The 115,343-nt window shown below is 60.9% G+C and carries 95 protein-coding genes and 4 tRNA genes (2 of these 99 only partly in view); 55 read left to right on the top strand and 44 right to left on the bottom strand.

Annotation, left to right across the window (positions count from 1 at the left end; all coding sequences use genetic code 11):
• The 3 genes from V8689_RS17095 to V8689_RS17105 form a co-directional block, all read right to left on the bottom strand.
• Window positions 1-2,773, bottom strand: the 5' portion of a protein-coding gene (locus V8689_RS17095; RefSeq protein ID WP_081089302.1) for a translocation/assembly module TamB domain-containing protein. 914 nt of this gene lie to the left of the window's left edge; only the first 2,773 of its 3,687 coding nucleotides appear in the window; the start codon lies at window positions 2,771-2,773; the stop codon falls past the left edge of the window.
• A complete protein-coding gene (locus V8689_RS17100; RefSeq protein WP_056787891.1) occupies window positions 2,773-4,500 on the bottom strand; it encodes an autotransporter assembly complex protein TamA in 1,728 nt (575 codons plus the stop codon). Before V8689_RS17100 ends, V8689_RS17095 begins: the two co-directional genes overlap by 1 nt.
• A 64-nt stretch (window positions 4,501-4,564) precedes the next feature.
• Entirely contained in the window at window positions 4,565-5,215 is a 651-nt protein-coding gene (locus V8689_RS17105) for a GNAT family N-acetyltransferase (RefSeq protein ID WP_044274026.1), read from the bottom strand.
• Between the two features lie 166 nt (window positions 5,216-5,381).
• Between V8689_RS17105 and xthA the strand changes: the two genes are divergently transcribed.
• Window positions 5,382-6,194 carry an exodeoxyribonuclease III gene (gene xthA, locus V8689_RS17110; protein ID WP_047711179.1) on the top strand — a complete coding sequence of 271 codons (813 nt, stop codon included), beginning with the start codon at window positions 5,382-5,384 and terminating at the stop codon, window positions 6,192-6,194.
• Window positions 6,195-6,944: 750 nt separating this feature from the next.
• Window positions 6,945-8,276, top strand: coding sequence for a substrate-binding domain-containing protein (locus V8689_RS17115; RefSeq protein WP_056787894.1), 1,332 nt, complete (start codon window positions 6,945-6,947; stop codon window positions 8,274-8,276).
• A gap of 140 nt (window positions 8,277-8,416) precedes the next feature.
• Here the strand turns inward: V8689_RS17115 and V8689_RS17120 are convergent, their stop codons facing one another.
• Window positions 8,417-9,646, bottom strand: coding sequence for an acyl-CoA dehydrogenase (locus tag V8689_RS17120; RefSeq protein WP_032896588.1), 1,230 nt, complete (start codon window positions 9,644-9,646; stop codon window positions 8,417-8,419).
• Between the two features lie 151 nt (window positions 9,647-9,797).
• On the opposite strand from V8689_RS17120, the gene V8689_RS17125 reads away from it, so the two are divergent.
• From V8689_RS17125 to V8689_RS17135, 3 genes are all read left to right on the top strand, one after another.
• Entirely contained in the window at window positions 9,798-10,733 is a 936-nt protein-coding gene (locus V8689_RS17125) for a LysR family transcriptional regulator (protein WP_032896586.1), read from the top strand.
• Window positions 10,734-11,378: 645 nt separating this feature from the next.
• Complete coding sequence (locus tag V8689_RS17130) at window positions 11,379-11,771, top strand: MerR family transcriptional regulator (protein ID WP_003192195.1); 393 nt, start codon at window positions 11,379-11,381, stop codon at window positions 11,769-11,771.
• A gap of 16 nt (window positions 11,772-11,787) precedes the next feature.
• Window positions 11,788-12,687, top strand: coding sequence for a hydroxymethylglutaryl-CoA lyase (locus V8689_RS17135; protein ID WP_056787898.1), 900 nt, complete (start codon window positions 11,788-11,790; stop codon window positions 12,685-12,687).
• Between the two features lie 548 nt (window positions 12,688-13,235).
• Here V8689_RS17135 and V8689_RS17140 read toward each other — a convergent pair.
• A complete protein-coding gene (locus tag V8689_RS17140) occupies window positions 13,236-17,942 on the bottom strand; it encodes an NEL-type E3 ubiquitin ligase domain-containing protein (RefSeq protein ID WP_434520575.1) in 4,707 nt (1,568 codons plus the stop codon).
• A 98-nt stretch (window positions 17,943-18,040) separates the two neighbouring features.
• The gene (locus V8689_RS17145) at window positions 18,041-19,678 is read right to left on the bottom strand and encodes an AMP-binding protein (protein ID WP_056787900.1); all 1,638 of its coding nucleotides are present in this window, start codon (window positions 19,676-19,678) and stop codon (window positions 18,041-18,043) included.
• A 150-nt stretch (window positions 19,679-19,828) separates the two neighbouring features.
• Here V8689_RS17145 and V8689_RS17150 point away from each other — a divergent pair, with 150 nt between their 5' ends.
• From V8689_RS17150 to V8689_RS17165, 4 genes are all read left to right on the top strand, one after another.
• On the top strand, window positions 19,829-20,992 hold the full coding sequence (locus V8689_RS17150) for an isovaleryl-CoA dehydrogenase (protein WP_056787905.1): 1,164 nt from the start codon (window positions 19,829-19,831) through the stop codon (window positions 20,990-20,992).
• Window positions 20,993-21,003: 11 nt separating this feature from the next.
• On the top strand, window positions 21,004-22,611 hold the full coding sequence (locus V8689_RS17155; protein ID WP_056787909.1) for a carboxyl transferase domain-containing protein: 1,608 nt from the start codon (window positions 21,004-21,006) through the stop codon (window positions 22,609-22,611).
• 133 nt (window positions 22,612-22,744) lie between these two features.
• Window positions 22,745-23,551, top strand: a complete 807-nt coding sequence (locus V8689_RS17160) for a gamma-carboxygeranoyl-CoA hydratase (RefSeq protein ID WP_056787912.1) — start codon at window positions 22,745-22,747, stop codon at window positions 23,549-23,551.
• On the top strand, window positions 23,548-25,473 hold the full coding sequence (locus tag V8689_RS17165; RefSeq protein ID WP_056787915.1) for an acetyl/propionyl/methylcrotonyl-CoA carboxylase subunit alpha: 1,926 nt from the start codon (window positions 23,548-23,550) through the stop codon (window positions 25,471-25,473). Before V8689_RS17160 ends, V8689_RS17165 begins: the two co-directional genes overlap by 4 nt.
• Here V8689_RS17165 and V8689_RS17170 read toward each other — a convergent pair.
• Window positions 25,470-26,105, bottom strand: a complete 636-nt coding sequence (locus V8689_RS17170) for a LexA family protein (RefSeq protein ID WP_060765695.1) — start codon at window positions 26,103-26,105, stop codon at window positions 25,470-25,472. The genes V8689_RS17165 and V8689_RS17170 overlap by 4 nt on opposite strands.
• 130 nt (window positions 26,106-26,235) lie before the next feature.
• Here V8689_RS17170 and V8689_RS17175 point away from each other — a divergent pair, with 130 nt between their 5' ends.
• Together V8689_RS17175 and V8689_RS17180 are read left to right on the top strand one after the other, a co-directional pair.
• Window positions 26,236-26,586 (top strand): DUF6124 family protein, encoded by a 351-nt coding sequence (locus V8689_RS17175; RefSeq protein WP_177343013.1) that lies wholly within the window; start codon window positions 26,236-26,238, stop codon window positions 26,584-26,586.
• 465 nt (window positions 26,587-27,051) lie between these two features.
• Window positions 27,052-28,203, top strand: coding sequence for a M14 family metallopeptidase (locus V8689_RS17180; protein ID WP_056787920.1), 1,152 nt, complete (start codon window positions 27,052-27,054; stop codon window positions 28,201-28,203).
• Between the two features lie 55 nt (window positions 28,204-28,258).
• Here the strand turns inward: V8689_RS17180 and V8689_RS17185 are convergent, their stop codons facing one another.
• Window positions 28,259-28,798 carry a cytochrome b gene (locus tag V8689_RS17185; protein WP_056787923.1) on the bottom strand — a complete coding sequence of 180 codons (540 nt, stop codon included), beginning with the start codon at window positions 28,796-28,798 and terminating at the stop codon, window positions 28,259-28,261.
• Window positions 28,795-29,877 (bottom strand): catalase family peroxidase, encoded by a 1,083-nt coding sequence (locus V8689_RS17190; protein WP_056787926.1) that lies wholly within the window; start codon window positions 29,875-29,877, stop codon window positions 28,795-28,797. The genes V8689_RS17185 and V8689_RS17190 overlap by 4 nt, the downstream gene beginning before the upstream one ends.
• Before the next feature lie 167 nt (window positions 29,878-30,044).
• On the opposite strand from V8689_RS17190, the gene V8689_RS17195 reads away from it, so the two are divergent.
• On the top strand, window positions 30,045-30,551 hold the full coding sequence (locus tag V8689_RS17195; RefSeq protein ID WP_056787930.1) for a sigma-70 family RNA polymerase sigma factor: 507 nt from the start codon (window positions 30,045-30,047) through the stop codon (window positions 30,549-30,551).
• Complete coding sequence (locus V8689_RS17200) at window positions 30,548-31,285, top strand: anti-sigma factor family protein (protein ID WP_056787932.1); 738 nt, start codon at window positions 30,548-30,550, stop codon at window positions 31,283-31,285. Before V8689_RS17195 ends, V8689_RS17200 begins: the two co-directional genes overlap by 4 nt.
• Here the strand turns inward: V8689_RS17200 and V8689_RS17205 are convergent.
• From V8689_RS17205 to V8689_RS17235, 7 genes are all read right to left on the bottom strand, one after another.
• Window positions 31,282-32,202, bottom strand: coding sequence for a Csu type fimbrial protein (locus V8689_RS17205; RefSeq protein ID WP_056788062.1), 921 nt, complete (start codon window positions 32,200-32,202; stop codon window positions 31,282-31,284). The two genes, V8689_RS17200 and V8689_RS17205, sit on opposite strands and share 4 nt — an antisense overlap.
• A gap of 77 nt (window positions 32,203-32,279) precedes the next feature.
• The gene (locus V8689_RS17210; protein WP_056788065.1) at window positions 32,280-34,628 is read right to left on the bottom strand and encodes a fimbria/pilus outer membrane usher protein; all 2,349 of its coding nucleotides are present in this window, start codon (window positions 34,626-34,628) and stop codon (window positions 32,280-32,282) included.
• A gap of 72 nt (window positions 34,629-34,700) precedes the next feature.
• On the bottom strand, window positions 34,701-35,489 hold the full coding sequence (locus V8689_RS17215; RefSeq protein WP_056787933.1) for a fimbrial biogenesis chaperone: 789 nt from the start codon (window positions 35,487-35,489) through the stop codon (window positions 34,701-34,703).
• 26 nt (window positions 35,490-35,515) lie between these two features.
• Window positions 35,516-36,004, bottom strand: coding sequence for a Csu type fimbrial protein (locus tag V8689_RS17220; RefSeq protein WP_056787937.1), 489 nt, complete (start codon window positions 36,002-36,004; stop codon window positions 35,516-35,518).
• A 2-nt stretch (window positions 36,005-36,006) separates the two neighbouring features.
• A complete protein-coding gene (locus tag V8689_RS17225) occupies window positions 36,007-36,549 on the bottom strand; it encodes a Csu type fimbrial protein (protein ID WP_056788066.1) in 543 nt (180 codons plus the stop codon).
• A gap of 18 nt (window positions 36,550-36,567) precedes the next feature.
• On the bottom strand, window positions 36,568-37,113 hold the full coding sequence (locus V8689_RS17230) for a spore coat protein U domain-containing protein (protein ID WP_044274670.1): 546 nt from the start codon (window positions 37,111-37,113) through the stop codon (window positions 36,568-36,570).
• On the bottom strand, window positions 37,107-37,607 hold the full coding sequence (locus V8689_RS17235) for a Csu type fimbrial protein (protein ID WP_434520732.1): 501 nt from the start codon (window positions 37,605-37,607) through the stop codon (window positions 37,107-37,109). Before V8689_RS17235 ends, V8689_RS17230 begins: the two co-directional genes overlap by 7 nt.
• Before the next feature lie 181 nt (window positions 37,608-37,788).
• Here V8689_RS17235 and zapE point away from each other — a divergent pair, with 181 nt between their 5' ends.
• Both zapE and V8689_RS17245 read left to right on the top strand, forming a co-directional pair.
• Window positions 37,789-38,883, top strand: coding sequence for a cell division protein ZapE (gene zapE, locus V8689_RS17240; protein ID WP_056787942.1), 1,095 nt, complete (start codon window positions 37,789-37,791; stop codon window positions 38,881-38,883).
• Window positions 38,884-38,920: 37 nt separating this feature from the next.
• The gene (locus tag V8689_RS17245) at window positions 38,921-40,210 is read left to right on the top strand and encodes a protein kinase (RefSeq protein ID WP_056787944.1); all 1,290 of its coding nucleotides are present in this window, start codon (window positions 38,921-38,923) and stop codon (window positions 40,208-40,210) included.
• Window positions 40,211-40,343: 133 nt separating this feature from the next.
• Here the strand turns inward: V8689_RS17245 and V8689_RS17250 are convergent, their stop codons facing one another.
• Complete coding sequence (locus V8689_RS17250) at window positions 40,344-41,048, bottom strand: YebC/PmpR family DNA-binding transcriptional regulator (protein ID WP_044274673.1); 705 nt, start codon at window positions 41,046-41,048, stop codon at window positions 40,344-40,346.
• A 109-nt stretch (window positions 41,049-41,157) separates the two neighbouring features.
• A complete protein-coding gene (locus V8689_RS17255; protein ID WP_056787947.1) occupies window positions 41,158-42,483 on the bottom strand; it encodes an MFS transporter in 1,326 nt (441 codons plus the stop codon).
• Between the two features lie 258 nt (window positions 42,484-42,741).
• On the opposite strand from V8689_RS17255, the gene V8689_RS17260 reads away from it, so the two are divergent.
• Window positions 42,742-43,632, top strand: a complete 891-nt coding sequence (locus V8689_RS17260) for a LysR substrate-binding domain-containing protein (RefSeq protein ID WP_056787950.1) — start codon at window positions 42,742-42,744, stop codon at window positions 43,630-43,632.
• On the opposite strand, the gene V8689_RS17265 is transcribed toward V8689_RS17260, so the two are convergent.
• Window positions 43,608-44,462: a LysR substrate-binding domain-containing protein gene (locus tag V8689_RS17265; RefSeq protein WP_056787953.1), complete on the bottom strand. Its 855-nt coding sequence runs from the start codon at window positions 44,460-44,462 to the stop codon at window positions 43,608-43,610. The genes V8689_RS17260 and V8689_RS17265 overlap by 25 nt on opposite strands.
• Window positions 44,463-44,573: 111 nt before the next feature.
• Here V8689_RS17265 and V8689_RS17270 point away from each other — a divergent pair, with 111 nt between their 5' ends.
• The 3 genes from V8689_RS17270 to V8689_RS17280 all read left to right on the top strand — a co-directional run bounded on the left by V8689_RS17270 (window position 44,574) and on the right by V8689_RS17280 (window position 47,295).
• On the top strand, window positions 44,574-45,698 hold the full coding sequence (locus V8689_RS17270; RefSeq protein ID WP_056787956.1) for a 2-aminoethylphosphonate--pyruvate transaminase: 1,125 nt from the start codon (window positions 44,574-44,576) through the stop codon (window positions 45,696-45,698).
• A gap of 100 nt (window positions 45,699-45,798) precedes the next feature.
• Window positions 45,799-46,626, top strand: a complete 828-nt coding sequence (gene phnX / locus V8689_RS17275; RefSeq protein ID WP_056787958.1) for a phosphonoacetaldehyde hydrolase — start codon at window positions 45,799-45,801, stop codon at window positions 46,624-46,626.
• A gap of 114 nt (window positions 46,627-46,740) precedes the next feature.
• The gene (locus V8689_RS17280) at window positions 46,741-47,295 is read left to right on the top strand and encodes a cytochrome b (protein ID WP_056787960.1); all 555 of its coding nucleotides are present in this window, start codon (window positions 46,741-46,743) and stop codon (window positions 47,293-47,295) included.
• A 621-nt stretch (window positions 47,296-47,916) separates the two neighbouring features.
• On the opposite strand, the gene V8689_RS17285 is transcribed toward V8689_RS17280, so the two are convergent.
• Together V8689_RS17285 and V8689_RS17290 are read right to left on the bottom strand one after the other, a co-directional pair.
• The gene (locus V8689_RS17285; RefSeq protein WP_230961997.1) at window positions 47,917-48,879 is read right to left on the bottom strand and encodes a 1-aminocyclopropane-1-carboxylate deaminase/D-cysteine desulfhydrase; all 963 of its coding nucleotides are present in this window, start codon (window positions 48,877-48,879) and stop codon (window positions 47,917-47,919) included.
• Between the two features lie 56 nt (window positions 48,880-48,935).
• Window positions 48,936-50,975, bottom strand: coding sequence for an NADPH-dependent 2,4-dienoyl-CoA reductase (locus V8689_RS17290; RefSeq protein ID WP_044274621.1), 2,040 nt, complete (start codon window positions 50,973-50,975; stop codon window positions 48,936-48,938).
• A gap of 211 nt (window positions 50,976-51,186) precedes the next feature.
• On the opposite strand from V8689_RS17290, the gene V8689_RS17295 reads away from it, so the two are divergent.
• Window positions 51,187-52,317: a carbon-nitrogen hydrolase family protein gene (locus tag V8689_RS17295; protein ID WP_056787963.1), complete on the top strand. Its 1,131-nt coding sequence runs from the start codon at window positions 51,187-51,189 to the stop codon at window positions 52,315-52,317.
• Window positions 52,318-52,321: 4 nt separating this feature from the next.
• Entirely contained in the window at window positions 52,322-53,356 is a 1,035-nt protein-coding gene (locus V8689_RS17300; RefSeq protein WP_019819480.1) for an AraC family transcriptional regulator, read from the top strand.
• Between the two features lie 881 nt (window positions 53,357-54,237).
• On the opposite strand, the gene V8689_RS17305 is transcribed toward V8689_RS17300, so the two are convergent.
• Window positions 54,238-55,029 carry a DUF2242 domain-containing protein gene (locus tag V8689_RS17305; RefSeq protein WP_056787966.1) on the bottom strand — a complete coding sequence of 264 codons (792 nt, stop codon included), beginning with the start codon at window positions 55,027-55,029 and terminating at the stop codon, window positions 54,238-54,240.
• Window positions 55,030-55,312: 283 nt separating this feature from the next.
• On the opposite strand from V8689_RS17305, the gene nhaA reads away from it, so the two are divergent.
• Window positions 55,313-56,656: a Na+/H+ antiporter NhaA gene (nhaA, locus tag V8689_RS17310; RefSeq protein WP_056787968.1), complete on the top strand. Its 1,344-nt coding sequence runs from the start codon at window positions 55,313-55,315 to the stop codon at window positions 56,654-56,656.
• A gap of 81 nt (window positions 56,657-56,737) precedes the next feature.
• Here the strand turns inward: nhaA and V8689_RS17315 are convergent, their stop codons facing one another.
• The 10 genes from V8689_RS17315 to V8689_RS17360 form a co-directional block, all read right to left on the bottom strand.
• Entirely contained in the window at window positions 56,738-58,612 is a 1,875-nt protein-coding gene (locus V8689_RS17315; protein WP_044274626.1) for a SurA N-terminal domain-containing protein, read from the bottom strand.
• Window positions 58,613-58,840: 228 nt separating this feature from the next.
• Window positions 58,841-59,113: an HU family DNA-binding protein gene (locus V8689_RS17320; RefSeq protein ID WP_003174819.1), complete on the bottom strand. Its 273-nt coding sequence runs from the start codon at window positions 59,111-59,113 to the stop codon at window positions 58,841-58,843.
• 148 nt (window positions 59,114-59,261) lie between these two features.
• Window positions 59,262-61,658, bottom strand: coding sequence for an endopeptidase La (gene lon / locus V8689_RS17325; protein ID WP_056787972.1), 2,397 nt, complete (start codon window positions 61,656-61,658; stop codon window positions 59,262-59,264).
• A gap of 188 nt (window positions 61,659-61,846) precedes the next feature.
• Complete coding sequence (gene clpX, locus V8689_RS17330) at window positions 61,847-63,130, bottom strand: ATP-dependent Clp protease ATP-binding subunit ClpX (RefSeq protein WP_003192254.1); 1,284 nt, start codon at window positions 63,128-63,130, stop codon at window positions 61,847-61,849.
• Window positions 63,131-63,242: 112 nt separating this feature from the next.
• Complete coding sequence (gene clpP, locus V8689_RS17335; RefSeq protein ID WP_003192255.1) at window positions 63,243-63,878, bottom strand: ATP-dependent Clp endopeptidase proteolytic subunit ClpP; 636 nt, start codon at window positions 63,876-63,878, stop codon at window positions 63,243-63,245.
• A gap of 91 nt (window positions 63,879-63,969) precedes the next feature.
• Window positions 63,970-65,280, bottom strand: coding sequence for a trigger factor (gene tig, locus V8689_RS17340; protein ID WP_014718988.1), 1,311 nt, complete (start codon window positions 65,278-65,280; stop codon window positions 63,970-63,972).
• Window positions 65,281-65,681: 401 nt separating this feature from the next.
• A tRNA-His gene (locus tag V8689_RS17345) sits at window positions 65,682-65,757 on the bottom strand.
• A 77-nt stretch (window positions 65,758-65,834) separates the two neighbouring features.
• Window positions 65,835-65,919, bottom strand: a tRNA-Leu gene (locus tag V8689_RS17350).
• A gap of 57 nt (window positions 65,920-65,976) precedes the next feature.
• Window positions 65,977-66,052 (bottom strand) — tRNA-His (locus V8689_RS17355).
• A 32-nt stretch (window positions 66,053-66,084) separates the two neighbouring features.
• Window positions 66,085-66,161 (bottom strand) — tRNA-Arg (locus V8689_RS17360).
• A 275-nt stretch (window positions 66,162-66,436) separates the two neighbouring features.
• Here V8689_RS17360 and folD point away from each other — a divergent pair.
• The 4 genes from folD to pbpG all read left to right on the top strand — a co-directional run bounded on the left by folD (window position 66,437) and on the right by pbpG (window position 69,715).
• Entirely contained in the window at window positions 66,437-67,291 is an 855-nt protein-coding gene (folD, locus tag V8689_RS17365; RefSeq protein ID WP_047711205.1) for a bifunctional methylenetetrahydrofolate dehydrogenase/methenyltetrahydrofolate cyclohydrolase FolD, read from the top strand.
• Window positions 67,292-67,418: 127 nt separating this feature from the next.
• A complete protein-coding gene (locus V8689_RS17370; RefSeq protein WP_056787974.1) occupies window positions 67,419-67,976 on the top strand; it encodes a helix-turn-helix domain-containing protein in 558 nt (185 codons plus the stop codon).
• A gap of 89 nt (window positions 67,977-68,065) precedes the next feature.
• On the top strand, window positions 68,066-68,635 hold the full coding sequence (locus tag V8689_RS17375; RefSeq protein WP_056787977.1) for an HD domain-containing protein: 570 nt from the start codon (window positions 68,066-68,068) through the stop codon (window positions 68,633-68,635).
• Between the two features lie 156 nt (window positions 68,636-68,791).
• Window positions 68,792-69,715, top strand: coding sequence for a D-alanyl-D-alanine endopeptidase (gene pbpG / locus V8689_RS17380; protein ID WP_056788069.1), 924 nt, complete (start codon window positions 68,792-68,794; stop codon window positions 69,713-69,715).
• Window positions 69,716-69,842: 127 nt separating this feature from the next.
• Here pbpG and V8689_RS17385 read toward each other — a convergent pair whose 3' ends face one another.
• Window positions 69,843-70,508: a peptidase C39 family protein gene (locus tag V8689_RS17385; protein WP_056787979.1), complete on the bottom strand. Its 666-nt coding sequence runs from the start codon at window positions 70,506-70,508 to the stop codon at window positions 69,843-69,845.
• Window positions 70,509-70,841: 333 nt separating this feature from the next.
• Between V8689_RS17385 and V8689_RS17390 the strand changes: the two genes are divergently transcribed.
• Window positions 70,842-71,003, top strand: a complete 162-nt coding sequence (locus tag V8689_RS17390; RefSeq protein ID WP_177343014.1) for a hypothetical protein — start codon at window positions 70,842-70,844, stop codon at window positions 71,001-71,003.
• On the opposite strand, the gene V8689_RS17395 is transcribed toward V8689_RS17390, so the two are convergent.
• Complete coding sequence (locus V8689_RS17395) at window positions 71,000-71,410, bottom strand: hypothetical protein (protein WP_003192269.1); 411 nt, start codon at window positions 71,408-71,410, stop codon at window positions 71,000-71,002. The genes V8689_RS17390 and V8689_RS17395 overlap by 4 nt on opposite strands.
• Before the next feature lie 206 nt (window positions 71,411-71,616).
• Between V8689_RS17395 and V8689_RS17400 the strand changes: the two genes are divergently transcribed.
• The 3 genes from V8689_RS17400 to V8689_RS17410 are packed head-to-tail and all read left to right on the top strand — an operon-like array spanning window position 71,617 to window position 77,396.
• The gene (locus V8689_RS17400) at window positions 71,617-74,838 is read left to right on the top strand and encodes an efflux RND transporter permease subunit (protein WP_056787981.1); all 3,222 of its coding nucleotides are present in this window, start codon (window positions 71,617-71,619) and stop codon (window positions 74,836-74,838) included.
• The gene (locus V8689_RS17405) at window positions 74,828-75,997 is read left to right on the top strand and encodes an efflux RND transporter periplasmic adaptor subunit (protein WP_056787984.1); all 1,170 of its coding nucleotides are present in this window, start codon (window positions 74,828-74,830) and stop codon (window positions 75,995-75,997) included. The genes V8689_RS17400 and V8689_RS17405 overlap by 11 nt, the downstream gene beginning before the upstream one ends.
• Complete coding sequence (locus V8689_RS17410; protein WP_056787987.1) at window positions 75,981-77,396, top strand: efflux transporter outer membrane subunit; 1,416 nt, start codon at window positions 75,981-75,983, stop codon at window positions 77,394-77,396. Before V8689_RS17405 ends, V8689_RS17410 begins: the two co-directional genes overlap by 17 nt.
• A 112-nt stretch (window positions 77,397-77,508) precedes the next feature.
• Here V8689_RS17410 and V8689_RS17415 read toward each other — a convergent pair whose 3' ends face one another.
• Both V8689_RS17415 and V8689_RS17420 read right to left on the bottom strand, forming a co-directional pair.
• Window positions 77,509-78,792, bottom strand: a complete 1,284-nt coding sequence (locus tag V8689_RS17415; protein ID WP_056787990.1) for a Zn-dependent hydrolase — start codon at window positions 78,790-78,792, stop codon at window positions 77,509-77,511.
• A 145-nt stretch (window positions 78,793-78,937) separates the two neighbouring features.
• The gene (locus V8689_RS17420; protein WP_056787992.1) at window positions 78,938-80,425 is read right to left on the bottom strand and encodes an NCS1 family nucleobase:cation symporter-1; all 1,488 of its coding nucleotides are present in this window, start codon (window positions 80,423-80,425) and stop codon (window positions 78,938-78,940) included.
• Between the two features lie 592 nt (window positions 80,426-81,017).
• Between V8689_RS17420 and hydA the strand changes: the two genes are divergently transcribed.
• The 3 genes from hydA to preA all read left to right on the top strand — a co-directional run bounded on the left by hydA (window position 81,018) and on the right by preA (window position 85,204).
• Window positions 81,018-82,457: a dihydropyrimidinase gene (gene hydA, locus V8689_RS17425; protein WP_056787995.1), complete on the top strand. Its 1,440-nt coding sequence runs from the start codon at window positions 81,018-81,020 to the stop codon at window positions 82,455-82,457.
• 105 nt (window positions 82,458-82,562) lie between these two features.
• On the top strand, window positions 82,563-83,930 hold the full coding sequence (locus V8689_RS17430) for an NAD(P)-dependent oxidoreductase (protein WP_056788071.1): 1,368 nt from the start codon (window positions 82,563-82,565) through the stop codon (window positions 83,928-83,930).
• Window positions 83,930-85,204 carry an NAD-dependent dihydropyrimidine dehydrogenase subunit PreA gene (gene preA, locus V8689_RS17435; protein WP_032896497.1) on the top strand — a complete coding sequence of 425 codons (1,275 nt, stop codon included), beginning with the start codon at window positions 83,930-83,932 and terminating at the stop codon, window positions 85,202-85,204. The genes V8689_RS17430 and preA overlap by 1 nt, the downstream gene beginning before the upstream one ends.
• A 124-nt stretch (window positions 85,205-85,328) precedes the next feature.
• Here the strand turns inward: preA and V8689_RS17440 are convergent, their stop codons facing one another.
• Window positions 85,329-85,949, bottom strand: coding sequence for a TetR/AcrR family transcriptional regulator (locus tag V8689_RS17440; protein ID WP_014719000.1), 621 nt, complete (start codon window positions 85,947-85,949; stop codon window positions 85,329-85,331).
• Between the two features lie 116 nt (window positions 85,950-86,065).
• On the opposite strand from V8689_RS17440, the gene copC reads away from it, so the two are divergent.
• The 9 genes from copC to V8689_RS17485 all read left to right on the top strand — a co-directional run bounded on the left by copC (window position 86,066) and on the right by V8689_RS17485 (window position 94,675).
• Window positions 86,066-86,431, top strand: a complete 366-nt coding sequence (copC, locus tag V8689_RS17445) for a copper homeostasis periplasmic binding protein CopC (protein WP_056787998.1) — start codon at window positions 86,066-86,068, stop codon at window positions 86,429-86,431.
• 3 nt (window positions 86,432-86,434) lie between these two features.
• Window positions 86,435-87,292 (top strand): copper homeostasis membrane protein CopD, encoded by an 858-nt coding sequence (gene copD, locus V8689_RS17450; RefSeq protein WP_056788002.1) that lies wholly within the window; start codon window positions 86,435-86,437, stop codon window positions 87,290-87,292.
• A 262-nt stretch (window positions 87,293-87,554) separates the two neighbouring features.
• Window positions 87,555-88,817, top strand: a complete 1,263-nt coding sequence (locus V8689_RS17455; RefSeq protein WP_056788005.1) for an OprD family porin — start codon at window positions 87,555-87,557, stop codon at window positions 88,815-88,817.
• A 231-nt stretch (window positions 88,818-89,048) separates the two neighbouring features.
• Window positions 89,049-89,867 (top strand): NAD-dependent epimerase/dehydratase family protein, encoded by an 819-nt coding sequence (locus V8689_RS17460; protein WP_056788007.1) that lies wholly within the window; start codon window positions 89,049-89,051, stop codon window positions 89,865-89,867.
• 26 nt (window positions 89,868-89,893) lie between these two features.
• Window positions 89,894-90,769 carry an SMP-30/gluconolactonase/LRE family protein gene (locus V8689_RS17465; RefSeq protein ID WP_056788011.1) on the top strand — a complete coding sequence of 292 codons (876 nt, stop codon included), beginning with the start codon at window positions 89,894-89,896 and terminating at the stop codon, window positions 90,767-90,769.
• Between the two features lie 45 nt (window positions 90,770-90,814).
• Window positions 90,815-91,777: a TRAP transporter substrate-binding protein gene (locus V8689_RS17470; protein ID WP_003192291.1), complete on the top strand. Its 963-nt coding sequence runs from the start codon at window positions 90,815-90,817 to the stop codon at window positions 91,775-91,777.
• A 64-nt stretch (window positions 91,778-91,841) separates the two neighbouring features.
• Window positions 91,842-92,369, top strand: a complete 528-nt coding sequence (locus tag V8689_RS17475; protein ID WP_056788014.1) for a TRAP transporter small permease — start codon at window positions 91,842-91,844, stop codon at window positions 92,367-92,369.
• Window position 92,370: 1 nt separating this feature from the next.
• On the top strand, window positions 92,371-93,651 hold the full coding sequence (locus V8689_RS17480) for a TRAP transporter large permease (RefSeq protein WP_056788017.1): 1,281 nt from the start codon (window positions 92,371-92,373) through the stop codon (window positions 93,649-93,651).
• A gap of 163 nt (window positions 93,652-93,814) precedes the next feature.
• The gene (locus V8689_RS17485; RefSeq protein ID WP_056788020.1) at window positions 93,815-94,675 is read left to right on the top strand and encodes an aldose 1-epimerase; all 861 of its coding nucleotides are present in this window, start codon (window positions 93,815-93,817) and stop codon (window positions 94,673-94,675) included.
• A 121-nt stretch (window positions 94,676-94,796) separates the two neighbouring features.
• Here the strand turns inward: V8689_RS17485 and V8689_RS17490 are convergent, their stop codons facing one another.
• The 5 genes from V8689_RS17490 to V8689_RS17510 form a co-directional block, all read right to left on the bottom strand.
• A complete protein-coding gene (locus V8689_RS17490; protein ID WP_003192298.1) occupies window positions 94,797-95,942 on the bottom strand; it encodes an HlyD family secretion protein in 1,146 nt (381 codons plus the stop codon).
• Complete coding sequence (locus V8689_RS17495; protein WP_056788024.1) at window positions 95,939-97,582, bottom strand: MFS transporter; 1,644 nt, start codon at window positions 97,580-97,582, stop codon at window positions 95,939-95,941. Before V8689_RS17495 ends, V8689_RS17490 begins: the two co-directional genes overlap by 4 nt.
• A 194-nt stretch (window positions 97,583-97,776) precedes the next feature.
• On the bottom strand, window positions 97,777-98,583 hold the full coding sequence (locus V8689_RS17500) for a sulfite exporter TauE/SafE family protein (RefSeq protein WP_056788028.1): 807 nt from the start codon (window positions 98,581-98,583) through the stop codon (window positions 97,777-97,779).
• Window positions 98,584-99,828, bottom strand: a complete 1,245-nt coding sequence (locus V8689_RS17505; RefSeq protein WP_056788033.1) for an NAD(P)/FAD-dependent oxidoreductase — start codon at window positions 99,826-99,828, stop codon at window positions 98,584-98,586.
• A 51-nt stretch (window positions 99,829-99,879) separates the two neighbouring features.
• Window positions 99,880-100,215, bottom strand: coding sequence for an ArsR/SmtB family transcription factor (locus V8689_RS17510; RefSeq protein WP_003174875.1), 336 nt, complete (start codon window positions 100,213-100,215; stop codon window positions 99,880-99,882).
• 94 nt (window positions 100,216-100,309) lie between these two features.
• Between V8689_RS17510 and V8689_RS17515 the strand changes: the two genes are divergently transcribed.
• The gene (locus V8689_RS17515) at window positions 100,310-101,173 is read left to right on the top strand and encodes an MBL fold metallo-hydrolase (RefSeq protein ID WP_056788037.1); all 864 of its coding nucleotides are present in this window, start codon (window positions 100,310-100,312) and stop codon (window positions 101,171-101,173) included.
• A gap of 685 nt (window positions 101,174-101,858) precedes the next feature.
• Here the strand turns inward: V8689_RS17515 and bkdR are convergent.
• Window positions 101,859-102,347: a Bkd operon transcriptional regulator BkdR gene (bkdR, locus tag V8689_RS17520; protein ID WP_003174877.1), complete on the bottom strand. Its 489-nt coding sequence runs from the start codon at window positions 102,345-102,347 to the stop codon at window positions 101,859-101,861.
• A 195-nt stretch (window positions 102,348-102,542) separates the two neighbouring features.
• On the opposite strand from bkdR, the gene V8689_RS17525 reads away from it, so the two are divergent.
• The 6 genes from V8689_RS17525 to V8689_RS17550 all read left to right on the top strand — a co-directional run bounded on the left by V8689_RS17525 (window position 102,543) and on the right by V8689_RS17550 (window position 109,385).
• On the top strand, window positions 102,543-103,778 hold the full coding sequence (locus tag V8689_RS17525; protein ID WP_003192305.1) for a 3-methyl-2-oxobutanoate dehydrogenase (2-methylpropanoyl-transferring) subunit alpha: 1,236 nt from the start codon (window positions 102,543-102,545) through the stop codon (window positions 103,776-103,778).
• 1 nt (window position 103,779) lies between these two features.
• Window positions 103,780-104,838: an alpha-ketoacid dehydrogenase subunit beta gene (locus tag V8689_RS17530; protein WP_003192306.1), complete on the top strand. Its 1,059-nt coding sequence runs from the start codon at window positions 103,780-103,782 to the stop codon at window positions 104,836-104,838.
• Entirely contained in the window at window positions 104,839-106,104 is a 1,266-nt protein-coding gene (locus V8689_RS17535; protein ID WP_056788041.1) for a dihydrolipoamide acetyltransferase family protein, read from the top strand. It abuts the gene before it with no gap.
• A 4-nt stretch (window positions 106,105-106,108) separates the two neighbouring features.
• Window positions 106,109-107,488, top strand: coding sequence for a dihydrolipoyl dehydrogenase (lpdA, locus tag V8689_RS17540; RefSeq protein ID WP_056788044.1), 1,380 nt, complete (start codon window positions 106,109-106,111; stop codon window positions 107,486-107,488).
• Between the two features lie 203 nt (window positions 107,489-107,691).
• A complete protein-coding gene (locus V8689_RS17545; RefSeq protein ID WP_003192309.1) occupies window positions 107,692-108,711 on the top strand; it encodes a branched-chain amino acid aminotransferase in 1,020 nt (339 codons plus the stop codon).
• A gap of 392 nt (window positions 108,712-109,103) precedes the next feature.
• The gene (locus V8689_RS17550; protein ID WP_056788048.1) at window positions 109,104-109,385 is read left to right on the top strand and encodes a hypothetical protein; all 282 of its coding nucleotides are present in this window, start codon (window positions 109,104-109,106) and stop codon (window positions 109,383-109,385) included.
• A 43-nt stretch (window positions 109,386-109,428) separates the two neighbouring features.
• Here V8689_RS17550 and V8689_RS17555 read toward each other — a convergent pair whose 3' ends face one another.
• On the bottom strand, window positions 109,429-110,325 hold the full coding sequence (locus V8689_RS17555) for a GNAT family acetyltransferase (protein WP_081089305.1): 897 nt from the start codon (window positions 110,323-110,325) through the stop codon (window positions 109,429-109,431).
• A 223-nt stretch (window positions 110,326-110,548) separates the two neighbouring features.
• Between V8689_RS17555 and ctlX the strand changes: the two genes are divergently transcribed.
• The 6 genes from ctlX to V8689_RS17585 form a co-directional block, all read left to right on the top strand.
• Window positions 110,549-111,475: a citrulline utilization hydrolase CtlX gene (gene ctlX, locus V8689_RS17560; protein ID WP_056788051.1), complete on the top strand. Its 927-nt coding sequence runs from the start codon at window positions 110,549-110,551 to the stop codon at window positions 111,473-111,475.
• A gap of 11 nt (window positions 111,476-111,486) precedes the next feature.
• On the top strand, window positions 111,487-112,533 hold the full coding sequence (locus tag V8689_RS17565; protein ID WP_056788055.1) for an ornithine cyclodeaminase: 1,047 nt from the start codon (window positions 111,487-111,489) through the stop codon (window positions 112,531-112,533).
• A gap of 227 nt (window positions 112,534-112,760) precedes the next feature.
• Window positions 112,761-113,540, top strand: coding sequence for an ABC transporter substrate-binding protein (locus V8689_RS17570; protein WP_032896457.1), 780 nt, complete (start codon window positions 112,761-112,763; stop codon window positions 113,538-113,540).
• 137 nt (window positions 113,541-113,677) lie between these two features.
• A complete protein-coding gene (locus V8689_RS17575; protein WP_014719023.1) occupies window positions 113,678-114,379 on the top strand; it encodes an ABC transporter permease in 702 nt (233 codons plus the stop codon).
• The gene (locus tag V8689_RS17580) at window positions 114,376-115,089 is read left to right on the top strand and encodes an ABC transporter permease (protein WP_014719024.1); all 714 of its coding nucleotides are present in this window, start codon (window positions 114,376-114,378) and stop codon (window positions 115,087-115,089) included. The genes V8689_RS17575 and V8689_RS17580 overlap by 4 nt, the downstream gene beginning before the upstream one ends.
• A gap of 3 nt (window positions 115,090-115,092) precedes the next feature.
• Window positions 115,093-115,343: the start of an ABC transporter ATP-binding protein gene (locus V8689_RS17585; protein ID WP_228391100.1), read on the top strand. The gene runs 580 nt beyond the window's last position; 251 of the gene's 831 nt are visible here — the first part of the coding sequence; it begins with the start codon at window positions 115,093-115,095; its stop codon lies beyond the right edge, outside the window.

The following is a 115,343-nucleotide window of genomic DNA, read 5'->3' on the forward strand; positions in this document are numbered from 1 at the left end:
AGCCTTTGAGGCTGAGGTCGACCACCAGGGCGCGGCCCCAGTCGATCTGGCCCGTAAGGCTGCCCTGCCCGGCCTTGCCGCTGTGCCAGCCGCCGTTGAGCTGTACGCTTTCGCCGGCGATCTGCGCCTGCAGGTTGAGGCCCTCGAGGCTGATGGGCAGTTCCGGCCCGGAGACTTCGCCGCCCACCAGGTTCAGGTTGCCGTTGACCAAAGGCGCGAGCAAGCCGCCGGAGATGCGGCCGTTGCCGTTGAGCTTGCCGGTGAGTTTTTCCACCATCGGCACAAAGGGCCGCGCGACGGAAAGGTCCAGGCCGGCGAGGCTGAAGGTGCCCGTGATCGGTTTGTTGTTCGGCAGCGGGTTGATCTGCGCCTGCAACAACAACTCGCCGAGCTTGCCGCCACGGAAATTCAGCTGGGTGTCGATGCGCTTGGGGTTGAGGGTGGTTTCCAGTTTCAGGGTGTCGTAGGGGAAATCCAGCCACTGGCCTTTGTCGCGCACGCGCAGGGTGCCGCCACTGGCGTCCACCGCGACTACGCCTTTGGGGCCGCTTTGCGGCAGGTCGAGTTGCACATCGGCGTTGAGCCTGCCCTGCCAGGCGAAGTCTTTGGGCAAGAAGGCCGCGAGGCTGTCGAGGGGGAATTGTTTGAGGTGGTAGCGCAGCTTCGGCTCGGGCATCAGGCGCTGGTCCTCGCCACACAGGCTGGCGCCGCCGGAGACCCAGCAGTGCGCGCCGAAGGTCAGCTTGCCATCGGCCAGGCGTTCGATCTTCGCCGGGGCTTGCAGCCGCCAGTCCTGGCCACCGGCTTGCACGTCGCCACTGGCCAGGCGCCCGCGCCAGTTGTCTTTGTCGAGGTTGCCGTCCAGGGCCAGGGCCAGTTTGACCAGCGGGCCGGCTAGGTCCAGCTGGACTTTCTGGCTTTTGATATCGCCCTGGGCGCTGGCGGTAAGGTTGCCGACTTGCGTCTCGCCGCTTTGAATGCCGCTGGCCTTGAGGTCGAGCTTGGCGCGTTGGGCGCTATCGAGGTTGGCGTCCAGGTTGAGGCTTTGCAGGCGGTTGTCGGCAAAGGCCAGTTGCTGGCCCTTGAGGTCGAGCTTGCCTTGAGGGGCTTTCAAGGTGCCGGCCACCTCGACACGCCCGTTGACTTGCCCACGCAGTTGCGGCCAGAGCTGGGCCAGGCGCGTCAGCTTGATGTCGATCTGCCCGGCCAGGCGCTGTTGCAGGCTGCCGCTGCCGTTGATGCGGTTATCGCCCAGGCGGATGTCCAGGTTGGCGAGGGTCCATTGTTCGTCGGCGCCTTCGGCCTTGGCCGCGAGCACGGCGGTTTGGCCACGCAGGCGCCCCTTGAGGTCGAGGTCGGCGTTGAGCTTGAGCTGTTCGTTCTTGAACTCGCCTTTGCTGCGCAGCGGCCCGGCCAGGGTGCCGGGCAGCTCGGCGACCCAGTAGGCCGGGTTCAGCGCCGACAGATCCAGCGCGGTGTCCCAGGCAATGCCGTCGGCAAATTGCAGGTTCAGGTGGCCTTCGGCCTTGCCTTGGCCGGCACTCAGCTTCAGCTCGGGCAGGAAGACTTGCTTGAGGTCGCCACTGAACGGCGTGACCACATTGAACTTGCCCGCAGGGCCGTCGAGGTCGGCCTTGAGATTCCCCAGGTAGTTGCCGTCCTTATAGGAGACTTCGCCGTTGAAAGTGCGCAAGGCCACTTGAGGTTCGTCGATGACCGGATAGAGGCGATGCCAGGGGAAGTCCAACCAGTCGATCTTGGCGTCCGCACTGAAGCCTTGTTGCCAGTCCAGGTTGGCACTGAGCTTGAGGCTTTGCTTGTCGCCAGCCGTCAGGTCCAGGCCGGCAATCTGCGCGCCCTTGGCGTCAACCTTGCCCTTGAGCAGTAAATCCACCGGGCCTTTTTCGGCCGGGAGCACAGCCTTGCCCAGCAACTGGTAGCCATTGCTCAGGTCGCCTTTGGCGCTCAGGTCCAGTTGGTTGAGTTGCAGGGTATCGGGCAGGTCGGCGCTGGGCTTGAACGACTCGGAGGTGATGTGCAACTGCGCCGGCAGGTGTTCCACCAGGGGTTGCAGCTCGCCAGTGAGCTTGGCTGGCAGGTAGCCGCTGCTGTCGGCGTCGAGCTTGAGGGTTTTGAGCAGGTCGCCGTCGATCTTGAGCGCGACCGTCCAGGGGGCCCCGCCTGGCGCATAGGGCAAGCTCAGGTTACCGCTGGCGGTCAGCGGCCAGTCGCCGGTGGGTTGCAGCAGGCCGGCGAGGTCCAGTACCAGATCGTCGCGCTGCAGATGCACCGAGTCGATCTGCAAGCCGGCGGCGGTCCAATGCGCGGCCAATTGCAGGCCCTTGAGTTCTTCGCTGCCGTTGAACAGCAGGCTGCCGATGCGCACATCGCCCAACTGGAGAGAAACCGGCAGCTTCAGGTCCGGCAGTTGAATCGGCCCGCTGTCGCTCTCTTCGGCACTGGGGGCGAATGCCAGGCTGACCTGTTCCACATCCAGTCGGTTGATGCAAAGAGTCATGCGAAGCAGGCAGCCGGGCGACCAGTCAAATATCGGCGCATTCAGCTCGACGCGGCTGCCGTCCTGTTGCCACAGCAGATGGTCGGCACTCCACTGCCCGCCCAGACGCCCCTGAAAATTTTCCACGCTCAAACCTGGCACCTGGCCCAGGGCCCAGCGACTGCCCGCCTGGGTGCCGAGCACCGACCACAGCGCCACTAACAACAAGGCGAGGATGGCGACTAGCGCCAGCCCCGCTATTTTCAAACCACGCATCACAGCTCAGGCCCCATGGAAAAGTGCAAGCGAACGCCGCCCGGTTCTTCGAGGGCATGGGCCAGGTCGAGGCGAATCGGCCCCACCGGCGACACCCAGCGCACGCCGACGCCCACACCGGTTTTCAGGCTGGGCAAGTCGAGGTTGTTGAAGGAGTTGCCCTGGTCGACAAAGGTCGCGATACGCCATTTATCGGTGATGGAATATTGATACTCGGCGCTCAACGCCACCATGTAGCGGCCACCGATGCGGTCGCCACGATCGTTCTCGGGCGACAGCGTCTGGTACTCGTAGCCGCGCACGCTCTGGTCGCCACCGGCAAAGAAGCGCAAGGAAGGCGGCACGGATTTGTAGCCATTGGTGGCACTGCCGCCAAATTGCGCACGGCCCAGGAAGCGGTGGTTGTCCCACACGGTGGTCAGGCCCTTGATGGTCGCCGTGCCGTAAAGCAGGTTGGTGTCGGACCCCAGGCCCTCTTTGGCGACCTTGGTGTCGAACATCAGGCGGTAACCATGGTGCGGGTCGATGCGGTTGTCACTGCGCAGGTAGGAATAACTCACGCCTGGCATCAGCAGGTTACTCAGGCCCGAGTCATTGCCCAGGCGATATTCTTCGCGCTGGTACTTAAGAGAGATCACCCGCGTCCAGCCACTGGGCAACTTGCTGTGCCATTCGGGGCCGATGGTGAGCAGCTTGCTCAGGGTATCGGTGTTGGCGATCTCTTCATTCTGGTAGCCGCCGGCAAAGCGCAGTTTGTCGGTGAGCGGCGGGTCGAGCGGGATGTCGTACCACAACCCGACGTTCTGCCGCGGCGCCGACAGTTCGGCTTCCCAGCCATAACTGTGGCCCTGGGGGTTGACCCAATGGCGCGTCCAGTTGGCTTTGCCCCGTGGGCCAACGTCGGTGGAATAACCCAGGCCCAGGCCCATGGTGCGCGGCTTGCGGGTGTCCAGTTGCACCGCCACCGGGATCACGTCATCGGTGGCGGCGGTGGGGCTGGCATCCACGCGCACGCCTTCAAAGAAGCCGCTGGCTTGCAGGTTCTGGTTGAGTTCGGCGACCAGTTCGGAGTCATAGGGTGTGCCGGGCTTGAACGGCACCATGCGCTGCAACAGCTCTTCATCAAAGGGCGTGTCGCCGGTAAAGCTGACCTTGCCCATGCTGTAGCGCGGGCCGCTGTCGTAAATGAGCTCGATGTCGGCCACGCCCGCTTGAGGGTCTACGGCAAGTTTCTGGCTGGTGAAGCGCCCGCTAAAAAACCCGTAGCGCGAGGCCTGGTTCTGGATCAAGCGCTTGGCGTCTTCGTAATGGCCGTGGTTGAGCACGGCGCCGGACTTGAGGTCGTCGCTGGCGGGCACGCGAAACGCCTTGAGGCTCGCAGCCGGGCCATCGACCCGCAGGGTCACGTTGCGCAAATGCACCGGTTCGCCGGGGTCGATGGTGAGGGTCAGGCGCGGGTTCTTGCCGCCTTTCACATCGCTGGCGATCTGTGGCTGATAGTAGCCCAGGGCCTGCGCGGCTTTACGCGCCTGCTCCTCGGCGCCACGGCTGAACCGCAGCAAGGCTTCTTCATCACGATCGCCCACCCCGCCGATATAGCCTTCGATGTTGGCTTTCAGCGCGTCGTTTGAGGGTTTGATCCGCACGTCCAGTTCGCTTTGCGCCAAGGCGCCGCAGCTTGTGAACAGCAGAATCAAGCCGCTGGTAAATCTTCCTGGAAACTTCATAGGCGCGGATGCTACACGAGCGAGGGAGGAACTTTGAACCAGGATTAGTCTGAATAATTCTGTTCTAAGCCGTTGCAGGATGTAACGCCTGGGGATTGGGATGGAAAAACACATGCTCGCGCACCGGCCCTACGGCGACTTCGCCGATTTCCTCATAGCCCTGGCGCTTGTAGAAATCCAGGTAACGGGAGTTGCCGGTGTCGAGCACCACGCCGGATGAATGCGGGTCGTCGGCACACCAATTGTGTACCGCTTCCAGCAACTGCTCGCCATGGTGCTTGCCCTGGAACTGCGGGTGAATGCCCAGCAGCGGCAGCACATGCACAGACTCGGTGGGCAGGCACGCCATGACGGCATGATGGTATTCCAGGTAACGCCGCGTACCCCGCACGCCGGTACTCAGCCACATGCGGATTTGCCAGGCCCAGCTTTCGGTGATGCCCAGGCGCCGCTGGGGCGGTGCAATCAAGGCGATACCGATCAGCCGGTCGTTGACGAACAGGCCGATGGCCGGGAGTTTCTGAAAGAAGTGCTGCTTGACCAGTTCGCGCACGGTGGCACGTACCCGCTGCTCATAGCCCGACCGCTCGGCTTCGAAAATGTAGGCGAAGGTCGGCTCATGGCGATACGCCTGGTACAGCAGGGATCGCGCTTCGCGGGAGTAGCCGCTATTGAGCAGGCGGATTTCGGCAGTGGCCGTCGAAGTGTCTGGCATAACAATCAATCTCCCTGGGCGCCACTCAAACATGGCGTTCTTATGGGTACGAACCTGCACAGCTCCAGTCGTTCCCACATTAGCAGCGCATTCACCCTACCGCCACGCTGGCCCCCGTCCGACTTGTCGGCTAGCATCGCCCTTTTGCCAGACTGGACTGCCGACCATGAAAATCGTCTCCTTCAATATCAACGGGCTGCGTGCTCGCCCTCATCAGTTGGCGGCGCTGATTGAAAAGCACCAACCGGACGTGATCGGCCTGCAGGAAACCAAGGTCCACGATGACCAGTTCCCCTTGGCCGAAGTGCAGGCCCTGGGTTATCACGTGTATTACCACGGGCAGAAAGGCCACTACGGCGTGGCCCTGCTCTCGCGCAAAGAAGCGTTGAGCGTGCACAAAGGCTTTGCCAGCGATGAAGAAGACGCCCAGCGCCGGTTTATCTGGGGCACCTTCGCCGACGAAAACGGCCAGCCGGTGACCATCATGAACGGCTACTTCCCCCAGGGCGAAAGCCGCGACCACCCAACCAAGTTCCCGGCCAAGCAACGCTTCTACGCAGACTTGCAGCACCTGCTGGAAACCCAGTTCAGCAACGACCAGGCGCTGGTGGTGATGGGCGACGTGAACATCTCGCCGCAAGACTGCGACATCGGCATCGGCGCCGACAACGCCAAGCGCTGGCTGAAAACCGGCAAGTGCAGCTTCCTGCCGGAAGAACGCGAATGGATGGAGCGCCTGAAGAACTGGGGCCTGGTGGACAGCTTCCGCCACCTCAACCCGGACGTGACCGACCGCTTCAGCTGGTTCGATTACCGCAGCCGAGGGTTTGAGGACGAGCCCAAGCGTGGGCTGCGCATTGACGTGATCATGGCCTCCACTGGTTTGGTGCCACGGGTCAAGGATGCCGGGGTGGATTACGATTTGCGCGGGTTGGAGAAACCGTCGGACCATGCGCCGATCTGGCTGGAACTGAGCTGACACTACGGCCCAATGTGGGAGCTGGCTTGCCTGCGATTGCCATAGGTATCTACACAGCTCTGTAGCGCTCAACGGTAACCACGATGCGAAGCGAGTCGCTCTTGATCTGCTTTTGATCTTAGGCGCCCCGTCAAACCACGCTGGCCGGAATTCGACAGGGATTTGGGGGGTAAACCGGCAGGGATGCCGGTTTAGCCGCCCCGCGCCATGGATGGCGCGTGGCGGCGGCCCCCCAAATCACTGGCGGATTACGGGCACACCGAGCCTAAGCGAGGTGCCGAGTGGTGGGGCAAGAGCCTTTTGCTTACTTTTGGGCTCTTTTCAAAAGTGAGCCGCTGTCAGAGCGGAACCCTAAGCGGCCGTTACCGCAGCAATGGATATGTACCCAATCCAACTGTGTTGACTGCCAGTCCGCCTTCGCGAGCAAGCCAGCTCCCACAGTTGGATTGCGGGGTATCAGGTAGAGAAGCGTAGGCTGACAGGCCGCCATCGCAGGCAAGCCAGCTCCCACATTTGAATCGCGCTGCGCCAGGTGGATAGGTGTCGGCTGTCAGGCCGTCACGGGAGCAAGCTCCCTCGCCACAGGTCCAGCGTCTCGCCAACGTTGTGTAGATACCTATGCTGCGATAGCGGTAGGCCAATCTCAGGCAAGCCAGCTCCCACAGCTTGAATCGTGTTATGCCGGTCATATGGCTGCAATCCAACTGACTTAATCTTGCGGCACTCCCTTTGGCTTGAGAAGGTGCCGGCATGATGCTGCGCGTTCTGTTCCTGTGTTTTGCAATCGCCCTCCCCGCCGTGGCGGCCCCTCTGCCCATTCCCGACCAAGGCCCGGCCCTGCGCATCCAGGGCTCCAACACCATCGGCGCGGCACTCGGCCCGGCGCTGGTCAAGGGTTTGATGGAACATCAGGGCTTACAGGATGTGCATGCTGAACCGGGTGCCGGGGCCAATGAACAGCGCGTGGTCGGCAAGACACGCCAAGGCCAGACAGTCACCATCGAGGTGGCGGCCCACGGCTCCAGCACCGGCTTTACGGCGCTGAAAAACAACCGCGCCGACCTCGCCGCAGCGTCCCGCCCGATCAAAGACAACGAGCTGGTAGACCTCGACCCCTTAGGTGACTTGAAAAGCCCAGGCGCCGAGCATGTGATCGCCATCGATGGCCTGGCAATCATCGTCAACCCGCGTAACCCACTCAGTACCCTGAACACCGAACAATTGGCGCAGATCTTCAACGGCGAGGTCAGCACCTGGGAGGCACTGGGCGGTACAGGCGGGGCCATTCATTTATATGCCCGGGATGATCAATCCGGCACCTTCGACACCTTCCGGGAACTGGTGCTGAGCCGCCGCGGCCAACCGCTCGCGCCGTCGGCCAAGCGCTTTGAATCCAGCGAACAGCTGTCCGATGCGGTGAGCCAGGACCCGCAAGGCATCGGCTTTATCGGCCTGCCCTCTGTGCGCCAGGCCAAGGCGGTGGCGATTGCCGATGGCGACTCGCAGCCCATGTTGCCGCTGACCAGCCTGATAGCCACCGAAGATTACCCACTGTCACGTCGGCTGTTCTTCTACTTGCCACCCTCCTCCCCCAACCCGTGGGCCAAGGCGTTGGTGGACTTTACCCAAGGCAGCCAGGGCCAGGCGATTGTGGCCGCCAATGGCTTTATCGCCCAGCAGGTGCAAGCGATTGGCGTGGCGCCGCGCCCGTCGATGCCCGACGACTACCAGGCCATCGCCCGCGACGCTCAGCGCCTGACGGTGAATTTTCGCTTCGACGAGGGCAGCGCCAGCCTCGACAACAAGGCGCGCCAGGATGTGCAGCGGGTGGTCGCCTATATCAGAAGCCACGGCAAGCTGGATAAACAGGTGACGCTGGTGGGGTTTGGCGACACCAAGAATGACCCACAACGTGCAGCCTTGTTGTCGAAATTGCGGGCGATGGCAGTGCGCCGGGAGCTGGTCAAGAGCGGTGTGGTGCTCAAGGATATTCGCGGGTTTGGCGCGCAGATGCCGGTGGCGGCCAATACGGCGGATGAGGGGCGGATCAAGAATCGGCGGGTGGAGGTTTGGGTGTACTGAAGATCGTTCCCACGCTCCGCGTGGGAATGCCGCTCTGGACGCTCCGCGTCCGCTCTTGAAAGGGTGACGCAGAGCGTCACGGGAGGCGTTCCCACGCAGAGCGTGGGAACGATCGCAGAGCGTGGGAACGATCATCAGTGTTACTGCCCGCCGCGCATCAATTCCCGCGGCACATATTTGCCAATCTCAAACTTGCCAATCGCCGCGCGGTGTACTTCGTCCGGGCCGTCGGCCAGGCGCAGGGTGCGTTGCATGGCGTACATATAGGCCAGCGGGAAGTCGTTGGAGACCCCGGCGCCGCCGTGCATCTGGATCGCGCGGTCGATGACCTTCAAGGCTACATTCGGCGCCACCACCTTGATCTGGGCGATTTCGCTTTTCGCCACTTTGTTGCCCACGGTGTCCATCATGTACGCCGCCTTCAAGGTCAGCAGGCGGGCCATGTCAATTTCCATGCGTGAGTCGGCGATCTTGTCGATATTGCCCCCCAACCGTGCCAAGGGCTTGCCGAACGCGGTACGGCTGACCGAGCGTTTGCACATCAATTCCAATGCACGCTCGGCCATGCCGATCGAACGCATGCAGTGGTGGATACGGCCAGGGCCAAGGCGGCCCTGGGCGATCTCGAAACCACGGCCTTCGCCCAGCAACACGTTTTCATACGGCACGCGCACATTGTCGAACAGCACTTCGGCATGGCCGTGGGGCGCATCGTCGTAGCCGAATACCGGCAGCGGCCGCAGAATTTTCACGCCTGGGGTATCGACCGGCACCAGGATCATTGAGTGCTGCTGATGGCGCGGAGCATCGGGGTTGCTCAGGCCCATGAAGATCAGGATCTTGCAGCGCGGGTCGCAAGCACCGGACGTCCACCATTTCTTGCCGTTGATCACCCACTCGTCGCCCTGGCGTTCGGCGCGGGCGGCCATGTTGGTGGCGTCCGAGGACGCCACATCCGGTTCGGTCATGGCAAAAGCCGAGCGAATCTCGCCGCGCAGCAGGGGTTCGAGCCAGCGCTGCTTCTGCTCTTCGTTGGCGTAGCGCACCAGCACTTCCATATTGCCGGTGTCGGGGGCGGAGCAGTTGAACGGCTCCGGGCCCAGCAACGAGCGGCCCATGATTTCCGCCAAGGGTGCGTATTCAAGGTTGCTCAGGCCGGCGCCCAACTCGGATTCCGGCAGGAACAGGTTCCACAAACCCTCGGCCTTCGCCTTGGCCTTGAGTTCTTCCATGATCGCCGTGGGCTGCCAGCGATCACCTTCGCTGACCTGGCGTTCGAACACCGGTTCGGCCGGATAGACATAAGCGTCCATGAACGCAGTGACGCGTTCACGCAGTTCCTGAACCTTGGGCGAATAGGCGAAATCCATGAGCAGCTCCCTTCTCTGAGAGGTTGTTTAGGTCATGCATTCGATGCTAGAACAGCGCTGATAATTTACCTAGCCTATTCTCGGCGTGTATTAACATTCATCACCGATATATGATCGGCGCATGGGCACCTCACAATAAGAGCGCAACGAAATGAATCTGAGCAAGGTCGATCTCAACCTCTTCATCGTCTTTGATGCGATCTACACCGAAGCCAACCTGACCCGCGCCGGGCAGATCGTCGGTATCACCCAGCCGGCGGTGTCCAACGCCCTGGCACGGTTGCGCGAGACCTTCAACGACCCGCTGTTCGTGCGCACCGCCCAAGGCATGGTGCCCACGCCCATGGCACAGAACATCATCGGTCCGGTACGCAATGCGTTGTCGTTGCTACGCGTGTCGGTGCAGGAAAGCCGCATCTTCAACCCGCAGCAGGCGGCCAAGACCTACCGCATCAGCATGACCGACCTGACCGAGGCGGTGATCCTGCCGCTGCTGTTCCAGCGCCTGCGTCGCCTGGCGCCGACCGTGGTAATCGAGAGTTTCCTGTCCAAACGCCGCGAAACCACCAAGGAACTCGCGGCTGGGCGTCTGGATTTTGCCGTGGATGCGCCGCTCAACACTGACCCGCAGGTGCGCCACGTCAAGCTGATGGAAGACCGCTACGTGTGTGCCATGCGCAAGGGCCACCCGATGGCGGGCAAGGACAAATTCACGCTGGATGATTACCTGTCACTGACCCACATTCATATCTCCAGCCGCCGCAACGGTTTGGGTTACGTGGACCTGGCCCTGGGCAAGATGGGCATCCAGCGCAAGATCGCCCTGCGTTCCCAGCATTACCTGATGGCCTCCCAGGTGCTGCAACAGACCGACATGGTGATGACCGTGCCCGAGCGTTTCGCCCGCCGCCATGAACTGCACTGGTTCCATCTGCCGGTCAACAACGTGCCGCCGGTGGAAACCCATTTGTACTGGCACGAGAGCACCGACCAGGACCCGGCGAACCGCTGGATGCGTGAACAGATGATCGAGTTGTGCCAGCAGGTGACGGCCCAGGAAAAGAAGTTGGATAAACAACAGGCTTGAAGTTGAAGGGCTACCTCTGTGAGCGCATAGGTATCTACACAACTTCGGTATGACGCCGCACCTGTGGCGAGGGAGCTTGCTCCCGTGACGGCCTGACAGCCGACGCTGATCTAACTGACGCACCGTGATCCAAATGTGGGAGCTGGCTTGCCTGCGAAGGCGGCTTGGCAGTCAACACAGTTGGATGGTGTACATATCCATTGCTGCGGTAACGGCTACTTAGGGTTCCGCCCTGACGGCGGCTCACTTTTGAAAAGAGCCCAAAAGTAAGCAAAAGGCTCTTGCCCCACCACTCGGCACCTCGCTTAGGCTCGGTGTGCCCGTAATTCGTCAGTGATTTGGGGGGCCGCCGCCACGCGCCATCCATGGCGCGGGGCGGCTAAACCGGCATCCCTGCCGGTTTACCCCCCAAATCACTGTCGAATTACGGCCAGCGTGGTTTGACGGGGCGCTTGAGATCAAAAGCAGATCAAGATCAAGAGCGGCTCGCTTCGCATCGTGGTTACCGTGTGCTGCTACAGCCCAAAAGTTGTGTAGATACCTATGTCTGTGGGAGAAGGCTCGCTCCCGATGGCTGCGCAGCGGCCCTTGACGTTTACGTCAACCTGCAATTAGCTTAGCGCCAAGACTTTCTTGAGCATTGCCATGAGCACCACTTACAGCATCTCAGACCTCGCCCGCGAGCTAGACATCACTACCCGCGCCATTCGGTTCTATGAAGAACAAGGCCTGTTGGCCCCGGAGCGTCGGGGCCAGGAGCGCATTTACTCGGCGCGCGACAAGGTCAGCCTCAAGTTGATCCTGCGTGGCAAGCGCATCGGCTTCTCCCTGGCCGAATGCCGCGAACTGATCGAACTCTACGACCCCACCGGCGGCAACCAGATCCAACTCAACAGCATGCTGGCCAAGATCGCCGAACGCCGTGAGCAGTTGGAGCAGCAACTGCTGGATATCGAACAGATGAAGCTGGAACTGGACACCGCTGAAGAGCGTTGCACCCAGGCACTGGCGCAAACCATCAGCCAAGCCGGCCATTGACCAGAAGGTAACTGCCATGTCTCTCCCCTCCCACGTACGCCTGGTTGAAGTCGGCCCGCGCGACGGTTTGCAGAACGAAGCCCAGCCCATCAGCGTGGCGGATAAGGTCCAACTGGTAGACGCCCTGAGCGCCGCAGGTTTGAGCTACATCGAAGTCGGCAGTTTTGTCTCGCCCAAATGGGTGCCGCAAATGGCCGGCTCCGCCGAGGTCTTTGCACAGATCCAGCGCAAGCCCGGTGTGACCTATGGCGCCCTGGCACCGAACCTGCGCGGGTTCGAGGATGCGCTGGCGGCCGGGGTCAAGGAAGTCGCGGTGTTTGCGGCCGCCTCCGAGGCGTTTTCCCAGCGCAATATCAATTGCTCCATCAGCGAAAGCCTGGAGCGCTTCGCGCCGATCATGGCCTCGGCCAAGCAGCACGGCGTGAGCGTACGCGGTTACGTGTCCTGTGTGCTGGGTTGCCCCTATGAAGGCGCGATCGCCCCGGAGCAAGTGGCGGCCGTCGCCCGCGAGCTGTATGCCATGGGCTGCTATGAAGTGTCCTTGGGCGACACCATCGGTACCGGCACGGCGGGCGCTACCCGGCGCCTGTTCGAAGTGGTCGGTGCGCAGGTGCCACGGGACAAGCTGGCCGGGCATTTCCACGACACCTACGGGCAGGCCATCGCCAATATCTATGCCAGCCTGCTGGAGGGCATCACGGTGTTCGACAGCTCTATCGCCGGCCTGGGCGGCTGCCCTTACGCCAAAGGCGCCAGCGGTAACGTCGCCACCGAGGACGTGCTGTACCTGCTCAACGGCCTGGGTATCGACACGGGCATCGACCTGGAACGCTTGATTGGCGCCGGCCAACAGATCAGCCAGGTGCTGGGACGGCCAAGCGGGTCCCGTGTAGCGAAGGTGCGTAACGCCGGGTGAGTAGCACAGCTGTGACAATGTGTTACCGCACCCCGGCATAACGGGTAACGCGGGAACAAAATCGTCCGCACCGACTGAACGAAAATGCCGACCAAAAAACCAAACCATTGATTTAAAAGGCTTTTAAAAAGTTGGCACGCCTTCTGCTATCTCTATGGCATAACAAGAATAAAAAGCGCCAAACCTAATAAAAATAAGACGAAACGACTCTGACATAACAAAAACAACACGGCAGAGACGCAGCTAACAGATTTTTTTGGAGAAGATGTGCTTCCCAGGGTACGGCATGCCGCAACCCGCAACCGGATAGAGAAAAATAAAACTACCTCAGGTAGCTACCCACTGGTTGGATCGTTTACGAAGAAGCAGGTCAGCGTTCAAAAAAATACGTTTGCTCTTGACCCCGGATGGGGGTCGCCAAAAAAAGCGGTACGGGCCACGGCTACCAAAAACAACAACAGGCCGCCCCTCAATAATAAGAAAAGAGCACGCAACGACAAATTAAAGGGGACCTTCGGGTCCCCTTTGTGCTGTCCGCACTTTTTTTCTTACGCGGATGCCACCTTCTTCGCTGAGAAATTGTTAAGCACTGTGACCGTCAGGGTCAGCATCGCCGCTGTCTCCTTGGCTTGCCGCTGCGCCCCCAGTTGTCTCATTTGCTGATTATAAAAAGCATCGGTCATGGAACCGTCGATCAGAATCTCATCCCGGTTCTTACCCAGCAGCTTAGCAACGCTGTCAATCGCTTCGTCGTAGTCCTGCTGCCACACCCGCTTTGCATCTTGATCTACAGAGAGACCTTGGTTTTTTTGCAGTTCAGTCACCGTTTCCAACGCCTCTCGCTTTTCAGTTATCAACTCAAAATCGGTGGCCGTCAGGGCGTTGAGTTCCTGTGTGTATTGGGTACGAAGCTGCCTCCTCCAAAACGCCATGTCTACAAAAAAAAGACTCTTTTCGCTCATGTTTTTTTCGTCCTCGAGCACTTTCAGATAAGCAGCATCAAGCGTCTCTGGGCTCACACCCGCGGTTTGGCGATAGAGCATTTCGAAGGTTTTGATCGGCAAATTCAGCCGCTGTGCCAAGCCGGTGCGATACGCAAGAACAACTTCGGTCTCCTCCGCAAAGTCAGGCCCTCGCGCCTCGACATCACGCTGAGCGATGATATCCACCAACCTCAGGCGAAAAAGCCGCTCGCCCGTGCTGATAAAGGTCGCTTCTACCTCATGCTCCCCAACCCGCTCACTCGATTGTTCCACTAACAGATCAGTTTCCAACTTCATGAACTCAAGTACGCTTCCGTCACCACAGGTAGCGCGACCATCGGCTGACTTAAACAATACGTCACGCGTCTTTTGATTCTCATGGACCGCTTTAATCATGTCCCAGACGCGATCGGCCAACTGCGGTCGAGTAGCCCCGGATGCGTACTCTGCGCAACGTGTCGTGTCCGCCACCACGGCGAAAAACGCCGCTGCCTGAGGACTGGAGCTGAGCTGGTCCCACATTTCGCCACGACTGGTTTGCATGTCTGCGGGAGAATCGTGCAGCCATAACCTGCGCCCCTCCGCGAGGGTGACGTGGTCATCGGTCAAGCGTTCTTCCGATACAGGATTCTCATGCACATTGATTCGATCTGGATGATCGAGGGCGTACTGAGGCAATTGCGTCATCGCGTTTGTATGCAGATCGATCAAGGCCAGGTTATTCAGATGTTCGGCGCCTCTGGGGAACGTTGTCGTTCCGGTATTCGCCAGATTGAGCCGGTTCAAATCATGCATGTTGCTCAGGTCGGCGGCCCATCCCAAATGCCGGTTGTGGGAGAGATTCAGTGTGGTCAAACTCTGCATGCCTTCGAGGCGTGCCTGGCTTTGCTCCGTCAGCCGTATGTCGTTGCCGCTCAAATTGAGCGTGGTCAGCCCCGCGCCACCCTTGGCGAACTCCGGCAAACGCGTGAAGTGGCTGTGGCTGATATCCAACCAGCGCAAACCGCCAAACCCATTCAAAAAGGGCAAGGATGCATCCGAAAGATACATTCTCGATAAATCAAGAAAGTCCACATGATCCATGTTCGCCGTAATCGGGGGTAACTCACCGACTTGCTCATCGGCCAAGCACAAGATGTATTTCATTCCCTCCTGCTCGGGAGTCTGGGCTTGTTGCGATGACCTGCGTTGCCATACGTCTTTGAGGGTATTGGCGACCCGGCGTCGGGCCCTGCGTTGTTGCCACTCTCCTGCGTCGCGCCAAGCGTCCAGGTCGGTCTTGAGTTGCGTAAACTCGCGATTGAGTGCTTCCATTTTTGCCAGGAACTCAATATCGCCGACGCCTTGCAACCCCAACATTTGCTCCACCTGCTCAATGGACTGTGACGGATAAAGATCTATCGCTGCCCTTTCACACGCATAAGGCCGACGCCCCGCGCCAACTACCGGACTCAACGGGTAACCCATGCGCCCATCGGCAAGACGCATTGGCGGTTTGTAGCGTGGTTTGACAGGCTGCATCCCTAACAGCCGGCGCAGTTCATCGCGCGGCATCAGCGACATGTGCTCCAGCGCCTGTTTCAGGCTCGCGCCACGATCATGAGGGGTCAATTTCATCGCCCTCCAATCTTCGGGCGAAACCGCTGACTGGACAGCCCCATAGATATCCGCCTGCGAATTCAATATCGCAAACTTATCGTCTTGGACTTCATAAAGATTCTGGGAGCCAAACTTGATAAAGCGACGCTTGACGGTCGCATGCGCAGGTCCCAATGAATCCAGCAGACGCTCCCCTACGGGCAGCCGCTCGACGATATCGATGCGCAGGTCGCTGGGCCAACCAGGCAGCTTGTTCAGGCTGTGCAGCACCATGCGTTGTGTATCGTCATTACCCAGGGTTTTGCGGTACAACCCTTCATAAGCTCGTGCCAAACGCACTTGCTGTTGATAATGGCGAGCCTCTTCCGCCAGGCGCAACGGCACGCGATTGTGTTCGGTGAGACTCTTCATTTCTGCGGAGTTGGCAGCGTTCAACAGTTCTTCAATAACGGATTGGGGAAGCGAGGGAAACACACGCTTGATCAACCTTGCGGCCTCGCTGCCTGCGCTCTGGGCAGCGGCATAGCGTTGAGCGAAAAGCTCAGACAGGTGCGCCGCCCTCTGTGAGGCGCTGACCGTGTTGGGTTCCTGCGCCACTGCACTGTCCATCTCCAATCGCTTCAAAGTATCAGCCAGGAGGGCAGGCAGTGGTGACTGATCTGCATGCATTTTGCGCAGAGTGTCCATATGGGTTTCAGACATTTGCACAATGCGTTCAAGCTTGAGTGGTTCATTTGCAAAACGCTCTGCTGTCGGGCCAAGCCGCTGCATCAATTGCGAATCGGTCAATGTCAGCGGGTTTTCATGCTCATGGGCCCAAGCCCCAGCGCGCGTACGGCTTACCCTGGGGGTGTAAGCTGCCGTGTTGTCCGGGTGCAGGATTTTATAGTCATTGCTAGTCCCCACCCGCTCCACCCGGTAATACGTATGGCTTTCCCGCAGGTATAAGCCGTCTTCATGTTCATATAAGCCATGCTCATTGGCCGAGAGCCCATCGGGCAGTGTGACCTGTCGCTGGTAGGGTGTCAGGTCAGGAGAATACAGACGGATATTGCCGTCAGGGCAACGCACATGGGCCAGGCTCTCGACAAATGCTGTCTTGGCAAGCGGTAACAACTTGGCGCCCACAAACGTTGTTGCCGCATTGAAGACGATGGCCGAAACATGGGCCCATGCGGCTTTTTTATCCCCCTCTTCCCACGCCTCTATACCTGAGCCGACCTCATGCAGCATTTGCACCGCGCCAACCAGCAACATGACGGGCGCCAGTTCTGGAAAGACAAGGACTGCCACGTTCAAAACATTCAGAGCCGTGCTGCCTAACTTAAGCAGCCACGCGTTACGCGCACGTACCTCTGCCGCATCGGTGGAAACGGCGATCGCCTGGGCGTTATCGAGCATGAGATCGACGTTTTGCCGAGCATAGTCTTGCCACAACAACGAAAGACGCAACCCGTAGCCAGTGGTGAATGTTTTTATGTCTTTTTTGTCGGCATCAAAATTTTTAAGTTCAGTAAATTGTTCAGTAGGGTCAAGGTGCCGCTTGAGTTTAGTAAAAAATTGCGACTGGCTCCCGTGGGGAACGAACTGACTGAAAAAGAGCCGGTAATCCGCTTGGCATAATCGCTCCACCAAATCGGTTTTGAAGTCATTTAAGCCTTCGTACTCCTTTAGCATGCAAACAGGATCTCCCGGAATGAATACTAAACAGGGCTCGCGCTTGTACACCAATACACCGCGCACGGGGTAAATATTCAAATGACCGATAACAATAATTTTCGCCAACGGCTGCCCCAGCACGTTCAAGCATGAACAACTGACTGTTTTTCCCTGCCACATCAGTTCCTTCTGATGCCACACCAACTGTTGGATCAGTTGGTAGGCCTCTTTCTTGATGTCCCCGCGCTCAACCGCCACTTCGGCGGCGAACGCCAACTGCTGGATGGTCGCGCCAATCATCAGGTGTCGAAGGGCTCTTGCCGAGGTGCCCATCGCTAAGTTGGGTGTATCGGCGGGGCTGACAAACGATTCAACATGCCTCAAGTATTGCGCGCCTAAATCCAACGTTCTGCACAGACGTGCGAACAAGGAGGGTTTTATCGACGTTTTACGAGCAAGGACCTCGGCCTCATTATATGTAAGAGACCGCTCGTGAAAATCATACCGTGTGATAACACTGGCATCCTTGTCAGCCACTTCAAGCGTCTCTTCGGTCGCGAAGTTATTTAACGCGGCCTCAATTAAACTGACGCCTTCATAGCGGCAATATCCAGTGGCCTCCAGACCAAAGACTTTTGAGCGATCGGCAGGCACAAATACCTTACGCGCAAAAAACAGCCGCCTGACATCGTAATCCTCACCAAACTCCTTTTTCATTGCCGCCACGAGAAGAGGCTCGCAGAACGCCACAGCACCTTGCATTTTACTGAACTTCGCGTCCAGCTTATTCAGTGCTCTAAAACTACGCGTATAGGCCGTCGACACGACCAACTTTCTCTGCGGCGATAAATTTGTATACCACTGCGGCACGACTAACTGTGTTTCAGCGAAGGCTTTTTTGTGCTTGACAGTAGCGCCGTCATACCAAGATGGCACCCGATCCAGTACGACATTCGCGTGCACACTCTGCGCCGCCCCCGATTGACTGCTATCGCGTTGATCAAGATCGCTCATTTACCGAATTCCATTTGACAGACCAAACAATCAATATCCGATCATTGCTCCATCAAACAGGGGTATCCACATACCCCACACCGCGATGACCCCCTCCCTCAGCCGCGAGTAGACGCCAACTCCTCTATGCTGATCTCCCGCATGCGAAATTTCTGAATCTTCCCCGTTACCGTCATCGGAAACTCATCCACGAACTTGAAATACCTGGGGGTCTTGAAATGGGCGATACGGTCCTTGCACCAGCTCAATAGCTCCAGCTCGTTGGCCACCTGCCCGGGATGGAACTTGATCCAGGCAACAATCTCTTCGCCGTAACGCTCATCCGGAACACCAATGATCTGCACGTCCGCTACGGCCGGATGGGTAAAGAAAAACTCCTCCAGCTCACGGGGGTACACGTTCTCGCCCCCGCGAATGATCATGTCCTTGTTACGCCCGGCAATGCACACGTAACCCTGATCATCCATGGTCGCCAGATCGCCAGTGTGCATCCAGCCGGCGTCGTCGATGGCTTCACGGGTGCCTTCAGGGTTGTTCCAGTAACCGAGCATCACACTGTAACCCCGGGTGCACAGCTCACCGATCACGCCGCGCGCCACGGTGTTACCAGCCTCGTCGACAATCTTGGTTTCCAGTTGCGGTTGGGTGCGGCCCACGGTGGTGACACGCCGTTCTATATCGTCATCCGCGCCGGTCTGCAGCGACACCGGGCTGGTTTCGGTCATGCCGTAGGCGATCTGCACTTCACCCATGTGCAGCTCATGGATGACCCGACGCATCACCTCGATCGGGCACGTCGCCCCGGCCATGATCCCGGTGCGCAGGCTGGACAGGTCGAACTCGGCCCGGCGTGGGTGATCGAGCAGCGCGATGAACATGGTCGGCACGCCATATAAGCCGGTGGCTTTTTCTTCGGCGACGGCGCTCAGCGTCAACAGCGGATCGAAACCGTCATTGGGGTAGATCATGGTAGTGCCATGAGTGATGCAACCGAGGTTGCCCATGACCATGCCGAAGCAGTGATACAGCGGCACCGGGATCACCAGGCGATCTCCTGCCGTCAGGCCCAGGCTTTCACCGACCATGTAACCGTTGTTGAGGATGTTGTGGTGACTGAGGGTGGCGCCCTTGGGAAAGCCGGTGGTGCCGGAGGTGTACTGGATATTCACAGGTTGATCGAAATGCAGGCTGGCCTGGCGGCTGTGCAGTTGCTCGGGCGACACGCCTGCGCCAAGGGCCGCCAACTGCGACCAGGGCAGGAATTCCGGCGGCGGGCTGGGATCGAGGCTGATGAGGCCGCGCAGGCCAGGCTTCAGCGCCTGGAGCATGGCGTGGTAATCCGAGCTCTTGAACGAACCGGCGCATACCAGCCATTGGCAGCCGGACTGCTTGAGCACGTAATCCAACTCGCTGCTGCGATAGGCCGGGTTGATATTGACCAGGATCACCCCGAGCTTGGCGCTCGCCACCTGGCAAATCAGCCACTCGGCACAGTTAGGCGCCCAGATACCCAGGCGGTCGCCGGTTTGCATACCCAGAGCGAGGAATGCGCGGGCGTGCAGCTCAACCGTCTCGGCCAGTTGCCGCCAGGTGTAGCGCCGCTGCTGGTGGCGCACCACCAAAGCTTCGCCATCGGGGTATTGCGCGACAGTGTGATCGAATGCCTGGCCAATGGTCATGGCCAGCAAAGTCTTGTCCTGGGAGCCACGGCTGTAGCTCGGGTGCGGTTGATCCATAACGACCCCTGTTATCTTTTTTGTAGGTTGACGTATACGTAAACTACGATTGACAGCGTCGTAACGCAAGCTTACGTTAACGTAAAGGTGAGCGCCCTCCTCCCGCGCCCCGCCCACACAACAACAAAGCTCACATTAAGGTGCCTGTCCATGAGTTACCCGTCCCTGAACTTCGCCCTCGGCGAGACCATCGACATGCTGCGCGACCAGGTGCAGTCCTTCGTGGCCAAGGAGATCGCACCGCGCGCGGCCCAGATCGACATCGACAACCTGTTCCCCGCTGACCTGTGGCGCAAGTTCGGCGACATGGGCCTGCTGGGCATCACCGTGCCCGAGGAATACGGCGGTGCCGGCCTGGGTTACCTGGCCCATGTGGTGAGCATGGAAGAAATCAGCCGTGGCTCGGCTTCGGTGGCGTTGTCCTACGGCGCGCACTCCAACCTGTGCGTCAACCAGATCAACCGCAACGGCAATCACGCACAAAAACTCAAGTACCTGCCCAAGCTGATCAGCGGCGAGCACATCGGCGCCCTGGCCATGAGCGAGCCGAATGCCGGTTCTGACGTGGTGTCGATGAAACTGCGCGCCGACAAGCGCGGCGACTATTACGTACTCAATGGCAGCAAGACCTGGATCACCAACGGCCCGGACGCCAATACTTATGTGATCTACGCCAAGACTGACCTGGAAAAAGGCCCCCACGGCATCACCGCCTTCATCGTCGAGCGCGACTGGAAAGGCTTCAGCCGCAGCAACAAATTCGACAAGCTGGGCATGCGCGGTTCCAACACCTGCGAGCTGTTTTTTGACGATGTCCAGGTACCCGAAGAAAACATCCTCGGCGTGCTCAATGGCGGCGTGAAAGTGTTGATGAGCGGCCTGGACTACGAACGCGTGGTGCTCTCCGGTGGCCCTACCGGGATCATGCAGGCATGCATGGACCTGATCGTGCCCTACATCCACGACCGCAAGCAGTTCGGCCAGAGCATCGGCGAGTTCCAGCTGATCCAGGGCAAGGTCGCCGATATGTACACCCAACTCAACGCCAGCCGTGCCTACCTCTACGCGGTGGCCCAGGCATGCGAGCGCGGCGAGACCACGCGCAAGGACGCTGCGGGCGTGATTCTTTACAGCGCCGAGCGCGCCACGCAAATGGCCTTGGATGCGATCCAGATTCTGGGCGGCAATGGCTATATCAATGAGTTCCCCGCCGGGCGCCTGCTGCGTGACGCCAAGCTCTACGAAATTGGTGCGGGCACCAGTGAGATTCGGCGGATGTTGATCGGTCGCGAACTGTTCAACGAAACCCGCTGAAGGAGCGCCCCATGGCCACCCTGCATACCCAGCTCAACCCGCGCTCGGCGGAATTCGCCACAAACCGCGCGGCGATGCTTGAACAGGTCGACGCCCTGCACAGCCTGCTCGCCCACGTCCACCAAGGTGGCGGCGCCAAGGCCCAGGAGCGCCACACCTCACGCGGCAAGCTGTTGCCTCGCGAGCGCATCAACCGTCTGCTCGACCCGGGCTCGCCGTTTCTGGAGCTGAGCCAACTGGCCGCCCACCAAGTATATGGCGAAGACGTCCCGGCGGCCGGAGTGATTGCCGGCATTGGCCGGGTGGAAGGCGTCGAATGCATGATCGTGGCCAACGATGCCACCGTCAAAGGCGGCTCCTATTACCCACTGACCGTTAAAAAACACCTGCGCGCCCAGACCATCGCCGAGCAGAACCGCCTGCCATGTATCTACCTGGTGGACTCCGGCGGCGCCAACCTGCCGCGCCAGGACGAGGTGTTCCCTGACCGCGAGCACTTCGGGCGGATCTTCTTCAACCAGGCCAACATGAGCGCCCAGGGCATTCCCCAGATTGCCGTGGTGATGGGCTCGTGCACCGCCGGCGGCGCCTACGTGCCGGCCATGGCCGACGAAGCGATCATGGTGCGTCAGCAAGCCACCATCTTCCTCGCCGGCCCGCCCTTGGTGAAGGCCGCCACCGGTGAAGTGGTGAGCGCCGAAGACCTGGGCGGTGCCGATGTGCATTGCAAGGTCTCCGGCGTGGCCGACCACTATGCCAACAGCGATGAACACGCCCTGGCCCTGGCGCGGCGCAGCGTGGCCAACCTCAATTGGCGCAAGCAAGGTGAGCTGCTGCAACGCCCAGCGGTGGCGCCGTTGTACAGCAGCGATGAGCTGTACGGCGTGATCCCGGCGGATGCCAAACAACCCTTTGATGTGCGCGAAGTCATCGCACGGCTGGTGGACGGCTCGGTGTTCGATGAGTTCAAGGCCTTGTTCGGCACAACCCTGGTATGCGGCTTTGCACATTTGCATGGCTACCCGATTGCGATCCTGGCCAACAACGGCATCCTGTTCGCCGAAGCCGCGCAAAAAGGCGCGCACTTTATCGAACTGGCCTGCCAGCGCGGGATTCCGCTGCTGTTCCTGCAAAATATCACTGGCTTTATGGTCGGCCAGAAGTACGAAGCCGGCGGCATTGCCAAGCATGGCGCCAAGCTGGTCACCGCTGTGGCGTGCGCCAAGGTGCCGAAATTCACCGTGATCATCGGTGGCAGCTTCGGTGCGGGTAACTATGGGATGTGTGGCCGCGCCTACGACCCGCGCTTTTTGTGGATGTGGCCCAACGCACGCATTGGCGTGATGGGGGCCGAACAGGCCGCCGGGGTGCTGGTGCAGGTCAAGCGCGAACAGGCTGAGCGCGCCGGCAACGGTTTCAGTGCCGAGGAGGAAGCCGCGATCAAGCAGCCGATCCTCGACCAGTATGAAACCCAGGGCCACCCGTACTACTCCAGCGCGCGCTTGTGGGATGACGGCGTGATCGACCCGCTGCAGACCCGTGATGTGCTGGCCCTGGCCTTGTCTGCCGCACTGAACGCCCCCATCGAGCCGAGCCGCTTCGGCGTGTTCCGCATGTAACCTGTAGGAGCGAGCTTGCTCGCGAAGAACCTCAAGGCAACGCGGTCATTCTGAAGCCCCGCGTTATCGTTGACGACCTTCGCGAGCAAGCTCGCTCCTACAGGAGGCCTCTCATCATCATGGAGCTCCTTGCATGAGCGACTTCAACACCCTCGAACTGATCACCGACCGCCGTGGCTTTGCCACGCTGTGGCTCAGCCGTGAAGCCAAGAACAACGCCTTCAACGCCCAGATGATCCGCGAACTGATCCTGGCCCTTGACCGCGTACAAGGCGACCCGTCCCTGCGTTTCCTGGTACTGCGCGGGCGTGGCAAGCACTTCAGCGCCGGTGCCGACCTGGCCTGGATGCAGCAATCGGCCGAGCTGGACTACCACACCAACCTGGACGACGCCCGCGAACTGGCGGAGTTGATGTACAACCTGTCCAAGCTGAAAATCCCCACGCTGGCGGTGGTGCAAGGCGCAGCCTACGGTGGCGCGCTGGGCCTGATCAGTTGCTGCGACATGGCCATCGGCGCCGATGATGCGCAGTTCTGCCTGTCGGAAGTGCGTATCGGCCTGGCACCGGCGGTGATCAGCCCGTTCGTGGTGCAGGCCATCGGCGAACGCGCTGCCCGTCGCTATGCACTCACGGCCGAGCGGTTCGGCGGCCAGCGCGCACGGGAGATCGGCTTGCTGGCGGAAAGTTATCCGGCCGAGAGCCTGGATGAACAGGTGGATCAGTGGGTCGCCAACCTGCTGCAAAACAGCCCGGCGGCCATGCGTGCCAGCAAGGATTTGCTGCGCGAAGTGGGCAACGGTGCCCTCACCCCCGCGCTGCGCCGCTATTGCGAAAACGCCATTGCGCGCATTCGGGTGAGCGCCGAGGGCCAGGAAGGTTTGCGCGCGTTTCTGCAAAAGCGTGCGCCAAGTTGGCAAGACCAGGAGCCGCGTTCATGAGCACACTCACCACCGTTCTGGTGGCCAACCGTGGCGAGATCGCCTGCCGGGTCATGCGCACCGCCAAGGCCATGGGGTTGACCACCGTGGCTGTGCACAGCGCCATCGACCGCGATGCCCGCCATAGCCGTGAAGCCGATATCCGCGTCGACCTGGGCGGCAGCAAAGCCACCGACAGTTACCTGCAAATCGACAAACTGATTGCCGCCGCCCACGCCAGCGGCGCCCAGGCGATTCACCCCGGCTACGGCTTCCTTTCAGAAAACGCCGGCTTCGCCCGTGCCATCGAGGCGGCAGGCCTGATCTTCCTCGGCCCGCCCGCCTCGGCCATCGACGCCATGGGCAGCAAATCCGCGGCCAAGGCGCTGATGGAAACGGCTGGCGTACCGCTGGTGCCGGGTTATCACGGCGAGGCCCAGGACCTGGAGACCTTCCGCGCCGCCTGTGAACGTATCGGCTACCCGGTGCTGCTCAAGGCCACGGCGGGCGGCGGTGGCAAGGGCATGAAGGTGGTCGAGGACGTCAGCCAGCTGGCTGAAGCCCTCGCCTCCGCCCAGCGTGAGGCGTTGTCGTCCTTCGGCAACGGGCAGATGCTGGTGGAGAAGTACCTGCTCAAGCCGCGGCATGTGGAGATCCAGGTGTTTGCCGACCAGCAGGGTCATTGCCTGTACCTTAATGAACGCGACTGCTCGATCCAGCGGCGCCATCAAAAGGTCGTGGAAGAAGCCCCGGCGCCCGGCTTGAGCGTGGAGCAGCGCAAGGCCATGGGCGAAGCAGCCGTGCGCGCTGCCCAGGCCATCGGTTATGTCGGCGCAGGTACGGTGGAGTTTTTGCTGGATGCCCGTGGCGAGTTTTTCTTTATGGAGATGAACACGCGGCTGCAAGTGGAGCATCCGGTGACCGAAGCGATTACCGGCCTCGACCTGGTGGCCTGGCAGATCCGGGTTGCCCAGGGCGAGGCGCTGCCGATCACGCAAGAGCAGGTCGCGTTGAACGGTCATGCGATTGAAGTGCGGCTGTATGCCGAAGACCCGGCCAATGACTTTCTGCCGGCCACCGGGCACCTGGCGCTGTACCGCGAGTGCCGCCCTGGCTCTGGGCGCCGCGTGGACAGCGGCGTCGAGCAAGGCGACAGCGTGTCACCCTTCTACGACCCGATGCTCGGCAAGTTGATTGCCTGGGGTGAAGACCGCGAACAGGCGCGCCTGCGCTTATTGAGCATGCTCGATGAGTTTGCGGTCGGCGGGCTCAGGACCAACCTGGGCTTTTTGCGGCGCATCATCGGGCTCCCTGGGTTTGCCGCGGCCGAGTTGGACACCGGGTTTATCCCGCGCTATCAGGATGAGCTGTTGCCGACGCAAGGGGCCTTGAGCGATGAGTTCTGGCAGGCGGCGGGCGCGGCGTTTATGCAGAGCTTGCCGGTGGGCGACGGGCCTTGGGCAAATAATCAGGGCTTTCGTGCGGGTTTGCCTGCCGAGGTGTCGCTGCACCTGAGTTGCAATGGGCAGGATCGGCTGGTGACGCTGGCGGGGCACACCGCACAGTTATGCGGCGAACAGTTGCTGACTGAACATCAGGGCGTGCGCCGTGCTCATCTGGCGGTGCGCAGTGAAGGCAGCCTGTACCTGCGTTGGGACGGCGAGATGCATGCCGTCAGCCTGTTCGATCCGATTGCAGCGGTCGAGGCCAATCAGTCCCATCAGGGCGGCCTCACCGCGCCCATGAACGGCAGCATCGTGCGGGTGCTCGTGGAGGTGGGCCAAACTGTTGAAGCCGGTGCTCAACTGGTGGTGCTCGAAGCCATGAAGATGGAGCACAGCATCCGTGCGCCCCACGCCGGGGTGGTCAAGTCGCTGTTCTGCCAGGAAGGTGAAATGGTGGCCGAAGGCAGCGCGCTGGTGGAGCTTGAAACGGCCGGCTAGAACTTCGCCGTGGCCTGCACCACCACACCCAGGAGGCGACAGCCCTCGGTAAGCAACACCTTGGGGTAAGTGGGATTGAGCGGCACCAGGTAGTGCTGGCCGCTCTCTTCCTGCAATTGGCGAAAGGTGGCCTGGGGGTTGCCAGCCCATTGGGCCACCACCAGTTTGCCGGGCTCGGGTGGTATGGCCGGGTCAACCAGGATCATCATGCCAGCCGCAATGCTCATGCCCGTGGGCGCAGTCATGGCGTCTCCCGTCACCGGCAACCAGAATGCCTCGCCTTGAGCGTGGTAATCGGTCAATTCGTAGCGCTCGGTTCTATAAGGCGCCCGCTCTTCACGCAGCTCGCAGGCCTGCTTCCAGTCGCTGACCGGGTAGCGGAAATACGGGTTGTAGTGCGGTTCCAGTTCAGGCACTTGCGCGGCCCGTTCACGAATCTCCAGCGCCACCTCCAAATACCCCAACCCCAGTTCGGCCAGCACGCGGTTCATGTCCGCCAGGCTCGGCACACGGCGTTTATTGAGCCAATGGCCGATGCCGCCCTGGGACATGCCCAGGCGCTGCGCCAGTTCATCCTGTGTGACCTTGCGGTCTTTCATGTTGGCTTTGACCAACGCTATCCAGTTATCCATAGCGCATCACAATACGGTGCCCATTTTTTCGGGCAATAAACAGTTTGTAGTAATCCATAAAACGACAGGAATACGATACGTACTATCATCAAGCCCAAGGATTTCGACACCCACCGGAGTACTGCCGCTTATGACGACCCGCACTCACTTAACGCCCCAAACACCCGAACTGACTGAAGTAAACGACATGTGCAACAGTGGCGCGGCCCAGCGCGCACTGGACTACTACTTGAAAGAAAATCGGTCGACGCCGGATTCGGACGGGGCCCTGTTCGCGATAAAACCGCAAATCAGCCAGGAGGAAGCCCTGGTACACGCCTCGGACCTGTTGCGCAGTGCAGCGGCCACCGCCTACGAATCGGCGTGCAGCCATCAAGGCAACCAGCGTGACCTGGCGTTTTCGGTGGTGTATTTGATCGATATGGCGAAGGCGATGGTGGAGCGGTCGTTGCAAGCGCCAGGAGCGGCGGCAAACGCTTAGCAGGTATGAAAGAAAAATATTTCTATCCCACGGATAAAAACATTTGACTTGCAAATGATAATGATTATTATTGGGCTCAGCTGATCGCGAGATCAGTCGATAGACCAAGAGACCTTAGGTCGGACTCTTGGAATATCTCCTCATCAGGCTAATCACGGTTTTTGACCCGGCTCTTTGGCCGGGTCTTTTTTTTGCCAGTTTTCCTGGCATGGCTTCAGGCTAATGAAGACTGTGTGTTGCTTGATGGCGCGCATGGTAGCAAAAGACTATCGCCCAAAGAAAGTCGTCCGAGTGCTCTAGCGCGTATCTCTGCGAATTAGCGCTTGAGAATCAATCTCATAGACTCTAAGCTGCGGCGGCGTCACGGATGACGCCCCCTCCCCCTGCAACAATTTTTGCATCCAGGTTTTACCGAACCCCTGTGTAAGATAGCCGCCACATCACTCATATTCAGGCAACCAGACTATGACCGTGGCCTTGACCTCCATCAAGATCAGCACCGACTTCGACAGCGGCAACATCCAGGTCCTGGATGCCAGCGACGCTTATCAGTTGTTGCTGGCAATCAAACCCGACACCCGCAGCGATCACTACCAATGGTTCCACTTCAAGGCCGAAGGCATGCACGTGGGGCACACCCATACCTTTCGCTTGAGCAACGCGGGGCGCTCGTCTTACAAAAATGCCTGGAGCGGTTACAACGCCGTGGCGTCCTACGACCATATCAACTGGTTCCGGGTACCGACGCGCTTTGATGGCGAGATCCTGCACATCACTCTCCAGACCCGGCAAAAGCACGTCTGGTTTGCCTACTTCGAACCCTACAGCCGTGAACGTCATGACTGGCTGATCGAGCAAGCCCTGAAGTACGCCGGGGTCAAGCTGTTGGCCACCGGCAAGAGCGCTGAAGGCCGCGATATCCAACTGCTGCGCCGTGGCAAAGGGATCGAAGGCCGGCGCAAGGTGTGGATCATCGCCCAGCAGCACCCCGGCGAACACATGGCCGAATGGTTTATGGAGGGCGTGATTGAGCGCCTGCAAAAGGACGGCGACGACGAACTGAAAAAACTGCTGTCGGTCGCCGACTTGTACCTGGTTCCGAACATGAACCCGGACGGCGCCTTCCATGGCCACCTGCGCACCAACGCCATGGGCCAGGACCTCAACCGCGCCTGGCAAAGCGCCAGCCAGGAACTCAGCCCCGAAGTTTTGTTCGTCCAGCAACAGATGGAAAAATACGGCGTGGATATGTTCCTCGACATCCATGGCGATGAAGAAATCCCCTACGTGTTCACCGCCGGCTGCGAAGGCAACCCCGGCTACACCCCGCGCATCGAAGCCCTGGAAAAACACTTCCGCAGCCATTTGAGCCACCTGACACGAGACTTCCAGACCACCCACGGCTACACCCGCGATCTGCCTGGCCAAGCCAACATGACCCTGGCCTGCAACGCGGTGGGGGAAAAGTACGACTGCCTGTCCCTGACCCTGGAAATGCCCTTCAAGGACAACGACGACGCGCCTAACCTGCGTACCGGCTGGTCAGGCGATCGTTCGAAACAGCTGGGTAAGGACGTGTTGAGCAGCGTCGCTGATATCGTCGGGCGTTTGCGCTAGCGCCTGAGGCGAGCTTGTGTGGCGAGCGAGCTTGCTCGCTCGCCACAAGAAGCGGTCAATCTTTACTGCCGGTCATGCTTTGCAAGACACCGTCGCGGCGGATCAGACCGTGGAACAACGCGGCCGCCAGATGCACCAGCACGGTGAGAAAGAGCAGATAGGCCAGGTAGCCGTGAGCCTTGCGCAACAACGCAAACAACGGCGCATTCGCCCCCAGCAGCGCGGGCAGTTGCAGGTTACTGCTGAGCATCACCGGGTCACCGGCCGCTGAAATCATCGCCCACCCCAGCAACGGCAACACCAGCATCAAGGCGTACAACAGCACATGGGAAGCCTTGGCTGCCAGCCTTTGCCACACCGGCAAATCCGCCGGCAACGGCGGCTGGCGCGTCGAGAAACGCACCACCAGGCGCACGATCACCAATGCCAGAATCGCAATGCCCAGCGGCTTGTGCAGGTGGATCAGCCACTCATGACGCTCCGACACCGACGCCGCCAAACCCGCGCCGATAAACAGCATGGCGATGATCATCAACGCCATCAGCCAGTGCAGCACGCGCGCCAGGGGCGCAAAAAACCGCGGTTGAGCATTCATGGCTTCGACTCCTGAGGGGCGCTGTGCAACGGGCTGACTTCACCGGCCCGGCGCAGGTACGAACTGGCATAGGCGGCCGAACGGGCGGCCAGCAAGGGGTCGTTGGAGGCTTGGATACCACTGGGCAGAATCAGCGGGTCAAAGTTGATATCGCGGCAATCGCCGTCTGCCTGGGGCTGGCTGCTTTGCAGCACCAGGGTGCCAGCGTTGAGCACCTTGTGTGTGCCGCTCCAGGTTTTGCTCGCGTCATCCAATGGGTCACCTGGGTTGGCCAGGGTCATGTTCAACTGCCAACGCAACGGCCCGGCAGCCAGGCGTCGTACCAAATCCTGCTCCAGGAAGTCACTGCCCGCAGGTGCGGTATCCCCCGCCGCGTCCTGGCTCTGGGGCACCACCTCCCAACGCACGGCCTGGCGCGTGCCATCGGCAGCCACCAGGTAAAACGCGTTGATGCCGTTATAGGTTTCAGTCGCGTAACTGGCCGATGGCTTGGCGGTCTTGACCCAGGCCAGGAACGGCGCGGTCTCGGGGTGTGCGGCAAAAAACGCCGGCATGCTCGAGGGGTTCGGCTTGCCGGTGGCCGGGTCTGGCGCGCCGGCCTTGAGCAATTGGTAGAACGCCTCGGGCGTGCCCACCGGGAACACCGGCATACTGTTCATCCCTGTACGCCATTGCTGGCCGTTGGCCTGGCTGAATTGCACGGCAAAGCTGCGAATCGGCACACTGCTGTCCGGCGCGTAGGGGTTGCCGCTGGGCAAGGCAAAGCGGCCAATGATCGGGGTCTTGGCCTCGCTGAACACCTGGGCACTGGAATACGCACGGGCCTCGGTACTGCTCTGGAAATACCCCGCCACGCACACGCCCTTGGCATGGTTACGGCGAAAGCCCGGATGCACGCCGTTATTGGTTTCCAGGGCATTGACCAAGGTTTTTGGCCGCAGACGTTGGGGGTCGAGCGTGCCATTGACGTAGGCAAATGCGCCGGCAACAACCGCAACCACGGCACCGATGCCAGCAAGTCGTGCGATCAGGCTCGCAGTGCTCAAAGGAGGACGAGGGGGTGATGAGTGATCTACCATGCAGGAACTCCAGGGCCAGAGGCCTCAGGCTGAAACATAAGGTCGGAGCATTAAGACGAACGCCGATGGGCTCTATTCCCAGGCCCTGGATTTATTTTGCGGGACGGGGAATAACCTTCAACGCCGGACGTCTCTCTAGTCCCAGCGTAGCGATCAGCCAGACACCCATGCATGAACTCGACGAACAGTTACGTGAACTCATCCCCAGGTTGCGGCGTTTTGCCGTGTCCCTGACGCGCAACAGCAGCAGCGCCGATGACCTGGTGCAATCGGCCCTGGAGCGCGCGATCGTCGCCTGGGCCGATAAACGTATCGAGGGCGACCTGCGCGCCTGGCTGTTCTCGATCCTCTACCGGCAATTCCTTGACGCCCACCGCCGCAACCGCCGCTATGCGCGCATGCTCGAATTCTTCACCGGTCGCGATGATGTGCAACCTTCTGTGGAGCGCACGGTGCTGGCCCAATCCACCCTGCAAGCCTTCGACCAACTGAACACCGAACAGCGCGCCCTGTTGCTGTGGGTGTCCGTCGAGGGCTTGAGCTACAAGGAAGTGGCCGAGATCCTGGCGGTGCCTATCGGCACCGTTATGTCACGCCTGTCCCGCGCACGCCAAGCGTTGCGTCAACTCAGCGATGGCGAAATGACCGGCCCTTCCCTGCGGAGACTCAAATGATCAGCCTGCCCCCCAGCGAACGCGATTTACATGCTTACGTCGATCACCAATTGCTCGACAGTGATCGCCGTGTGCTTGAAACCTGGCTGGCCAGCCACCCCGAAGTGGCCGCTCAGGTACAGGCCTGGCAACAGGATGCGCAGTTGCTGCGTGCGTCGTTGAGCGGCGCCCTGCAACAGCCGCCCAACCCGGCATTGGACCCGGCGCTGATTCGCCAGCGCATCAAGAAACAATCCCGTCGGCACTTGGCCACGGCGGCGTTGTTGCTGATCGCCGTGAGCCTCGGCGGGTTTGGCGGTTGGCACGCCCGCGAAGCCACCCAGCCGCCGCTGCTGCCGATGACCGACGCCATGCAGGCCTACCGCCTGTTTGCCCAGGACGGCATCATGCCCGCCGACTACAACGCCGAGGACCGCAGCACCATGCAGGCCTGGCTCGACCGTTATTTCAACCAGGCCCATCGCCTGCCCGACCTCAGCCAAGCCGGTTTCAAGCCGGTCAGCGGGCGCCTGCTCACCACCGACCAAGGCGCGGCGGCCATGGTGCTGTACCAGGACGCCCAAGGCCGGCGCATCAGCTTCTACATCCGCCCGCCGGGCCCGAACAACGGTTTCCTGCCTCGCGGCAGCCGCAGTGCCGATGGCTTGCAGGCCGACTACTGGTCGGGCGGGGGCTACAACTATGCGATGGTGAGCCCGGTGGATCAGGCCGCCGCGCTGCAGACGCCATTCTAGAAACCGACGTCCAGCACCACATTGTCCAGATAGGTGCCAGCCGGTGGCGTGGGCTGGTCGGTGTAAACCTTGGCGTTGTAGTTGTACACCTGGCTGCCGACGCCCAAGCCGTTGCCAGGGTTGACCTCGGCCGTGGAACTGGCCCGCCGCGCCGCGCCGACACTGCCCCAACGCGTGGTGCCGGCGCTTTGGAAAATGTCATAGGCCAGGTAGTTGCTGCCGGAAATCATGCGCCGCCGGCCGCCGACACTCACCGGGTTCTGCCCATCGCTCAAGCCCACGGTATAGGCGCTGCCCTTGGTGCAGGCAATATTGATGGTCTGCCCGGTCACCGCAGTAAACCCACTGACCACCGGCGCGCTGCCAAAGCTGATATTCGGGGCGGTGATCTGGCAGTCGTTGGTCACGGTCATGCTGACGGTCAGGGACGCCGTGCCACTGCCGATGTCACGCCCCAGGCAAATGCCGCCAAGGCCGATCCCCGAGCAATAATTCCACTGCCAGGCGATGCTCAATGTCTCGGTGTACACCCCGGCGGCGACGTTGCTGCCAGTGATGCTGCTCAGGTACAACGGCACGGTTTTCGCGCCGGGCCCGGCAATCAGGCCAATGCTCTGGGCGATGCCGCCAGCGCCGCCGAAATCGAATTGGCTGCCACGGGCGATGGGATAGCTGGTGCTGTTATTGCCATAAATCGTGTAGCTGATCACATCACCGGTCGGCCCGACCAAACCGGTCTGGGGCGAGGTGATCGTGGCGTAAAAGTGGTCGGTGGACACCAGCAGCGATATCAGCGCCGAGGTGCAACTCAACCCCGAATTAGTCGTAGAGCTGGTTTGCGCGGCAGTGCGCACCGTCATCGAGCTGATCGAGCCGAAACTGGCCGGCACGGTGGACACCACCGAGCACGCCGCCATGGCCTGCCCGCAAAACAACAAACCTACGCCATACAACCCTACGCTGCCCCTCACCTGAACACTCCCTGTTCAATCCTTCATTGGCACACTAATGGCCCGATCAAGGGCACGTCCTGTTGCTGCTCATCAATATCGAAGGTTGCCTGGCAGAGGCGGCCCTCACCGAGCGTGACCTGCAAGGTGTTATGGGCGCTGAGGTTTTCCAGGTACACCAGGCCATCCCAGCCGACTACCGCTTGAGTGTTGCTTTGCTCGTGCACTACCAGGCTGCCCAGCGCCAATTCCTGGTGCTGGCGGTCCACCAGGGTGATGCTTGCGGCGAGCACCCGGCGCAGGGGGAATTCCAGCAAGTAACCACTGCCCCGGCGCACCGACACGCGCTGTTCCACATTGGGGCTCTGCACATTTGCCGGCAGGTTCAACGGGTCGATCTCATATTTACCGCGGTAGTAGGCACTGCTCCACGGCACCAGCAAATGGCCGTTGCGGTCGGTCTGGCCCACCAGTTGGTTTTCGTAACGCACCGGAATGCCGGCGAAACCCTGGGTGCTCACCACCACAAACGCGTCATTGATACGGTTGGCGGCAAAGGTTTCGCCGCCCATCCATACCAGCGAGCCGCTGGCATCGGCCCAGCGCGTCATGGCCTCGCTGCTGCCGTACACGCCGGCCTGCAACTGCACCGACTGCAAGCGCCAGGTCAGGTCGGCTTGCCGATAGCTGGGGGCATCGCCCTGGGCATAGCCGAGGTTGTAGCCCACCCCGCCTTCGCTGGGCACCGCTCGGCTGTAGTTGATGCGCTGGCGACTGGCGCCGTCCTTGCTGCGCTCGGTGCTCAAGGCCAGGCTGCCGTTGAGGTCGAACGGGATGACCAGTTGCGCCTGCATGGCCCAGTTGCTGTCGCCGATTTCGCGGTTGGCCGACAGATAAAAGCTGGTGTTGCGCCACAGCGGTTTGCTCCAACTCAGGTTGAGCAGGCGTGTGCGCGAGTCGTCCGCGGCCTGCACGTCGAAATAGCCCAGGCCCAGGCTGCCGAAACGTTGGAGATTGAGGCTCAGGGTCACCTGCTCGCTGCGCTTGCTGAGGCTGGCGTATGGAGTATCGACCAGGGTCAGGTCGGCGTAGTCGTCGCGGCGCTCCACCCGTTGATACATGAAGCTGTAGCGCGTGCTGTTGTACTGGTAACCGAGGCTCAGTTGCTGGCCCGTGCGGCTGTCGAACTGGCTCTGGCTGAGGGCGGTATTGAGTACGCCGAAGTTGCCCAGGCGCAGGTTGCCGCCGAGCCCGCCGAGGGTCAGGTCGCTGGAGGCTTCGGCGTGGCTTTCCAGGGTGAGGTTATCGGAATAGCCATAACGGAACGTGCCACTGGCCACGCCTGGGCCGTAGCCGAAATCCCGCAGGGTGTAGTCACGGCGCAAGGTACCGGCGGCCAGCGAAAAATCCGTCAAGCCTTGTTGCAGCAAGGTGCTGGTGACGTAGAACGGTACCGTGGTCGACACCTGGCGGCCCAGGGCATCGGTGGTGACCACCACGGCCTCGCCGGCACCGTTGATGAACGGGATGTTGGTCAAGGTGTAGGGGCCGGGTTGCAGTTGCGCGGTGTCGGACTTGTAGCCGTTGATAAACAGGTCTACCGACGACGGCACCGCCGCCTCACCGGCAAACTGCGGCAAAGGGTATGTAACCAGGTCGGGGCGCACGGCAAAATCCCGCGACAGTTGCACCCCGCCCAGGCGCACCGAGCTACTCCAGGGCAGCGCGCCGCTGATCACGTCGCCAGCCTCGTAGGTCAGCAGGCGTTCATCATCGGAAAAACGCCAGGTGGTGTCGTAACGCCGATAACCATTGTTGAGGGTGCCGCCGCTGACTCCATCGGAGAGGGTCTGGCGCAGTTGCCCGGTGGTGGACAAGGTGCCCCAGGTGTCGAACAGCCGCACTTCGTTCCAGGCCGCGAGGTAACTGCCGCCGTCGTCGGTGTCATTGAAATACACGTCATAGTTGAGCAAGGCGCCAAAGCTGCTCATGGCCTGGGTGCGCGGATAGGTATTGCGGTTGCCGATGAATTGTTCCTGCAACCACGAGGGCGGCACATCCAGCAGCAGGCGCTGGCCGTTGCTGTCGTAGTCGCTGTGCAGGCCCGGCACGTGGTCCAGGGCCACGCTGCCGACCGGCTCACCGGGCAGTTTCATGCCCACGTCCTGCAACGCACTGGCCGGCACAAACAGCTGGCCGGCGCGTTGCTCCACCGCGATGACGCGGCCGGTGTCCATCTGGTTGACCACCAGTTCCAGAAACAGCTGTGCATCGGCAACGGCCTCCATGCTGCCGGGCGGCGGCGGCAAGTCGCCCGCCATCGCTGCGCCCCACAGCCCGCTTGCCACTGCCACCGACGGCCATAAAACCCGAGCCCAACCACGACTCACCATGGCGTTGTGTCCTTCAATGGACATCTCCATCCTGTTAAAACCCGGGCGCGTGCCCGTCCAGCTGCTTAACGATTAGCGCTTGGGCGCCAGGCTCTCCAGTTGCGGCGCACCGTTGACGCGCACCTGCAACGGCTGGTCGGCCGATACGGCGTCCGGCACCGGCCAACGCATGCTCGCGCCCGGCAGCACATAGCCGAGCAAACCGTCCACCAACGGCCGCGTCTGCCCGCCCTGTTTGAATGACGCATCGGTGAGCCGCGCATGCACGGCGCCCTGGTTGCGCACCTCGATGTAGTTGCGCCCTGCCACGTTTACCTTCTGCCAGCTCAACTGCGGCTTGCCCGCGCCCTTGGGGTCGCGCTGGCGGGTAGCGTCGTCCTTGCTCCACAAGCCGGCGCCATAGGCAAAAAGCGGCACCGAATAGCGCATCTGGAAGCGAATCGCCGCCGCCGTGTTCTTGCCCTCCGGTGGCGTGGGCACCTGCAGCGCCGAGGGGATTTCATCAATGATGATGCGATAGGCCAACTCCTGCCCCGGCGGCACTTCCCGGGTGCGGGTCAGGCGCACCAGTTGCTTCTGGCCCGGCTCGATCTTGGCCACCGGCGGGCTGCCGATCACATCGCGCTGGTTCTGGTACTGCTCGTCAAAGCCATTCTGGCTCCAGGCAAACACGCGAATCTGCAGGTTGGCGGTCTCGGTGCCACGGTTCTCCAGCCACAGCGCGCTGGCCTGTTGGTCGGCCTCCAGCACTGGGTCGATGGGCCAGATCAGCACCGAACTGGCCGCCTGTACAAAACCGGCGGAGCACAACGCCCCCAAGGCGAAACCCGCAGTCCATAACCGTCGCAAAGCACACCCCATAACACCCCTCCTTAAAACCGTTAGCCCTACCACGTCAGCTGCACCTGCAGCGTGTCGCTGTACGTCCCCCCAGGCTGATTGCCCGGTAAAACCACCCGCCCGTAAATGGGTAGGCTGATGTTGCTCGCATCGCTGTAGGTCACGCTGACGCTCTGGCTGATGCCCAGGCTCTGGCTGAACGCCGCATCGCGAAACAATTGGTAAGCCACTCGCGCGCTGCCACTGTTGAGCTGCAAGTTGCGCCCGGTGCTGCTGTGCAGGCCGCCATCCACGCTCATGCTCAGGGCCACGCCCGGCGTGCATTGCAGGGTTACGCCACCCGTGAGGGCCGCCGTCACCGTGCTGGTGGCCAGGGCCGAATAGCTGCCGTAGGCCAAGGTGCCGTAGTTGGCGCCGCCGCCCACGATCAGGCAGCCTGGCGTGATGGTCGCGCTCACCTGGAAGCTCTGGTTGACCACCGCCGACAGCGGCAACGGCATCACCAGGCCGATGGCGAGCAACACTCTGGGCCACATCGTTAGAACGTCAGTTCCACGGCCACCGTGTCGGTGTAGGTGCCCGCTGGCAGCCCCGCCTTGCCCACCGCCCGGCCGTAAAGGTTGACGGTCTGCGCCACGCCGGTACTGGTGGCAAGTGTCACCACGCCGTCAATCGCCAACAGCGCGGAACGCCCACTGTCGGTGTAAAAATCGTAGGGCACGAAGTTACCCACGCCATCGGCCAACGCTCGGGTGCCACCGGGGGAAGCGCCATCGTGGGCGCCGGCACGCACCTTGATCGTTGGTGCGGTGCCAGCCGAACACAGGATCGACAACGCCCCGCCGGTACCGGTGCCGCCGAGCAACTGGGCGTCGGCATTGGCAAACAGGCTGTTGGTGGTACCGAAGTTCAAGCTACCGAAATTCAGCCCGGTGGCCGCGCCGGAGCCGTTGACCTGACAACTGGCGATCAAGGTCAGGCTGGAGCTGATCTGCCCGGTCACCGTGGTCGCCGCGTTCAGGCTGGACGCCAGCCCCAAGCCGAGGGCGCAGAGGCCGATTCGCGATACAAGTACATGCATGATATCCATCCTCATGGTTTACCAATCCAGAGTCACCGTCAGGGTGTCTGTGTAGATGCCGGCCGGTAGGGCCCTGGTATTCGCCACCACGGAGCCGAATACCGGGATTGGTACCTGGGTGCCCTGGGTCACGACGAAATTGCGTTGCTGGCCGATGCTGTAGGCACTGCGCCCCTGGGGGTCGGCCGAGAGTCGATAGGGAATGGTCTGGCGGCCATTGCTCAGGCGTCGCGTGGTGCCGTCGCCGTTGGCGCCGCCGTCGATGGTCACCGTGAAACTGCTGACCACCGAGGGGTTGCAGGACACCGACAGCGGCGCCTTGTCCCCATCGGAAATCGCCGCGTCCAAGGTCTCGTTCCAGGTCGGGCCCTGGCTGCCAAAGTCCAACAACGCGGTGCCGCCTTCGGGCGTGACCGGCGCGGTTTCCACGCCCTTGCTCACTTCGCAACTGGCGGTGATCACCAACCGCGCGTGGACCTGGCCGTTGACCACCGCCGCCTGCGCGTCATCTGCCAGCAACAGCAGGCCGCCCAGGGCCGTTACGGCCAGGTAGCGGCTTACCATGTGACCGTGACCTTGAGCAGGTCGGAATAACGGCCGACGGCGGGAATGCTTTTGAGTGGTTCGATGCGCCCATACAGCGGCAGCTCCACAGAGCCGGTGTCCGGTACGCGGCCGCTGATCGGCACGTCCACCGGCAAGGGGATCAGCCGCGCGGCGTCGGCATAGATTCGATAGGGGATGGGCCGGCTGGAGGGCGCCGCAGTGGCGAGATAACGCACTTCGCCGACGCCGCCATGCAGGCCGCCGTCAACGCGCACCTGGTAAGGCGTGTCGGGGTTACATTCCAGGCGCGGCTGGCGTTGGCTGATCAGGGCCGCACTCAGGGGGCCGGCCGGGTCATCCAGACGCGGGCCGCTGCCGAAATCCAATACGCCAAGTTGCTCGATGCCCGCACTGCGGGTGGTGCCCACCAACTGGCAACCCCGCTGCACGTCGATGCGCACCTCTACTTGGAGTTGCGCAGCAAAAGCCGTGTTGCAGAGCATCGTGCCCATGACTGCCAATACCGCCGGTCCCTTCACAGCCCCAATTCCTTATACAGGGGTGACAACTGTGTATGAGGTTAGCCAGTTAACCCGAAAGTGCCAGTTTGCAAGGCTTGGGGCCTTTCGCTATTGGTCAAATGGTATCGAGCGTCTTACAGTGAGCGACCACCGTAATACAGAGTGTTTATTCTTGGCCGTGCTTGCCCTGCTCCAGCGCCTGCTGGGTAAAAAAACCGACGCCTCGGACGCCTCGCCTATCGCCGCGTATTTTCAACAAAAGGCCGAACAACAGGGCTATACCCTCAGTGATGGGCAAATCCGGGCGATTACCGCCCTGAATCGCGAGGCCCAGCACCTGCTCAACGGCCAGGCCACGCGCAGCCTGTACCTGCATGGCCCGGTGGGGCGTGGCAAAAGCTGGCTGCTGGACGGATTTTTCCAGGCACTGCCCATCGCCCAGAAGCAGCGCGTGCATTTCCACACCTTCTTCGCCCGGCTGCACCAGGGCATGTTCCTGCACCGCGGGCATGACGATGCCCTGGGCGTCACGCTGGACGAGCTGCTGGCCGGCTGCCGCGTGCTGTGTTTCGATGAATTCCATGTGCACGATATCGGCGATGCGATGCTCATCAGCCGCTTGTTCAAAGCCCTGTTCCAGCGCGGCGTGCTGGTACTGGTGACTTCCAACTACCCGCCCGAAGGCTTGCTGCCCAACCCGCTGTACCACGAACGCTTCAAACCGGTGATCGAGCTGATCGCCGCGCGCATGGAGGTGCTGGAAGTCAGTGCGCCCCAGGACTTTCGCAGCCTGCCCCAGGCCCACGCGCAACAGCGCTTCACGGGCGGCCAGTACGTCTGGCCAGGTACGGCTGGCCAGCGTGAAAGCCTGGGCCTGCCTGCCACAGATTGCCCGGCGCAAACCCTGAAGGTCGGCACTCGGCAATTAAAGTGCCGAGGCTATCAGGCACGGACCATCGCGTTCACCTTCAACGACCTGTGCGAACAACTCACGGCGGTCATGGACTACCTGTTGTTGTGCCAGGACTTCGACCACTGGATCATCGACGGCCTGCTGCCGCTGGCCGAATGCCCCATCGCCGTGCAGCAGCGCTTTATCAACCTGGTAGACGTGCTCTACGACCAGGACAAGCAACTGACACTGATCGGCCACCAGCCCCTGGATAAATGCCTGGAAGGCCAGGCCATCGACCTCGCCCGCACCGCCAGTCGCCTGCGCCAATTGCATACGCTGTGCCCGCAAACCGCGCCCGAGCCGCTATCATGAGCGCCTTTTACGCCCTCTTCCGAGCACCGCGCCCTGCATGAATACCCTCGCCCAACTCAAGGCTGGCCAATTGGCCGGCGCGACGCGCCTGGACCTGGCCTGCGGGCTGACCGAGTTCCCCCGGGAAATTTTCGATCTGGCCGACTCGCTGGAAATCCTCAACCTCACCGGCAACGCCCTGAGCAGCCTGCCCGACGACCTGCACCGCCTGACGCACCTGCGCGTGCTGTTCTGTTCGGACAACGCCTTTACCGAACTGCCGCAATGCCTGGGCCAGTGCGCCCAACTGAGCATGATCGGCTTCAAGGCCAACCAGATCCGCCAGGTGCCCGCCGCCGCCCTACCCCCTCAGTTGCGCTGGCTGATCCTCACCGATAACTGCATCAGCCAGTTGCCCGATGAACTGGGCGAACGCCCGTTGCTGCAAAAGTTGATGCTGGCCGGTAACCAGTTGACCGACCTGCCGCCAAGCCTGGCCCAGTGCCAAAACCTGGAGTTGATCCGCATCGCCTCCAACCGCCTCACCCAGCTGCCGCAATGGCTGCTGACCCTGCCGAGCCTGACCTGGCTGGCCTACGCCGGCAACCCGGTGGAAATGGCCGTGCAGGTAAGCAGTGATGAGACGACGCCAAACATCGCCTGGCAGGAACTGGAAATGGGCGAAGTGCTGGGCGAAGGCGCCTCGGGGGTTATTCGAAAAGCGCTGTGGAAACCCCGGGCGTTGCCGGTTGCGGTCAAGCTGTACAAGGGCACCATCACCAGCGACGGCTCACCGCTGCATGAAATGCAAGCCTGCATCGCCGCCGGGCTGCACCCCAACCTGATCAAGGTTGAAGGACGCGTCATCGGCCACCCCGACAACCAGGCCGCCCTGGTGATGGACCTGATCGACCCGAGTTACCGCAACCTCGCAGCCCTGCCGAGCCTGGCGTCGTGCACGCGCGACATCTACGCCCCCACCACCCGTTTCAGCCTGGACGTGGCACTGCGCATGGCACGGGGCATCGCTTCGGTGGCGGCGCACCTGCATCGCCAAGGCATTACCCATGGCGACCTGTATGGCCACAATATTTTGTTGAACGCAGCGGGTGATTGCTTGCTGGGAGACTTTGGCGCGGCGTCCTTCCATGCCACGGCGGACACGCTGGAAACCCGTGCGCTGCAGCGTATTGAAGTGCGCGCGTTCGGGGTGTTGCTGGGGGAGTTGTTGGAGCGGGTTGAAGCCAGTGACGAACGCTTGCAGGCACTGCAACAACGCTGCTGCCAGCCGGATGTGTTGGCGCGGCCGGGCTTCGAAGAGATCGAAGCCTTGCTGCACGCTATCTAACTGTAGGAGCGAGCTTGCTCGCGAAAAACGTCAACGATAACGCGTGCGTCCTGAATAAACGCAGCGCCGGTGAGTTTTTCGCGAGCAAGCTCGCTCCTACAAGGCAATTTGACAGCATGTACTTAGATAAACATCAGCCCGCCAGGCCGACAAACATATCCTGCACATCATCATGGTTGTCCAGGCCTTCCAGGAACGCCTCGACTTCTGCCATCTGCTCATCGGTCAAACCACTGACCGGGTTCTTGGAGATATAACCCAGCTTGGCCGACAACACGGTAAAACCCTGCTCCGGCAAGGCCTTCTGCACGGCATCCAGGTCGGTGGTTTCGGTGATGAACAAGGTGGCGCCTTCTTCACCCTCTTCAAAGTCCTGGGCGCCTGCTTCGATGGCGGCCATTTCCGGATCGGCGTCCGGGGTGTCCGGCGATGCTTCGATCAGGCCGACATGGTTGAAATCCCACGCCACTGAACCGGACGCGCCCAGCTGGCCCTTGCGGAAGGCCACGCGGATTTCCGCCACGGTGCGGTTGATGTTGTCGGTCACGCACTCGACGATCAGAGGCACCTGGTGCGGCGCGAAACCTTCGTAGGTCACGCGGTGGTATTGCACGGTTTCACCAAGCAGACCGGCGCCCTTCTTGATCGCGCGGTCCAGAGTTTCCTTGGGCATCGAGGCCTTTTTGGCCTGTTCCACCACCAGGCGCAGGTGCGCGTTGGTGGAGGTATCGGCGCCGTTGCGGGCGGCGATGGTGATTTCTTTCACCAGCTTGCCGAAAATCTTACCCTTGGCATTGGCTGCCGCTTCTTTATGTTTGACTTTCCACTGTGCGCCCATGACTCACTCTCTTATTTCCATCGCGCCCAAACGTCTACTGGCCGGCGCTTTGGGGGCAGAGTTTATAGCGCGAGAACGCTTCGTTCCACCAAAAAACCGGCCAGGGTACTCAGGTGCGCAAGGGTTTGATCACCGCATTGCGGTCCGGCACAAAATCCCCGGCCTGGGCCAGTACGGCGGGCCTGGCATTCCAGTAGGGCATCAGCACCAGCGAAGAAAACAGCGCCGCGCCGGCAAATACGATAAATACCGTAACGGTATCGAAATAGCCTGGCAGCAAACCGCCCAGGATCGCCCCCACCGAACCGCAGCCGTTGACAAAGCCCGCTGCGGTAGCGCCAGCCTTGGCGGTGCCGAAGTCGATGGCCGCGGTGCTGCTGATCATCGAGTCGGGCCCATACAGCGTCAGGCCCATCACAAACAGCAGGGCCATCACCAGCACCACACTGCCGGTATGCAGCGCGCCCATGAACAACGCCAGGGCAACCGTCAGCGCCAGCAAGCTCAGCACACAGGCAGGCATGCGCCGGGCGCCGAACAGCTTGTCGGAGGCCAGGCCAATCAACACCGGCCCCAGTAACCCGGCCAACTCAAACGCGGTGGGCACGATGGCAGCGCCGACCTTGCCCACCGATGGCATCTGCTCGTAGACGATTACCGGCCCCCACAACAGAATCGCATAGCGCGCCGGCTTGAGCAGGAAGTACGCCAGCCCCAGGGTCAACACCGTACGGTTGCGCAGGATCGCGCGCAGGGGTTCGAGTACGCTGATGCGCTGCTCGGCGGCCAGTTGCTCGGCGCTCAACACCGGCTCGGGCTCCACTGCCGGCAAGCCCACATCCTGTGGGGTATTGCGCTGAAACATAAAGAACAGCACGGCCACCACCGCGACCACCGCGGCACTGGAAATAAACGCCGCATGCCAACTGCCGATCAGCGTGTAAGCCCACCAACCGGCAAACGGTGATGCGACCAACCCGCCAAACGCATAACACGAACTCCACAACCCCAGCACTCGTCCCCGCTGCTGGGCCGGGAAGAAACTGCCGAGGTTCTTGCACAACCCCGACCAGCCGGTGGACTGCGCCAAGCCCTGTACCAACATGCAGGTGACAAAGATCGGCAAGGTGGCAAAGGTGCCCATCACCAGCGCCGCAGCCGCAGAAATCAGCAAGCCACCGAGCACCACCACCCGTGGCCCGAAGCGGTCGGCGAGCATGCCCCAGGTGAACTGGCCCACGGCATACGCGGCGAGGTAGAGGCCATCCAGGTTGGCCATCGTCATTTTGTCGAGGGGGAAACTCGGGTCGTCGCCAATCCCCAGCTTTGCCACCGAAAAGGCTTTGCGGGTGAAATAGAAAGCGGCGTACGCCAGCCAGGTGATGGCAAAAATCTGCACGCGCCAACGCTTGATGCTACCCATAGGGATATTCATGGTGGTTCTGACCTCAGGTGTGAGTGTGCCGGCAGAATCGAAAGAAAACGCCTGTTGTTCTTATGGTTGAGCACTGCAATGCCGGGCCTTGGAGAGCGCGGTATTGGTCAGATGGGTGCGGTGTGCCTGCGCCCATGGCCGCCGGGGTTGTAGGACTCAACCTACGGCGACTGAAGTGCATCAAAGCAATGGCTGACTCATAGGTAAAATCGATTTATCGTATTTCAAATATAAGCCCAGCTTTTAAGAGGATGTGCCATGTCGGTTTCCCATGCCCAACTCAAAGCCTTCCATGCGGTGGCCATTCACGGCAGTTTTACCGGGGCCGCCGAACGCCTGTTTCTGACCCAACCGGCGATTTCCGACCAGGTGCGCAAACTTGAAGAGCGCTTCGGCGTATTGCTGTTTCACCGCAACAAGCGCTCGGTGCGCCTGACCGATCTGGGTGAACGCCTGCTGGCCATTACCCAGCGCCTGTTTGTGATCGAAGCCGAAGCGGAAGAATTGCTGCAGGATTCGCGCGCCCTACTCACCGGCACCCTCACCCTGGCAGTGGATGCGCCCGTGCACGTACTGCCGCAGATCGCGCGCTTCTGCCAGCGCTACCCTGGGATCAGCGTGAAGATCGAAACGGGCAATACTGATGAGTCGCTGTCGCGCCTCTACAACTACCAGGCCGACCTGGCGCTGCTGGGGCGCGATGTCGATGATGTGCGCCTGTTGTCAGTGCCGCTGCCCGACGACCAACTGCTGGCTTTCGTCGCACGGGACCATGCCTGGGCCGGGCGCGAGTCGATCTGCCTCGCTGACCTGGATGACACCCCGCTGGTACTGCGGGAAACCGGCTCGGTCACCCGCCAGACCCTGGAGCAGGAAATGCGCCAGGCCGGCCTGCGCATTCGCCCGGCCATCCAGGTGGAAGGCCGCGAAGCCGCCCGCGAAGCCGTGGTCGTGGGGATTGGCGTAGGCGTGGTGTCGGCGGCAGAGTTCGGTGCCGACGCACGGGTGTACGCCATGCCGATCCGTGATTGCACCCAACGCATGAAAGAAACCCTGGTGTGCCTGAAAGAGCAGAGTTCACGCCGGGTGGTCGCGACCTTTCTGGAGATCGTGCGTGAGAGCCTTCACGCCAACTCGAAAAACGCCTGAATCAAGCGCAACGAGCGGCGGCGCTCCATGCAGCCGAGCATGTGCCGGTTCAGCAGGCCATCGCCGAGGATCGGCACCGCCTGTACACGCGGGTCCGGGCTGACCTCCATCGACGACACCACGCCCACGCCCAACTCTGCCGCCACCGCTTCGGTCACGGCTTCACGGCTGTCCAGTTCCAGCAGCACTTTGGGTTGCACATTCGCCGCCAGGCACGCGTCATCAAAGGTTCGGCGGGTGGTGGAACTGGGCTCGCGCAGCACCATGATCACCTCATTCAACTGCGCCAGTTCAATACCCTCACGCTGCTTGGCCCACGGGTGCGCGGCCGGTACCAAGGCGCAAATCCGCGACTGGTCCAAGGGTTGCAAGTGCAGGCCATTGCGCGGCTCCACCTCGGTGAGCACCGCCACATCCGCATGTTCGGACAGCAGCGCCGCCAGGGTTTCCTGGGCATTGCCCAAACGCAGGTTCACGGTAATGCCGGGGTAGCGCGCGCGCAGGCTGGCGATCATCGGCATCACCAAGTGAGGGCCATCCGCCGCCACTTCCAAGCGCCCGGTGAGCAACTGGCGGTTGGCCTCCAGCATGGTTTGCGCTTCGTCGACCAAGCCGAAGATAGCGCGGGTGATGGCCGCCAGGCGCGCGCCCTCCTCGGTCAACTCCACCCGGCGTGCGGTGCGGCGCAGCAGCGGAATCTGGTAGTGCTCCTCAAGCGCCTTGATATGCCCGGTCACCGCCGGCTGGCTGATAAACAGCCGAGCCGCCGCACGGGTAAAACTGCCCTCACGGGCCACGGCATCGAATGCACGCAGTTGAAACAGGTTCATAGCTATCGGCCTCACTGATAGCTCGCATAACAACAAACAATTTGATTGATGACAAGCCAAACTGCAATTTAGGCGCCGTAGATTCACCCCGAAACCTTGCGAGGATTTGACATGCCCCCTGCCGCGCCGATCCTGTTGACCCCCGGCCCCCTGACCACTTCGAACCGCACCCGTCAGGCGATGATGGTGGACTGGGGCTCATGGGACGACCGCTTCAACCAGCTCACCGCCAGCGTGTGCACGCAGTTGCTGGCGATCCTCAACGGCGCCGACAGCCACCATTGCGTGCCGCTGCAAGGCAGCGGCACCTTCGCCGTCGAAGCGGCGATCGGCACCTTGGTCCCCCGCAATGGCAAAGTGCTGGTGCTGATCAACGGCGCCTACGGCAAACGCCTGGCGAAAATCTGCGAGGTGCTTGGCCGCGAATTCAGCACCTTTGAAACCGCCGAAGACCAGCCCACCACTGCCGCCGATGTGGATCGCCTGTTGCACGCCGATGCCGCCATCACCCACGTCGCGCTGATCCACTGCGAAACCAGCACCGGCATTCTCAACCCGTTGCCGCAGATCGCCGAGGTGGTCAAACGTCACGGCAAGCGCCTGATCGTCGACGCGATGAGTTCCTTCGGTGCACTGCCGATTGATGCTCGCGAAGTCCCCTTCGACGCGCTGATCGCCGCCTCGGGCAAATGCCTGGAAGGCGTACCAGGCATGGGCTTTGTCTTTGCCGAAAAAGCCGCGCTGGCCGCGTCCCAGGGCAACTATCATTCCCTGGCGATGGACCTGTTCGACCAGCACAGCTATATGGCCAAGACCGGACAATGGCGCTTCACCCCGCCCACCCACGTGGTCGCCGCCCTGCATGAAGCGCTGTTGCAATACGCCGAGGAAGGCGGCCTGCCTGCCCGTCACCAGCGCTATGCGAATAACTGCCAGGCATTGCTGGACGGCATGGCCGAACTGGGCCTGCGCAGCTTTCTACCGGCGGCGATCCAGGCGCCGATCATCGCCACCTTCCACGCCCCAAGCGACCCGCGCTACCAGTTCAAAGCGTTTTACGAACGGGTCAAGGCCAAGGGGTTCATCCTGTACCCCGGTAAATTGACCCAGGTGGAAACCTTTCGCGTGGGCTGCATCGGCCATGTCGACGCGGATGGCATGCGCGCAGCGGTCAAGGCCATCGCCGAGGTGCTGCACGAAATGTGTAGGAGCGAGCTTGCTCGCGAAGTGCGTTAACGATGACGTGGGCATCCTGATTAAACGCGGTGCCTGGATGTTTTTCGCGAGCAAGCTCGCTCCTACAGATATGAATGTTTTTACCCACAGGATTTGAACCATGAACTATCAAAACCCCAATACGCTCCAGGCCGTTATCCTCGACTGGGCTGGCACCGTGGTCGATTTCGGCTCCTTCGCCCCTACGCAGATTTTTGTCGAGGCCTTCGCCGAGTTCGACGTGCAGGTGTCTATCGAGGAGGCCCGTGGCCCGATGGGCATGGGCAAGTGGGACCATATCCGCACCCTCTGCGACCAGCCACAGGTTGCCGAACGCTACCGCCAGGCGTTCGGCCGCACGCCCACCGACGACGACGTGACCGCCATCTACCAGCGCTTCATGCCGCTGCAGATCGAGAAAATCGCCGAACACTCGGCGCTGATCCCCGGCGCCCTCGACACCCTCACCGCCCTGCGCGGCCAAGGCATCAAGATCGGCTCCTGCTCCGGCTACCCCAAGCAGGTAATGGACAAGGTCGTGGCCCTGGCCGCCACCAATGGCTACGTCGCCGACCATGTCGTGGCCACTGACGAAGTACCCAACGGCCGACCATGGCCGGCCCAGGCCCTGGCCAACGTGATCGCCCTGGGCATCGATGATGTGGCCGCCTGCGTGAAGGTCGACGACACCGTGCCAGGCATTCTCGAAGGTCGCCGTGCCGGGATGTGGACCGTGGCCCTGACCTGCTCGGGCAACGCTCTGGGCCTGACCTACGAACAGTTCCGCGCCCTGGACAGCGCCACCCTGGCCAGCGAGCGTCAGCGCATCGAAGCGATGTTCGAAGGCTCGCGTCCGCATTATCTGATCGACACCATCACCGACCTGCCACGGGTCATCAACGACATCAACCAGCGCCTGGCCCGCGGGGAAATGCCGCAGGCCTACTGACCGAGGTCAAGACAACGGCATTGGCAACAAGCGCAGCGCTCAAAACAGGCATAGAGTTAATGCACTCCATCGCTAAAGAATGGAGGTATGCCCTGATGAGTGAGGAACACAGTGATGCCGTGGAAAAATTCCGATACGCGCTACAGCACCATGTCGATTGCGTTGCACTGGTTGATGGTGGTGCTGCTGGCGGTGGTCTACGCCTGCATTGAACTGCGCGGCCAATTCCCCAAAGGCAGCGGTGCGCGCACCTTGATTGTTGAAATGCACTTCATGCTCGGCCTGACCGTGTTTGTACTGGTATGGCTGCGCCTGTTTGCCCGCAGCCTGGGAGTGGCGCCGAAGATCCTGCCGGCACCGCCGCAATGGCAGAGCCTGCTGGCGACGCTGATGCACTGGGCGCTGTATGCGTTGATGATCGGCTTGCCGATTGCCGGTTGGTTGATCGTCAGTGCCAAAGGGCATTCGGTGATGTTTTATGGGATGGAATTGCCGCCACTGATCGCGGAAAACAAGGCGCTGGCCGAGGAGATTGAAGGCTGGCATGTGCTGTTCGCCCAGGTCGGTTACTGGCTGATCGGGCTGCACGCGTTGGCGGGAATCTTTCATCATTACGTGATGCGCGATAACACGGCGCTGCGCATGATGCCGGCTGGAAGGAGGCTTTAACCCATTCATGGACTGAACTTAGGCCATCAGTTAAGCGCAACTCCCCTGTGGGAGCGGGCTTGCCCGCGAAGGCGGTGTGTCAGTCACAGTATCTCTTACTGCACTCCCGCTTTCGCAGCATAGGTATCTATACAACTTTGTAGGCTGTAGCAGCAGACGCTAACCACGATGCGAAGCGAGCCGCTCTTGATCTTGATCTGCTTTTGATCTCAGGCGCCCCGTTAAACCACGCTGGCCGGAATTCGACAGTGATTTGGGGGGTAAACCGGCAGGGATGCCGGTTTAGCCGCCCCGCGCCATGGATGGCGCGTGGCGGCGGCCCCCCAAATCACTGGCGGATTACGGGCACACCGAGCCTAAGCGAAGTGCCGAGTGGTGGGGCGAGGACCTTTTGGTTACTTTTGGCTGGGCCGGCATTCCGGTCCTTCCAAAAGTGACCCGCTGTCAGAGCGGAACCCTAAGTGGCCGTTACCGCAGCAATGGATATGTACACGGTCCAACTGCGTTGACTGTCAGGCCGCCTTCGCAGGCAAGCCAGCTCCCACATTTGGATCGCCGTGCCTCAGCCAGATCAGCGTCGGCTGTCAGGCCGTCACGGGAGCAAGCTCCCTCGCCACAGGTTCAGCGTCGTACCGAGGTTGTGTAGATACCTATGGCTTTCACAGGCAAGCCAGCTCCCACAAGGGGTTTGCGCCCGTCGCTGAAGCCTCGGCGGCCTTGCAGGCCGCCGGTGTGGATGAAGATCAGGCGCGTGCCAGGGATGAAGCGTCCGGCCTCGATCTGCTGTTTCAACGCCAACAGCGCCTTGCCGGTGTAGAGCGGTTCCAGCGGTAGGCCGCACGCTTGTTCGGTGCGCTCAATGAAATCCAGCAACAGCGGATCGACCTTGGCAAAGCCACCGCGACTGGCGTCCAGCACTGTATAACCGTCCTGCACGATGGCACTCACGTTCTGCGCCACACCGTGGTCATCCGGCACCGCCATAGCGCCATACACCCAATGCGCACCCGCCTCCGCCAGCGCCAGCCCCGCCACCGTCGTGCCGGTACCCGCCGCCAGCCACCAGGCGTCATAATCGCTCCAACCGAGGTTACCCAACTGCGCCCGCGCCTGCTCGACCAACACCCCACAACCCTGCGCACCGGCCAGCCCACCGCCGCCTTCGGGTATCGGATGAAAGTCGGGATACTGCTCACGCCAAGGCAGCCAGAAACCCGCTTCATGCCGCGCCCGATAACCGCCATAACCGAGCCAATGCAGCTGCATGCCGAAGGCTTTAAGGTCGAGAACCGTGGGGGTGTCTTGAGGATGGCCGCGCAACAGGCCGACCGTGGGAAAACCAAAGCGCTTGCCCGCCGCCGCCAGTGCATGCAGATGGTTGGAGTAGGCACCGCCGAGGCTGATCACACCGGTGGCCCCAACGCGTCGGGCCTGGGCCAGGTGCTCGGTGAGTTTGAACCACTTGTTGCCGCTGATCAGCGGGTCGATAAGGTCCAGGCGCAGCACGGCCAACTCGACCCCGTTCAGCCAGTCCAGCTGCAAGGGTTCAAGGGGCGCGTGAGGAAGCCAGTCGAAAGGGCCCATCGGCAGGTATCTGAATGAAAAAGGGGCGGTAGTCTAACACCGCCCCGCTTGTCGCCTTACAGCTCGGCCGCCAGGCGCGAGCCCTGGTTGATGGCGCGCTTGGCGTCCAGTTCGGCCGCCACATCGGCACCACCGATCAGGTGCACATTCTGGCCCGCAGCCACCAGGCCGTCGTGCAATTCGCGCAGCGGGTCCTGGCCGGCGCAGATAACGATGTTGTCCACGGCCAGTACCTGCGGCTCGCCCTCAGCGCCGATGCGGATATGCAAGCCTTCATCGTCGATCTTCAGGTACTCGACACTGTTGAGCATCTGCACCTGCTTGTTCTTCAAGCCGGTGCGGTGGATCCAGCCCGTGGTCTTGCCCAGGCCATCGCCCACCTTGGAAGCCTTGCGTTGCAGCAGGAACACTTCACGGGCCGGCGCATGACGCTCGGGCTTGATCCCGGCCACGCCGCCACGGGCTTGCAGCTGGGTGTCGATGCCCCACTCTTTCCAGAACGCCTCGCGATCCAGGCTGGTGGAGACGCCTTGGTGCACGAGGAATTCAGACACGTCAAAGCCGATGCCTCCGGCGCCGATCACCGCCACGCGCTTGCCCACCGGCTTGCGCTCAAGGATCACGTCCAGGTAACTCAGGACCTTGGCGTTGTCGACACCCGGAATCGCCGGGGTACGCGGTGCGATGCCGGTGGCCAGGATCACCTCGTCATAACCGCCCGCTACCAGTTGCGCAACGTCCACACGGGTGTTGAGGCACAGCTCGACGTGGGTGGTCTGCAATTTGCGCTTGAAATAACGCAGGGTCTCGAAGAACTCTTCCTTGCCCGGCACGCGCTTGGCGATATTGAACTGGCCGCCGATCTCGCTGGCGGAGTCGAACAAAGTCACCTGATGCCCGCGCTCGGCGGCCACGGTAGCAGCGGCCAGACCCGCAGGGCCGGCGCCGACCACCGCAACTTTTTTGATCTGCTTGACCGGCAGGTAATTGAGCTCGGTTTCGTAGCACGCCCGCGGGTTGACCAGGCAGGTGGTGAGCTTGCCGCCAAAGGTGTGGTCCAGGCAGGCCTGGTTGCAGCCGATGCAGGTATTGATCTCATCGGCGCGCCCGGCGGCGGCCTTGTTGACGAACTCGGGGTCGGCGAGAAACGGCCGCGCCATCGAGACCATATCGGCGTCACCTTCGGCCAGGATCTGCTCAGCAATTTCCGGAGTGTTGATGCGGTTGGTGGTGATCAGCGGAATCTGTACCGAACCGCGCAATTTGGCCGTGACCTTACTGAACGCACCACGGGGCACTTTGGTGGCGATGGTCGGGATACGGGCCTCGTGCCAGCCGATACCGGTGTTGATGATCGTCGCGCCGGCCTGTTCGATGGCCTTGGCCAACTGCACGATTTCTTCCCAGACGCTGCCGCCTTCCACCAGGTCGAGCATCGACAGGCGGAAGATGATAATGAAGTTCGGGCCTACGGCCTCGCGTACACGGCGCACGATTTCCACCGCCAGGCGCATGCGATTTTCAAAGCTGCCACCCCAACGGTCGGTGCGATGGTTGGTGTGGGCGGCGAGGAACTGGTTGATGAAGTAGCCTTCGGAACCCATGATTTCGACGCCGTCATACTCGGCGACCTGGGCCAGCAGCGAGCAGGTGACAAAGTCCTGGATCTGCTTTTCGATGCCCTCTTCATCCAATTCCTTGGGCTTGAACGGGTTGATCGGTGCCTGGATAGCGCTCGGCGCCACCTGCTTGGGGCTGTAGGCGTAACGCCCGGCGTGGAGGATCTGCATGCAGATCTTGCCACCCGCGTCGTGCACGGCCTGGGTGACGATCTTGTGCTTGCGCGCTTCTTCCTCGGTGGTCAGCTTGGCCGCACCGGCATACACGCCGCCTTCATCATTGGGGCCTATGCCGCCGGTGACCATCAGGCCCACGCCGCCACGGGCACGCTCAGCAAAGTAAGCGGCCATACGCTCGAAACCGCCGGGCTTTTCTTCCAGGCCTGTGTGCATCGAGCCCATCAGGGTACGGTTGCGCAAGGTGGTGAAACCCAGGTCCAACGGGGCCAGCAGGTGCGGGTAGGCAGCAGCGGTCATGGTACAGCTCCACAACGGATCATCACGGGACGTGGCGCACTCGAACGGCGTGCCATCGGTTTATGTCCCACAGACTAAGAGGCGGTGGACCACGGCTCAATGACTGAAACTGACAAGTTATTGATCCAAATGCACAGCGCCCCTTGGCAAGCCACGCCATGGGCCCTACCCTAGTCGCGAACCCTGCACCTGGTCTGTTGTCTGTTGCCCCATGCGTAAACTTCTAGCGTTCACCGTCATCATGGCCCTGGTTGCCTCCCTCGCCGCGTATCTGGTCTGGACCCAGGAGCGCCCCGTGGCGCATTACCTGTCCGACCTGCGCATCACCCTCGCCGTCAATGAGGGCGAACCGGCCGATCGGGGCAACCTGCTGGGCATCCAGCCGGAGCTGTTCCCTGCCGATTACCAGAGCCTGGAACGCCTGTACCTGAAGCTGTCGGCCTACCTGCAAAACGCTCGGGACCTGGGGCTGATCAATGCCAAGACCGTGGTGGTGCTGCCGGAGCATATCGGCACCTGGCTGATGCTCGGCGGCGAAAAGAATGAGCTGTACCAGGCCGCTCACCTCAAGGACGCCATGAACTGGCTGTCGATCAGCAACCCGCTGCAATTTGCCAAAGCCTGGATCAGCGCCACCGGCGACAACCGCATGGATGACGCGTACCTGCGTATGAAAGCCCCGGCCATGGCCCGCGACTATCAAGTGTTGTTTGGCGGCCTCGCAAAAGAATTTGGCGTGACGCTGGTGGCCGGTTCCATCGCCCTGCCCAACCCAAGCGTGATCCAGGGGCAACTGGAGATCGGCCACGGCGCGCTGTACAACGCCAGCGTGGTGTTTGCCGCCGACGGCCTGCCACTGGGCCAGCCGCAGCGCCAGCTTTACCCGATCTACGATGAGCGTGGCTTTATCGAGCCTGGCGATGAGCATGTCGTCAACGTTGTCGACACCCCCGCCGGGCGCCTGGGTATCCTCGTCGGTAGCGACAGCTGGTACCCGGACAACTACCGCAAGCTCAACGAGCAAGGCGCGCAATTGATCGCGGTGCCGGCCTTTGTCACCGGCCGCGACACCTGGGAGCGTCCGTGGCGTGGCTTCAAGAGCGTATCCACGCCCTCTGAAGTGAGCCTCAAGCCTGAAGAAACCAGCGAGGGCGCAGCCTGGCGTCGCCTCACCCTGATCAGCCAGCCACCCGTCAGCCAAGCCACCGCAGGCATGAGCGTCTTTCTGCGCGGGCAGTTCTGGGACCTGGGCAGCGCTGGCCAGAGTTTTCTCAGCCGCAATGGGCAAGTCTTCGCCGATGGCGACGCCCGTGGTGCGCGCCTGCTGAATATCTGGCTGTAGCGCCTTGAAGCCGGTGCGCCTGGGGGACCTGTCGGTGGGCTTCGTGCACACCCTGGCCGACGCCATCCACAGCCACGGCCTGGACCCACAGCCCCTGTTGCTGCAATACGGCCTCGACCCGGCGCGCCTGGCTGAAGCCGGCGCACGCTTGTCGATCCCGCGCTACATGCGCCTGGGCCACGCGGCCATTCAGCTGACCGGCAACCCCGGCCTGGGCTTGCGCATGGGCCAGCTCAGCCGCTTGAGCCAGGCCGGCCTTGCAGGCGTCACCGCCGCCCAAGCGCCCACGGTGCGCGAAGCCGCACGGACGCTCACACGCTTTGAAGCGCTGTACGGTTCCAACTATCGCGGGCAATCAAGCTTTCATGAAGACGCCGAAGGCGCGTGGCTGCGGTTTTATTCCATCAGCCCTTATAACGCCTATAACCGCTTTGTAGTGGACTCGATCATCGCCGGCTGGCTGCAACAACTGTCCGGCCTGGCGCAACAGCCGGTACAGGCACAACGGATTGAAATCGAGTTCGACGCGCCGGACTACCACGACCACTACAGGGTGCTGGGAGAGGGTGTGGTGCACTTCGGCGCCGAGGTCAATCAACTGCGCCTCAGCCAACCCACCCTGGCACTGCGCAACCCACAGCATTGCCCAAGCACCTGGCACCTGTTGCTACAGCTGTGTGAAAGGGAGTTAGAGCAACTGACTCGCACCCGCAGCCTGCGCGAGCGCATTACCCGCTTGCTCGGGCCGATGCTCAATGGCGGCCGGGAACCCGACCTGGAAGAAGTGGCGGCACGCTTGAAGCTGCCAACCTGGACATTGCGGCGCAAACTGGCCGAGGAAGGCACGCAGTTTCGCGCGATTCTCAATGACACCCGTCGCGACCTGGCCATGACCTACATTCGCGATACGGAACTGGCGTTCGGCGAGATCGCCTACTTGCTCGGTTTTGCTTCAGCCCAAGCCTTCCAAAGGGCCTTCAGGCGCTGGAACAACCAGACCCCAGGGGAATTTCGCCGCAGTCAGCGCCACTCCGCCTGAAGTCGGTGTTACAGCTCGGTGGCATCGTCCGCTGGGTCCAGTGGGTCTAGCTCGAATGCCTGGTACTCCAGCAGTTCTTCCTGGTAATCGTCCATGGTGGACTCCTTCTTCATGTTGAAAGCGGTTGCAGATTAATGACCTGCAAACCCAGCCTAAAGTGCCGTCATGACGAAAAAATGTCGACGTCGTGACATTCCTGCTCTTCAGGATTAAACGTAGCGACGATCACTGGATTTAACTTAACCGCAACCTCGGTCAACAGGTGGGAGCTGGCTTGCCTGCGATGGCCATAGGTATCTACACAACTTTTGGGCTGTAGCAGCAGACGGTAACCACGATGCGAAGCGAGCCGCTCTTGATCTGCTTTTGATCTTAGGCGCCCCGTTAAACCACGCTGGCCGGAATTCGACAGTGATTTGGGGGGTAAACCGGCAGGGATGCCGGTTTAGCCGCCCCGCGCCATGGATGGCGCGTGGCGGCGGCCCCCCAAATCACTGGCGAATTACGGGCACACCGAGCCTAAGCGAGGTGCCGAGTGGTGGGGCAAGAGCGTTTTGCTTACTTTTGTCTGGGCCGGCATTCCGGCTTTTCAAAAGTGAGCCGCCGTCAGGGCGGAACCCTAAGTGGCCGTTACCTAAATAACGGATATGTACCCGGTCCAACTGTGTTGACTGTTAGGCCGTCTTCGCAGGCAAGCCAGCTCCCACATTTGGACTGCGGCGCGTCAGGTAGAGAGGCGCCGGCTGTCAGGCCGTCACGGGAGCAAGCTCCCTCGCCACAGGGTCAGCGTCGTACTGAAGTTGTGTAGATCCTATGCTGCGATGGCGGCCTGTCAGCCGACGCTTCTCTACCTGCCCCCCCTCCCACATTCGAGCATTGCGTTATTGCGCAGGCATCGGCAGCGGTGGAATCGCTTCTGTCGGCGCAGGCAAGGCCGGATCAGTCGGCGCCGGCGCCACCGGAGCAGGCTCTGTCACCGGTGCAATCGGTGCAGCCTCAGGTGGCGGCGCGAGCGGCTCTGCAGCGGCGGGCGCTACAGGCACCTCCTTGGGTGCTTCGACCTTCTCGGCTGCCGGAGCGGCCTTGGGCTCGGGCACGCCCAGGTCGGCCTTGGGCTGCTCGGGGATATGCTCGGCCTGCTTCACTTCCTGCGGCAAGAACACGTCCACCAACGCGAAGTAACGCTCGTAGAACTTGGGTGCCGAGACGGTCTCGCTGGCTACTTTCACCATCGAATCATCGGTGGAGCCAATCGGCATCGACACCGAGCCCAGCACGCCCACGCCGAGGCTCGCGGAGTTGTTGACCTTCTTCAGCGCATAGCGGTCCTGCAAGGCGTTGGCAAACATCGTCGAGTGATTGCTGCCCTTGCCGTCAGCGGCGCACACCACATTGAAACTGATCTGCAGGTGGGTCTCGCCGGTCTGCTGGAAGCTCTTGTTGCCGGCCACCAACTTCGGATCGCTACTGGTAATGATGTAGCCCTGACTCAGCAGCGCACGGCGCGCCGCTTCACAGGCCGCCACATCGCTGACCGGGTAATCGCGGGAAAACGTACCGGAGTCGTCGAAATTCTCATGTTCATAGATAGCGGTCTTGGGTGACGAGCAGCCCGCAGCGCCCGCCAGCACCAGCGCCAACCCGAGAGTGCGCAAGTGAAATGATGTCGACATTGAAAATCCTGAAGAAAACGGTCCGGACGGTATTGTGCAACAGAACACGACATTGAAGCGCGATTCCTGTCGGTAAAACATCTCAGGCTTAGACAGCAGCGTCAGTAGGAAAAAGCCTGGGGCACATAGGATCGATAAAGATCCGTAATGTGCGCGGTTCTATGACAAGTTTGTTTACAACTTATTCCTCACCTTTCTATCATCGTCCCTGGGTGCGTTGCTGCATAAAGTACGGCGCAGGTTAAAAGCCAAGCATTGGTCGGGCCGCCAATGGAGATTTGTCGTGCCTGATAAACACCCCGCCATCCCTCGCCCCCAGCGTTTGACTGAGGGCGCGCTGTCCGCCCTTGAGCGCTTTTCACATATCGAAGCCGTCAGCGGTATCGTGCTGCTGCTGGCCGCCATCGTTGCGCTGGTGTGGGCCAACAGCCCCGCCGCCGCGACCTACGAGCATTTCTGGAACACGCCCATCACCCTCGGGCTGGGCGACTACAGCGTGTCGCGCTCCCTGCATTTTCTGGTCAATGACGGGCTGATGACCATCTTCTTCCTGGTGGTCGGTGCCGAGATCCGCCAGGAAATCAAAGACGGCGCCCTCGCCAACCTGAAGCTGGCCACGCTGCCGTTAGGCGCGGCGTTGGGCGGCGTGCTGATGCCGGCACTCATCTACACCCTGCTCAACCACGGCACCGCCGCCGCGAGTGGCTGGGCGGTGCCCACCGCGACCGACATCGCCTTTGCCGTGGGCGTGCTCGCGCTGCTGGGCAAGTCGATCCCCAGTGGCGTGCGTATCCTGCTGCTGGCACTGGCGATCATCGATGACATCGTGGCGATCCTGATCATCGCAATCTTCTTCACCGCCAGCCTCGATTACATGGGCTTGGTGATTGCCGCAGGCGGGCTGGCCCTGGTGCTGGTGTTCCAACGCATGGGTATCAGCAAGGCGGCGATCTACCTGCTGCCGGGCGCTATCGTGTGGTTTGGCCTGCTCAAGACCGGCGTGCACCCAACGCTGGCCGGGGTAATCCTTGGCTTGATGACCCCGGTCAATTCCAAGCCCACCCGGGAACGCCCACTGGAAACCATCGAACGCACCTTCAACGAGCTGATGGACCGGTTCTCGCAGCCAGCCGAGGGGGCCCAGCAAGTCGCCACGCCCCTCAAGCAATTGCGCGAAGCCCAGCGGGAAATACTGCCGCCGGTGCAGCGGGTCCAATCAGCGCTGCACCCGTGGGTAGCCTTCGGCGTGATGCCACTGTTTGCCTTGGCCAACGCCGGTGTGAGCCTGGACGGTTTCAATCTGGATGACCCGCTGGCCCACGGTGTGCTCATGGGCGTCATCTTCGCCCTGGTGCTCGGCAAGCCTCTGGGCGTGATGCTGGCGAGCCTGGCGCTGGTCAAGCTGAACATCTGCAAGCTGCCGGACGGTGTGACCTGGACGGGCGTTGGCCTGGTCGGCCTGTTGGCGGGGATCGGGTTCACCATGTCGATCTTTATCTCGTCCCTGGCATTTTCCGACCCGGCCCTGTTGTCAGCTGCCAAGCTGAGCGTGTTGGCGGCTTCAACCCTGGCGGCGGTGGTCGGGTTGACGTGGGGCAAGCTCAAGTTTGCTGCCAAGAACGCCTAAAGCGCATTCAGCACTCACTTTATCAAAGGCAAAAAAAGACCCCGGCCTTTTCAGGTCGGGGTCTTTTTATTCAGGCCGGCATCAGTACTTCTTGATGTCTGCCTGGGTTTCCAACTGCTTGCGGTAGGCCGCGAAGTCCTGCTGGCCAATACGGGAAGCGAGGAAGCGGCGGTATTGCGCCTTTTCTTCGTCCGTAGGGGCCGCCGCTTCGTTCACGCCGTTCAAGCGCACGATCATCAGGCTGCCATCGCGCAGGGTCACGGTGGTGAAGGTCGGCTTGTCCTTGGCCGCAGGCTTGGGCATGCGGAACAAGGCTTGCAGCACGGCCGGGTCGATAGATTCCTGGCCACGGGTAGCCGCCTCAGTCACCTTCCAGGCCTGGCCGTCAACCGGCTGGTCCAGCGCGGTCTTGCCATCACGCAGGCTGGCGATCAACTCGTCGGCACGGGCTTTGGCAGCAGCGCTTGCGCGCTCCTTGGTCATCTGGGTGCGAATGGCCGCAGCAACGTTCTCCAGCGGCAACTGGGCCGGCTTGAGATGCTCTTTGGCACGCAGCACGATGATGGTTTCCGGGTCCAGCTCGATGGCGCTGCTGTTGGCACCTTCATCCAGCACTTCCGGGCTGAAGGCTGCAGTGACCACGGCACGGTTGGCCGCAACACCTTCGCCACCTTCACGGCCAAACGGCGCGGAGGTGTGGACGGTCAGCTTCAAGTCGGACGCTGGCTGGGCCAGGTCAGAGGCTTCGAATGCCGCATCTTCCAATTGCTTGGTCGCTTCGACAAAACGCTGTTCAACCTGCTGGGCCTTGAGCTCGCGGGTCAGCTTGTCTTTCAGGCTGGCGAACGATGGCACCTCAGGCGCTTCCACGCCCAGCAACTTGATCAGGTGCCAACCGAAGGTAGTACGCACCGGCGTCGACACCTGGTCTTGCTTCAAGCCGTACAGCGCGGTTTCGAAGTCCGGGTCGTAAACACCAGGGCCGGCAAAACCGAGGTCGCCGCCATTGTTGGCCGAACCTGGATCCTGGGAGAACTCCTTGGCCAGGGCTTCGAACTTCTCACCCTTGGCCAGGCGCGCCTGGATGTCTTCGATCTTGGCCTTGGCTTGCGCCTCGGTGACCTTGTCGTTGACTTCAATCAGGATGTGCGCGGCACGACGCTGTTCAGCGAGGTTGGCGGTTTCCTTCTCGTAGGCAGCCTGCAGCTCATCGTCCTTGACAGTAACCTGGTCGAAGAAGGACGACTTCTTCAGTTCCAGATAGTCGATGACCACCTGGTCCGGGGTCATGAACTCTTTGGCGTGCTGGTCGTAGTAGGCCTTGACCTCGTCGTCGGTGAGTTTCACCGCCGCAGGGTCAGCCTTGATGTTGACGGTGGCAAAATCACGGGTCTGTTTTTCCAGGCGGGCGAATGCCAGCACCTCGGCGTCGGTCACGAAACCACTGCCGGCGATGCCTGCGCGAACCTGGCCGATCAGCATTTCCTGGGTCAGCATCTGACGGAATTGCATGCGGCTATAGCCCAGCTGACGAACCACCTGGTCAAAGCGTTCGGCGTTGAACTTGCCGTCTACCTGGAATTCCGGCGTCTGCAGGATCACCTGGTCCAGCGCAGCTTCGGAGAAGCCGAACTTCGAATCAGCAGCGCCTTGCAGCAGCAGCTTACGGTCGATCAGGCCCTTGAGGGCAGCATCGCGCAGCAGCTTTTCGTCCAGCAGGGAAGCATCGAAATCCTTGCCCAGCTGTTGCATCAGTTGGCGGCGTTGCATGTCGACAGCCTGGCTCAGCTCGGTCTGGGTGATTTCTTCACCGTTGACCTTGGCCACGTCCTGCTTGTTATTACCCGAAGCCTGGAAAATGGCTTCGATACCGGTGAACGCCATCAATGCGACGATGATCCCGATGATGGTCTTGGCAATCCAGCCTTGTGAATTGTCCCTGATATTTTGCAGCATGCGTCCCCCAGAAACGGTTGAACTTCAAAGATTAGGCAACCGTGGAGCGTGGGTAGAGTCCGGATAGAAGAAAGGCGCATCCGAGGATGCGCCTTCTCGTAACTGGCGGAGCGGACGGGGGTTCGAATCTGCACCCCCGGCGTGGCGACCCGATACGTGGGTCAGCTACCGCTCCGCTGCCAGGCCAGACCTGCGTCCGACCCGGGTAAGCAAAGGCTTGAACGAAGCTTAGTTAACGGCTTCTTTCAGGGCTTTACCGGCTTTGAAACCTGGTTTCTTGGCAGCAGCGATTTGCAGTGCTTTGCCGGTCTGTGGGTTACGGCCAGTGCGAGCTGGGCGGTCAGTCACAGAGAAAGTACCGAAGCCTACCAGTACCACGGAGTCGCCGGCCTTCAGAGCGCCAGTGACGGATTCGATTACTGCGTCCAGCGCACGGCCAGCAGCAGCTTTCGGGATATCAGCGGATGCAGCGATAGCATCAATCAGTTCCGACTTGTTCACTCTAAGTCCCCTTATATATCTATTGAGTATGATTCTAAGTTTTTTGGTAAAAAGCAAAACCAGTGCTGAATGGCCTACAGACACTTAAGAGCCGCTTTATAACAAGGGCTCTAAAAAGCTGTCAAGGAAGCCCCCAGGCTCCAACACATTAATGCGTGCTAATTCTTTCCTTGGAATCGGACTCGCGTTTTTCGTCCTTCGCGACAATCTCCGGGGCCACATCCGGCAAGGGCTCCGGCGCGTATTGCAGCGCAATTTGCAGGACCTCGTCAATCCATTTAACCGGTTTAATCTGAAGATCCTGCTTGATGTTGTCAGGAATTTCCTTCAAGTCGCGAACATTCTCTTCAGGAATGATCACGGTCTTGATTCCACCCCGGTGAGCGGCGAGCAATTTCTCTTTCAGACCACCGATCGCCAATACCTGGCCACGCAGGGTGATTTCCCCGGTCATCGCCACATCGGCGCGCACAGGAATGCCGGTCAAGGCCGATACCAGGGCCGTGCACATGCCTACGCCAGCGCTAGGGCCGTCTTTGGGGGTCGCCCCTTCCGGCATGTGGATATGGGTGTCGTGCTTCTCGTGGAAGTCCAGCGGGATGCCCAGGCTGCGGGCGCGGCTGCGTACCACGGTCTGCGCGGCGGTAATGGATTCGACCATCACGTCACCCAGGGAGCCGGTCTTGATCAACTGGCCTTTGCCCGGAATCACCGCAGCTTCGATGGTGAGCAATTCGCCCCCCACCTGGGTCCACGCCAGGCCAGTCACTTGGCCGACCTGGTCCTGTTGCTCGGCCAGGCCGTAGCGGAATTTCTTCACGCCCAGGAAGTGCTCCAGGGAGTCGGCAACCACTTTCACCGAGAAGCGTTTTTCCAACGCGTGTTCCTTCACCGCTTTGCGGCAGATCTTCGCGATCTGGCGCTCAAGGCCCCGTACACCGGCCTCGCGGGTGTAGTAACGCACGATGTCGCGGATCGCCTCGACCTCGAATTCGATCTCGCCCTTCTTCAGGCCGTTGGCCGAAATCTGCTTGGGCGCCAGGTACTTGACCGCGATGTTGATCTTCTCGTCTTCGGTGTAGCCCGGCAGACGAATCACCTCCATCCGGTCCAGCAAGGCTGGCGGAATGTTCATGGAGTTGGAGGTGCACAGGAACATTACGTCAGACAAGTCGTAGTCGACTTCCAGGTAATGGTCGTTGAAATTATGGTTCTGCTCAGGGTCCAGCACTTCGAGCAAGGCCGACGCCGGGTCGCCACGCATGTCGCTGCCCATTTTGTCGATTTCATCGAGCAGGAACAGCGGGTTGCGCACACCCACTTTTGTCATCTTTTGAATCAATCTTCCCGGCATCGAACCGATGTAGGTACGGCGATGACCGCGAATTTCCGCTTCGTCACGCACGCCACCCAAGGCCATGCGCACGAATTTGCGGTTGGTCGCGCTGGCAATCGATTCCGCCAGGGAGGTTTTACCCACACCCGGAGGCCCGACCAGGCACAACACCGGACCGCGGATTTTCTTCACGCGCTTTTGCACGGCGAGGTACTCAAGGATGCGCTCCTTGACCTCTTCCAGGCCGTAATGGTCAGCGTCGAGGATCTCTTCAGCACGGGCCAGGTCCAGGCGCACCTTGGTCTGGGCCTTCCACGGCACTTGCACCAACCAGTCGATATACGAGCGCACCACGGTGGCTTCAGCCGACATCGGCGACATCTGCTTGAGCTTGTTCAGCTCGGCGGTGGCCTTGGTCAGGGCATCTTTGGGCAGTCCAGCGGCATCGATACGCTTTTTCAGCTCTTCGATTTCGTTGTGGCCTTCCTCGCCGTCGCCGAGTTCCTTCTGAATGGCCTTCATCTGCTCATTCAGGTAGTACTCGCGCTGGCTACGCTCCATCTGCTTTTTCACGCGGCCACGGATGCGTTTTTCAACCTGCAACAGGTCGATTTCGCCATCCAGCAACGCCAGTACGTGTTCGACACGGGCCGACAGGTCGATGATTTCGAGGATGTCTTGCTTCTGCTCGATCTTCAGCGCCATGTGCGCGGCCATGGTGTCGACCAGGCGGCTTGGCTCATCAATGCTGTTGAGCGAAGACAGGACTTCAGCCGGGACTTTCTTGCCCAACTGCACATACTGCTCGAACTGCGACAGCAGGCTGCGCACGAACACCTCGGATTCACGCTCCGGGGCTTCGACTTCTTCGATCAGCGCCACTTCCGCGCGCAGGTGGCCGTCCACCTCCATGAAGCGCTCTACGGCGCCGCGTTGCTCGCCTTCGACCAACACCTTGACGGTGCCATCGGGCAGCTTGAGCAATTGCAGGACAGTGGCAATGGTGCCGACGCGATACAGGGCCTCTTCGCCCGGATCATCATCAGCAGGATTCTTCTGGGCCAACAGCAGGATTTGCTTGTCGCCCGTCATCGCGGCCTCGAGGGCTTCGATAGACTTCTCGCGCCCCACGAACAGCGGGATAACCATGTGCGGATAGACGACGACATCACGCAACGGCAGGAGAGGCAATTCGATGGTTGTCTTCATGATTTCGCCTCTATGACAGTTCAAAAATAAGCTTGAAACCAAGATGGGGGTTGCATGCAAAAAAAACAAGCTCAATGCCAGCAGTTAAACGCATGAATACACGCGAATTTAACCATCGTCTCGAAAAAACGCCCCAAAAAACAAGGGGCCCCTAAAGGCCCCTTGCTTGTACCGCAACTGCTGAACGCTTACGCGTCGGGTGCAGCCTTGGCAGCCGGCTCACTGTTTTCATAGATATACAGTGGCTTGGACTTGCCTTCGATAACGCTTTCGTCGATCACCACTTTACTCACCTCGGACTGCGAGGGGATTTCGTACATGGTGTCGAGCAACACGCCTTCGAGGATAGAACGCAGGCCACGTGCACCGGTCTTGCGCTCCAGTGCCCGCTTGGCCACAGATTTCAGCGCGTCGGTACGGAACTCCAGGTCTACACCTTCCATCTCGAACAATTTGCCGTATTGCTTGGTCAGTGCGTTTTTCGGCTCGGTGAGGATCTGGATCAAAGCCGCCTCATCCAACTCGTCCAACGTGGCCAGGACCGGCAAACGGCCAACGAATTCCGGGATCAGACCGAACTTGACCAAATCGTCAGGCTCGACTTCACGCAGGGACTCGCCCACCTTCTTGCCTTCTTCTTTGCTACGCACTTCCGCACTGAAACCAATGCCGCCACGGGTGGAACGCTGCTGAATCACCTTCTCGAGACCCGAGAACGCACCGCCACAAATGAACAGGATGTTGCGCGTATCAACCTGAAGGAATTCCTGCTGCGGGTGCTTGCGACCACCTTGCGGCGGTACGGACGCAACCGTGCCTTCGATCAGTTTCAACAGGGCCTGCTGCACGCCTTCACCGGAAACGTCCCGAGTGATCGACGGGTTGTCCGACTTGCGCGAGATCTTGTCGATCTCGTCGATGTAGACAATACCCATCTGGGCTTTCTCTACGTCGTAGTCGCACTTCTGCAGCAGTTTCTGAATGATGTTCTCGACATCTTCACCCACGTAGCCAGCCTCGGTGAGGGTGGTGGCGTCGGCGATGGTGAACGGAACGTTCAGCAGGCGAGCGAGGGTTTCTGCAAGCAGGGTTTTACCCGAGCCTGTAGGGCCGATCAGCAAGATGTTGCTCTTGCCCAGTTCAACCTCGTCACCTTTCTTGTCACGCTGGTTCAAGCGCTTGTAGTGGTTGTACACCGCTACGGCCAGAACCTTTTTTGCACGCTCTTGACCAATGACGTATTGGTCAAGGATGCCGCTGATTTCTTTAGGCGAAGGTAATTTATGCGCACTGCTCTCGGCCTGGGCTTCCTGCACCTCCTCACGGATGATGTCATTGCACAGGTCGACGCATTCGTCGCAGATAAACACCGAGGGGCCGGCAATCAATTTGCGTACTTCATGCTGGCTTTTGCCACAGAAGGAGCAATAGAGCAGCTTGCCGTTGTCCTCGCCGTTGCGGGTGTCAGTCATTCGTTCGATCCAAATCCGATAGGCTTGCAACACAAGATGAAGGCTTATGCGGGCTTTTTCAAGCCCGCCAGTGGTCGGACATGCCGACCAGCCCTATTTTGAGCGGCTTATATTATGCGGGGCGCTTGTCGATCACGGCGTCGATCAACCCGTATTCCTTGGCGGCTTCAGCGCTCATGAAATTGTCACGGTTGGTATCGCGCTCGATTTCTTCCAGGGTGCGCCCGCTGTGCTTGGCCATCAGCGTGTTGAGACGCTCACGAATGAAGAGGATTTCCTTGGCGTGGATTTCGATGTCCGACGCCTGGCCCTGGAAACCGCCCAGTGGCTGGTGAATCATCACGCGCGAGTTCGGCAGGCAGAAACGCTTGCCTTCGGCACCTGCGGTCAGCAGGAAGGCGCCCATGCTGCACGCCTGGCCAATACAGGTGGTCGACACGTTTGGCTTGATGAACTGCATGGTGTCGTAGATCGACATGCCCGCAGTCACCGAACCACCCGGCGAGTTGATGTAGAGATGGATGTCCTTGTCCGGGTTTTCCGCTTCAAGGAACAGCAGCTGCGCACAGATCAGGTTGGCCATGTAGTCCTCTACCGGGCCAACCAGAAAGATCACTCGCTCCTTGAGCAGGCGCGAGTAGATGTCGTAGGCGCGTTCGCCACGAGCGGACTGCTCGACAACCATCGGGACCAGGCCGCCTGCGGCCTGGATATCAGAGTTCTGCTGAATATAGGAATTACGGAACATGCTCTGCAGTTACTCCCAAATAGTCATGTCTTGAAAACGCATAAGCCAGCGCGAGGCTGGCTTATGGTTGAATTTCCAACGAGTTGGACAATCAGTCGGCTTGTGCTGCTTCCGCCGGTTTGACTGCTTCTTCGTAAGAGACCGCTTTATCGGTCACCTTAGCCTTCTGCAGAACAGTATCCACAACTTGTTCTTCCAGCACAACCGAACGTACTTCGTTCATCTGCTGCTCATTCTTGTAGTACCAAGCCACGACCTGCTCAGGCTCCTGGTAGGCCGAAGCCATTTCCTGGATCATTTCGCGAACGCGGTCTTCGTCTGGCTTGAGGTCGAACTGCTTGACCACTTCAGCCACGATCAGGCCCAGCACAACGCGGCGCTTGGCTTGCTCTTCGAACAGCTCGGCCGGCAGCTGGTCAGGCTTGATGTTGCCACCAAACTGCTGAACCGCTTGAACGCGCAGGCGATCCACTTCGTTGGACAGCAGGGCCTTAGGCACTTCGATCGGGTTGGCGGCCAGCAGACCGTCCATGACCTGGTTCTTGACCTTGGACTTGATGGCCTGGCGCAGCTCACGCTCCATGTTCTTGCGAACTTCGGTGCGGAAGCCTTCGATGCCGGTTTCCTTGATACCGAACTGAGCGAAGAACTCTTCGTTCAGCTCTGGCAGCTTAGGCTCGGAAACGCTGTTGACGGTCACGGTGAACTCGGCGGCTTTGCCAGCCAGGTCCAGGTTCTGGTAGTCAGCAGGGAACGTCAGGTTCAGAACGCGCTCTTCGCCGGCTTTGGCGCCAACCAGGCCGTCTTCGAAACCAGGGATCATGCGGTTGGAACCCAGCACCAGCTGAGTGCCCTTGGCGGAGCCGCCAGCGAAGACTTCGCCGTCAACCTTGCCAACGAAATCGATGTTCAGTTGGTCTTCGTTCTGGGCGGCACGGTCGGCCACTTCGAAACGGGTGTTCTGCTTGCGCAGGATTTCCAGCATGTTGTCCAGGTCCGAATCAGCCACTTCGGCGCTCAGACGCTCGATTTCGATACCGTCGAAACCGGCCACTTCAAATTCCGGGAACACTTCGAATACGGCAACGTATTCCAGGTCCTTGCCCGCTTCCAGGGACTTGGGCTCGATCGAAGGCGAGCCAGCCGGGTTCAGCTTTTGCTCGACAACGGCTTCGTAGAAAGAAGCCTGGATCACGTCACCTACAGCTTCCTGGCGCGCATCGGCACCAAAACGACGCTTGATTTCGCTCATCGGCACTTTGCCTGGACGGAAACCAGCGATCTTGGCCTTTTGGGCAGTCTGCTGCAGACGCTTGTTGACCGCAGTCTCGATACGCTCTGCCGGCACGGTGATGCTCAGGCGGCGCTCGAGAGCAGTAGTATTTTCAACAGAAACTTGCATGGATATTCCTCGTTGCACAGACATTAGCCGGCCATTTCCGACCCCAATCAAGGGCATGCATTCTAGTGGGTCAAACTCAAGAAGTCACCCTACTGAAAACACAGCGGAAAACAGCCGGCAATTTATCGGTACGAAAGCACTGAAGTACCTCGCCCCGGTGACAAATACAGCCAAATTGCGCCAGGGCTCTGCGCCGCCCCTCTCTATATATAGAAGGAACAACTATTCATCTCCCTGACGGCCCGCCCTGCGAACAGAACAGGCAAGCAACGCAGCATCATCGAGATACACAAATACGACGACACGCCCTGCCGGGGCAGCCCAGCACCTGCGACCACCCAATCTCAAACCGCCAAAACCAAAAAAGGCGCCAGACTGTTAAATCTGGCGCCTTTCGAATATGGGGTGGACGAAGGGGATCGAACCCTCGACAACGGGAGTCACAATCCCGTGCTCTACCAACTGAGCTACGCCCACCATATTGCGTTAACAAAGAAACCAAACCACTTCTTTGTTGAGCCCTGCCCCGCCTGACGACCGGGAAAAGCTTTAATTGGTGCGGATGAAGAGACTCGAACTCTTACGCCTCGCGGCGCTGGAACCTAAATCCAGTGTGTCTACCAATTCCACCACATCCGCGCTTGAAGCTCTTAAAGCAAAGGCGCCAGACTGTTAAATCTGGCGCCTTTCAGAATATGGGGTGGACGAAGGGGATCGAACCCTCGACAACGGGAGTCACAATCCCGTGCTCTACCAACTGAGCTACGCCCACCATATAGCGCTACTTGTGCCAAAGCTGCCTAATGGCGCACCCGGCAGGACTCGAACCTGCGACCATCCGCTTAGAAGGCGGATGCTCTATCCAGCTGAGCTACGGGCGCCTTATTAATCTGTACTCTTTAACGATTACAAACTAAGTGCTTCCAGCCTTGCAGTACAACTATTCTGCTCGACCTTCTTAACCAGTGCTAGGCTGTGCCCGACAAGTGCGACGAATAGTATAGATGCCCCGGAAACCCGTCAAATCTTTTTTGAAAAAAACTGATTTTATTTAAGGGGTTAGGGCAATTTGCAGACCAAGCGCCTTTGCCCTCGCGCCTTGGCATGCGAGAATGCGCGCACTTTTCTTCCCCCTCTCGATGGTTAATCACGCGTAATGACTGCACAACTTATCGACGGCAAATCAATCGCCGCCAGCCTGCGCCAGCAGATCGCCAAACGAGTCACCGAGCGCAGCCAGCAGGGCCTGCGCACGCCTGGCCTCGCGGTGATCCTGGTCGGCAGCGATCCTGCCTCTCAGGTTTATGTCTCGCACAAGCGTAAAGACTGTGAAGAGGTCGGCTTTATTTCCAAGGCCTACGACTTGCCTTCGGACACCACTCAACAGGCCCTGACCGACCTGATTGACAGCCTCAACGATGACCCGGCCATGGACGGCATCCTCCTGCAACTGCCGCTGCCAGAGCATTTGGACGCCTCCAAACTGCTGGAACGCATCCGCCCGGACAAAGACGTCGACGGTTTCCACCCTTATAACGTCGGCCGCCTGGCCCAACGCATTCCCCTGCTGCGCCCATGCACCCCTAAAGGCATCATGACGCTGCTGGAAAGCACAGGTGTCGACCTGTACGGCCTCGACGCCGTCGTGGTGGGCGCATCGAACATCGTCGGTCGCCCGATGGCCATGGAACTGCTGCTGGCCGGCTGCACCGTGACCGTCACCCACCGCTTCACCAAGGACCTGGCCGGCCATGTCGGCCGTGCCGACCTGGTGGTAGTCGCCGCCGGCAAGCCGGGCCTGGTCAAGGGTGAGTGGATCAAGGAAGGTGCCATCGTCATCGACGTGGGCATCAACCGCCAGGAAGACGGCAAGTTGGTGGGTGACGTGGTGTATGAAACCGCCCTGCCCCGCGCTGGCTGGATCACGCCGGTTCCAGGCGGTGTCGGGCCGATGACCCGGGCCTGCCTGTTGGAAAATACGCTGTATGCCGCAGAAACCCTGCACGGTTAATAACCAGGCATGATGAAAAAGCCCTGCCTTATCGCAGGGCTTTTTATTGCCCGTGAAAAACCCTTGTTGCAGGCTGTTATTGCGTTAAACAAACTAGCCAAAAGCCGCCACTCTTCCGGAATCAGAAATGCCTGGCATCTTCCCAAAGCCAGCCTTGCCTGGCATCGCGCTCAGGCGGTGGCGCTTGTTGCATCGAGTCAAACAAGCCCACGCTGCGCAGTTGTTCAACGTCACCCAATCCACTATTTCGCGCTGGGAAAGCGGCGTACAGGCAATCGACCCCTGCGCGCACCAACAGCTTGAGCAATTGCTCGCTGCCCGCCTTGATGCGGCCGCCGATCAAGCCTTGGCTCGCCTGGTCAGAGAAAGCTCACGACCCGTTCATCTCATGTGCAACCTGACCCACCGTCTGCTGGCTTGCTCGCCTGCCCGCGCAGCCCAATTCGCAAGCCCCGTCAGCGAATTGCTGGGGCGTTCGCTATGGCGCTTTGCGACACCGCAGATCATCAGCAAGGAACTCTCCCTGGATGAAACCGGGTGGAGGGAAGTCAGTGCGCCACCGGCGATCGAATTCGTCACCGGCCACAATGACTCACTGGTTGTGCCTATCAGCCAGAGCGGCTGTCGGTGGACGCGCATCCCTCTTTCAGACGGTACATCAGCGCGTTTGGTGGAGACGCTTTGACTGCCCTGCGCTATGCATATTGTATGCGTGGACGTTCAGCCTACCCGGGCTTAATCTGACTCCCTTCGCCACTGGAGACAGAAAACTTCATGAACATCGACAAAATCAAAGGGCGCCTCGAATTCCTGCGGGAAACGGAAAAACTCAAGGATGTACTCAGAAGTGCACACACCTCTTCCGGGCGCACCGAAAGCACGGCGGAACACAGTTGGCGTCTTTGCCTGATGGCCATTGTTTTCGAAGATCAACTGGCCGAGCTCGACATGCTGAAGATCCTCAAGATGTGTGTCATTCACGATCTGGGTGAGGCCATCAATGGAGACATCCCGGCCGTCAGCCAGGCCGCGTTTCCCAACAAGGGCGAGCAAGAGAGAGACGATCTTGTGCTTCTGACCTCGGCGCTGGATGAGCCGCTGAAAGCTGAGATATTGGCGCTCTGGGATGACTATGAACACGCACAGTCTGCGGAGGCAAAAGCCGTCAAGGCGCTGGACAAGCTGGAAACGCTGCTCCAGCACAATCAGGGCAAGAACCCACCGGACTTCAATTACGAGTTCAATCTGGCTTACGGCAAGAAGTACACAGATGCCGACCCTCTGTTTGAGCAACTTCGACAGCTTATCGATGAGGACACTCGGGAAAAAATATCAAAGCAGTAGGTTAAAAATCGCTACAAGCCCGACCAATCATCGGCTTACAGCCTTTATTTAAAGGCTCTCTATCGCTTTCTGATCCATACTCCTAAAATGTAACGTCATTTGTCACAAGATCCGTTCTACAACGGCATTTCCTTACTTTTTAGCGAGTTCATCCGCGTGAAAATTCGTCTTTCTATTATCAGCCTGTTTTTTGCTTTGACAGGCACCTTCGCCCACGCCGCCGAAACCACCCTGGCCCCGCGTGACGCCTCCAAGCTGCAGATCGCCTCCGGCAGCGCCATGCTGGTCGATTTGCAGACCAATAAAGTCATTTATTCCAGCAACCCCGACGTGGTGGTACCCATCGCCTCGGTGAGCAAGCTGATGACCGGCCTGATCGTCCTCGAAGCCAAGCAGAATATGGACGAGTACATCGACATCAACATCACCGACACGCCCGAGATGAAAGGCGTGTTCTCCCGGGTGAAGATCGGCAGCCAGATGCCGCGCAAGGAAATGCTGCTGATCGCGCTGATGTCCTCGGAAAACCGCGCCGCTGCGAGCCTGGCCCACCATTATCCTGGCGGTTACGCGGCCTTTATTGCGGCGATGAACGCCAAGGCCAAATCCCTGGGCATGACCAGCACACACTATGTGGAGCCCACCGGCCTGTCGATCCATAACGTGTCGACCGCCCGCGACCTGAGCAAGCTGTTGGCCTATGCGCGTAAATTCCCGATGCTGAGCCAGTTGAGCACCACCAAGGAAAAGACTGTGTCGTTCCGCAAGCCCAACTACACCTTGGGCTTCTCCAACACCGACCACCTGATCAACCGCGCCAACTGGGATATCAAGCTGACCAAGACCGGCTTCACCAACCAGGCCGGCCATTGCCTGGTGCTGGTGACGAGTATGGGCAACCGCCCGGTGTCGCTGGTGATCCTGGATGCCTTTGGCAAGTTCACCCATTTTGCCGATGCCAGCCGTATTCGTAGCTGGGTCGAGACCGGCAAAGGCGGCGCAGTGCCGGATGTGGCGCTGCGTTACAAGGCTGATAAAAACCTCAAGAATCGAGCGACCGCTACGGAAGTACGTCGATAAGCAACGATTTTACTGTGGGAGCGGGCTTGCTCGCGAATGCGGTGGGTCAGCCTAAGCATTCAGCGACTGACACGGCGCCTTCGCGAGCAAGCCCGCTCCCACAGCCCGCTCCCACATTATTTGAGTTTCACTTCTTCTCTGCCAAAACCTTGAGCGCTTGGGCAGCCGCTTGCTCCTGCCCCGCCTGCGCCGTGGCATTGGCCGCATCGCGCCAGCGTTGCCCGTCCACGTTGGCCGGCAACTGGCTCGGGCGCTGGGTCAGGATGGCCCAATGGCCCGCGCCCTTCCACGCCGACTCAAAGTCGCTGAAGCTCATGCTCAAGCGGCGCTCATTGCCTGAGCGCAACAGCACCGTACTCTTCTGCTGGTTGAACCCCACCACCACGACATAACGCGCCCCGGACCAATAGCTGGCGTTGATCCGCGCCATCACCGGGTAACCCGCCGCCACCTGCGCCAGCACGGCGGTCAGCTTGGCGTCCAATGGGTACACCATCAGCCCGTACTCACGCGCCAGCACCTGCATGTTGCGCTCAAGGTCCGCCTCGGCGCCGGGCAGGCGCAGCGGCTTATCAAGCAAACCCGGTGTCATGACAATGCCTTGTTGCGACAGCATGCTGGCAAGTGCCGTAGGACCGCTCTGATAAGCCTCACTGCGAAAGGTCGGCACGCCATTGAGTTCGACGCGCTCGGGCAAGCCAGGCAGTTTCGATGGAGTGTTGCTGGAACAGGCCGCCAACCCGAGGGCAACGGCCAGTAGCAAGGAAGTTTTAAGTTTCGACCGTAAGCGCAATTTTTTACTCTCTTGATCAACTGCCGGTAAAGGCCCCGATCATAGCCCAATCGCGCTTTCTCTATCCCGTAGGAGCGAGCTTGCTCGCGAAAAAATTGAGGGCGCCGCGTTTATTCAGGAAGCCCGCGTCATCGTTGACGTTTTTCGCGAGCAAGCTCGCTCCTACAGGAAGCCGCGCAAGATATCTATAGCCGACCCGTGCAATAAAGCGGTGACGATAGAGCAAACAAGTTGGACGGACTCGACCATTGGTCAATAGCAGGCAACCGCCAGCTGACTAGACTGTCCACTGAGAAGACTGTGTGTGCCCCAAGTGGGCGAAAGGAGGCCCGAATGAGCCTTGCGACAACGATTTTCCTGTTGATCTGTGGTTGGCTGGCCGTCGCCGCCGCCATGCTGTGGGGGGTCATGCGCGTGACGCGCCGGCATCATCACCCCCACGTCAAACCTGCTGAACCCGCCGAGCCGCGCAAGGCGACGGTGCATCACGCTTAGCCAGGCATGCAATTGAAGTCCTGGGTTGCGGCAATTTCCTTGCCGTGGCCGTCCTCAAGGGACGCGCGCACCGTGGTGCCCAGGCTCGACTCCACCAGGGTGTAGTGCTCACCCGCCTTGAAATGCTTGTACTCGATGCGGCCCTGGCAGTCCTGCTGGTTGTCGTCACCCGGCTCGTCTTCAAATAAGGTCACGTCCAGGCGATGGTCCCCCGGGGTCACTTCGAAATAGCGCCCATCGTCCACGCGCTTGCCATCGACACGCTCGGCCATCAGGTCATTCGGCGCTTCTTCCTGCAAGCCGATCCAGGCTTGGCTGGGGTCCGCCTTGGGGATCGGGCCGGCGCACGCCGACAACAAACAGACAAAGCCAAGGACGGGAACTAACAACAGTGGTTTAAGTGACATGACAGGGCTCCAAAGGGCATGAATGAAAAGGTCGTATCCGATGGCTGACAAGCTTGATGAGCTGCCCTACCGAGAACAAATGAATCCCTATGAAAGGATCTTCAGCCGTTAACTAAAACTTCCTTCACCTGGCTGAAAGGTGCGTGTTAGGTGGGTCGGGCAAGACTGCCGGGGTTTGCAAACCTGCTCTTCTCGGAGACTCACGCATGCTCGGGCTGGTAAAGACCGCACTGCACAAGCCGTACACCTTCATCGTGCTGGCTATATTCATCTGCATCATCGGGCCGATGGCGGCCCTGCGCACGCCCACGGATGTTTTTCCCGATATCGGCATTCCCGTGGTCGCCGTGGTCTGGCAGTACAACGGCCTGTCCCCGGACGCCATGGCCGGTCGGGTGATCTACACCTACGAACGCTCCCTGAGCACCACCGTCAACGACATCGAACATATCGAGTCGCAATCGTTGCCCGGCATGGGCATCGTCAAGATCTTCTTCCAACCTGGCGTGGATATCCGTACCGCCAATGCCCAGGTCACGGCGGTGTCACAAACCGTGCTCAAGCAAATGCCACCGGGCATCACTCCGCCGCTGATCCTCAACTACAGCGCCTCCACGGTGCCGATCCTGCAAATGGCGTTCTCCAGCCCTAGCCTTTCGGAAGCCAGAATTCGTGACCTGGTGCAGAACAATATCCGCCTGCCCTTGAGCGCCCTGCCCGGCCTGGCCATGCCCACGCCGATGGGCGGCAAGCAACGGCAGATCACCCTCGACCTCGACCCCCAAGCCCTCGCCGCCAAAGGCTTGTCGGCTCAGGATGTGGGCAATGCCCTGGCGCTGCAGAACCAGATCATTCCGGTGGGCACTGCCAAGCTGGGCCCCAACGAATACACGATCCTGCTCAACAACAGCCCCAAGGCCATCAATGAGCTCAACGACTTGCCGATCAAGACCGTCGACGGTGCGCTGATCACCATCGGCCAAGTGGCCCATGTGCGCGACGGCTCACCGCCGCAAACCAACATCGTGCGGGTCGACGGCCATCGCGCCGTGCTGATGCCGGCGCTGAAAAACGGCAGCATTTCCACGCTGTCGATCATCGACGGTATCCGCCAGATGCTGCCGCGCATCAACGAAACCCTGCCGCCGTCATTGAAAACCTCGCTGCTGGGCGATGCGTCGGTGTTCGTCAAACAGTCGGTGGGCAGCGTGGCCCAGGAAGGCATCATTGCCGCATTGCTCACCAGTGCGATGATCCTGCTGTTTCTCGGCAGTTGGCGCTCGACCTTGATCATCGCCGCGTCGATTCCCCTGGCGGTGCTTTCGGCCATCGCGCTATTGGCTGTCAGTGGGCAAACCCTCAACGTCATGACGCTGGGCGGACTGGCGTTGGCCGTGGGCATCCTTGTGGATGACGCCACGGTGACCATCGAAAACATCAACTGGCACCTGGAGCAAGGCAAGGCGGTGAAGACCGCGATTCTCGACGGCGCCGCGCAAATCGTCGGCCCGGCGTTCGTCTCACTGCTGTGCATTTGCATCGTGTTCGTGCCGATGTTTTTGCTGCAAGGCATCGCCGGTTACCTGTTCCGGCCGATGGCATTGGCGGTGATCTTCGCCATGGCCAGTTCGTTCATCCTCTCACGCACCCTGGTGCCGACGCTGGCGATGTTTTTGCTCAAACCGCATAGGCCCGAGCCTGGCGCGGGGCATCATCCGGAAGATGCATTCATCAATCACCATGAAGGTGAACAGCACCTGAAACCGCGCAATGCGTTGCTGCAATCGGTGCTGAATTTTCAACAGGGATTCGAGCGGCACTTTTCCAATATCCGTGACACCTACCATGGCCTGCTGACGCTGGCACTGGGCGCACGCAAGCGCTTCATTGTCGGGTTCCTGGCGTGTGTATTGGCGTCGTTCCTGCTGTTGCCGAGCCTGGGCCAGGACTTTTTCCCGGCCACCGATGCGGGTGCCTTGGCCCTGCATGTGCGCTTGCCCCTGGGCACGCGCATCGAGGAAAGCGCCGCGGCGTTCGACCGCATCGAAGCGCGGATCCGCGAGGTCATCCCCGCCGAAGAACTGGACACCATCGTCGACAATATCGGCATTCCGCTCAGCGGCATCGACATGGCCTACAGCAGCAGCGGCACCATCGGCCCGCAGGACGGTGACATCCAGGTCAGCTTGAAAACGCACCACGCGCCCACCGCCGACTATGTGAAAAAACTGCGTGAAGCCCTGCCGCAAAGTTTCCCCGGCAGCCACTTTGCGTTCCTGCCCGCCGACATCAGCAGCCAGATCCTCAACTTCGGTGCTCCCGCCCCGCTGGACGTCAAAATCTCCGGGCGCAATGACGCAGAAAACCGCGCCTATGCCGTCGAGCTTGAACGGCGCTTGCAGCATGTACCGGGGATTGCCGACCTGCGTATCCAGCAGTCCACCGGCTACCCCTCGCTGCAAGTGAATGTAGACCGCATGCGCGCCAATGGCCTGGGTATCACCGAGCGTGACGTCACCAACAGCATGGTCGCCTCCCTCGCCGGCAGCTCGCAAACCGCGCCGACCTTCTGGCTCAACCCGGCCAACGGCGTGTCTTACTCCATCGTCGCCGCCACCCCGCAATACCGTCTCGACAGCCTGCCGTCCCTGGAAGCGCTGCCGGTGACCGGTGCCAATGGCCAGGCGCAAATCCTCGGCGGCGTGGCAACTATCTCCCGGGTACAAAGCCCGGCCGTGGTGACCCACTACAACATCGAACCGACTCTGGACCTGTACGCCAACGTGCAAGGCCGCGACCTCGGCGGTGTGGCCCGCGATGTGCAAAAGGTGCTGGATGACACGGCGTCCATGCGCCCCAAAGGCGCGACCATCAGCCTGCACGGACAGATCGACGCGCTGCATGAGGCGTTCAGTGGTTTGAGCTTCGGGTTGCTCGGCGCGGTGGTGCTGATCTATCTGCTGATCGTGGTCAACTTCCAGTCGTGGGCTGACCCCTTTGTGATCATCACGGCGTTACCGGCAGCATTGGCGGGCATCGTGTGGATGCTGTTTCTCAGCGGCACCTCGCTGTCGGTACCGGCACTCACCGGCGCCATCTTGTGCATGGGCGTGGCGACCGCCAACTCGATCCTGGTGGTGAGCTTCTGCCGTGAGCGCCTGGCCGAACATGGCGATGCGTTGAAAGCCGCGCTGGAAGCGGGCTACACACGCTTTCGCCCGGTGTGCATGACCGCCCTGGCGATGATCATCGGCATGCTGCCCCTGGCGATTTCCGAGGAGCAGAACGCCCCGCTCGGCCGGGCAGTCATCGGCGGTTTGATCTTCGCCACCATCGCCACTTTGTTGTTTGTTCCCGTGGTCTTCAGCCTGGTCCACGGCCGTCATCCTACTCGCGCAACTGCTGGAGAAACGCCCCATGTCGCCTGATCAAAAACCCTCGCGCAAGCGCCTGATGCTCCTGGGTGTCGGTGGCCTGACGTTGGCTGCCCTGCTGGTCGCCAGCGGCCTGCATGCGCGCACGCTGCACGAGCAATCGGTCACCGCCTGGACCGAAGCCGCCGCTGTCCCCCAGGTGATGGTGTTCCAACCCAAGCCAAACGCCGGCGGTGACACCCTGCGCCTGCCCGCCCATCTGGAGGCGTGGAGCCAGGCGGCGATCCATGCACGGGTCAGCGGCTACTTGAAGGACTGGAAAGTCGATATCGGTGCCCAGGTCAAGGCCGGGCAAATCCTCGCCGAAATCGACAGCCCGGACCTCGACCAACAACTGGCCCAGGCCCATGCGCGTCTGATCCAGCAACAAGCCAACGCACGCCTGGCAGCCACCACGGCGACCCGCTGGCAAAACCTGCTGGCCAGCCATTCGGTATCGCGCCAGGATGCCGATGAAAAAACCTCCAACGCCGCAGCCGCCAAGGCCAACACCGAAGCCGCCGCAGCAGACTATGCGCGACTGTGCGCCCTGGAAAGCTACAAGACCCTTCGCGCGCCGTTCGCCGGCACCATCACCGCCCGCAACACCGACATTGGCCAGTTGATCAAGGCCGATAACGCCAGCGATCCGGAACTGTTCAACATTGCCGACACCCACCAACTGCGTTTGTATGTGCCGGTGCCGCAGAACTATGCAGCGGTCATCCATACAGGCCTTGAGGCCGAACTGACCGTCCCCGAGCACCCTGGCGAGCACTTCAAGGCGCGCCTGATTGGTGACTCCACCGCCATCGACCGCCGCTCCGGCACCCTGCTCGCCCAGTTCGTCGCCGAAAACCCCAACGGCGAACTGCTGCCGGGCGATTACGCCGAAGTCACCCTGCCGATTCCGGCCGACACCCATGGCGTGAGCATCCCGGCCAGCGCCTTGATCTTCCGCGCCCAGGGCACCCAGGTTGCGGTACTGGACGGGCGCAACCATGTGCACCTGCAAGACATTCATATCGGCCTGGACCTCGGCGAGCGCCTGGTGATCGACCAGGGCCTGAAGCCTGCTGACCGCATCATCGACAACCCGCCCGACGCCCTGCGCGAAGGCGACCCGGTGCAACTGGCCGACGCCTCGGGAGGTGCCCATGCGCCCAAGGCTTAAGCCGCTGGCGGCGTTGATGCTGCTGGCGTTGCAGGGTTGCTCGATGGCACCCATCTATACAGTGCCGTCGGTTGAGCTGCCCGCGAACTACCGTGAACAAACCAGCGATGGCCCCTGGCACAGCGCGCAACCGTCGGACCAATTGGCGCCCCAGTGGTGGCAGCTTTACAACGATTCGCGCCTGAACGCGCTGCAACAGCAACTGCTCAAGGCCAACCCGGACCTGGCCGCGGCGCTGGCGCACTTCGATGCGTCCCAGGCCTATGCCAGTCAACTGCACGCGGGCCTTTTCCCGCAAATCACCGCCAGCGCGCAACCGCAGCGACAGCGTCAATCGGATTCACGACCGTTGCGCGGCACTACACAGCCGTCGGTGTACAACAGCAATACCGCTGGGTTCTCCCTGGGTTACGACCTCGACCTGTGGGGCAGAATCCGCAACCAGGTCGCTGCAGGCGATGCCCAGGCGCAAGCGTCCTTTGATGATCTGGCGGTGGTGCGCTTGAGCCTGCAACAGCAGTTGGCGAGCCTGTATGTGCAGCTCAATGGTCTGGATGCACAGCGCCGAATCCTCAACACGTCGTTGCAGGACTTCAGCAAAGCGCTGCAACTGACCCGCAGCCGTTATGAAGGCCAGATTGCGTCGGAACTGGACCTGACCCGTGCACAAAACCAACTGGCCGAAGCCCAGGCACAGCTGGATGAAGTGCGTGGTCAACGCAACCTCGCCGAGCATGCCATCGGCGAATTGGTGGGCGTGACGGCCAGTGATTTTTCATTACCGCCCAGCTCACAGTTAATGGCGTTGCCTGGCATTCCTGCGCAGTTGCCCAGCCACCTGCTGCAGCGTCGCCCGGACATTGCCGCCGCTGAACGCCGCGTGTTTGCAGCCAACGCGACGATCGGCGTGGCCAAGGCGGCGTGGTTTCCGGATTTTAGTTTGACCGGTGTGCTGGGCGGGCAGACCCAAGGCGTCGGTAACCTGCTGTCCGCCGGCAACCGGTACTGGGCGCTGGGGCCGCTGATGAACCTGCCGATCTTCGATGGCGGGCGCTTGAGCGCCAATGAGCGCCAGGCCAAGGCCGAGTTCGAGGAGGCCTCGGCACAGTACCGCAGCCACGTACTGAAAGCCGTGCGTGAGGTGGAAGATAACCTCGCACAACTGCGGGATTTGCAGCAGCAAGCCGAGGACGAGCAAGCGGCGGCAGAGGCGGCGCAACATACCCAGGCCTTGGCGATGAACAGCTATCAGGCCGGGGCGGTGAGTTACCTGGACGTGGTCACCGCCCAAACCGCTGCGTTGCAGGCGCAGAGAACGTTGCAGGCGGTGCAGACCCGGCAGTTGCAGGCGAGCGTGGGACTTTTGACCGCACTCGGCGGCGGCTGGCAGCCGGGTTAATGATCGTTCCCACGCTCTGCGTAGGAATGCACCCTGTGACGCTCCGCGTCACGATTTTAAGAGCGGACGCAGAGCGTCCTGAGCGGCATTCCCACGCGGAGCGTGGGAACGATCAGGCTGCGAGTTTGCCGCTGGCGATGGCCGCTGAAGCAGCTAGCATGGCGCGCAACAACACCGCACACCCTGCCGCCAGGTCATCCGGCGCGGCATTTTCGATTTCGTTGTGGCTGATGCCGCCTTCACACGGCACAAAGATCATCCCCGCCGGGCCCAGCTCAGCCACGAAGATCGCGTCGTGCCCTGCCCCGCTGACGATGTCCAGGTTCGACAAGCCCAAGCCATTCGCCGCATCGCGCACCGCCTCCACGCAGCCTTTGTCAAAGTACAGCGGCGGGAAGTCCGCCGTGGGCTGCAGGTCGAAACTCAAGCCATGTTTGGCGCAGGTGTCCTCGATCACCTGGCGCACCTGGGCAATCATCGAATCCAGCCGTGCCGGTTCCAGGTGACGAAAATCCAGGGTCATGCGCACTTCACCGGGAATCACGTTGCGCGATCCCGGATACGCTTGCAGGCAACCCACCGTGCCGCATGCGTGGGGCTGGTGCGCCAACGCCGCCGCGTTCACGGCGGCCACCACCGCGGCCGCGCCTACCAGGGCGTCCTTGCGCAAGTGCATGGGTGTAGGGCCGGCATGGGCCTCAACACCGCGCAGCTTCAGGTCAAACCACTTTTGCCCGAGGGCGCCGAGCACCACGCCGATGGTTTTGTGTTCATCCTCCAGAATCGGCCCTTGTTCGATATGGGCCTCGAAATACGCGCCGACCTTATGCCCGCTGACCGGCCGCGTTCCCGCATAACCAATCGCGTTCAACGCCTCCCCCACGCTGACCCCATCGGCATCCACTTTGGCCAGGGTATCGGCCAGGGTGAACTTCTCGGCAAACACCCCTGAGCCCATCATGCACGGCGGGAAGCGCGAGCCTTCTTCGTTGGTCCATACCACCACTTCCAGCGGCGCTTCGGTTTCCACCTTGAGGTCGTTAAGGGTGCGCAGCACTTCCACACCGGCCAGCACGCCGAAGCAACCGTCGAACTTGCCGCCGGTGGGCTGGGTGTCGATATGGCTGCCGGTCATCACCGGTGGCAGGTCGGGATTGCGGCCGGGGCGGCGCGCGAAGATATTGCCGATGCCGTCGACGGTCACCGTGCAACCCGCCGCTTCACACCACTGCACGAAGAGGTCGCGAGCCTTGCGGTCGAGGTCGGTGAGGGCCAGGCGACACACACCGCCCTTGGGGGTGGCGCCGAGTTTGGCCAGGTCCATCAGCGACTGCCACAGACGGTCGCGGTTGATGTGCTGATGGGTCGATTGCAGAACGTCGAGGGCAGCGTTCATGGGGGTCTCCTCAGGCTACAGGTTCTTATGAATTAACGCGGTCAACTGTGGGAGCTGGCTTGCCTGCGATAGCGGTGTGTCAGTCGACACGGCTTTAACTGATAATCCGCTATCGCAGGCAAGCCAGCTCCCACCTGGACCGTGTTTACAACGGGGATTTGGCGGTGAGTGGACTGCTAGCACGCTTGGCATTGAGCCCGTAATACAACACCCCGCCCAACGCCGAGCCGGTGAACCAGCCGTAGCTGTAGAACCAGCTGAACGCGTCGCTGCCCAGCGACAGCAGCGTCAGCACCACCGGTACGCCAAAGGCGACAAAGCCGCTCCAGTTCCAGGCCGGGTACACGTCATCGCGGTACAGGCCGGCCAGGTCCAACTGTTGTCTGCGGGTTATGAAATAGTCCACCACCATGATCCCGGCAATCGGCCCCAGCAGGCTCGAATAACCCAGCAGCCAATTGGAATACACGGTTTCAAGACTCACGTCCGAGACGATCAGCCCGAGTTTTTTCAGCAGTTCATGGGCCATCAGCGCCAGCCCTACCAGGCCGGTAAGGATCACGGCTGTGGTGCGGTTGATCAGCTTGGGCGCGATGTTCTGGAAGTCGTTGGTGGGCGAGACGATGTTCGCCGCGGTGTTGGTGGACAAGGTCGCGACGATGATCAGCGCCATGGCGATGGCCACCCACACCGGGCTCTGGATATGACCGATCAGGCTCACCGGGTCGGAGACGCTGACCCCCACCAGTTTCACCGAGGCGGCAGTCATGACCACGCCAAGGGCAGCGAACAGGAACATGGTCAGCGGCAAGCCAAAGATCTGCCCCAGAATCTGGTCTTTCTGGCTGTTGGCGTAGCGGCTGAAATCGGGAATGTTCAGCGACAACGTGGCCCAGAAACCCACCATCGCCGTAAGCCCCGCCATGAAGTAACCGGTGAGGCTCGCGCCTTCGGGGCGCTTGGGCGGGATCGCCATCAACTCGCTGAGGGACACGTTCGGCATCGCCCATACCAGCAGGCCAACTCCCACGGCGACCAACAGCGGCGCCGACAAGGTTTCCAGGCGCTTGATCGACTCGGCGCCGCGCAGCACCACCCATAGGTTCAAGCACCAGAACAGCATGAAACCGATCACCTCACCGGTACCGCCGAGGGCTTTCCAGCCATCGAAAATCGAGCCCAGAAACAGGTGGATCGCCAGCCCGCCGAACATGGTCTGGATACCAAACCAGCCGCAGGCCACCAGCGCGCGGATCAGGCAAGGCACGTTGGAACCAAGGATTCCAAAGGACGAGCGCAGCAGCACCGGAAACGGAATGCCGTACTTGGTGCCGGGAAACGCGTTGAGGGTCAGCGGGATCAACACCACGATATTGGCCAGCAGGATCGCTACCAGCGCCTCCCCCACCGACAGCCCGAAATACGCCGTGAGCACCCCGCCCAGGGTGTAGGTGGGCACGCAGATCGACATACCGACCCATAGCGCCGTGATGTGCCATTTGTTCCAGGTGCGCTCGTGCACTTTGGTAGGTGCCATGTCGTGGTTGTAGCGAGGGCTGTCGAGGACGTCGGGGCCGGCGTCGAGTTCGTACAGGCCGTTGCGCTCGATAACTTGCGATCTGTTCTGTTGCATGGCCGCTCCACGGTTTTTTTAAAATTATTGTTGCTCACCTGCACGCTAGGTTCAGGTGGCCGGAGTACCGCATCGACAACATGACATCCAGGGTTCCGGCCAACTGCCCGTGCACTCAATAACCGTGCCGACAACCGCCTCTGAACCCGCACCGCTTATATAACGTACTGATGTTTATCAGCTTTCCAATTGAGCCTGCGGTACTTGCCGTATGCGTCAGGCTAAACAATACGCAAGTTGCTCGAACTTCAGGTCTCAATCTGGTGCATCACAATTATTTTTATTTCTCGACGCCGTCAAGCGGCATATCTCAAGCGCCTGATTTGCAATAAGAAATATTGATCAGATCAAGAACCTGTCAAGTGCGTCAAAACAGGGTGGGCGTGCTTCATTTTGGTGAAAACAGGATTTTTCTTATATAAATCAATAAGATAAAACCTATAAATGTTTGCGAAAAATCTTCTTGCTCATTCGAAAAACTCGGGCTAGTTTCTATTCCTGTCACCGATGACAGGAATTAACCAGCCCTCGGTATGCGGTATTACAACACTTAGAACTGGCACAAGCCGGTCAAGCCTGTGAGGAACTCGACATGTCGCTGTTGATCCGTGGCGCCACCGTTATTACCCATGATGAAAGTTACCGCGCCGACGTGTTATGCGCAGAGGGTCTAATTCGCGCCATTGGCACGAATCTGGATATTCCCGCAGGCTGCGAAATACTCGATGGCAGCGGCCAATACTTGATGCCGGGCGGCATCGACCCCCATACCCATATGCAACTGCCCTTCATGGGCACCGTGGCCAGTGAAGACTTTTTCAGTGGTACGGCGGCAGGCTTGGCCGGTGGTACCACGTCGATCATCGACTTCGTGATTCCCAACCCGCAGCAATCGCTGATGGAAGCTTTCCACCAGTGGCGCGGCTGGGCCGAAAAGTCTGCCGCCGACTACGGGTTTCATGTAGCAATCACCTGGTGGAGCGAGCAGGTACGCGAAGAAATGGCCGAGTTGGTCAGCCACCACGGCATCAACAGCTTCAAGCATTTCATGGCCTACAAGAACGCGATCATGGCCGCCGACGACACCTTGGTGGCCAGTTTCGAACGCTGCCTGGAACTCGGCGCCGTGCCCACCGTGCATGCCGAAAATGGCGAGCTGGTGTATCACCTGCAACGCAAACTGATGGCCCAGGGCATCACCGGGCCGGAAGCCCATCCGCTGTCGCGCCCCTCCCAGGTGGAAGGCGAAGCGGCCAGCCGTGCCATCCGGATTGCCGAAACCATCGGCACGCCGCTGTACCTGGTGCATGTGTCGACGAAGGAAGCCCTGGATGAAATCACCTATGCCCGAGGCAAGGGCCAGGCGGTGTACGGTGAAGTGCTCGCCGGCCACCTGTTGCTCGATGACAGTGTGTATCAACACCCCGACTGGCAGACCGCCGCCGGCTATGTGATGAGCCCGCCGTTCCGCCCGCGCGGGCACCAAGAGGCACTGTGGCATGGCCTGCAAGCGGGCAACCTGCACACCACCGCCACCGACCACTGCTGCTTCTGCGCCGAGCAAAAAGCCGCCGGACGTGATGACTTCAGCAAGATCCCCAACGGCACCGCCGGCATTGAAGACCGCATGGCGCTGCTGTGGCACGAAGGCGTCAATACCGGGCGTTTGTTGATGCAGGAATTTGTCGCGCTGACCTCCACCAACACCGCGAAGATCTTCAACCTCTACCCTCGCAAAGGCGCGATACGTGTGGGCGCCGATGCCGACCTGGTGCTATGGGACCCCGAGGGCACGCGGACCATTTCCGCCAAGACCCACCATCAGCAGGTGGACTTCAACATCTTCGAAGGCAAGACCGTGCGCGGGGTGCCTAGCCATACCATCAGCCAGGGCAAGCTGGTGTGGGCCGATGGGGACCTGCGCGCCGAGCGAGGGGCCGGACGGTACGTGGAGCGGCCGGCGTATCCGTCGGTGTTCGAGCAGTTGAGCAAACGGGCAGCGCTTTCCAAGCCGGTGGCTGTGAACCGCTGAATCCAAAAAAAGCGGACGCGGAGCGTCCAGTGAGGCATTCCCACGCAGAGCGTGGGAACGATCGCCCATCAGAGGCAGCACCTCAATAACCGTGAGGCCAACACCGTGATCCAGACCCTGACCCACCTCCCCCACCCCCGCGAAGACGGGGCCACCCTCGCCAGCCAGTTCACCGACCTGGCACCGCCGCTCAACACCCGACAGGCCCAGCTGGAAGCCTCGCGCTGCTTGTACTGCTACGACGCACCCTGTGTGAATGCGTGCCCCAGCGAAATCGACATCCCGTCATTCATCCGCAATATCCACACCGACAACGTGCAAGGCGCCGCGCAGAAAATTCTCTCGGCCAACATCCTGGGTGGCAGCTGTGCACGGGTATGCCCGACGGAAATCCTTTGCCAGCAAGCCTGCGTACGTAATAACGCCGAAGAATGCGCCCCCGTGTTGATCGGCCTGTTGCAACGCTACGCCATCGACAACGCGCACTTCAGCGAACACCCGTTCCAACGCGCCGCGCCCACCGGCAAGCGCATCGCCGTGGTCGGCGCCGGGCCTGCCGGTTTGGCCTGCGCCCACCGCGCCGCCTTGCACGGCCATGACGTGGTGATATTCGAAGCGCGGGAAAAAGCCGGCGGCCTGAACGAATACGGAATCGCCAAATACAAACTGGTGGACGACTTTGCCCAGAAGGAGCTGGATTTTCTCCTGCAGATTGGCGGCATCGAGGTTCGCCACGGCCAGCGCCTGGGCGACAACCTGACCTTGAGCGAACTGCACCAGCAGTTCGATTCGGTGTTCCTCGGCCTGGGTCTCGCGGCCAGCAAACAGCTGGGCCTGCCCTTTGAGGACGCCCCGGGCCTGCTTGCCGCCACCGACTATATCCGCGAACTGCGCCAGGCCGACGACCTCACCCAACTGCCCCTGGCCGACCGCTGCATCGTGCTCGGCGCCGGCAACACTGCCATCGACATGGCCGTGCAAATGGCCCGCCTCGGTGCCCGCGATGTCAACCTGGTGTACCGCCGTGGCCTGGCCGACATGGGCGCGACCCACCACGAACAGGACATCGCCAAAGCCAATCAAGTCCGGCTGTTGACCTGGGCCCAACCCGACGAGGTGCTACTCGACGACCAAGGCCGCGTGCGCGGCATGCGCTTTGCGCGCACCCGCCTGGAAAACGGTCGCCTGCTGCCGACCGGGGAAACCTTCGAACTGGCCGCCGATGCGATCTTCAAGGCAATCGGGCAAGGCTTTGACAACGACGCCCTGCACGATCCGCTGGCCCAACAACTGCACCGCGTCGGCGAGCGCATCTTCGTCGATGAGCAACTGCGCACCAGCATCCCTGGGGTGTATGCCGGCGGCGACTGCGTCAGCCTCGGCCAGGACCTCACCGTGCAGGCGGTACAACATGGCAAGCGGGCCGCCGAAGCCATGCACGCCCAACTCATGCTGACCGTGGAGGCTGCGTAATGGCCGATCTCTCGATTGTATTCGCCGGTATCAAAGCGCCCAATCCGTTCTGGCTGGCCTCCGCGCCGCCCACCGACAAAGCCTACAACGTGGTGCGCGCCTTCGAGGCCGGCTGGGGTGGCGTCGTGTGGAAAACCCTGGGGGAAGATCCAGCGGCGGTGAACGTGTCGTCGCGTTACTCCGCGCACTATGGCGCCAACCGCGAAGTGCTGGGCATCAACAATATCGAACTGATCACCGACCGTTCCCTGGAGATCAACCTGCGGGAAATCACCCAGGTGAAAAAAGACTGGCCGGACCGCGCGCTGATCGTCTCGCTGATGGTGCCCTGTGTCGAAGAATCCTGGAAAAACATCCTGCCCTTGGTGGAGGCGACCGGCTGCGACGGCATCGAGCTGAACTTCGGCTGCCCCCACGGCATGCCCGAACGGGGCATGGGCGCCGCCGTCGGTCAGGTACCGGAGTACGTGGAGCAAGTGACGCGCTGGTGCAAGACGTATTGCTCACTGCCGGTGATCGTCAAGCTCACGCCGAATATCACCGATATCCGCGTAGCGGCACGGGCGGCCTATCGCGGTGGCGCGGATGCGGTGTCGCTGATCAACACCATCAACTCCATCACCAGCGTGGACCTGGAACGCATGGTCGCCCTGCCGGTAGTCGGCACCCAAAGCACCCATGGCGGTTACTGCGGCTCGGCGGTCAAGCCGATTGCGTTGAACATGGTTGCCGAAATCGCCCGTGACCCACAGACCCATGGCCTGCCGATCTGTGGCATCGGCGGTATCGGCACCTGGCGGGATGCCGCGGAGTTTGTTGCCCTGGGTTGCGGCGCGGTGCAGGTGTGCACGGCGGCGATGCTGCATGGGTTTCGCATCGTTGAAGAAATGAAGGACGGCTTGTCGCGCTGGATGGACAGCCAGGGCCACGCCAACCTGCAAGCGTTTTCGGGGCGGGCGGTGGGCAATACCACGGACTGGAAGTACCTGGACATCAACTACCAGGTTATCGCCAAGATAGACCAAGAGGCGTGCATTGGCTGTGGGCGTTGCCATATTGCCTGCGAGGACACCTCGCACCAGGCCATTGCCAGCTTGAAGCAGGCTGATGGCACGCATCTGTATGAGGTGATCGACGATGAGTGCGTAGGCTGCAACCTGTGCCAGATCACCTGCCCGGTGGCCGACTGCATCGAGATGGTGCCGATCGATACCGGCAAGCCGTTTTTGAACTGGACTCAGGACCCGCGCAATCCTTACCGGGAGGCGGTGTAACCCTAGCCCCTCGTTCCCACGCTCCGCGTGGGAACGCATCCTGTGAAGCTCGGCGTCACGCTGGCAAGAGCGGACGCGGAGCGTCCAGGGCGGCATTCCCACGCAGAGCGTGGGAACGATCAGCTCAAGGCTCCAACCCAATCCCGCGCAAAATCACACCGGTCACGGTCTGAATGGCTTTCTCGAACTGCCTGTCCGACAACGGCTGGTGATCATTCAAGATCTTCACCTGGTGGTCGAAGTCGGCATAGTGCTGGGTCGAGGCCCAGATCATGTACAGCAGGCTCGACGGTTCCACCGGCAGGATGCGTTTGTCTTGCACCCATTGGCGAATCTTCGCTTCCTTCATCTTGGCCCAGTCGTACAGGCTTTCATCCAGGGCCTCGCCGAGTGTGGGCGCGCCGTGAATGATTTCATTGGCCCAGACCTTGGAGCCATACGGCCGGGTGCGCGAGCGCTGCATCTTGGCGCGGATGTAGCTGCTGAGCACTACACGGGGGTCGTCGAAGGTTTCAAAGCTCAGGGCGTCCTGCTTCCACAACTCCAGCAGGTCGAACAGCACCGCGCTGTACAGCTCGCTCTTGGTGGTGAAGTAGTAATGCAGGTTGGAGCGCGGCAGTTGCGCTTCTTCGGCGATGTCGGCCATGGCGGTGCTGCCATACCCCTTGTTGGCGAAGACCTTCTCCGCCGCCAGCAGGATTTTCTCGACGTTGACCCGACGAATTCCGATCTTGTGATTGCCCATAAGGGCTCCCTGACAACAACACGACCTAAAGACTACCACCGGCTCTAGATCGGGGCGACAGGCCAAGCCGAAACTTCGTACACTGCCGGCTCCTATCCTCTGATCGGTATTGAACAATGTTGCTCAAGAAGTCCCTGACCGCTGCTGTCCTGTTCACTGCCCTGCTGGGCGCCTCGGCGGCGTTTGCCCACGCCCACCTCAAGAGCGCGCAACCTGCGGCTGACAGCAATGTCGCCGCCCCGAAAGACCTGCGCCTGACCTTCAGCGAAGGCGTCGAAGCCACCTTCACCAAGGTATCCCTGAGCAAGGACGGCACCGAAATTGCCATCAAGGGCCTGGAAACACCGGACGCCAACAAGAAAACCCTGGTGGTCACGCCTGCCGCTCCGCTGGCAAGCGGCACCTATAAAGTCCAATGGCATGCAGTGTCCGTCGACACTCACAAAAGCGAAGGCACTTACAGCTTCAAGGTCGGCCAATAACCCATGGCAACCCTGCTGGTGCTGTGCCGCTTCCTGCATTTCATCGTCGTGCTGTTGATGTTCGGGGCCTGGGTGTTCAGGCCCTGGCTGCTCGGCGCGCACGTGCAGCCGACACTGGACCGGCAACTGCTGCGCATCACCCGTGGCCTGGCCGGGTTGGGGCTCGTCACCGGTGTTGTGTGGTTGCTGTTGATCACCGCCAGCATGGCCGGCAGTTGGGACGCGGCGCTGCAACCGGCCACCCTCCAGTTAGTACTGGGCAAGACCTTTTTTGGCCAGGTATGGGCCTGGCATCTGCTGCTGAACCTGCTGCTGGTGATCGTGCTGATCAAGCCCTGGCCGGCCTTACGCTTGCCGCTGCTCGCCCTGCTGCTGGCAACCCTGGCACCCGTAGGCCACGGCGCCATGCTCGACGGGCTGAGTGGGCAGTTGCTGATCCTCAACCAAGTGGTGCACCTGCTGTGCGTTGGGGCCTGGCTCGGTGGGTTGCTGGTGTTGGTGCTGATCCTCAGGCATGCGCAAGACCATCGCTTGGAGCCGATTTTGCGCCGCTTCAGTGGCGTGGGATATGGCCTGGTCGGCGGCCTGCTGGTAACCGGTTTGATCAACGTGCGCGTGCTCACTGGGCAACTGTGGCCCACGCCGCTGTTCCAAGGGTTTGCCTTGATCCTGCTGATCAAGGTGGGACTGGTGCTGGGCATGCTCGGGTTGGCGTTGTTGAACCGGTTGCGTATCAAGCGCTGCGAGCAACGCCTGGGCAGTTTGAGAGCCAGTGTGATGATGGAGTGGCTGTTGGGCATTGCAGCGGTGGCTGCGGTTTCCCTACTTGGCACCCTGCCGCCGATGGTCATCGCTGGCTGAAAAGTCTTGTGCAGTGCAATCAATGTGGGAGCTGGCTTGCCTGCGATGACGGTGGATCAGTGACTGCATACTGTCTGACTCGCCGCCATCGCAGGCAAGCCAGCTCCCACACTGACCGAGCCCCCATCAGTTGAATCGTTTCACCCAAGTCATCGTATAACTTCTGCTTGACACGCCCCGAAAACCTCGCAAATATCGCGCTCAATGTTGTACGACGACGTATAACAAATAATAAAAACAACAAAACAAAGGGAGCCTCACTGTGAGTCAATCCGCCCGTCATTCCTGCACGCGCCTGGGCCTTCTCGGCCTCGGCAGCCTGGCCGTCACCCTGCCGCTGGGTGCCCATGCCGAAGGCTTTATCGACGACGCCAAGGCCACGCTCAATCTGCGTAATGCCTACTTCAACCGCAACTTCACCAACCCCACCAACCCCCAGGGCAAGGCCGAAGAGTGGACGCAGAATTTTATCCTCGATGCCAAGTCCGGCTTTACCCAGGGCACGGTCGGCTTCGGGATTGACGTGTTGGGCCTGTATTCGCAAAAGCTCGATGGCGGCAAAGGCACCGCCGGCACGCAACTGCTACCGGTACATGACGATGGCCGCCCCGCCGACAATTTCGGGCGCCTGGGTGTCGCGCTGAAAACCAAACTGTCGAAGACCGAATTGAAGGTTGGCGAATGGATGCCGGTGCTGCCGATCCTGCGTTCCGATGATGGCCGTTCCCTGCCCCAGACCTTTCGTGGCGGACAAATCACCTCCAATGAGATTGCCGGGCTAACCCTCTATGGCGGTCAGTTTCGCGGCAACAGCCCACGCAACGACGCGAGCATGGAAGACATGTTTATGAACGGCAAAGCTGCGTTCACCTCAGACCGCTTCAACTTCGGCGGCGGCGAATACACCTTCAATGACAAACGTACCCAGGTCGGCCTGTGGTACGCCGAACTGACTGATATCTACCAACAGCAGTACCTCAACCTCACCCACAGCCAGCCAGTGGGCGACTGGACTCTGGGCGCCAACCTCGGCTTCTTCAACGGCAAGGAAGACGGCAGCGCCCTGGCCGGCGACCTCGATAACAAAACCCTGTTCGCCCTGCTCTCGGCCAAATACAACGGCCACACCTTCTACGTGGGTCTGCAAAAACTCAGCGGCGACAGCGCCTGGATGCGCATCAACGGCACCAGCGGCGGCACCCTGGCCAACGACAGCTACAACGCCAGCTACGACAACGCCAAGGAAAAGTCCTGGCAGGTGCGCCACGACTTCAACTTTGTGGTACTCGGGGTTCCGGGGCTGACCCTGATGAACCGCTATATCAGCGGCAGCAACGTACACACGGGCGCGATCACCGACGGCAAAGAGTGGGGGCGTGAGTCGGAACTGGCCTACACCGTGCAGAGCGGTGCACTGAAGAACCTCAATGTGAAGTGGCGCAACTCGACCATGCGCCGGGACTTCAGCAATAACGAGTTCGATGAGAACCGGATTTTTATCAGCTATCCGATTTCGTTGTTGTAGGTTCCGGGGTCGAACTCGACCTCAAAGGTGCCGCACATCCATGTGGGAGCTGGCTTGCCTGCGATAGCGGTGGGTCAGTTACCACCCCCTTTTCTGACTCACCGCTATCGCAGGCAAGCCAGCTCCCACATTTGATCTCATGGGCCTGGAAGGAAGTTGACAACACCCGGAATCCCTAACACTATTTCCGCATAGTCATACGACAACCTACAACAAAAATCTGGAAGGCCCATGACCACCACCACCCTCACTCCCTTCAACCGCCTGCTACTCACCGGTGCCGCCGGCGGCCTGGGCAAAGTCCTGCGTGAACGCATGCGTCCTTATGCCAACGTGCTGCGCCTTTCGGATATCGCTGAAATGGCCCCCGCCACCGATGCTCGCGAAGAGGTACAGACCTGCGACCTGGCCGACAAACACGCCGTGCATCAGTTGGTAGAAGGCGTCGACGCCATCCTACACTTTGGCGGCGTGTCAGTGGAACGCTCGTTCGAAGAGGTGCTGGGCGCGAACATCAGTGGCATTTTCCATATCTACGAAGCCGCCCGCCGCCACGGGGTCAAGCGGGTGATCTTCGCCAGTTCCAACCATGTGATCGGTTTCTACAAGCAGGGCGAGCAACTCGACGCCCACTCCCCGCGCCGCCCGGACAGTTACTACGGCCTGTCCAAGTCCTACGGCGAAGACATGGCCAGCTTCTACTTCGACCGCTACGGCATCGAGACCGTGAGCATTCGTATCGGCTCCTCGTTCCCGCAACCGCAGAACCGCCGGATGATGCACACCTGGCTGAGTTTCGACGACTTGACCCAACTGCTCGAACGCGCGCTCTACACCCCCAACGTCGGCCACACCGTGGTGTACGGCATGTCGGCCAACCTTGATACCTGGTGGGACAACCGCTACGCCGCACACCTGGGCTTTGCGCCCAAGGACAGCTCCGAAGTGTTCCGCGCCGAGGTCGAAGCCCAACCGCCCGTGGCCGCCGATGACCCGGCCAAGGTCTACCAGGGCGGTGCGTTCTGCGCGGCGGGGCCGTTCGGTGACTGAGTGCCCAGCAACCCAAGGGAATGACCATGTGCGCTGAATTGATTGTCGACGCCCGTAACGCCGTGGGCGAATGCCCGGTGTGGGTGCCTGAAGAAAACGCGCTGTATTGGGTGGATATCCCCAACGGCGGCCTGCAACGCTGGAGCGCCGCCACCGGCCATCTGGCGGCGTGGAAAGCCCCGCAAATGCTCGCCTGTATTGCCCGCACCAACACGGGTAACTGGGTGGCTGGCATGCAAACCGGCTTCTTCCAGCTCACGCCGCACAACGACGGCAGCCTCGACACCACGCCGCTGGCCAGCATCGAGCATTCACGCAAGGACATGCGTTTGAACGATGGCCGCTGCGATCGCCAGGGCCGTTTCTGGGCCGGCAGCATGGTGCTGGACATGGGCCTGAACGCCGCCGAGGGCGTCCTTTATCGCTATGCGTCCGGGGCTACGCCCCACATGCAACTGGACGGGTTCATCACCCTCAACGGCCTGGCCTTCAGCCCCGACGGTCGCACGATGTACGCCTCCGATTCGCACCCGAAGGTGCAACAGGTCTGGGCGTTCGACTACGACATCGAGACCGGCACGCCGTCCAATCGCCGCGTATTCATTGATATGAACAACTTCCCCGGGCGTCCCGACGGTGCGGCCGTGGACGCCGAGGGCGGCTATTGGATCTGCGCCAACGACGCCGGGCTGATTCACCGTTTCACCCCCGACGGTCGCCTGGACCGCTCCCTGAGCGTGCCGGTGAAAAAACCCACCATGTGCGCCTTTGGTGGCAGCCGCCTGGACACTTTGTACGTCACGTCTATCCGTGACGATCCGAGTGAACAGTCGCTGTCCGGTGGCGTGTTCGCCCTCAACCCCGGCGTCCAAGGGCTGCCCGAACCCCGCTTCATCGTTTAATCGCTGTGCCTTGAATACAACAATAACAAGACAGGAGTGACTTTCATGGACTTCAAACGCACCTTGCTCGCCGCTGCAATCTTCACCCTCAGCAGCGCCGCCCACGCGCTGGAAATCAAGTTCGCCGACATCCACCCCGCCGGCTACCCCACCGTGGTCGCCGAAGAGAACATGGGCAAGGCCCTGACCAAGGCGAGCAACGGCGAGCTGACCTTCAAGTACTTCCCCGGCGGTGTGCTGGGCTCCGAGAAGGAAGTGGTCGAACAGGCCCAGGTCGGCGCCGTGCAGATGACCCGCGTCAGCCTCGGTATCGTCGGCCCGGTGGTGCCGGACGTGAACGTGTTCAACCTGCCGTTCGTGTTCCGTGACCAGGCGCATATGCGCAAGGTCATCGATGGCGAGATCGGCGACGAGATCCTCGCCAAGATCACCAACTCCGAGTTCGGCCTGGTGGCCCTGGCCTGGATGGATGGCGGCACGCGCAACCTCTACACCAAGAAACCGGTGCGCAAGATCGAAGACCTCAAGGGCATGAAGATCCGCGTGCAAGGCAACCCGATTTTCATCGAGGCCTTCAACGCCATGGGCGCCAACGGCATTGCCATGGACACCGGCGAGATCTTCAGCGCCCTGCAGACCGGGGTCATCGACGGCGCGGAAAACAACCCGCCAACCTTGCTGGAACACAACCATTTCCAGAACGCCAAGTACTACACCCTCACCGAACACCTGATCCTGCCTGAACCCATCGTGATGTCGAAAATCACCTGGAACAAGCTCGACCCCGCCCAGCAGGACATGGTCAAGGCCGCTGCCAAGGCCGCCCAGGCCGATGAGCGCGTGCTCTGGGACGCTAAGTCCGCCAGCAGCGAAGAGAAACTCAAGAAGGCCGGCGTGGAGTTCATCACGGTCGATAAAAAGCCCTTCTATGAGGCCACCGCCGCGGTGCGTGCCAAGTACGGTGCGCCGTATGCAGACATGATCAAGCGCATCGACGCGGTTCAATAACCTCCCCTGCCCTGCATAAGGCCCGGCGCGGTCGGTATCGACGCGCCCGGTCACGGTGAACGCCATGAAGACTTTACTGCTGCGCTTCAATGACCGCCTCTACATGACCTGCATCTGGGTCGCCGGCCTTTCGGTGCTGGGGGTCGCCTTGATCATCCCCTGGGGTATCTTCACCCGCTACGCCCTCGGCACCGGTTCCAGCTGGCCGGAGCCCACCGCTATCCTGCTGATGCTGGTGTTCACCTTTATCGGGGCCGCCGCCAGTTACCGTGCCGGTGCGCACATGTCGGTGGCGATGATCACTGACCGCTTACCGCCCGCCCAACGCCGCCTCGTCGGCATCCTCTCGCAACTGCTGATGGGCACCATCTGCGTATTCATGACGATTTGGGGCGCCAAGCTGTGCCTGTCCACCTGGAACCAGTTCATGAGCGCCATCCCTACCCTGCGCGTGGGCATCACCTATATGCCCATCCCGATTGGCGGCGTGCTGACCCTGGTGTTCGTGGTCGAAAAGCTGCTGTTCGGTGACCAGAGCAACCGCAAGGTGGTGCGTTTCGACCTGGTTGAAGAAAACGAAGGGGCTGCCTGATATGGACGCATTGATTCTGTTGGGCAGCTTTGTTGTATTGATCCTGATTGGCATGCCCGTGGCCTATGCGTTAGGGCTGTCGGCGTTGATTGGCGCGTGGTGGATCGACATTCCGTTCCAGGCCCTGATGATTCAGATTGCAGGTGGGGTGAACAAGTTTTCGCTGATGGCGATTCCGTTCTTCGTGCTGGCCGGGGCGATCATGGCCGAGGGCGGCATGTCACGGCGCCTGGTGGCCTTTGCCGGGGTGCTGGTGGGTTTTGTGCGCGGTGGCTTGTCCCTGGTCAATATCATGGCTTCGACGTTTTTTGGCGCGATTTCCGGTTCGTCCGTGGCCGATACCGCCTCGGTCGGCTCGGTGCTGATCCCGGAGATGGAACGGCGTGGTTATCCACGCGAATTCGCCACCGCAGTGACCGTCAGCGGTTCGGTGCAGGCGCTGCTGACGCCGCCCAGCCATAACTCGGTGCTGTACTCCCTGGCGGCGGGCGGCACGGTTTCCATCGCCTCACTGTTTATGGCCGGCGTGGTGCCGGGCCTGATGATGAGCGCGTGCCTGATGGTGCTGTGCCTGATCTTCGCGAAAAAGCGCAACTACCCCAAAGGCGAAGTCATCCCCTTGAAGCAGGCGCTGAAGATCGCCGCCGATGCGCTCTGGGGCCTGATGGCCATGGTGATCATCCTCGGCGGCATCCTCTCGGGCATCTTCACCGCTACCGAGTCGGCGGCGATTGCGGTGTTGTGGGCATTCTTCGTGACCATGTTCATCTACCGCGACTACAAATGGCGCGAACTGCCCAAGCTGATGCATCGCACGGTGCGCACCATTTCCATCGTGATGATCCTGATCGCCTTCGCCGCCAGCTTCGGCTACATCATGACCCTGATGCAGATCCCGGCGAAGATCACCACGCTGTTCCTGACCCTGTCGGACAACCGCTACGTGATCCTGATGTGCATCAACGTCATGCTGTTGTTGCTCGGCACGGTGATGGACATGGCGCCGCTGATTCTGATCCTCACGCCGATCCTGATGCCGGTGATCCTGGGCATCGGCGTCGACCCGGTGCACTTCGGCATGATCATGCTGGTGAACCTGGGTATCGGCCTGATCACCCCGCCAGTGGGGGCGGTGCTGTTCGTCGGTGCGGCGGTGGGCAAGACCAGTATCGAGAAAACCGTGAAGGCATTGCTGCCGTTTTATGCGGTGTTGTTTTTGGTGCTGATTGCAGTGACCTACATCCCGGCGTTGTCGCTGTGGTTGCCCCATTTGGTGCTGTAAACCTTCTTTCAGAAACAAAGGTGAGCAACTGTGGGAGCTGGCTTGCCTGCGATAGCGGTGTATCAGTCATGGATGCATTGACTGACAGATCGCTATCGCAGGCAAGCCAGCTCCCACATTTGAATCCTCGGTGTTTGTTTTGACTTCATGAGGCAGGTCAATCGTGATTGAGCTTTCGGATCAATTCACCCATTTGGTACTCGCCCCCGCTATCGGCGGCAGCCTCGTCAACTGGACGGTACGCGCCACCGGGCAACCGCTGTTACGGCACAGCGATGCACAGGCGATCAATACGGGGCTGCCGGGCAAGCTGGGTTGCTATCCCTTGGCACCCTGGTCCAACCGAATCGCTCAAGGTGGGTTCGACAACCCCGATGGCTGGCTGGCACTGGCAGCCAATAGCCTCACTGATCCTTTTCCGATTCACGGTTCGGCCTGGCAGCAGGCATGGCAGGTGACAAGCCAGTCAGAACATGAAGTGGTGTTGGAGCTGCGCTGCGAAACGCCCTTCGCCTATCACGCCCGCCAGCGGGTGCGCTTGAACAACGGTGAGTTGAATATCGACTTGTGCGTGACTCACCTGGCCGAGCAACCAGCGTGGCATGGGTTGGGTTTGCATCCGTACTTGCCGCGCCGGCCGGGTACGCGGCTGCAGGCCAGGGCTGGGCAGGTGTGGATGAGTGATGCAGCCAAGCTGCCCACAGGGTTGGCACCGGTGCCCGAAAATTGGGATTTGCGGCAACTCAAAGGATTGCCAGAGGGGTTGGTGGATAACGGCTTTTGCGGCTGGGATGGGCACTGCCTGATCGAACAACCGGAGCTTGGCTACCGCCTCGAATGCCAGGCCAGCGGCACCGATTACTTCCTGCTGTACTGCCCGCCGGGGTTGGATTTTTTTTGCATCGAGCCGGTGAGTCATCCAGTGAATGCCCATCACCTGCCAGGCAGGCCTGGCCTGAAACTGCTGGAGCAAGGCCAGTCAACCCACCTGGCATTCAACCTGAAATACACTCCAAATGCCTGAACTGTAGGAGCGAGCTTGCTCGCGAAGAACTCACACGCGCCGCGTTCATTCAGAAAACACGCGTTATCGTTGACGTTTTTCGCGAGCAAGCTCGCTCCTACAGTTGGAACATGCGTCAGTGTCAGGGTGGGCTGTTTTTCAGGCGCCCGGCCGTATCGATACTCACCACCACCGACAACCCCGGCCGCAAGCGCTCGCTCTCAGCCTGGTCCGGGTCTACGGTGATGCGCACGGGCACCCGCTGGGCGATCTTGACGAAGTTGCCGGTGGCGTTGTCCGCCTGCAACAGGCTGAACTCGGAACCGGTGGCCGGGGAAATATGCTGCACCGTGCCATGGAATTTGCGGTGGTTCAGCGCATCCACGGTGAACGTCACCGGCTGGCCGACCTGCACATTGTCCATCTGGGTTTCTTTCATGTTGGCAATCACCCACAACTGCTTGGGCACCAGCGCCATCAGTTGCGCGCCGGAATTGACGTAAGCGCCCAGGCGCACGCCGATCTGCCCGAGCTGGCCATCCCGTGGCGCCGTGATGCGGGTATTGGACAGGTCGATGCGCGCCAGTTCCACCGCCGCCTCGGCGCTCGCGACGGCGGCCTCCAGGGAGCCGCGGTTGACGATCACCGTCTGCAAATCCTGGCGGGCAATTTCCAGGCTGGCCTGGGCCTGGGCCACGGCTGCGATGGTCTGCGCGTTGGCGGCACGGGTCACGTCCAGTTCGCGTTTGGAGACCGAACCGTCACTGATCAACTCTTCATTGCGGCGCAAATCCGCAGTGCTCTTGCGTGCCTGGGCCTGGCTGTCGACCAGCGCGGCCTGACGCAGCTTGATGGTCGCTTCGGCGCTGTTGCGTTGCTGTACCACATTGGCCAACGAGGCCTTTTGCACCGCCAGTTGCGCCAGGGCCTGGTCGAGGCGCTGCTTGTAGATACGGTCGTCCAGGCGCACCAGCAGGTCGCCGGTCTTGACGTACTGGAAGTCCTGCACCGGCACTTCGAACACATAGCCGCTGAGCTGCGGGCCGATAATCGTCACCTGCCCACGCACCAGGGCGTTCTCGGTGGTTTCCACCGCACTGCTGAACGGCGGCAGTTGCCAGGCATACAGCACGATCAGCACACCAATGATGGCGATGGCGGCAAAGCCCAGGGACGAGATGATACGCACGCGCAAAGGCCGCAATTGGGTCGGCACCGCGCCCGGCGGCGTGCTGCCTTCCGGCGTGGCGGCGATGGCGGTCGTGGTGGTGGTTGAAGGTTCGGTCATGAAGTCGCGCCGCTGGGTTGAACAGGAGGAGTTGCCTTGGTGGTGCTCATCAGCCACAGGCTGCGGGTGAAGATCCACAGCATGGTCAGGATCGCGATAATCGCGATCAGCATGAAGACATCGTTGTAAGCCATTACGTTCGCCTCACGGGTGGCCGCCGTGGCCAGGCTGCGGATGCCCATGAGGTTGCGCAGTTCCGGGTCGGCGACGACCTTGCCATAGGCCGCCCCACCACTCTGCACCCGCGCCGCCACAAGCGGGTCGATCAGGGTCAGGTGCTCGACGATCATGCTCGAATGATACTTCTCGCGCACGATCTGGAAGGTGCCCAGCAACGCCGCGCCGATCAGGCCGCCAAGGTTCTGGCAGATCCCGAACATCACCGAGAAGCTCACCAGGTTGCGCGGGTTGGTCAGCACATTCTTGGTGCCCAGCACCATGGTCGGCCCCAGGAAGAACGTACCGCCGAAGCCTAGCAGGAACTGGCTGATATAGAGGTTCTGCGGACGGGTCAGGTTGCTGGAAAAACTGTCCATCACGGAACCGGTCGCCATCAGCGCCAGGGAGATGATCAGCGGCATCAACAAGTGCGCCGGGTTGATCGTCAACGCGCTGACCACCAGCCCGGCAATCGCCCCGGCCAGCATCACCACGTACAGGGTATGCATCTGCTGGTAACTCATGTTCAGCATCTGCATGAACCCCACCGCACCGGTGGACTGCTCGGACAGCACCATGCGAATCAGCACCACCGCCAACGCCAGGCGGATCATCACACCGCTGCCCAGCCAGCGCGTCATCAGCATCGGGTTGCTGCGGTTATGCTCGATGGCCAGCCCGGCCATGATCAGCACCAGGGAACAGGCCGAGGCCACGCCGATCCACGGCGCTTCCAGCCACCAGTCAATACGCCCCAGGGACAGCACCGCGCAGAGCAAGGCCACACCGCTGGCGAGAATGGCAAAGGTGAGAAAATCGAGTTTTTCAAAGGTCTTGAAGCGATCGCCCGGCGGCAACTTGAGCAGGAACACGCAGCCCAGGCAGATCAGCGCCAGGCCCAGTTCGAACAAATACAGCCCGCGCCATTCAGCGATTTGCAGCAAGTCTTCGGAGAACAGCCGCGCCAGGGGCAGCGCCAATTGCGCGGTACCCAGCCCCAACACCAAAGCTTTCAACCGCCACTTGGCCGGGAATGCCTGGATCATGTAGTACAAGCCCAACGAACTCAGCGCCGCACCCACCATGCCATGAGCGGCCCGTACCGCAATCGCCGAACTGAGGTCATTGACGAACAAATGCCCGAAGGTCACCAGCGCGTAGAGCACCAGGAACACCTCGGTAAACGCGCGCAGGCCGAACTGCTGGCGAAACTTCACCAGCAGCAGGTTCATGCACACGTTGGTCATCACATAGGCGGCGGGCAGCCAGGCCATTTCCGCGGTGGTCGCGCCCAGGGCGCCTTGCAGGTATTGCAGGTTGGCGATAACCAGGGCGTTGCCCAGGCCACCGGTGATTGCCACCAGCACGCCGACCATCGCGAAGAGCCAGCGCTTATGTGTAGGGTGCAGCGGCGTCGACGGCGAGCCAGGCAGGCTCGGCCGCTCGTGGGGCTGCCAGGTGTGGGGGGTGTATTTATCCATTCGGTGACCTTGGTAAGCCGGGGTGCAAGGCCGGTGAATCCGTTACACAGAGGAACAGTAACCTGAGAGGCGTTCATCTTGCCATCTCGTGGACGCATTTGATCCTCAGGCAGACACAGCTAAATGTGGGAGATTCTATGGTTGAGGGGCAACCCTCAACCATAGAATCTCCCACACTGCAATCCATGCCGTTCTTAGAGAGAGGCTTTAAGCAACATACCGATTGCCACCATCACACACAGGCTAGCAAACCCCACTTGCAACGCACGCGCAGGAATCACCGAACACAACCGCCGCCCCGCCAACATGCCGACGACACTCGCGCCGATAAACGCCCAGCCCACCGGCTCGATGCTCACCCCCGCATGAAAGGCACCGGCCACGCCGATCAGCGACAGCAGGCTGACCACCATCAAGGAAGTGGCGACAATCCCGCGCATCTGCACGTCGGTCAGTTGCTTGAACGCCGGTACAATCAGGAAGCCGCCACCCACGCCCAGCAAACCCGACACGGCGCCGGTCACCGCGCCCAACGCTGCGAGGGTGGCGCTGCATTTGGCGGTCCAGGCCAGGCGCCCGGTCTGCTGGTTGAGCATGCAATTCTTCTGGCCCCACGACGCCGCGCCATGGTCACTCGGCCCAGCTTCGCGCTTTTCCCGTTGCAGCATGCGCCAGGCCACCAGCACCATCAGCGCACTGAACAGGCCCATCAGCACCGGCTCCGACAGTTGATGGGCGACGAACACACCCAACGGCGAAAACAGCGCGCCGAGCAACGCGATCAGTAGCGCCGCGCGGTAACGCACCAGGCCATGGCGTAAACCATCGATGGCCCCCACCGCTGCCGCTGCGCCCACCGCCAGCAATGACACCGGCGCGGCCTGGGTCATGGTCAAGCCCAGCCCCAGCACTAGCGCCGGCACCCCGAGGATGCCGCCGCCCGCGCCGGTCAGGCCCATGACCAGGCCCATCAATACCCCTAACAGACTGGCGAGCAGCATTCAGTCCACCTTGCTCAGGCGGGTCAGCCACTCGCGGCCCTTGAGCATGCCGTTCCAGTAGAACCACGGCAGCAGCGTGGCCTTGAGGAACCACATCGAACGGCGTGCCCGAGTAGGATCAAGGGGAAAGGTCGGCAGCAACTTGCCGCCGTAGCCGAACTCGGCCAGCACTACCTTGCCCTTCTCCACCGTCAGTGGGCAGGAACCGTAGCCGTCGTACTTGAGCAGCAATGGCGCCTGCTTGCGCAGGGCCAGCAGGTTTTCGGCCACCACCACGATTTGCTTGCGCACCGCTGCGGCCGTCTTAGCATTGGTGGTGCCGCACACATCGCCCAAGCCAAAGACGTGCGGGTAGCGCAGGTGCTGCAGGCTGTGGGGGTTCACTTCGCACCAGCCGGCGGCGTCGGCGAGCAGGCTTTCGCGGATAAAATCCGGGGCGACCTGCGGTGGTACGACGTGGAGCATGTCGAAAGTTTTCTCTTCGACCGTCGCGTTGCCTTGGGCGTCTTTGACTTCAAACCAGGCTTTGCGTGCCGGGCCGTCGACTTTCACCAGGGTGGAATTGAACGCCAGGCGCGCGTTGTATTTTTCCACGTACTTCATCAATGGCGGCACAAAGGTTGGCACACCAAACAACGCGGCGCCGGCCAGGTTGAATTCGACGTCGATGTGTTTGAGGTCGCCGTGCTTGAGCCAGTGGTCGCAGGACAGGTACATGGCTTTTTGCGGCGCGCCGGCGCATTTGATTGGCATGGCCGGCTGGGTGAACAACGCCTTGCCACCCTTGAGCTGCTGCACCAACTGCCAGGTGTAGGCGGCGTGCTCATAGCTGTAGTTGGAGGTGACGCCATGTTGGCCCAGGGTGTCTTGCAGGCCTTCGATTTTTTCCCAGGCCAGGCGCAGGCCGGGGCAGACGATGAGGTTCTTCCAGGTGACGCGCTGGCCGCTGTCGAGCACCAGGGTGTTTTCATCGGGCAGCAGTTCGCTGACGGCGGCCTGCACCCAGCTCACGCCATTGGGCAATACATCGGCCAGGGGCCGGCGGGTCTTTCGCAGGTCGTAGGCGCCGCCGCCGACGAGGGTCCAGGCCGGCTGGTAGCAGTGGTAGTCGTTAGGTTCGATGAGGGTGATGTTCAGGTGCGGGTCGCGCTTGAGCAGGCTGGCCAGCAGGCCGATGCCTGCCGAGCCGCCGCCGATGACTACGATATCGCCACTGATGGTGGGTCCCCAGTGTTGTTCGGTCATTGTCTACTGCCTTTTTGAGTCAATGCACACAAGGGTCGCTGCCGGATGGCGTCACGCCCAGCTTTTTATAACCGCGCCGCAATACAGGCCGGACAGGGTCTTCATCACTTGAATCACTTCGTGGCTGGCCAGCCCGTAGAAAATGTATTTGCCTTCCCGACGGGTGGCGACCAGCCCTTCATCGCGCAAGATGCCCAACTGTTGTGACAGGGTGGGCTGGCGTACGCCGGTCAAGGCTTCCAGCTCGCCGACGTTGCGCTCGCCCTGGGTCAACTGGCACAGGATCAACAAGCGGTCTTCATTGGCCAGGGCCTTGAGCAAGGCGCAGGCCTTGGACGCCGACGCACGCAACTGGGCGACCTCGCCCTCACTCAACGTAGATTCCATTTGCCTCGGGTCCTTTAAGTCACTTAAGCTCAAAACATTATGTGTAAACATAAACTGATTGTAACCACTTTTTTCCCAAACAGAGACAGCCGCCATGCCAGCGTTGATTCAAGCCTTTCTGGATGACGCATCGTCGACCTACACCTATATCGTCTATGAAGCCGATGGCGGCCCCTGCGCCATTGTCGACTCGGTGCTCAATTACGACCCGGCGTCCGGCCGCACCGACACCGCCCAGGCCGACAAGGTGATTGCCTTTGTGCGAGAGCATGGCCTGCACGTGCAGTGGCTGCTGGAAACCCACGCCCATGCCGACCACCTGTCCGCCGCGCCCTACCTGCGCCGCACCCTGGGCGGCAAGATCGCTATCGGCGAATCCATCAGCAAGGTGCAGGGAGTGTTCAAGAACCTGTTCAACCTGGAGCCGGAATTTCGCGTGGACGGCTCGCAGTTCGATCACCTGTTTGCGCCGGATGAAATCTTTCACATCGGCAACTTGAAGGCCCAGGCATTGCACGTGCCCGGACACACCCCCGCCGACATGGCCTATTTGATCGACGGCCGCTTGATCCTGGTGGGCGATACCCTGTTCATGCCCGACGTCGGCACCGCCCGTTGCGATTTCCCTGGTGGTGACGCACGGCAGTTGTACGCGTCGATGTGCAAGCTGCTGGCGTTCCCTTCAGACACCAAGCTGTACGTATGTCATGACTACCCACCCGAGGGTCGAGAAGCCAAATACCAGACCACCGTGGCGGAACAGCGGGCGGGCAATATCCATGTGCATGACGGCGTGGATGAAGCGGCGTTTGTAGAGATGCGCACCCAGCGCGATGCTGGATTGGGCATGCCAACGTTGTTGCTGCCGGCGATCCAGGTAAACGTGCGAGCGGGAAATATGCCGCCGGCAGAAGAGAACGGCGTGACCTACCTGAAAATCCCCCTCAACCAGCTCTAGAAGCACCGATCCCCCTGTGAGAGCTGGCTTGCTTGCGATAGCGGTGGGTCAGTTGGCCCAGTTGCTCCAGATACAACGCTGTAGCGCCCGACGGTAACTACGATGCGAAGCGAGTCGCTCGTGATCTTGCTCTTGATCTGCTTTTGATCTTAAGCGCCCCGTTAAACCACGCTGGCCGGAATTCGACAGGGATTTGGGGGGTAAACCGGCAGGGATGCCGGTTTAGCCGCCCCGCGCCATGGATGGCGCGTGGCGGCGGCCCCCCAAATCACTGGCGGATTACGGGCACACCGAGCCTAAGCGAGGTGCCGAGTGGTGGGGCAAGAGCCCTTTGGTTACTTTGGGGCTCTTTTCCAAAGTGACCCGCCGTCAGGCGGAACCCTAAGTGGCCGTTACCGCAGGAATGGATATGTACTCGGTATAACTGTGTTGACTGTCAGACCGCCTTCGCGAGCAAGCCCGCTCCCACAGTTGGACCGTGGGGCGTCAGGTAGATAGGTGTCGGCTGGCAGGCCGTCATCGCAGGCAAGCCAGCTCCCACAGTTGGATCGCCGGGTGTCAGGTAGATTGGTGTCGGCTGGCAGGCCGCCTTCGCGAGCAAGCCCGCTCCCACAGTTGGATTGCGGGGTGTCAGGTAGATTGACGTCGGCTGGCAGGCAAGCCCCACATTTTGCCCCGTATTGAATCAGGAACCCAGACTGATGCCGTTGGCTGGCAACGGCAACGCCGTTTTGTAGCGCACCTGCTTCAAGGCAAAGCTGGAGCGAATGTTCGCCACCCCCGGTACCTTGGTCAAAAAATCCATCATGAAACGCTCCAGCGACTGAATCGTGGGCACCAACACGCGAATCAAATAGTCTGGATCTCCAGCCATCAGGTAACACTCCATCACCTCCGGCCGGTCCGAAATCGCCCCTTCAAATTGCTGCAGCGCCAGCTCGTTCTGTTTCTCCAGGCTCACATGGATGAACACATTCACGTGCAGCCCCAGCAAATCAGCATCCAGCAGCGTGACCTGCTCACGAATCAACCCCAGTTCTTCCATCGCCTTGACCCGGTTGAAACACGGCGTGGGCGACAGGTTGACCGAGCGGGCCAGGTCGGCATTGGTGATCCGCGCATTCTCCTGCAGGGCGTTGAGAATGCCGATATCGGTACGGTCCAGTTTGCGCATGAGACAAAATCACCTGTTTATTATGTTTATGCAGTTTTTTTATCCGCAAATGGCCGGCGACGCAATGAAACACAGATAAATATTCTTCTACGCCACGCCTATGATTGTTGTAGGACAAGATTTCTTCTACCCGAAGACTGACTGTCAGCTAGCGCGCCCACTACAAGAAATTCACAAGATAGAGCGTAGAAAGCCATGACCCAGCCGTATGCACCGCTGCGCCTGCACGTTCCCGAACCCTCGGGCCGCCCAGGCTGCAAGACCGACTTCACCTACCTGCGTCTGACCGACGCCGGCCTGGTACGCAAACCCGCCATCGACGTAGAACCGGCCGACACCGCCGACCTGGCCAAGGGCCTGATCCGCGTGCTCGACGACCAGGGCCAGGCGCTCGGGCCGTGGGCCGAGGGTGTCTCCACCGAGATCATGCGCCGCGGCATGCGCGCCATGCTCAAGACGCGCATCTTCGACAACCGCATGGTGGTCGCCCAGCGTCAGAAAAAAATGTCGTTCTACATGCAAAGCCTTGGCGAAGAAGCCATCGGCAGCGCCCAGGCCCTGGCCTTGAACATCGACGACATGTGCTTTCCCACCTACCGCCAGCAAAGCATCCTGATGGCCCGCGACGTGCCGCTGGTAGACCTGATCTGCCAACTGCTGTCCAACGAGCGCGACCCGCTCAAGGGCCGCCAGTTGCCGATCATGTATTCGGTCAAGGAAGCGGGCTTCTTCACCATTTCCGGCAACCTCGCCACCCAATTCGTCCAGGGCGTGGGCTGGGGCATGGCCTCGGCGATCAAGGGCGATACCAAGATCGCCTCGGCCTGGATCGGCGACGGCGCCACCGCTGAATCGGACTTCCACACCGCCCTCACCTTCGCCCACGTGTACCGCGCGCCGGTGATCCTCAACGTGGTCAACAACCAGTGGGCCATCTCCACCTTCCAGGCCATCGCTGGCGGTGAAGCCACCACTTTCGCCGGACGCGGCGTCGGTTGCGGTATCGCCTCCCTGCGCGTGGACGGCAACGACTTTATCGCCGTGTACGCCGCCTCGGCCTGGGCCGCCGAGCGTGCGCGCCGCAACCTGGGGCCTACCCTGATCGAGTGGGTCACCTACCGCGCCGGCCCGCACTCCACCTCCGATGACCCATCCAAGTACCGTCCCGCCGACGACTGGAGCCACTTCCCCCTGGGCGACCCGATTGCCCGCCTCAAGCAGCACCTGATCAAGATTGGCCAGTGGTCCGAAGAGGAACACGCGGCGGTCAGTGCCGAACTTGAAGCCGAAGTGGTCAAGGCGCAGAAGGAAGCCGAACAGTACGGCACCCTGGCCGGTGGCCAGATTCCAAGCGCCGCGACCATGTTCGAGGATGTCTATAAAGAGATGCCGGAGCACTTGAAGCGCCAGCGTCAAGAGCTGGGGGTGTGACATGAACGACCACAACAACAGTATCGAACTGGAAACCGCCATGACCACCACCACCATGACCATGATCCAGGCCCTGCGCTCGGCCATGGATGTGATGCTTGAACGTGACGACAACGTGGTGGTGTTCGGCCAGGACGTCGGCTACTTCGGTGGCGTGTTCCGTTGCACCGAAGGCTTGCAGACCAAGTACGGCAGCTCGCGGGTGTTTGACGCGCCCATCTCGGAAAGCGGCATCGTCGGCGTGGCCGTGGGCATGGGCGCCTATGGCTTGCGCCCAGTGGCCGAAATCCAGTTCGCCGACTACGTCTACCCCGCCACTGACCAGATCATTTCCGAGGCGGCACGCCTGCGTTATCGCTCGGCCGGTCAATTCACCGCGCCACTGACCATGCGCATGCCCTGCGGCGGCGGCATCTATGGCGGCCAGACACACAGCCAGAGTATCGAAGCGGTGTTCACCCAAGTGTGCGGCCTGCGCACGGTGATGCCGTCCAACCCTTATGACGCCAAGGGCCTGCTGATCGCTTCCATCGAGAACGATGACCCGGTGATCTTCCTCGAACCCAAGCGCCTGTATAACGGCCCGTTCGACGGCCACCACGACCGCCCGGTAACGCCGTGGTCCAAACACCCCCAAGCCCAGGTGCCGGACGGCTACTACACCGTGCCCCTGGACGTGGCCGCCATCGTACGCCCAGGCTCGGCTGTAACCGTGCTGACCTACGGCACCACCGTGTATGTGTCGCAAGTCGCCGCTGAAGAAAGCGGCATCGACGCCGAAGTTATCGACCTGCGCAGCCTGTGGCCGCTGGACCTGGAGACCATCGTCAAATCGGTGAAAAAGACCGGCCGTTGCGTGGTGGTGCATGAGGCCACGCGCACCTGCGGCTTTGGTGCCGAGTTGGTCTCGCTGGTGCAAGAGCATTGCTTCCACCACTTGGAAGCGCCGATCGAACGCGTCACCGGTTGGGACACCCCCTACCCGCACGCGCAGGAGTGGGCGTATTTCCCAGGGCCGTCCCGAGTGGGCGCGGCGTTGAAACGGGTCATGGAGGTCTGAATGGGCACGCACGTTATCAAGATGCCGGACATTGGCGAAGGCATCGCGGAAGTTGAATTATCGGTATGGCATGTAAAGGTCGGCGACCTGGTGGTTGAAGACCAGGTGCTGGCGGATGTGATGACCGACAAGGCGATGGTGGATATTCCCTCGCCGGTCCACGGCAAGGTGATTTCTCTGGGCGGCGAGCCGGGTGAGGTCATGGCAGTGGGCAGTATTTTGATCAGCATTGAAGTGGAAGGCGCAGGCAATACCAAGGATGTGCCGGTGGTTGCCGAACCTGCGAAGGCCGCGCCTCCCGTGGCCGAAGCCAAACCGGTAACGGCGCCGGTAGCAAGCAAACCCGCTGCAGTAGTGAAAGCGCCGCAAGCGCCCGTGGCCCGTGAGGCCAGCGAACGTCCGTTGGCCTCGCCTGCCGTGCGCAAACACGCGCTGGATGCCGGGATTCAACTGCGCCTGGTGCAGGGCACCGGGCCTGCGGGCCGGATTCTGCATGAAGACCTGGAGGCTTACTTGCGCCAGGGCCCGGCAACGGGCGCCAGCGCCGCCAACCCGTATGCCGAGCGTACTGACGAACACCAGATCCCGGTGATCGGCATGCGCCGCAAGATCGCCCAGCGCATGCAGGACGCCACGCGCCGCGCCGCGCATTTCAGCTACGTGGAAGAAATCGACGTCACCGCCCTCGACGAGTTGCGCGTGCACCTTAACGAGAAGCACGGTGCGACACGCGGCAAGCTGACCCTGCTGCCGTTTATCGTGCGGGCCATGGTTGTCGCCTTGCGCGACTTCCCGCAGATCAATGCGCGTTACGACGACGAAGCCCAGGTCATCACGCGCCTTGGCGCCGTGCACGTGGGCGTCGCCACCCAGAGCGACGTGGGCCTGATGGTGCCGGTGGTACGCCACGCCGAAGCCCGCAGCCTGTGGGGCACTGCGGAAGAAATCGCGCGTTTGGCCAACGCCGCACGTACAGGCAAGGCCAGCCGTGAAGAGCTGTCCGGCTCTACCATTACCCTGACCAGCCTCGGCGCCCTGGGCGGCATTGTCAGCACACCGGTGCTGAACCTGCCGGAGGTGGCCATCGTCGGCGTCAACCGCATTGTTGAGCGGCCGATGGTGATCAAGGGCCAGATCGTGGTGCGCAAGATGATGAACCTCTCCAGCTCCTTCGATCACCGCGTGGTCGATGGCATGGACGCGGCGCAATTCATCCAGGCCATTCGCGGCCTGCTCGAACAACCCGCCAGCCTGTTCCTGGAGTAAGGGCATGACTCAGACATTGCATACCACGCTGCTGATTATCGGCGGCGGCCCTGGCGGTTATGTGGCGGCGATTCGCGCAGGCCAACTGGGCATCCCGACCCTCCTGGTGGAAGGCCAGGCATTGGGCGGCACCTGCCTGAACATCGGCTGCATTCCCTCCAAGGCGCTGATTCATGTGGCCGAACAGTTCCAGCAAACCGTGCACCATAGCCAGGGCTCGCAACTGGGCATCGAAGTGGATGTGCCCACCCTGGACATCCGCAAGAGCGTGGAATGGAAGGACGGCATCGTCGACCGCCTGACCACCGGCGTCGCCGCACTGCTGAAAAAACACAAGGTGCAGGTGATCCATGGCTGGGCCAAGGTCATCGACGGCAAGACGGTTGAGGTGGGCGACCAGCGCATCCAGTGCGAGCACCTGCTGCTGGCCACCGGTTCGAAAAGCGTCAACCTGCCGATGCTGCCGATTGGCGGGCCGATCATTTCCTCCACCGAAGCCCTAGCACCGACACACGTGCCCAAGCGCCTGATCGTGGTGGGCGGTGGTTATATCGGCCTGGAACTGGGAATTGCCTACCGCAAGCTGGGTGCCGACGTCAGTGTGGTCGAGGCTCAGGCCCACATTCTGCCGGCCTACGACGCCGAACTGACCCTGCCGGTGGCTGAATCCCTGAAGAAACTCGGCGTGAAGCTGTACCTGGAACACAGCGTCACCGGTTTTACCGACGGCAAACTGCAAGTACGTGCGCCCAACGGCGACACCCTGGCGCTGGACACCGACCAGGTGCTGGTAGCCGTGGGGCGCAAACCCAACACCCAAGGCTGGAACCTCGAAGCGCTGAACCTGGACATGAACGGCGCGGCGATCAAGATCGACAGCCGCTGCCAGACCAGCATGCGCAACGTGTACGCCATCGGAGACCTGAGTGGCGAGCCGATGCTGGCGCACCGGGCCATGGCCCAGGGCGAAATGGTTGCCGAGCTGATCAGCGGCAAAGCCCGCGAATTCAACCCGGCGGCGATACCCGCGGTGTGCTTTACCGACCCGGAACTGGTGGTGGTCGGCCAGACCCCGGACGAGGCCAAGGCGGCGGGCCTGGACTGCATCGTGTCGAGCTTCCCGTTCGCCGCCAATGGCCGGGCGATGACGCTGGAGTCCAAAGCCGGCTTCGTGCGGGTGGTGGCGCGGCGTGACAATCACCTGATTGTGGGCTGGCAAGCCGTGGGGGCTGGGGTATCCGAGCTGTCGACCGCGTTCGGCCTGAGCCTGGAAATGGGCGCGCGCCTGGAAGACGTGGCCGGCACCATCCACGCCCACCCGACCCTGGGTGAAGCGGTGCAGGAAGCCGCGCTGCGGGCATTGGGGCACGCGTTGCACCTGTAAAGCCGTGGCGAGGCCATCGCGGGCAAGCCCGGCTCCCACATTGGAATACGTTCCAAGTGTGGGAGCTGGCTTGCCTGCGATAGCGGTGGATCAGCCAATGCAGATGTTGAATGGTCCGCCGCCCTGCTCCCACACCGGCCAAGAATGCAGTATTGTTGCGCCATCCAGAAAAAAAACCGACTTGACCAGAGATAGAGGGTGTCATGGGTAACGAGAGCATCAATTGGGACAAGCTGGGTTTTGACTACATCAAGACCGACAAGCGGTTTCTCCAGGTCTGGAAAAACGGCGAATGGCAAGCTGGCACCCTGACCGACGACAATGTGCTGCACATCAGCGAGGGCTCCACTGCCCTGCATTATGGCCAGCAATGCTTCGAGGGCCTGAAGGCCTACCGTTGCAAGGACGGTTCGATCAACCTGTTCCGCCCGGACCAGAACGCCGCCCGCATGCAGCGCAGCTGTGGCCGCCTGCTGATGCCGCAAGTGCCGACCGACGCGTTCATCGACGCCTGCAAACAAGTGGTCAAGGCCAACGAGCGCTTCATCCCGCCGTACGGCAGTGGCGGCGCGCTGTACCTGCGCCCGTTCGTGATCGGCACCGGTGACAACATCGGCGTGCGTACCGCGCCGGAATTCATCTTCTCGGTGTTCTGCATCCCGGTCGGTGCCTACTTCAAGGGCGGCCTGGTGCCGCACAACTTCCAGATCTCCGGCTACGACCGCGCCGCGCCGCAAGGCACCGGTGCCGCCAAGGTCGGTGGCAACTACGCCGCCAGCCTGATGCCGGGTTCGGAAGCGAAGAAATCCGGCTTCGCCGACGCGATCTACCTGGACCCGATGACCCACTCGAAAATCGAAGAAGTCGGCTCGGCCAACTTCTTCGGGATCACCCACGACAACCAGTTCATCACACCGAAGTCGCCTTCGGTATTGCCAGGCATCACCCGCCTGTCGCTGATCGAACTGGCCCAGACCCGCCTGGGCCTGGAAGTGGTCGAGGGCGAAGTGTTCATCGACAAGCTGGACCAATTCAAGGAAGCCGGCGCCTGCGGTACCGCTGCGGTGATCTCGCCTATCGGCGGCATCCAGTACAACGGCAAGCTGCACGTGTTCCACAGCGAAACCGAAGTGGGCCCGATCACCCAGAAGCTCTACAAAGAGCTGACCGGTGTGCAGACCGGTGACGTGGAAGCGCCAGCGGGTTGGATCGTCAAGGTCTGATAGCCACAAACGCCAGCGACACCACAAAAACCTGTGGGAGCTGGCTTGCCTGCGATAGCAATCTGTCAGCCAGCATATTGGCTACAGACCCACCGCTATCGCAGGCAAGCCAGCTCCCACACTGTTTTCTGCGCCTTCAAGAGCGTGGCGCAATATTCTCGGCAATCTTCTTGCCCATACTGATCTTCGGCCCCACCCCATACCCCAGCGCCTCATAAAGCCCTAAGTTGTCCGGCGGGACGCGGAGCGTCCCAGGCGGCATTCCCACGCAGAGCGCGGGAACGATCAACTGTAAATGCATCCACCCTGTCAAGTTTGACAGTAGAGCTGCGCAGTGATCGAGATTATAAATGCAGAGGCTGGATTCTCACCAAACCTCAAGGAGATACCTCATGGGCAGCTTTATCATTCACCTCACGACAGATGACTTCGAAGGTGACGCAAGCAAAGAAATATTGATGGAAGTATTGAATGGCCCCGACGATCCCGACCCTCTTCTGGTGTATGCCAGTTCCAGCCAAAAAAATGGTTTTTATGACCGTTCTTCAAGCCCGGGGGATGCCGACGGTGACGGCGATGTCGAAGGGGATATTGATGACAAGATCCTGTTTCTGAACTTGGCGAATGCGTTTGCGGCAATGAAAGGCTATACCGCGAAGCGGAAAAAAAAATAAGCGTAAGCCTTAACGGTTAGACGGGTGATCAGATTGCTGTCGGTCATCTACTTTGTCCTGGAATACACTCAACGATCCTCTTACCCATACTGATCCTCGGCTCCACCCCATACCCCAGCGCCTCATAAAACCCCACCACCGCGTCATTGCCGCCGGTGATCTGCAGGTTGATCTTCATGCAACCCAGCGCCGTCAACGCCTGTTCGGCATAGCGCACCAGCGACGATCCCAGGCCATGGCGCCGATAGTCGGTATGCACCGCCACCGAATACAACCAGCCACGATGCCCGTCATAGCCGGCGAGAATGGTACCGATCACAGCTTTGTTGTCGGTGGCAACGAAGAACAACCCGTCATTGACCGCCAGTTTCTTATCAATCGCCAGGCTCGGCAGGTTATGGGCCGTGTCATAGCCAAACGCCTGCTGCCATAACTCAATCACCTGGGCGCGGTGCTGACGGTCGCGATACGGCCCGATGGGGTGGCGGGACAACAGCGCCTTTTCCATCACCAACGTGCGCTCATTGCCGTGGTACACGTCACGCACGTTGTGAAAGCCCAGCTTGGCGTAGAAGGCTTGCGCCGTCAGCGAGGACGGCACGCTCAACACCGTCACGCCGGCTTCACGGGCGCGCAGTTCGATCTCGATCATCAATAGCCGGCCGATGCCTTGCCCTTGCAGTGCCGGGTTGACGAACACCGAGCGCACCACATTGCCATCCAGTGCCGCCGTAGCGACGATCAGTTGAGCCTGAGTTGCCACTAGCACCACCCGCCGCTGGAGCAACGCCAGCACCGCATCGGGGGTGAAGTTTCTGGCAACCCGCGCAATCACATCCGCGGGGTAATCACGCGCGTTGCTGCTGTGCAGCGCAGCCAGGATGACTTGGCTGATGCCGTCGGCATCTGAAGGTTGGGCAAGGCGAACAGCGGTAGACATGGTTCCTCCTGGCTGACACAGCGATAACAAACACCACAATACCAATGTGGGAGCTGGCTTGCCTGCTCCCACAGTTTGATTGCATTTCAACTTGGCAGCCGATTCGGCTGCGCCACTCCCGTTTTCAGCTTTCTTGGCTGAGCCACCGCGCTGTTTCAGCCGGGATCCATTCCCCACAACGCACAAAATAGCGGCACAAGATCCCCAACGGACCCGTGCCCCCATGCAAACCACCAACACCGTCCTGATGATCCGCCCGGCGCGCTTTGCCTTCAACCCGGATACCGCGGTCAACAACCGTTTCCAACGCCCGCCGCTGGACCCGCTCAGTGCACAGCACAAAGCGCTGAAGGAGTTCGACGGTTATGTCGACACCCTGCGCCAGCACGGCGTGGAGGTGCTGGTGGTGCAGGACACGCCGGCGCCCCACACCCCCGACTCGATCTTCCCCAACAACTGGTGGAGCAGCCATGCCGACGGCAGCCTGGTGCTCTACCCCATGGAAGGCCAGAACCGCCGACTGGAGCGCAACAAAGGCGTGCTGCAAGTCTTGGAGCAACGCTTTGCGATCAACACCACCATCGACCTCAGCCATTTGGAGCAACAGAACATCTTCCTGGAAGGCACCGGCAGCATGGTGCTCGACCGCAAGCACCGCATCAGCTACGCCTGCCATTCTGGGCGCACCCACCACGCGGCGCTGCGCCAGTTTGCCGAACGCCTCGACTACCAGCTCTGCGTGTTCCACGCCCTGGACCGCCACCAGGCACCGATTTACCACAGCAACGTGATGATGAGCGTTGGCCGCGACCTCGCGGTGGTGTGCCTGCAAGCCCTGCCCGACGACAGCGAGCGCCTGGCCCTGGAACGCTCCCTGCGAGACACCGGCAAGGACATCCTCAGCCTGGACTTTGACCAGTTGGAAGCCTTCGCCGGCAACATGCTGGAGGTCCACGACCGTGACGGCCAGCCGTTGCTGGTGATGTCCGCCAGCGCCTGGGGCGCCCTGCAACCGGCGCAGCGTCAGCACGTGGAGCGCCATACGCGGCCGGTGGTGGTGAATATCGACAACATCGAACGCATCGGCGGCGGCAGTGCCCGCTGCATGCTGGCCGAAGTGCATCTGCCGGCCCGTCCCTCATTTCAATAAGGAGTCTTGCCATGACCCGTTATATCGACGTCAACGACCTCAGCTACCTGGTTTCGCAAAAAGGCCTGCAAACCTGCATCACCGAGATGGCCGACTACATTCGCGCCGACTACCTGCGCTGGCAGGACTTCGAGAAATGCGCGCGCCTGGCCAACCATTCACCGGATGGCGTGATCGAGTTGATGCCGGTGTCCGACGCTTCGCTGTACGCCTTCAAGTACGTCAACGGCCACCCGAAAAACACCCTGGCCGGCATGCTCACCGTGATGGCGTTCGGTGCCTTGGGCGACGTCGACACCGGCAAACCGGTGCTGCTGGCAGAAATGACCCTCACCACTGCGATCCGCACCGCTGCCACCTCGGCCCTGGTCGCCCGCTACCTGGCCCGCGCCAACAGCCGCAGCATGGCGCTGATCGGCAACGGCTGCCAAAGCGAATTCCAGGCACTGGCCTTCCACGCCATGCTTGGCATTACTGAAATCCGCCTGTTCGACATCGACCCCCAGGCCACCGCCAAGCTCGCCGCCAACCTCAAGGCGTTCCCGGCGATCAAGGTGATTTTGGCCGCCAGCGTCGCCGAGGCGGTCAAAGGCGCGGACATTGTCACCACCGTCACCGCCGACAAAGCCTACGCCACCATCCTGACGGACGAGATGATCGAGCCGGGCATGCACCTCAATGCCGTGGGCGGTGACTGCCCGGGCAAGACCGAGCTGGATCGACGCATCGTCGAGCGCGCCCGGGTGATCGTCGAGTACGAACCGCAAAGCCGCATCGAAGGCGAAATCCAGCACATGCCGGAAGATTCGCCGGTCACCGAGCTGTGGCAAGTGATCAACGGCCAACAGCCCGGCCGCGAGAATGAGCGCCAAATCACCCTGTTCGACTCGGTGGGTTTCGCCATCGAAGACTACTCGGCCCTGCGCTATGTACTGGACGTGGCCAAAGCCCTGGATGTGGGCAGCGAGCTGGAGCTGGTGCCAGAGCTGGCCGACCCGAAAGACCTGTTTGCACGCCTGGCCCAGCAACCTGTGGTACAGCATAAAAAGCGCGCCTGAAACCGCTCTGGCCTGCCGCTTTGCGCCCAGGGCAGGCCAGATTCTGGTGGGTTAAAAGCCGATTTTGCCGGTGCCGCAGCCGATTCCGCTGCATTGCTTGTTTTAACAGCGCAATTTGCGCTTTGCGCAGGGGGTAAACGACACAAAAAACGCACCATCATGAAGCATTCTCTGCTCCCAGTTATTCACTGCCCCTGACATCAATTACAAAATATAGGGACCGACACATGACTCCTCTGCGATCACTCTTCGCTGCGTTGCTGTTGCCACTGTGCGCCACTGCTGCCCACGCCCAGGACTGGAAAGAAATCCGGTTTGGCGTGTTCCCCGAATACCCGCCCTTCGAATCCGTCGCCGCCGACGGCAGCCTGCAAGGCTTCGATATCGAATTGGGCAACGCCATCTGCGCCAAGCTCGAAGTGAAATGCACCTGGGTGCACAACGAATTCGACGGCATGATCCCGGCCCTGCGTGCGCGCAAGTTCGACGCGATCATGTCTTCCATGGCCGTGACCCCGGCCCGCGAGAAAGTCATCGACTTCACCGACCGCCTGTTCCTCAGCCCCACCTCGGTGATCACCCGCAAAAACGCCACCTTTGGTGATACCCCCGAGTCGCTGAACGGCAAGCAAGTTGGCGTGCTGCAAGGCTCGTTGCAGGAAGCCTATGCCCGCGCGCACCTGGCCAAGCTCGGTGCACAGATCAAGGCGTACCAGTCCCAGGAACAGAACTACGCCGACCTGCAAAATGGCCGCCTCGACGCCACCCTCACGGACAAGCTCGAAGCCCAGCTCAACTTCCTGTCCAAGCCCGAAGGCGCCGACTTCAAGACCGGCCCGGCCTTCAAGGACCCGACCCTGCCCCTGGACATCGCCATGGGCCTGCGCAAGAACGACCAGGCATTGCGTGAGCTGATCAACAAGGGTATCGCCGCCGTCCAGGCCGATGGCACCTACGCCCAGATCCAGAAGAAATACTTTGGCGATCAGGACATCTACAACGAGTAACCGGCAACCCGTGCCCATGTGGGAGCGGGCTTGCCCGCGATAGCGGTGGTTCAGGCACCCACGCCGTGACCGCACCACCGCTATCGCAGGCAAGCCAGCTCCCACAATAAATACGTGCGCTCCTTCGAGATTTCCCCATGAACGACCTCCTCAACCTGCAAGGCTACGGCCCCATGCTGGCCCAGGGTGCCTGGATGACGCTCAAGCTGGCGTTCCTCGCCCTGGCCCTGAGCCTTACCCTGGGCCTGGTCGCCGCTGGCGCCAAGCTCTCCAGCGCCAAATGGCTGCGCGTGCCGGCCACGCTCTACACCACGTTGATCCGCAGCGTGCCGGACCTGGTGCTGATCCTGCTGATTTTTTACAGCCTGCAACTGTGGCTCAATGACCTGACCGAAGCGTTCGGCTGGGACTACGTTGAAATCGACCCGTTTACCGCCGGGGTGATCACCCTGGGCTTTATCTACGGGGCGTATTTCACCGAGAACTTCCGGGGCGCGATCCTCAGTGTGCCGGCGGGCCAACTGGAAGCCGCCACCGCCTACGGCCTGAGCCGCTGGCAGCGTTTTCACCTGGTGCTGTTTCCGCAACTGATGCGCTTTGCCCTGCCGGGCCTGGGCAATAACTGGCTGGTGCTGCTCAAGTCCACGGCGCTGGTGTCGATCATCGGCCTGTCAGACCTGGTCAAGGCCGCGCAGAACGCCGGCAAGTCCACCAGCGAGCCGCTGTACTTCCTGATCCTCGCCGGCCTGGTGTACCTGGTGATTACCACCCTCTCCAACCGCATCTTCAAGCGCCTGGAACGGCGCTATAACCTGGGCATCAAGGGGATGGCGCGATGATCGAACTGTTCCAGCAATACGGCCTTGCCTATCTGTTCAGCGATGGCAGCGGCCTGTCCGGTGTCGCCATGACCCTGTGGCTGTTCATTATCTCGGTGGTGCTCGGCTTTGGCCTGTCGATCCCCCTGGCGCTGGCACGCGTGTCAGAGCATTTCTGGCTGCGCTGGCCGGTTGAGGTCTACACCTACCTGTTCCGCGGCACGCCGCTGTATATCCAACTGCTGATTTGCTACACCGGGCTGTACAGCCTGGAGGTGGTGCAGGACAACGCCCTGCTCAACCAGTTTTTCCGCAATGCACTGAACTGCACGCTGTTGGCGTTTGTGCTCAACACCTGCGCCTACACCGTGGAAATCTTCGCCGGGGCGATCCGCAACATCCCCCATGGCGAGATCGAAGCCGCACGCGCCTATGGCCTGCACGGCTGGCGGCTGAACCTGTTTGTGATCGTGCCCGCCGCCTTGCGTCGCGCCCTGCCGGCCTACAGCAATGAAATGATCCTGATGCTGCACGCCACGTCGCTGGCGTTCACCGCCACCGTCGCCGACATCCTCAAGGTCGCCCGCGATGCGAATGCCGAGACGTTCCTGACCTTCCAGGCGTTCGGCATCGCTGCCCTGCTCTACATGCTGCTGTCCTTTGCACTGGTGGGCCTGTTCAGGCTGGCCGAACGTCGCTGGATGCGCTTTCTTGTTCCTACCCGAGGCTAACCCATGAACCAGTCCGCGCAGGCCCTGGCCGCTTATCCACTGGATGTACCCGTCGGCAAAACCGCCACGGCGGCCATCAAGCTGCAAGTCGAAGGTATCCATAAACGCTACGGCGAACACGAAGTGCTCAAGGGCGTGTCCCTCAATGCCCGACAGGGCGATGTGATCAGCCTGATCGGCGCCAGCGGCTCGGGCAAAAGCACGATGCTGCGGTGCATCAACTTTCTGGAACAGCCAGACGCCGGGGTGATTAC

The organism is Pseudomonas sp. AK181 (assembly GCF_051122975.1).
Taxonomy (GTDB): Bacteria; Pseudomonadota; Gammaproteobacteria; order Pseudomonadales; family Pseudomonadaceae; genus Aquipseudomonas; species Aquipseudomonas lactis.

Coding starts and splice junctions, on each gene's coding strand:
- V8689_RS17100 (WP_056787891.1), bottom strand. CDS start 4,500: ATGAAGTTTCCAGGAAGATTTACCAGCGGCTTGATTCTGCTGTTCACA.
- V8689_RS17105 (WP_044274026.1), bottom strand. CDS start 5,215: ATGCCAGACACTTCGACGGCCACTGCCGAAATCCGCCTGCTCAATAGC.
- xthA (WP_047711179.1), top strand. CDS start 5,382: ATGAAAATCGTCTCCTTCAATATCAACGGGCTGCGTGCTCGCCCTCAT.
- V8689_RS17115 (WP_056787894.1), top strand. CDS start 6,945: ATGATGCTGCGCGTTCTGTTCCTGTGTTTTGCAATCGCCCTCCCCGCC.
- V8689_RS17120 (WP_032896588.1), bottom strand. CDS start 9,646: ATGGATTTCGCCTATTCGCCCAAGGTTCAGGAACTGCGTGAACGCGTC.
- V8689_RS17125 (WP_032896586.1), top strand. CDS start 9,798: ATGAATCTGAGCAAGGTCGATCTCAACCTCTTCATCGTCTTTGATGCG.
- V8689_RS17130 (WP_003192195.1), top strand. CDS start 11,379: ATGAGCACCACTTACAGCATCTCAGACCTCGCCCGCGAGCTAGACATC.
- V8689_RS17135 (WP_056787898.1), top strand. CDS start 11,788: ATGTCTCTCCCCTCCCACGTACGCCTGGTTGAAGTCGGCCCGCGCGAC.
- V8689_RS17140 (WP_434520575.1), bottom strand. CDS start 17,942: ATGAGCGATCTTGATCAACGCGATAGCAGTCAATCGGGGGCGGCGCAG.
- V8689_RS17145 (WP_056787900.1), bottom strand. CDS start 19,678: ATGGATCAACCGCACCCGAGCTACAGCCGTGGCTCCCAGGACAAGACT.
- V8689_RS17150 (WP_056787905.1), top strand. CDS start 19,829: ATGAGTTACCCGTCCCTGAACTTCGCCCTCGGCGAGACCATCGACATG.
- V8689_RS17155 (WP_056787909.1), top strand. CDS start 21,004: ATGGCCACCCTGCATACCCAGCTCAACCCGCGCTCGGCGGAATTCGCC.
- V8689_RS17160 (WP_056787912.1), top strand. CDS start 22,745: ATGAGCGACTTCAACACCCTCGAACTGATCACCGACCGCCGTGGCTTT.
- V8689_RS17165 (WP_056787915.1), top strand. CDS start 23,548: ATGAGCACACTCACCACCGTTCTGGTGGCCAACCGTGGCGAGATCGCC.
- V8689_RS17170 (WP_060765695.1), bottom strand. CDS start 26,105: ATGGATAACTGGATAGCGTTGGTCAAAGCCAACATGAAAGACCGCAAG.
- V8689_RS17175 (WP_177343013.1), top strand. CDS start 26,236: ATGACGACCCGCACTCACTTAACGCCCCAAACACCCGAACTGACTGAA.
- V8689_RS17180 (WP_056787920.1), top strand. CDS start 27,052: ATGACCGTGGCCTTGACCTCCATCAAGATCAGCACCGACTTCGACAGC.
- V8689_RS17185 (WP_056787923.1), bottom strand. CDS start 28,798: ATGAATGCTCAACCGCGGTTTTTTGCGCCCCTGGCGCGCGTGCTGCAC.
- V8689_RS17190 (WP_056787926.1), bottom strand. CDS start 29,877: ATGGTAGATCACTCATCACCCCCTCGTCCTCCTTTGAGCACTGCGAGC.
- V8689_RS17195 (WP_056787930.1), top strand. CDS start 30,045: ATGCATGAACTCGACGAACAGTTACGTGAACTCATCCCCAGGTTGCGG.
- V8689_RS17200 (WP_056787932.1), top strand. CDS start 30,548: ATGATCAGCCTGCCCCCCAGCGAACGCGATTTACATGCTTACGTCGAT.
- V8689_RS17205 (WP_056788062.1), bottom strand. CDS start 32,202: ATGGCGGCGTGCTCGGTGGTGTCCACCGTGCCGGCCAGTTTCGGCTCG.
- V8689_RS17210 (WP_056788065.1), bottom strand. CDS start 34,628: ATGGTGAGTCGTGGTTGGGCTCGGGTTTTATGGCCGTCGGTGGCAGTG.
- V8689_RS17215 (WP_056787933.1), bottom strand. CDS start 35,489: ATGGGGTGTGCTTTGCGACGGTTATGGACTGCGGGTTTCGCCTTGGGG.
- V8689_RS17220 (WP_056787937.1), bottom strand. CDS start 36,004: ATGTGGCCCAGAGTGTTGCTCGCCATCGGCCTGGTGATGCCGTTGCCG.
- V8689_RS17225 (WP_056788066.1), bottom strand. CDS start 36,549: ATGCATGTACTTGTATCGCGAATCGGCCTCTGCGCCCTCGGCTTGGGG.
- V8689_RS17230 (WP_044274670.1), bottom strand. CDS start 37,113: ATGGTAAGCCGCTACCTGGCCGTAACGGCCCTGGGCGGCCTGCTGTTG.
- V8689_RS17235 (WP_434520732.1), bottom strand. CDS start 37,607: ATGGGCACGATGCTCTGCAACACGGCTTTTGCTGCGCAACTCCAAGTA.
- V8689_RS17245 (WP_056787944.1), top strand. CDS start 38,921: ATGAATACCCTCGCCCAACTCAAGGCTGGCCAATTGGCCGGCGCGACG.
- V8689_RS17250 (WP_044274673.1), bottom strand. CDS start 41,048: ATGGGCGCACAGTGGAAAGTCAAACATAAAGAAGCGGCAGCCAATGCC.
- V8689_RS17255 (WP_056787947.1), bottom strand. CDS start 42,483: ATGAATATCCCTATGGGTAGCATCAAGCGTTGGCGCGTGCAGATTTTT.
- V8689_RS17260 (WP_056787950.1), top strand. CDS start 42,742: ATGTCGGTTTCCCATGCCCAACTCAAAGCCTTCCATGCGGTGGCCATT.
- V8689_RS17265 (WP_056787953.1), bottom strand. CDS start 44,462: ATGAACCTGTTTCAACTGCGTGCATTCGATGCCGTGGCCCGTGAGGGC.
- V8689_RS17270 (WP_056787956.1), top strand. CDS start 44,574: ATGCCCCCTGCCGCGCCGATCCTGTTGACCCCCGGCCCCCTGACCACT.
- phnX (WP_056787958.1), top strand. CDS start 45,799: ATGAACTATCAAAACCCCAATACGCTCCAGGCCGTTATCCTCGACTGG.
- V8689_RS17280 (WP_056787960.1), top strand. CDS start 46,741: ATGCCGTGGAAAAATTCCGATACGCGCTACAGCACCATGTCGATTGCG.
- V8689_RS17285 (WP_230961997.1), bottom strand. CDS start 48,879: ATGGGCCCTTTCGACTGGCTTCCTCACGCGCCCCTTGAACCCTTGCAG.
- V8689_RS17290 (WP_044274621.1), bottom strand. CDS start 50,975: ATGACCGCTGCTGCCTACCCGCACCTGCTGGCCCCGTTGGACCTGGGT.
- V8689_RS17295 (WP_056787963.1), top strand. CDS start 51,187: ATGCGTAAACTTCTAGCGTTCACCGTCATCATGGCCCTGGTTGCCTCC.
- V8689_RS17305 (WP_056787966.1), bottom strand. CDS start 55,029: ATGTCGACATCATTTCACTTGCGCACTCTCGGGTTGGCGCTGGTGCTG.
- V8689_RS17315 (WP_044274626.1), bottom strand. CDS start 58,612: ATGCTGCAAAATATCAGGGACAATTCACAAGGCTGGATTGCCAAGACC.
- lon (WP_056787972.1), bottom strand. CDS start 61,658: ATGAAGACAACCATCGAATTGCCTCTCCTGCCGTTGCGTGATGTCGTC.
- clpX (WP_003192254.1), bottom strand. CDS start 63,130: ATGACTGACACCCGCAACGGCGAGGACAACGGCAAGCTGCTCTATTGC.
- clpP (WP_003192255.1), bottom strand. CDS start 63,878: ATGTTCCGTAATTCCTATATTCAGCAGAACTCTGATATCCAGGCCGCA.
- tig (WP_014718988.1), bottom strand. CDS start 65,280: ATGCAAGTTTCTGTTGAAAATACTACTGCTCTCGAGCGCCGCCTGAGC.
- folD (WP_047711205.1), top strand. CDS start 66,437: ATGACTGCACAACTTATCGACGGCAAATCAATCGCCGCCAGCCTGCGC.
- V8689_RS17370 (WP_056787974.1), top strand. CDS start 67,419: ATGCCTGGCATCTTCCCAAAGCCAGCCTTGCCTGGCATCGCGCTCAGG.
- V8689_RS17375 (WP_056787977.1), top strand. CDS start 68,066: ATGAACATCGACAAAATCAAAGGGCGCCTCGAATTCCTGCGGGAAACG.
- V8689_RS17390 (WP_177343014.1), top strand. CDS start 70,842: ATGAGCCTTGCGACAACGATTTTCCTGTTGATCTGTGGTTGGCTGGCC.
- V8689_RS17395 (WP_003192269.1), bottom strand. CDS start 71,410: ATGTCACTTAAACCACTGTTGTTAGTTCCCGTCCTTGGCTTTGTCTGT.
- V8689_RS17400 (WP_056787981.1), top strand. CDS start 71,617: ATGCTCGGGCTGGTAAAGACCGCACTGCACAAGCCGTACACCTTCATC.
- V8689_RS17405 (WP_056787984.1), top strand. CDS start 74,828: ATGTCGCCTGATCAAAAACCCTCGCGCAAGCGCCTGATGCTCCTGGGT.
- V8689_RS17410 (WP_056787987.1), top strand. CDS start 75,981: ATGCGCCCAAGGCTTAAGCCGCTGGCGGCGTTGATGCTGCTGGCGTTG.
- V8689_RS17415 (WP_056787990.1), bottom strand. CDS start 78,792: ATGAACGCTGCCCTCGACGTTCTGCAATCGACCCATCAGCACATCAAC.
- V8689_RS17420 (WP_056787992.1), bottom strand. CDS start 80,425: ATGCAACAGAACAGATCGCAAGTTATCGAGCGCAACGGCCTGTACGAA.
- hydA (WP_056787995.1), top strand. CDS start 81,018: ATGTCGCTGTTGATCCGTGGCGCCACCGTTATTACCCATGATGAAAGT.
- preA (WP_032896497.1), top strand. CDS start 83,930: ATGGCCGATCTCTCGATTGTATTCGCCGGTATCAAAGCGCCCAATCCG.
- V8689_RS17440 (WP_014719000.1), bottom strand. CDS start 85,949: ATGGGCAATCACAAGATCGGAATTCGTCGGGTCAACGTCGAGAAAATC.
- copC (WP_056787998.1), top strand. CDS start 86,066: ATGTTGCTCAAGAAGTCCCTGACCGCTGCTGTCCTGTTCACTGCCCTG.
- copD (WP_056788002.1), top strand. CDS start 86,435: ATGGCAACCCTGCTGGTGCTGTGCCGCTTCCTGCATTTCATCGTCGTG.
- V8689_RS17460 (WP_056788007.1), top strand. CDS start 89,049: ATGACCACCACCACCCTCACTCCCTTCAACCGCCTGCTACTCACCGGT.
- V8689_RS17465 (WP_056788011.1), top strand. CDS start 89,894: ATGTGCGCTGAATTGATTGTCGACGCCCGTAACGCCGTGGGCGAATGC.
- V8689_RS17470 (WP_003192291.1), top strand. CDS start 90,815: ATGGACTTCAAACGCACCTTGCTCGCCGCTGCAATCTTCACCCTCAGC.
- V8689_RS17475 (WP_056788014.1), top strand. CDS start 91,842: ATGAAGACTTTACTGCTGCGCTTCAATGACCGCCTCTACATGACCTGC.
- V8689_RS17480 (WP_056788017.1), top strand. CDS start 92,371: ATGGACGCATTGATTCTGTTGGGCAGCTTTGTTGTATTGATCCTGATT.
- V8689_RS17490 (WP_003192298.1), bottom strand. CDS start 95,942: ATGACCGAACCTTCAACCACCACCACGACCGCCATCGCCGCCACGCCG.
- V8689_RS17495 (WP_056788024.1), bottom strand. CDS start 97,582: ATGGATAAATACACCCCCCACACCTGGCAGCCCCACGAGCGGCCGAGC.
- V8689_RS17500 (WP_056788028.1), bottom strand. CDS start 98,583: ATGCTGCTCGCCAGTCTGTTAGGGGTATTGATGGGCCTGGTCATGGGC.
- V8689_RS17505 (WP_056788033.1), bottom strand. CDS start 99,828: ATGACCGAACAACACTGGGGACCCACCATCAGTGGCGATATCGTAGTC.
- V8689_RS17510 (WP_003174875.1), bottom strand. CDS start 100,215: ATGGAATCTACGTTGAGTGAGGGCGAGGTCGCCCAGTTGCGTGCGTCG.
- V8689_RS17515 (WP_056788037.1), top strand. CDS start 100,310: ATGCCAGCGTTGATTCAAGCCTTTCTGGATGACGCATCGTCGACCTAC.
- bkdR (WP_003174877.1), bottom strand. CDS start 102,347: ATGCGCAAACTGGACCGTACCGATATCGGCATTCTCAACGCCCTGCAG.
- V8689_RS17525 (WP_003192305.1), top strand. CDS start 102,543: ATGACCCAGCCGTATGCACCGCTGCGCCTGCACGTTCCCGAACCCTCG.
- V8689_RS17530 (WP_003192306.1), top strand. CDS start 103,780: ATGAACGACCACAACAACAGTATCGAACTGGAAACCGCCATGACCACC.
- V8689_RS17535 (WP_056788041.1), top strand. CDS start 104,839: ATGGGCACGCACGTTATCAAGATGCCGGACATTGGCGAAGGCATCGCG.
- lpdA (WP_056788044.1), top strand. CDS start 106,109: ATGACTCAGACATTGCATACCACGCTGCTGATTATCGGCGGCGGCCCT.
- V8689_RS17545 (WP_003192309.1), top strand. CDS start 107,692: ATGGGTAACGAGAGCATCAATTGGGACAAGCTGGGTTTTGACTACATC.
- V8689_RS17550 (WP_056788048.1), top strand. CDS start 109,104: ATGGGCAGCTTTATCATTCACCTCACGACAGATGACTTCGAAGGTGAC.
- V8689_RS17555 (WP_081089305.1), bottom strand. CDS start 110,325: ATGTCTACCGCTGTTCGCCTTGCCCAACCTTCAGATGCCGACGGCATC.
- ctlX (WP_056788051.1), top strand. CDS start 110,549: ATGCAAACCACCAACACCGTCCTGATGATCCGCCCGGCGCGCTTTGCC.
- V8689_RS17565 (WP_056788055.1), top strand. CDS start 111,487: ATGACCCGTTATATCGACGTCAACGACCTCAGCTACCTGGTTTCGCAA.
- V8689_RS17570 (WP_032896457.1), top strand. CDS start 112,761: ATGACTCCTCTGCGATCACTCTTCGCTGCGTTGCTGTTGCCACTGTGC.
- V8689_RS17575 (WP_014719023.1), top strand. CDS start 113,678: ATGAACGACCTCCTCAACCTGCAAGGCTACGGCCCCATGCTGGCCCAG.
- V8689_RS17580 (WP_014719024.1), top strand. CDS start 114,376: ATGATCGAACTGTTCCAGCAATACGGCCTTGCCTATCTGTTCAGCGAT.